At 64.4% G+C, this 115,343-nt stretch carries 90 protein-coding genes (2 of these 90 cut by a window edge); 54 read left to right on the forward strand and 36 right to left on the reverse strand.

The features are described 5' to 3' along the window. The 16 genes from QY325_07300 to QY325_07375 form a co-directional block, all read left to right on the forward strand. Positions 1 to 210, forward strand: partial view of a mechanosensitive ion channel family protein gene (locus QY325_07300; protein WKZ67728.1) — the 3' portion only. It extends 660 nt beyond the left edge of the window; only the last 210 of its 870 coding nucleotides appear in the window; the start codon falls outside the window, past its left edge; it ends in the stop codon at positions 208 to 210. Continuing rightward, entirely contained in the window at positions 207 to 1,268 is a 1,062-nt protein-coding gene (gene corA, locus QY325_07305) for a magnesium/cobalt transporter CorA (protein WKZ67729.1), read from the forward strand. Before QY325_07300 ends, corA begins: the two co-directional genes overlap by 4 nt. A 75-nt stretch (positions 1,269 to 1,343) precedes the next feature. Further along, the gene (locus QY325_07310; protein WKZ67730.1) at positions 1,344 to 1,997 is read left to right on the forward strand and encodes a response regulator transcription factor; all 654 of its coding nucleotides are present in this window, start codon (positions 1,344 to 1,346) and stop codon (positions 1,995 to 1,997) included. A gap of 12 nt (positions 1,998 to 2,009) precedes the next feature. Further along, positions 2,010 to 2,339: a hypothetical protein gene (locus QY325_07315; protein WKZ67731.1), complete on the forward strand. Its 330-nt coding sequence runs from the start codon at positions 2,010 to 2,012 to the stop codon at positions 2,337 to 2,339. An 11-nt stretch (positions 2,340 to 2,350) separates the two neighbouring features. Next, entirely contained in the window at positions 2,351 to 2,650 is a 300-nt protein-coding gene (locus QY325_07320; GenBank protein ID WKZ67732.1) for a hypothetical protein, read from the forward strand. A gap of 90 nt (positions 2,651 to 2,740) precedes the next feature. Further along, positions 2,741 to 4,762 (forward strand): ATP-binding protein, encoded by a 2,022-nt coding sequence (locus QY325_07325; protein ID WKZ67733.1) that lies wholly within the window; start codon positions 2,741 to 2,743, stop codon positions 4,760 to 4,762. Between the two features lie 27 nt (positions 4,763 to 4,789). Beyond that, the gene (locus tag QY325_07330; GenBank protein WKZ67734.1) at positions 4,790 to 6,823 is read left to right on the forward strand and encodes an ATP-binding protein; all 2,034 of its coding nucleotides are present in this window, start codon (positions 4,790 to 4,792) and stop codon (positions 6,821 to 6,823) included. 168 nt (positions 6,824 to 6,991) lie between these two features. After that, positions 6,992 to 11,347, forward strand: coding sequence for an FG-GAP-like repeat-containing protein (locus QY325_07335; GenBank protein ID WKZ67962.1), 4,356 nt, complete (start codon positions 6,992 to 6,994; stop codon positions 11,345 to 11,347). Positions 11,348 to 11,451: 104 nt separating this feature from the next. Then, complete coding sequence (locus tag QY325_07340; protein WKZ67735.1) at positions 11,452 to 25,092, forward strand: MopE-related protein; 13,641 nt, start codon at positions 11,452 to 11,454, stop codon at positions 25,090 to 25,092. Further along, on the forward strand, positions 25,089 to 25,889 hold the full coding sequence (locus QY325_07345) for a hypothetical protein (GenBank protein ID WKZ67736.1): 801 nt from the start codon (positions 25,089 to 25,091) through the stop codon (positions 25,887 to 25,889). The genes QY325_07340 and QY325_07345 overlap by 4 nt, the downstream gene beginning before the upstream one ends. Positions 25,890 to 26,213: 324 nt before the next feature. Beyond that, positions 26,214 to 27,629: an arginine decarboxylase gene (locus QY325_07350; protein ID WKZ67737.1), complete on the forward strand. Its 1,416-nt coding sequence runs from the start codon at positions 26,214 to 26,216 to the stop codon at positions 27,627 to 27,629. A gap of 93 nt (positions 27,630 to 27,722) precedes the next feature. Continuing rightward, entirely contained in the window at positions 27,723 to 28,700 is a 978-nt protein-coding gene (locus tag QY325_07355; GenBank protein ID WKZ67738.1) for a deoxyhypusine synthase family protein, read from the forward strand. A 12-nt stretch (positions 28,701 to 28,712) separates the two neighbouring features. Then, a complete protein-coding gene (locus QY325_07360) occupies positions 28,713 to 29,114 on the forward strand; it encodes a hypothetical protein (GenBank protein WKZ67739.1) in 402 nt (133 codons plus the stop codon). A gap of 82 nt (positions 29,115 to 29,196) precedes the next feature. Continuing rightward, the gene (locus QY325_07365; protein WKZ67740.1) at positions 29,197 to 29,613 is read left to right on the forward strand and encodes a VOC family protein; all 417 of its coding nucleotides are present in this window, start codon (positions 29,197 to 29,199) and stop codon (positions 29,611 to 29,613) included. Further along, on the forward strand, positions 29,610 to 29,786 hold the full coding sequence (locus QY325_07370; protein ID WKZ67741.1) for a hypothetical protein: 177 nt from the start codon (positions 29,610 to 29,612) through the stop codon (positions 29,784 to 29,786). The genes QY325_07365 and QY325_07370 overlap by 4 nt, the downstream gene beginning before the upstream one ends. Before the next feature lie 356 nt (positions 29,787 to 30,142). Beyond that, positions 30,143 to 30,268 (forward strand): hypothetical protein, encoded by a 126-nt coding sequence (locus QY325_07375; protein WKZ67742.1) that lies wholly within the window; start codon positions 30,143 to 30,145, stop codon positions 30,266 to 30,268. Here the strand turns inward: QY325_07375 and QY325_07380 are convergent. The 4 genes from QY325_07380 to QY325_07395 all read right to left on the reverse strand — a co-directional run bounded on the left by QY325_07380 (position 30,262) and on the right by QY325_07395 (position 34,797). Continuing rightward, positions 30,262 to 30,663, reverse strand: a complete 402-nt coding sequence (locus QY325_07380) for a hypothetical protein (protein ID WKZ67743.1) — start codon at positions 30,661 to 30,663, stop codon at positions 30,262 to 30,264. The genes QY325_07375 and QY325_07380 overlap by 7 nt on opposite strands. 227 nt (positions 30,664 to 30,890) lie before the next feature. Next, positions 30,891 to 31,718, reverse strand: a complete 828-nt coding sequence (locus QY325_07385; GenBank protein ID WKZ67744.1) for a LexA family transcriptional regulator — start codon at positions 31,716 to 31,718, stop codon at positions 30,891 to 30,893. 69 nt (positions 31,719 to 31,787) lie between these two features. After that, entirely contained in the window at positions 31,788 to 32,363 is a 576-nt protein-coding gene (locus QY325_07390; protein WKZ67745.1) for an ORF6N domain-containing protein, read from the reverse strand. Positions 32,364 to 32,451: 88 nt separating this feature from the next. Then, on the reverse strand, positions 32,452 to 34,797 hold the full coding sequence (locus QY325_07395; GenBank protein ID WKZ67746.1) for an AAA family ATPase: 2,346 nt from the start codon (positions 34,795 to 34,797) through the stop codon (positions 32,452 to 32,454). 161 nt (positions 34,798 to 34,958) lie between these two features. Between QY325_07395 and ytxJ the strand changes: the two genes are divergently transcribed. Then, on the forward strand, positions 34,959 to 35,315 hold the full coding sequence (ytxJ, locus tag QY325_07400; protein ID WKZ67747.1) for a bacillithiol system redox-active protein YtxJ: 357 nt from the start codon (positions 34,959 to 34,961) through the stop codon (positions 35,313 to 35,315). Positions 35,316 to 35,327: 12 nt separating this feature from the next. Here ytxJ and QY325_07405 read toward each other — a convergent pair whose 3' ends face one another. From QY325_07405 to QY325_07420, 4 genes are all read right to left on the reverse strand, one after another. Beyond that, entirely contained in the window at positions 35,328 to 36,545 is a 1,218-nt protein-coding gene (locus tag QY325_07405; protein WKZ67748.1) for a T9SS type A sorting domain-containing protein, read from the reverse strand. Beyond that, positions 36,542 to 38,806: a CotH kinase family protein gene (locus tag QY325_07410; protein ID WKZ67749.1), complete on the reverse strand. Its 2,265-nt coding sequence runs from the start codon at positions 38,804 to 38,806 to the stop codon at positions 36,542 to 36,544. The genes QY325_07405 and QY325_07410 overlap by 4 nt, the downstream gene beginning before the upstream one ends. Beyond that, positions 38,806 to 40,314, reverse strand: coding sequence for an aryl-sulfate sulfotransferase (locus QY325_07415; GenBank protein WKZ67750.1), 1,509 nt, complete (start codon positions 40,312 to 40,314; stop codon positions 38,806 to 38,808). Before QY325_07415 ends, QY325_07410 begins: the two co-directional genes overlap by 1 nt. Before the next feature lie 159 nt (positions 40,315 to 40,473). Continuing rightward, positions 40,474 to 41,022, reverse strand: a complete 549-nt coding sequence (locus tag QY325_07420) for a 2'-5' RNA ligase family protein (protein WKZ67751.1) — start codon at positions 41,020 to 41,022, stop codon at positions 40,474 to 40,476. Between the two features lie 32 nt (positions 41,023 to 41,054). Between QY325_07420 and QY325_07425 the strand changes: the two genes are divergently transcribed. From QY325_07425 to QY325_07435, 3 genes are all read left to right on the forward strand, one after another. Further along, positions 41,055 to 41,879: an SOS response-associated peptidase gene (locus QY325_07425; GenBank protein ID WKZ67752.1), complete on the forward strand. Its 825-nt coding sequence runs from the start codon at positions 41,055 to 41,057 to the stop codon at positions 41,877 to 41,879. Further along, the gene (locus QY325_07430) at positions 41,876 to 42,106 is read left to right on the forward strand and encodes a hypothetical protein (GenBank protein ID WKZ67753.1); all 231 of its coding nucleotides are present in this window, start codon (positions 41,876 to 41,878) and stop codon (positions 42,104 to 42,106) included. The genes QY325_07425 and QY325_07430 overlap by 4 nt, the downstream gene beginning before the upstream one ends. 97 nt (positions 42,107 to 42,203) lie before the next feature. Next, a complete protein-coding gene (locus QY325_07435; protein ID WKZ67754.1) occupies positions 42,204 to 43,391 on the forward strand; it encodes a hypothetical protein in 1,188 nt (395 codons plus the stop codon). 414 nt (positions 43,392 to 43,805) lie between these two features. On the opposite strand, the gene QY325_07440 is transcribed toward QY325_07435, so the two are convergent. Continuing rightward, positions 43,806 to 46,157: a M1 family metallopeptidase gene (locus tag QY325_07440; protein ID WKZ67755.1), complete on the reverse strand. Its 2,352-nt coding sequence runs from the start codon at positions 46,155 to 46,157 to the stop codon at positions 43,806 to 43,808. Positions 46,158 to 46,320: 163 nt separating this feature from the next. Between QY325_07440 and QY325_07445 the strand changes: the two genes are divergently transcribed. From QY325_07445 to QY325_07475, 7 genes are all read left to right on the forward strand, one after another. Further along, positions 46,321 to 46,674 carry a four helix bundle protein gene (locus QY325_07445; GenBank protein WKZ67756.1) on the forward strand — a complete coding sequence of 118 codons (354 nt, stop codon included), beginning with the start codon at positions 46,321 to 46,323 and terminating at the stop codon, positions 46,672 to 46,674. A 145-nt stretch (positions 46,675 to 46,819) separates the two neighbouring features. Then, positions 46,820 to 47,299 carry a hypothetical protein gene (locus tag QY325_07450; GenBank protein ID WKZ67757.1) on the forward strand — a complete coding sequence of 160 codons (480 nt, stop codon included), beginning with the start codon at positions 46,820 to 46,822 and terminating at the stop codon, positions 47,297 to 47,299. 51 nt (positions 47,300 to 47,350) lie between these two features. Then, on the forward strand, positions 47,351 to 48,415 hold the full coding sequence (locus tag QY325_07455) for an alkane 1-monooxygenase (protein ID WKZ67758.1): 1,065 nt from the start codon (positions 47,351 to 47,353) through the stop codon (positions 48,413 to 48,415). An 87-nt stretch (positions 48,416 to 48,502) separates the two neighbouring features. Then, on the forward strand, positions 48,503 to 49,150 hold the full coding sequence (gene nth, locus QY325_07460; protein ID WKZ67963.1) for an endonuclease III: 648 nt from the start codon (positions 48,503 to 48,505) through the stop codon (positions 49,148 to 49,150). Positions 49,151 to 49,209: 59 nt separating this feature from the next. Continuing rightward, positions 49,210 to 50,286, forward strand: a complete 1,077-nt coding sequence (locus QY325_07465) for a hypothetical protein (protein WKZ67759.1) — start codon at positions 49,210 to 49,212, stop codon at positions 50,284 to 50,286. Between the two features lie 44 nt (positions 50,287 to 50,330). After that, complete coding sequence (locus QY325_07470; protein WKZ67760.1) at positions 50,331 to 51,206, forward strand: lysophospholipid acyltransferase family protein; 876 nt, start codon at positions 50,331 to 50,333, stop codon at positions 51,204 to 51,206. Further along, complete coding sequence (locus QY325_07475; GenBank protein WKZ67761.1) at positions 51,179 to 52,204, forward strand: fatty acid desaturase; 1,026 nt, start codon at positions 51,179 to 51,181, stop codon at positions 52,202 to 52,204. Before QY325_07470 ends, QY325_07475 begins: the two co-directional genes overlap by 28 nt. A gap of 316 nt (positions 52,205 to 52,520) precedes the next feature. Here the strand turns inward: QY325_07475 and QY325_07480 are convergent, their stop codons facing one another. Beyond that, positions 52,521 to 53,132, reverse strand: coding sequence for a sigma-70 family RNA polymerase sigma factor (locus QY325_07480; GenBank protein ID WKZ67762.1), 612 nt, complete (start codon positions 53,130 to 53,132; stop codon positions 52,521 to 52,523). 323 nt (positions 53,133 to 53,455) lie between these two features. On the opposite strand from QY325_07480, the gene uvrA reads away from it, so the two are divergent. Next, on the forward strand, positions 53,456 to 56,239 hold the full coding sequence (gene uvrA, locus QY325_07485) for an excinuclease ABC subunit UvrA (protein WKZ67964.1): 2,784 nt from the start codon (positions 53,456 to 53,458) through the stop codon (positions 56,237 to 56,239). Here the strand turns inward: uvrA and QY325_07490 are convergent. From QY325_07490 to truA, 5 genes are all read right to left on the reverse strand, one after another. Next, entirely contained in the window at positions 56,213 to 59,647 is a 3,435-nt protein-coding gene (locus QY325_07490; protein ID WKZ67763.1) for a gliding motility-associated C-terminal domain-containing protein, read from the reverse strand. The genes uvrA and QY325_07490 overlap by 27 nt on opposite strands. A gap of 40 nt (positions 59,648 to 59,687) precedes the next feature. After that, positions 59,688 to 62,873 (reverse strand): gliding motility-associated C-terminal domain-containing protein, encoded by a 3,186-nt coding sequence (locus tag QY325_07495; GenBank protein WKZ67764.1) that lies wholly within the window; start codon positions 62,871 to 62,873, stop codon positions 59,688 to 59,690. 222 nt (positions 62,874 to 63,095) lie between these two features. Then, the gene (locus QY325_07500; protein ID WKZ67765.1) at positions 63,096 to 67,295 is read right to left on the reverse strand and encodes a PKD domain-containing protein; all 4,200 of its coding nucleotides are present in this window, start codon (positions 67,293 to 67,295) and stop codon (positions 63,096 to 63,098) included. Between the two features lie 104 nt (positions 67,296 to 67,399). Continuing rightward, entirely contained in the window at positions 67,400 to 69,163 is a 1,764-nt protein-coding gene (locus QY325_07505) for an ABC transporter ATP-binding protein (GenBank protein WKZ67766.1), read from the reverse strand. A gap of 98 nt (positions 69,164 to 69,261) precedes the next feature. Beyond that, positions 69,262 to 70,038, reverse strand: coding sequence for a tRNA pseudouridine(38-40) synthase TruA (gene truA, locus QY325_07510; GenBank protein WKZ67767.1), 777 nt, complete (start codon positions 70,036 to 70,038; stop codon positions 69,262 to 69,264). Positions 70,039 to 70,188: 150 nt separating this feature from the next. Between truA and QY325_07515 the strand changes: the two genes are divergently transcribed. The 11 genes from QY325_07515 (at position 70,189) to QY325_07565 (ending at position 82,514) form a co-directional block, all read left to right on the forward strand. Beyond that, the gene (locus QY325_07515; GenBank protein WKZ67768.1) at positions 70,189 to 70,689 is read left to right on the forward strand and encodes a metallophosphoesterase family protein; all 501 of its coding nucleotides are present in this window, start codon (positions 70,189 to 70,191) and stop codon (positions 70,687 to 70,689) included. 37 nt (positions 70,690 to 70,726) lie between these two features. Next, on the forward strand, positions 70,727 to 71,344 hold the full coding sequence (gene recR / locus QY325_07520; protein WKZ67769.1) for a recombination mediator RecR: 618 nt from the start codon (positions 70,727 to 70,729) through the stop codon (positions 71,342 to 71,344). A gap of 43 nt (positions 71,345 to 71,387) precedes the next feature. Beyond that, positions 71,388 to 73,307: a glycosyltransferase family 2 protein gene (locus tag QY325_07525; protein ID WKZ67770.1), complete on the forward strand. Its 1,920-nt coding sequence runs from the start codon at positions 71,388 to 71,390 to the stop codon at positions 73,305 to 73,307. Between the two features lie 54 nt (positions 73,308 to 73,361). Then, positions 73,362 to 74,696, forward strand: coding sequence for a dihydrolipoamide acetyltransferase family protein (locus QY325_07530; GenBank protein WKZ67771.1), 1,335 nt, complete (start codon positions 73,362 to 73,364; stop codon positions 74,694 to 74,696). Between the two features lie 71 nt (positions 74,697 to 74,767). Next, entirely contained in the window at positions 74,768 to 77,005 is a 2,238-nt protein-coding gene (locus QY325_07535) for a hypothetical protein (GenBank protein WKZ67772.1), read from the forward strand. A gap of 71 nt (positions 77,006 to 77,076) precedes the next feature. Beyond that, a complete protein-coding gene (locus QY325_07540) occupies positions 77,077 to 77,850 on the forward strand; it encodes a 3'-5' exonuclease (GenBank protein ID WKZ67773.1) in 774 nt (257 codons plus the stop codon). Then, positions 77,847 to 78,458: a fumarylacetoacetate hydrolase family protein gene (locus QY325_07545; protein WKZ67774.1), complete on the forward strand. Its 612-nt coding sequence runs from the start codon at positions 77,847 to 77,849 to the stop codon at positions 78,456 to 78,458. Before QY325_07540 ends, QY325_07545 begins: the two co-directional genes overlap by 4 nt. Before the next feature lie 15 nt (positions 78,459 to 78,473). Then, positions 78,474 to 79,319, forward strand: a complete 846-nt coding sequence (kdsA, locus tag QY325_07550; protein WKZ67775.1) for a 3-deoxy-8-phosphooctulonate synthase — start codon at positions 78,474 to 78,476, stop codon at positions 79,317 to 79,319. Positions 79,320 to 79,367: 48 nt separating this feature from the next. Then, positions 79,368 to 80,390: a transaldolase family protein gene (locus QY325_07555; GenBank protein WKZ67776.1), complete on the forward strand. Its 1,023-nt coding sequence runs from the start codon at positions 79,368 to 79,370 to the stop codon at positions 80,388 to 80,390. Between the two features lie 108 nt (positions 80,391 to 80,498). Beyond that, positions 80,499 to 81,176 carry a hypothetical protein gene (locus QY325_07560; protein ID WKZ67777.1) on the forward strand — a complete coding sequence of 226 codons (678 nt, stop codon included), beginning with the start codon at positions 80,499 to 80,501 and terminating at the stop codon, positions 81,174 to 81,176. Positions 81,177 to 81,188: 12 nt separating this feature from the next. Next, positions 81,189 to 82,514, forward strand: coding sequence for a hypothetical protein (locus QY325_07565; protein ID WKZ67778.1), 1,326 nt, complete (start codon positions 81,189 to 81,191; stop codon positions 82,512 to 82,514). Here the strand turns inward: QY325_07565 and QY325_07570 are convergent. The 6 genes from QY325_07570 to QY325_07595 are packed head-to-tail and all read right to left on the reverse strand — an operon-like array spanning position 82,498 to position 87,913. Continuing rightward, positions 82,498 to 82,917 carry a DUF2141 domain-containing protein gene (locus QY325_07570; protein ID WKZ67779.1) on the reverse strand — a complete coding sequence of 140 codons (420 nt, stop codon included), beginning with the start codon at positions 82,915 to 82,917 and terminating at the stop codon, positions 82,498 to 82,500. The two genes, QY325_07565 and QY325_07570, sit on opposite strands and share 17 nt — an antisense overlap. Further along, complete coding sequence (aat, locus tag QY325_07575; protein ID WKZ67780.1) at positions 82,914 to 83,504, reverse strand: leucyl/phenylalanyl-tRNA--protein transferase; 591 nt, start codon at positions 83,502 to 83,504, stop codon at positions 82,914 to 82,916. The genes QY325_07570 and aat overlap by 4 nt, the downstream gene beginning before the upstream one ends. Beyond that, positions 83,501 to 85,159: a S8 family peptidase gene (locus QY325_07580; protein ID WKZ67781.1), complete on the reverse strand. Its 1,659-nt coding sequence runs from the start codon at positions 85,157 to 85,159 to the stop codon at positions 83,501 to 83,503. Before QY325_07580 ends, aat begins: the two co-directional genes overlap by 4 nt. After that, on the reverse strand, positions 85,156 to 85,821 hold the full coding sequence (locus QY325_07585; protein WKZ67782.1) for a hypothetical protein: 666 nt from the start codon (positions 85,819 to 85,821) through the stop codon (positions 85,156 to 85,158). Before QY325_07585 ends, QY325_07580 begins: the two co-directional genes overlap by 4 nt. Next, positions 85,818 to 86,924, reverse strand: coding sequence for a tRNA 2-thiouridine(34) synthase MnmA (mnmA, locus tag QY325_07590; GenBank protein ID WKZ67783.1), 1,107 nt, complete (start codon positions 86,922 to 86,924; stop codon positions 85,818 to 85,820). Before mnmA ends, QY325_07585 begins: the two co-directional genes overlap by 4 nt. Next, positions 86,921 to 87,913 carry a toxin-antitoxin system YwqK family antitoxin gene (locus tag QY325_07595; GenBank protein ID WKZ67784.1) on the reverse strand — a complete coding sequence of 331 codons (993 nt, stop codon included), beginning with the start codon at positions 87,911 to 87,913 and terminating at the stop codon, positions 86,921 to 86,923. The genes mnmA and QY325_07595 overlap by 4 nt, the downstream gene beginning before the upstream one ends. 264 nt (positions 87,914 to 88,177) lie before the next feature. Here QY325_07595 and QY325_07600 point away from each other — a divergent pair, with 264 nt between their 5' ends. Together QY325_07600 and QY325_07605 are read left to right on the forward strand one after the other, a co-directional pair. Next, entirely contained in the window at positions 88,178 to 88,621 is a 444-nt protein-coding gene (locus tag QY325_07600) for an Hsp20/alpha crystallin family protein (GenBank protein WKZ67785.1), read from the forward strand. A gap of 103 nt (positions 88,622 to 88,724) precedes the next feature. Further along, positions 88,725 to 88,913, forward strand: a complete 189-nt coding sequence (locus tag QY325_07605; protein ID WKZ67786.1) for a hypothetical protein — start codon at positions 88,725 to 88,727, stop codon at positions 88,911 to 88,913. On the opposite strand, the gene QY325_07610 is transcribed toward QY325_07605, so the two are convergent. The 3 genes from QY325_07610 to QY325_07620 all read right to left on the reverse strand — a co-directional run bounded on the left by QY325_07610 (position 88,914) and on the right by QY325_07620 (position 90,910). Further along, a complete protein-coding gene (locus QY325_07610; GenBank protein ID WKZ67787.1) occupies positions 88,914 to 89,621 on the reverse strand; it encodes a hypothetical protein in 708 nt (235 codons plus the stop codon). It abuts the gene before it with no gap. Positions 89,622 to 89,685: 64 nt separating this feature from the next. Continuing rightward, positions 89,686 to 90,066 carry a DUF1883 domain-containing protein gene (locus QY325_07615; protein WKZ67788.1) on the reverse strand — a complete coding sequence of 127 codons (381 nt, stop codon included), beginning with the start codon at positions 90,064 to 90,066 and terminating at the stop codon, positions 89,686 to 89,688. Positions 90,067 to 90,109: 43 nt separating this feature from the next. Beyond that, on the reverse strand, positions 90,110 to 90,910 hold the full coding sequence (locus QY325_07620) for a universal stress protein (GenBank protein WKZ67789.1): 801 nt from the start codon (positions 90,908 to 90,910) through the stop codon (positions 90,110 to 90,112). A gap of 84 nt (positions 90,911 to 90,994) precedes the next feature. Here QY325_07620 and QY325_07625 point away from each other — a divergent pair, with 84 nt between their 5' ends. Continuing rightward, positions 90,995 to 91,387: a DUF1987 domain-containing protein gene (locus tag QY325_07625; GenBank protein ID WKZ67790.1), complete on the forward strand. Its 393-nt coding sequence runs from the start codon at positions 90,995 to 90,997 to the stop codon at positions 91,385 to 91,387. 3 nt (positions 91,388 to 91,390) lie between these two features. On the opposite strand, the gene QY325_07630 is transcribed toward QY325_07625, so the two are convergent. Beyond that, on the reverse strand, positions 91,391 to 92,161 hold the full coding sequence (locus tag QY325_07630) for a hypothetical protein (protein ID WKZ67791.1): 771 nt from the start codon (positions 92,159 to 92,161) through the stop codon (positions 91,391 to 91,393). A gap of 149 nt (positions 92,162 to 92,310) precedes the next feature. Here QY325_07630 and QY325_07635 point away from each other — a divergent pair, with 149 nt between their 5' ends. Together QY325_07635 and QY325_07640 are read left to right on the forward strand one after the other, a co-directional pair. Beyond that, complete coding sequence (locus tag QY325_07635) at positions 92,311 to 93,147, forward strand: hypothetical protein (protein ID WKZ67792.1); 837 nt, start codon at positions 92,311 to 92,313, stop codon at positions 93,145 to 93,147. A gap of 96 nt (positions 93,148 to 93,243) precedes the next feature. Beyond that, entirely contained in the window at positions 93,244 to 93,657 is a 414-nt protein-coding gene (locus tag QY325_07640; GenBank protein ID WKZ67793.1) for a hypothetical protein, read from the forward strand. Here QY325_07640 and QY325_07645 read toward each other — a convergent pair. After that, on the reverse strand, positions 93,642 to 94,262 hold the full coding sequence (locus tag QY325_07645) for a CPBP family intramembrane metalloprotease (protein ID WKZ67794.1): 621 nt from the start codon (positions 94,260 to 94,262) through the stop codon (positions 93,642 to 93,644). The genes QY325_07640 and QY325_07645 overlap by 16 nt on opposite strands. 58 nt (positions 94,263 to 94,320) lie before the next feature. Beyond that, on the reverse strand, positions 94,321 to 95,337 hold the full coding sequence (locus QY325_07650; protein WKZ67795.1) for a T9SS type A sorting domain-containing protein: 1,017 nt from the start codon (positions 95,335 to 95,337) through the stop codon (positions 94,321 to 94,323). Between the two features lie 87 nt (positions 95,338 to 95,424). Between QY325_07650 and QY325_07655 the strand changes: the two genes are divergently transcribed. The 4 genes from QY325_07655 (at position 95,425) to QY325_07670 (ending at position 99,369) form a co-directional block, all read left to right on the forward strand. Next, positions 95,425 to 96,012 (forward strand): nitroreductase, encoded by a 588-nt coding sequence (locus tag QY325_07655; GenBank protein WKZ67796.1) that lies wholly within the window; start codon positions 95,425 to 95,427, stop codon positions 96,010 to 96,012. A gap of 3 nt (positions 96,013 to 96,015) precedes the next feature. Next, entirely contained in the window at positions 96,016 to 96,345 is a 330-nt protein-coding gene (locus QY325_07660; protein ID WKZ67797.1) for a hypothetical protein, read from the forward strand. 79 nt (positions 96,346 to 96,424) lie between these two features. Next, a complete protein-coding gene (locus tag QY325_07665) occupies positions 96,425 to 97,165 on the forward strand; it encodes a hypothetical protein (protein WKZ67798.1) in 741 nt (246 codons plus the stop codon). A 53-nt stretch (positions 97,166 to 97,218) separates the two neighbouring features. After that, entirely contained in the window at positions 97,219 to 99,369 is a 2,151-nt protein-coding gene (locus tag QY325_07670) for a fibronectin type III domain-containing protein (protein ID WKZ67799.1), read from the forward strand. A 1-nt stretch (position 99,370) separates the two neighbouring features. Here QY325_07670 and QY325_07675 read toward each other — a convergent pair whose 3' ends face one another. The 3 genes from QY325_07675 to QY325_07685 are packed head-to-tail and all read right to left on the reverse strand — an operon-like array spanning position 99,371 to position 103,204. Next, positions 99,371 to 101,149 (reverse strand): agmatine deiminase family protein, encoded by a 1,779-nt coding sequence (locus QY325_07675; GenBank protein WKZ67800.1) that lies wholly within the window; start codon positions 101,147 to 101,149, stop codon positions 99,371 to 99,373. Between the two features lie 58 nt (positions 101,150 to 101,207). Then, positions 101,208 to 102,635, reverse strand: a complete 1,428-nt coding sequence (locus QY325_07680) for a transglycosylase SLT domain-containing protein (protein WKZ67801.1) — start codon at positions 102,633 to 102,635, stop codon at positions 101,208 to 101,210. Continuing rightward, entirely contained in the window at positions 102,632 to 103,204 is a 573-nt protein-coding gene (locus tag QY325_07685) for an ACP phosphodiesterase (protein ID WKZ67802.1), read from the reverse strand. The genes QY325_07680 and QY325_07685 overlap by 4 nt, the downstream gene beginning before the upstream one ends. Before the next feature lie 104 nt (positions 103,205 to 103,308). On the opposite strand from QY325_07685, the gene QY325_07690 reads away from it, so the two are divergent. Genes QY325_07690 through QY325_07700 form a run of 3 tightly spaced genes read left to right on the forward strand, consistent with a single transcriptional unit; the run spans position 103,309 to position 105,963 of the window. Beyond that, entirely contained in the window at positions 103,309 to 104,388 is a 1,080-nt protein-coding gene (locus QY325_07690) for a histidine kinase (GenBank protein WKZ67803.1), read from the forward strand. A gap of 59 nt (positions 104,389 to 104,447) precedes the next feature. Further along, positions 104,448 to 105,176 carry a LytTR family DNA-binding domain-containing protein gene (locus QY325_07695; GenBank protein ID WKZ67804.1) on the forward strand — a complete coding sequence of 243 codons (729 nt, stop codon included), beginning with the start codon at positions 104,448 to 104,450 and terminating at the stop codon, positions 105,174 to 105,176. 16 nt (positions 105,177 to 105,192) lie between these two features. After that, entirely contained in the window at positions 105,193 to 105,963 is a 771-nt protein-coding gene (locus QY325_07700) for an enoyl-CoA hydratase/isomerase family protein (protein WKZ67805.1), read from the forward strand. A 175-nt stretch (positions 105,964 to 106,138) separates the two neighbouring features. Here QY325_07700 and QY325_07705 read toward each other — a convergent pair whose 3' ends face one another. Together QY325_07705 and QY325_07710 are read right to left on the reverse strand one after the other, a co-directional pair. Continuing rightward, on the reverse strand, positions 106,139 to 108,373 hold the full coding sequence (locus tag QY325_07705; GenBank protein WKZ67806.1) for a pitrilysin family protein: 2,235 nt from the start codon (positions 108,371 to 108,373) through the stop codon (positions 106,139 to 106,141). A gap of 10 nt (positions 108,374 to 108,383) precedes the next feature. Continuing rightward, positions 108,384 to 109,703 (reverse strand): pitrilysin family protein, encoded by a 1,320-nt coding sequence (locus tag QY325_07710; protein ID WKZ67807.1) that lies wholly within the window; start codon positions 109,701 to 109,703, stop codon positions 108,384 to 108,386. A 245-nt stretch (positions 109,704 to 109,948) separates the two neighbouring features. Here QY325_07710 and QY325_07715 point away from each other — a divergent pair, with 245 nt between their 5' ends. Beyond that, a complete protein-coding gene (locus QY325_07715) occupies positions 109,949 to 111,436 on the forward strand; it encodes a hypothetical protein (protein WKZ67808.1) in 1,488 nt (495 codons plus the stop codon). 38 nt (positions 111,437 to 111,474) lie between these two features. After that, positions 111,475 to 111,747 carry a DUF551 domain-containing protein gene (locus tag QY325_07720; GenBank protein ID WKZ67809.1) on the forward strand — a complete coding sequence of 91 codons (273 nt, stop codon included), beginning with the start codon at positions 111,475 to 111,477 and terminating at the stop codon, positions 111,745 to 111,747. A 67-nt stretch (positions 111,748 to 111,814) separates the two neighbouring features. Here QY325_07720 and QY325_07725 read toward each other — a convergent pair whose 3' ends face one another. Both QY325_07725 and QY325_07730 read right to left on the reverse strand, forming a co-directional pair. Continuing rightward, positions 111,815 to 112,516: an FKBP-type peptidyl-prolyl cis-trans isomerase gene (locus QY325_07725; GenBank protein WKZ67810.1), complete on the reverse strand. Its 702-nt coding sequence runs from the start codon at positions 112,514 to 112,516 to the stop codon at positions 111,815 to 111,817. 65 nt (positions 112,517 to 112,581) lie between these two features. After that, positions 112,582 to 113,391 carry an alpha/beta hydrolase gene (locus QY325_07730; GenBank protein WKZ67811.1) on the reverse strand — a complete coding sequence of 270 codons (810 nt, stop codon included), beginning with the start codon at positions 113,389 to 113,391 and terminating at the stop codon, positions 112,582 to 112,584. Between the two features lie 46 nt (positions 113,392 to 113,437). Between QY325_07730 and QY325_07735 the strand changes: the two genes are divergently transcribed. Then, positions 113,438 to 114,049 carry a hypothetical protein gene (locus QY325_07735; GenBank protein ID WKZ67812.1) on the forward strand — a complete coding sequence of 204 codons (612 nt, stop codon included), beginning with the start codon at positions 113,438 to 113,440 and terminating at the stop codon, positions 114,047 to 114,049. On the opposite strand, the gene yaaA is transcribed toward QY325_07735, so the two are convergent. Together yaaA and QY325_07745 are read right to left on the reverse strand one after the other, a co-directional pair. Next, entirely contained in the window at positions 114,046 to 114,825 is a 780-nt protein-coding gene (yaaA, locus tag QY325_07740) for a peroxide stress protein YaaA (GenBank protein WKZ67813.1), read from the reverse strand. The two genes, QY325_07735 and yaaA, sit on opposite strands and share 4 nt — an antisense overlap. 59 nt (positions 114,826 to 114,884) lie before the next feature. After that, positions 114,885 to 115,343 carry the 3' portion of a hypothetical protein gene (locus QY325_07745; protein WKZ67814.1) on the reverse strand. Its footprint extends 96 nt past the window's final position, so only the last 459 of its 555 coding nucleotides appear in the window; its start codon lies off the right edge, out of view; the stop codon is at positions 114,885 to 114,887.

Below are 115,343 nucleotides of genomic sequence, written 5' to 3' on the forward strand. Positions count from 1 at the left end.
CCCAAGGTGCTCGTGCGCGTGATACGGCTGGACGAGAGCGCCGTCGTGCTCCGCGCCTATGCGTGGGCGAAAGAGCCCGTGGGCGCGCGCATGATGCACTACGACCTCAACCGCAGCATCAAGCTCCGCTTCGATCGGGAGGGCATCACCATCCCCTACCCGCAGCGCACGGTGCATGTGAAGGACCTCATCGCCAGGAACCAGGCATGAAGAAGGTGAAGAGCCGGGCCGGAAAGGCCGGACTGCCGCCAGGCTCCCTGGTGATGGTTTCCGGAACGGAAGCGGCACATCCCACACTGCATCTGTTCACCTTCAGCGCGGACCGCATGGAGGAGCGGCTGCTCGACAGCCTCGCGGATTACGCGGATGCCGATGCCGAGACCACCGTCACCTGGCTCGACATCGATGGGTTGAACAGCGAGGGCTTCCTGGGCACCATCGGGGAGCGGTTCGGCCTGCATCCGTTGCTGTTGGAGGACATCCTGAACACGGACCACCGCCCGAAGGTGGAGGAATACCAGGACACGCTCTTCGTCGTGGCCAAGATGCTGGGGCTCGACAAGGAGACGGGCGGCATCGAGCAGGAGCAGATCTGCTTCGTGCTGCGCAAGGGGCTGGTCATCTCCTTCCAGGAGCGGCCGGGGGATGTGCTCGACCCCATCCGCGAGCGCATCCGCAACGATCTGGGCCGCGTAAGGCGCAGCGGCAGCGACTACCTCTTGTACGCCCTGCTCGACGTCATCGTGGACCAGTACTTCGTCATCGTGGACGACCTGGGCCGCCGCATCGAGCAATTGGAGCGCAAAGTGATGGTGCGCCCGGGCAACGAGGACCTGGTGACCATCCAGGAGCTGCGGGCCGCGCTCATCACAGTGAACCGCTACGTCACCCCAAGCCGCGAGCTGGCCGGGCGCCTCAGCACCATCCAGAGCCCGCTGATCGACAAGGCGACGCGGCGCTACATCAACGACCTGCAGGACCACACGGTCTACATCGCAGAGACCATCGGCGTGTTCCGGGAGCTGCTCACCAGCCTGGAGAACACCTACCACGCCGGGCAGAATGCCCGCATGACCCAGGTGATGAAGCTGCTCACCATCATCAGCACCATCTTCATCCCGCTCACCTTCGTGGTGGGCATCTACGGCATGAACTTCGACCACATGCCCGAGCTGCGCTGGCCTTACGGCTACTTCGGCGTGCTGGCGATCATGGCGGTGATCGCATTGGTGATGCTTGCCTGGTTCAGGAGGAAGCGTTGGCTGTGAGGGCGCAGGCATGCGCCGCCATATCATGGTTTACCATGATTGCGGCACCTTTACCTGCCCGGCATTTTTGCCCCGATGGTGACGCAACGATACTCCTTGGTGCTGGTTGACGACCAGAGCATCTTCCTCGACGGAATCGAGAGCCTGCTGGAGCGCATGCCCGAGATCCAAATCATTGGAAGAGCCCACAACGGCCGCGCTGCCCTTGATCTGGTTGCCGAGCACAGGCCAGACCTCGTGCTCATGGACATCAACATGCCGGGCATGGACGGCATCGAGGCCAGCAAACACATGCGCAAGGCCAGCCCTGACACCCGTGTGATCGTCCTGAGCATGTACGGCCATCGCGAATTCGTGCTGGAACTGCTCGATAGCGGCGTGGGCGGCTATCTCCTGAAGAGCATCGGCAAGGACGAGCTGATGACCGCCATCCGCACCGTGGCCGAAGGGAAGCAATACATCGCGCAAGCCCTGCGGGAACTGGCGTCCAAAGCCGACCGGAATGCCGACAGGGATGGCGAGCTGAAGTATGGCCCGCTCACGAAGCGGGAAATGCAGATCGTGAAGCTCATCCTCCAGGAGCGCACCACGCAGGAAATCGCGGAGACGCTCTTCCTCAGCATTCCCACCGTGGAGACCCACCGCAGGAATATTTTCCATAAACTCGACTGCCGCAACATCGCCGGCCTGGTCAAGTACGCCATGGAACGGGGGTGGGGCGAGCACTAACACCTGAACGACATGCCGGTACTCTCAGCTGAAGTGATCCTGCCAGGCCGCGGAGGCAAGGTCTCCGTGAAGGTCAAACGCACGGCCGACCTGAAACCGGTCGGCTTCGAGGTTGAACCCGTGGGTGACCCGAGCAATGATCCACCGCGGTATATGGTCGCCTTCTACGAGGAAACCGGCGGGGAACTGAGAAATGAAGTGGATGACATCCACGAGACCGAGCTGGAACATGACCCGGCCTCAGAAGCAGGAACATCCTTCTCCGCGATCGTGGTGGTCGGCCATGCCGTTGTCGCCAGGGACCGTAGGCGAGTGAGGAACGGCTTGAGCAGCATGGGCTAGAGGCGCAGGCCATGAGCTTCACGGTGAAGATCGAGCCGCCAGTAGTCGGCAAATCCATCAAGGTCCAGGGAACCTGCCAGGGCAACTACCGCTTCCTACGGGCCGATACGGACACGATAGACAGCTCATTCCTGCTGGTCCATTTCACCTGCTTGTCCGGCGCCGGGATCTCAACACGGACGATCGATACGGGCATCGTCCATCAAGGAGGCGGCAGCCTGCGCAAGTTCAATGCGCTGGTCATCGCGGACAATATGATCAAGGCCAGGGATAGGAAGACCATCCGTGACGGCCGGTCGATCACCGGTTGACCCCCGATAGCCATGGAGCCCCGGGCAGGATCAAGCGCGCTCAAGGCTGGATCCATCCGGCGCTCCGCGAATCCGCTGGGTTGGGCGATCATGGCGGTTGGGCTCACCGCCTTCCCGTTGCAGGCCCTTCCGCAAACCGGCGCTGCCCGCGCGTCGCTCGAGGGCGTATACGCCAGGTCCACGCAGCTCATCGTCCAGGAGCGGATCCATGACCATGAGCAGCTCGTTGATTCCCTGAGCGCCGTGGGGCGGCGGTCCGCAACACTTGCTCAATTGCATGCGCTCATCCAGGCCAGGCACCACCGGCACACCGGCAGGCTGCTCGTGGCGCACCACCTGCTCGATTCCGTCACGAGCAGCCTGGATGCGGCAGCGCCATACCTCTCCTACCTGAAGCACTATCAGCATGCCAAGACGCTGCTCGACCTGGAGGTCTTCGGCAAGGCGAAGCAGGAAGCACTGCAGGCCATCGTCGCGGCGGAGCGATGCGGGATGAGCGACGAGGTGCTGCAGATGAAGCTGCTGGCCTGCGAGATCGACCTGCACGCCGACCGGCTGCCGGAAGCGCAACTCGGTTTCGAGCGCGCGCTGAAGGAGTCCCGAGCGGTTGGGCATGCAGAGGGTGTCTGCCGGGCCCTGGTAGGGCTTGGCAACGTGTACTATTACCAGGAGCAGGATTCCGCGGCGCTCCACTACTACAACCAGGCCTTCAATGAAGCCCGCAAAGGCAGTGATACCGGCCTCCTGGTGAGCGCGCTGCTGAACATCGGCGCGTCACTCTCCTACACGGCCAGTCCCGATTCCGCCATCGCCCTGTACCGGTCCGTGCTGGATACCGCCACGTCCAGGAGCCTTGGGCCGCGGTTCCGGGCCGACCTGCTTGGCAATATGGCCAGCATGCACAGCGACATGGAGCGGCATGCCCAGGCCGCTGCGCTCATCGATTCGGCCCTCGCCATCTATGCGTCGCTGCGCGATACGGCCAGCATGGCCCAATCGCACCTCTACAAGGCAACGGCGCTCTGGCATCTGGGCCAGCGCGAAGCGGGCTTGGCGGAAGCGAAGCTCGCCCATGCCCGCACCCGCTCCGCAGACCTGAAGGCCAAAGCCGCACGGAAGGCTGCCGACTACCTCCGCGACCTCGGACGGATGTCCGAATCGCTCGCCTACCTCGATGAATACGCCACCCTCGCCGACAGCCTCGCGCGTTCGCGATACAGCAAAGGCATCGCCGGCGCGCAGGTCCAGTTCGAGACCGCGGAGAAGGAGCGCCGCATCGCAGAGCAGGAGCAAGCCCTGGCGCTCAGCACGGCCGAGGGCCGCCGCCGCACCGTGCAACGGAACGCCCTCATCGGCGCCACCATCGCCCTGGCCCTCATCGCCCTCCTCCTCTACCGCGTGCTGCGCCATCGCCATCGCCTGGCCCGCCAGCAGAAGGAACTGCATGACCAGCACGTGGACCAGCTGCTCAGCCAGCAGGAAATCAAAAGCATCAACGCCATGCTCGAAGGACAGGAGAAGGAACGTGAGCGCATGGCTGCGGACCTCCACGATCGTCTGGGCAGCATGCTCGGCGGCATCAAGGCCAACATGAGCGCGCTGGAGGACCGCGTGGAAGCCATGCGGCAGGACCAGCAGTACCAGAAGGTGAGCCGCCTGCTGGACCAGACCGTGAGCGAGCTGCGGCAGATCAGCCACGACATGGCCGCCGCAACCCTCAGCCGCTTCGGCTTGGAAAAGGCCTTGAAGGACCTGCGCGACACCCTGCACATCAGCGGGCGGCTGCAAGTGGAGCTCAACACATTCGGGCTGGAGCAGCGCTTGGAGCGCAGCGTGGAGATCGCCGTGTACCGCATCATCCAGGAGCTGGTGAGCAACGTGCTCAAGCACGCCAACGCCACGGAGCTCAGCATCGGCGTTACGCGCGCGCCGGGCCGGTTGAGCGTGGTGGTGAGCGACAACGGCGTGGGCTTCGACGCCGCACAAGCCGGCAACGGCATGGGCCTGGGCAATGTGCGGTCGCGCGCTGCGGCCATCGGCGCCACGGTGCAGATCGACAGCACACCCGGGAAGGGCACCACCGTGAGCGTGGAATGCCCGGTGGTGGAGTGAATGCCCAGAACCGAATCGACATCCGCAATGAACTCACCAGCCAGTGCCATTCGCGAACTGCTCGCAATCCTCGCGTTCCTCATCACGGCGTCGGCCTGCGCCCAATCGGGATGGCCCGCCTACGAGCGTTTCCGTGCGGTCATGGGGCAGAACGAACCTGCCGCCCTGGGCTCCTTGGGGAAGCAGTTGACCGGCTCAGCGGATCCCCGGGAGCGCCATCTGGGATTGCTGGCATGGGCCGCCTCCCTTCACCGTTCCGATGACCTCGTTGCGGGCATCAGCGCGTTCGATAGCGTGCTTGCCACGGTCCCTGCCACGGAATACGGCATACGCGCCACCGCGCGCCAGATGCTCTCCAATGCGTTCACCATGCTCGGCGATCCGGAGAAGGGCCTCATGGTGGCCGAAGAAGGCCTGCGCGACCTGCCCGGGAACGGACATGCCCGGGAAAGGATCGGCTTGCACATCGTTCGAGCGGAGGCCAAGCTGGTGAAGGGCGACGACCTGGCGGAGGTGTTCGACGCATTCGTCGTGGCCGCCCGTTTGGCGGGATCGGCCGGCTTCCACCTGGGCCATGCGCAGGCGGAGAACGGCATGGGCCTCGTTCGGCTGAACCAGGCCGGATACGATGAAGCCTGGTCGCACTTCAGCGAAGCGCTGCGGCATGGCAGGCTAGCGGAATCCGCTCGTTCCATGCAGAACACCGTGGCCAACCTGAGCATCACGGCCACCATGAGCGGCCACTACGACAAGGCGCTGCACCTGTGCGACAGCCTGCTCCAGGCCGGATCATTGAGCCCCGAATTCGAGGCCAACCTGTACACCGAGCGCGGCGTGATCCACAAACGGCAGGGCCTGCTGGATGCGGCCATCCGCGACTTCGAGCGCGCGCGTGCCCTCCTTGACCCGCTTCCATCGACACGCACCAAAGTGAAGCTTCCGCACCACATGGCCAGCCTGTACTGGACCCTTGGCCGGCGCGATGAGGCCTTCAGCAGCCTGCACGCGGCCCTTGCCGAGGCCGAGCGGATGAACTGGAAGGACCTCCAGGCCGAGATCCACCGCGGGCTGCACAACTACCACCACGAGCTCGGCCAGCTAGCTCCGGCACTGAAGCACATCCAGGCCTATGCCATCCTCTCCGACTCCGTGAACGCGGTGCGCTACGACGAGCAGATCGCCCGTTCCGCAGCGCTCTACGACACCGAGAAGAAGGAGCACCGCATCAAGGAGCAGGAGCAGGCCATCGCCCTTGCCGCCGCCGAGGACCGCCGAAAGGCCATGCAGCGCAACGCCCTCATCGGGACCACGGGAGCCCTGCTGCTGGTGGCGCTGCTCCTCTACCGCGCCATGCGCCACAGGCAGCGGCTCGCAGCCAAGCAGAAGGAGCTGCACGACCAGCAGGTTGACCAGCTCCTCAGCCAGCAGGAGATCAAGAGCATCAACGCCATGCTCGAGGGCCAGGAGAAAGAGCGCGAGCGCATGGCCAAGGACCTCCACGACCGCTTGGGCAGCATGCTCGGCGGCATCAAGGCCAACCTGTCGGCCTTGGAGGACCGTGTGGAGTCCATGCGCCAGGACCAGCAGTACCAGAAGGTGACGCGCTTGATGGAGCACGCCGTCGGCGAATTGCGGCAGATCAGCCACGACATGGCCGCCGCCACCCTGAGCCGCTTCGGCTTGGAGAAAGCCTTGAAGGACCTGCGCGATACCCTGCACATCAACGGGCGCCTGCAGGTGGAGCTCAACACCTTCGGGCTGGACCAACGGCTCGAGCGCGGGGTGGAGATCGCCGTGTACCGCATCGTGCAGGAATCGGTGAGCAACGTGCTCAAGCACGCCAAGGCCACGGAGCTCAGCATCGGCGTCACGCGCGCACCCGGTCGGTTGAGCGTGGTGGTGAGCGACAACGGCGTCGGATTCGACACCGCGCACGCCGGCAGCGGAATGGGCCTGGGCAATGTGCGCTCGCGCGCAGCGGCCATCGGCGCCACGGTGCAGATCGACAGCACACCCGGCAAGGGCACCACGGTGAGCGTGGAGTGCCCGGTGGTGGAGTAACAAGAGTTATCTGACAAAAAGTCCGACCCGGGCCAGAATCATGGTTTACCATTATTGCGGCCAGGCCGTGCGGCAACGTGCTTTGAAAGACCCAACCCTGCCATGCACCCGTTCCGCCTTGTCGTCCATAGGGCGAACCGCTCAGTACTCGGCCTTTGCTTGCTGCTCGTGCTCATCGCCGGGCCACTCCGCGTGGGCGTGCATTCGGCCCAGGAGTCCGCCCGCCCGCTTCCCGGCCCGTGGAAAGAGGCCCCTCAGGCGGTGACCCCATTGATCCCCATCGGCGGACCGCTCGATCCGGACCAAGCCGCCCTGGGCAGGTTGAGCGCCGCATCCGAAGCTGCCATCCCTGACGACTGGTACGCGCAGATGACCCGCCAGATCGCTTCCAGCGAGTACCACATCAACTGGCAGGAAGACGCGGGCGCCTATCAAAGCCCCAACCGTAGGCAGGACCTGCGCGTCACCTACCGCACCGATGGTTTCAGCCTGACGCCGCGCGTGGCCGACAGCCTCTGGACCGTCTCGCTCAACGTGGGACGCATCGGCCGTGCAGGCCATTGGATGCTGCCAACGGATAGTGCGGTGATCACCGTCGAGGAGAACCTGCTCGTGGCGGACCACAGCCGCTTCGCCATCGACTACCGCAACAGCGCGGAGGGCATGCGCCAGAACTTCACGGTGCGCGAGAAGCCCGCAGGCGATGGCCTCTTGGAAGTGCGGCTCCGCTACACCGGCACCTTGCACGCAGCGGACAAGGGCGGCAACGCCATCGCCTTCTGCCAACCCGTGGCGGGCACCAGCAGCCACGTGCCTGTGCTCTGGTACAAGGACCTGCACGTGTGGGACGCCCAGGGCGACACGCTCGAAGCCACAGCCAGCTTGGAGGATGACGAGATCGTGCTGGCCGTGCGTGACGACGGCGCGCAATACCCCATCACCGTGGACCCGCTGAGCACTACGGCGGCGTGGACCGCCGAAAGCGACCAAGCCAGTGCATCCTTCGGCACCAGCGTGAGCAGCGCTGGTGATGTGAACGGCGATGGCTACAGTGACATCATCGTTGGCGCAACGCGATTCGACAACGGCCAGAGCAATGAAGGCAGGGCCTTTGTCTTCCACGGCTCGGCCACAGGACCTGCAGCGGCGCCCAACTGGACCTTCGAGAGCGACTTCGCGAACGCTGAACTGGGCATCGCCGTGGCCACTGCCGGCGACGTGAACGGCGATGGCTTCAGCGATGTGGCCATCGGCGCCAACGGGTACACCAATGGCCACACCAATGAAGGTCGGATCTACGTGTTCCGGGGTTCGGCCACCGGCTTACCTGCCACCCCCAACTGGACCTTCGAGAGTGATGTGGCGTTGGCCCGCCTGGGCACTTCGGTGGCCTGCGCCGGTGATGTGAACGGTGACGGATACAGCGATGTGATCGCGGGCGCCTTTGACCTCTCCAATGGCCAGACCAATGAAGGCCGCGCCTATGTGTTCCACGGCAGTGCCGCTAACCTGCCCGCAGCACCGAGTTGGACCTTCGAGAGCAACCAGGCCAGCGCCCGTCTGGGCCGCAGCGTGGCAGGGGCTGGTGATGTGAACGGCGATGGCTTCAGCGATGTCATCATCGGTGTGTACAATTGGGACAATGGCAAAGGCCGTGCCTTGGTGTTCCACGGCGCCGGCGTCGGTTTGCCCGCCGCGCCGAACTGGAGCGAGGAGATCGACCTCCCCAATGCGTGGTTCGGATACAGCGTGGCCACTGCGGGCGATGTGAACGGCGACGGCTACAGCGACGCCATCATCGGCGCGTGGCAGTACTACGGCGGGCTGGTGGGTGAGGGCGCCGCCTTCGTCTACCACGGCAGCCCCACCGGACTGGCCGCCGCACCTGCGTGGTGGCGCGAGGGCGACCAGTTCACCGCCCACTTCGGTGAGGCGGTGGCCTGCGCGGGTGACATCAATGGTGATGGGTTCGCGGATATCCTGGTGGGGGCGCCCGATTTCGACCAGACCCTCAGCGGCACCGGCCGGGCGCAGCTCTGGCTGGGCTCTTCCACCGGCGTGCAGAGCGTGCCCCACTGGACCAGCGATGGCACCCAGGCCGCTGAAGGACTCGGCAGCAGCGCGGCCAGCGCCGGCGATGTGAACGGCGATGGATACAGCGACATCATCGTTGGCGCACCCGGCTACAATGGCGGGCAGGCGGGGGAAGGGAGGGCAGCCCTCTATTTGGGGGCTGCTGAAGGATTGACCGCCAATGCCGCTTGGACGGCCGAGAGTGACCAGGCAGGCGGCCTCTTCGGATGCGTCGCCAGTGCCGGCGATGTGAACGGCGACGGCTACAGCGATGTGATCGTGGGGGCTTCCCAATTCGACAACGGCCAGGACGCTGAGGGCCGCGCTTTCATTCACCACGGCGGCCCGGCGGGCTTGAGCCCCACCCCGGCATGGACGGCGGAGAGCGACCAGGTGGTCGCCTTGTTCGGAATCAGCGTCGCCAGTGCCGGCGATGTGAACGGCGATGGCTACAGCGACGTGATCGTGGGCGCTGACCAGTACGACAATGGGCAACTCTATGAAGGCCGCGCCTTCGTGTACCACGGCAGCCCGGCCGGATTGAGCCCCACACCAGCGTGGACGGCGGAGAGCGACCAGGACGGCGCCCGTTTCGGCTGGAGCGTGGCCAGTGCCGGCGATGTGAACGGCGATGGTTACAGCGACGTGATCGTGGGGGCTGTCTATTACGACAATGGGCAACCCGATGAAGGCCGCGCCTTCGTGTACCACGGCAGCCCGGCCGGATTGAGCCCCACACCAGCGTGGACAGCCGAGAGCGACCAGGCATACGCCTGGTTCGGCAGGAGCGTGGCCAGTGCCGGCGATGTGAACGGGGATGGCTACAGCGACGTGATTGTGGGCGCTGACCAGTACAACAATGGGCAACCCGATGAAGGCCGCGCCTTCGTGTACCACGGCAGCCCGGCCGGATTGAGCCCCACACCAGCGTGGACGGCGGAGAGCGACCAAGCAAGCGCCTTTTTCGGCTGGAGCGTGGCCAGTGCCGGCGATGTGAACGGCGATGGCTACAGCGACGTGATCGTGGGGGCTGGCTATTACGACAATGGGCAACTCTATGAAGGCCGCGCCTTCGTGTACCACGGCAGCCCGGCCGGATTGAGCCCCACACCAGCGTGGACGGCGGAGAGCGACCAGGTCGACGCCCGTTTCGGCTACAGCGTAGCCAGCGCAGGCGATGTGAACGGGGATGGGTACAGCGACGTGATCGTGGGAGCTCTACTGTTCGACAATGGGCAACTCTATGAAGGCCGCGCCTTCGTGTACCACGGCAGCCCGGCCGGATTGAGCCCCACACCAGCGTGGACGGCGGAGAGCGACCAGGTCGACGCCCGTTTCGGCGCAAGCGTGGCCAGTGCCGGCGATGTGAACGGGGATGGGTACAGCGACGTGATCGTGGGAGCTCTACTGTTCGACAATGGGCAGACCAATGAAGGCCGCGCCTTCGTCTATCACGGCAACAATGGCACGGGCCGCCGCCACAACCTTCGCCTGTACAACACCAACCTCACGGCACCCATCAGCGCCAGCAACATACCGGTCACCCAGTTCGGGGCGGGGCTGTACGCCAAACCCTTCCTGGGGCGTGGCCGCGTGCGCATGGTGTGGGAAACACGCATCCAAGGGCAGGCCTTCAGCAGCGCGGGCGGGCGCATCACCAATAGCACCGCCTTCACCGCGCAACAAGCGGCCGACTCACTCACCTTCACATCAGGCGTCGAGCTCAAGGACCTGGTGGACAAGCTCACCAGCACCCACCCCATCACCGCCACCAAGGTGCGTGCGCGCCTGCGCTACAACATGGTCACCGCGCTCACCGGCCAGGTCTTCGGCCCCTGGCGCTACATGCCGGGCTACTTGGATGGCCACGGCACGCACAACAACATCCCGCTGCCCGTGGAGATGCTGTGGATGGAGGCCGCCTGCGAGGCCAGCACCCCCACCCTCTCCTGGGCCACCGCCACCGAGCGCAACAGCAGCCACTTCATCATCGAGCGCAGCACGGATGGCCTTGCCTGGAGCGAGGCCGGGCGCTTGCCCGCCGCAGGCCACAGCCAGCAGGTGATCGAATACACCTGGCGCGATGCGGCCCCGAGCTCCTTCGCCACCGTGTACTACCGCTTGCGGCAGGTGGATCTGGATGGGCAGGAGGAGGTGCTAGCGGTGCTACCGATGGAAGCTTGCGGGGGTACCGACTTGGAGCTGGTGGTGCTCCCCAACCCCACCGATGGCCCGGTGGAGCTGCGATGGCCCCCGCAGGACGAAGCGGCAGGCATCAGCGAGCTCCGCGTGCTGGATGCGCATGGGCGGGTGCTGCGCAGCGAGCGCGTGAACGCCCAAGCCTTGTGGACCACGATGGACCTATCCGGGTTGGCCGCTGGGGTGTATTCAATCATCGGCATCAGTCCTGTGGGCGCACAGGTGAGCAGCGTGCGCGTGGTGCGTCGATGAGGCAGCGCCCGGCCATGCGCGAATTCATGGTTTCCCAGTATTGCAGGCTGCGCCTCTGCGTCATCCCTTAGCCATCCCGGTTCAGTGTCCCAAACACATTCCTCATGCGTCGTTCCACCTTCTTGCGTCTCGCGTTCATCGCACTCGGGATATCACTTTCCAGCCTCGGACTCCGCGCCCAGGAATACCGAAGCAAGGCCAGCGGCAACTGGAACGCCTTGGGCACCTGGGAACAGGACAACGGCAGCGGCTGGGTTGACGCCACGGTGATCCCGACGAATGCGAGCGGGGCGATCACCATCCGCGCGCCGCATTCGGTGACGGTGACCGCCAACGTGAGCCTCGATGATGTGACGATCGAGGCGGGCGGAACGGTGACAACAACTGCCACTGGCACGACAACATGGACCATAGCCAATGGGACCTATGGCGTGAAGGTCTTCGGGACCTTCAATGCCAATTCCAGTGCAGGGAGCTTCGGTTGCTGCGGATCGGTCAGCGTGGAGAATGGCGGTGTGATCAACCAGAATGCCGGCGGCTCTTTCTATGGTCCGACTGTGGTGCAAGAGGGCGGCACCGTGGTGGGCAACACGCCCATCAACCTGGCTGGCGGGGCCGTGGTGAACCATGGCACCTGGACGATGACCGGCAGCAACGGCCTGACAACCACTGCTGGCGGGTCATTCACGAACAATGGCATTCTCACGCTGCGGGGTTACTCACTGGCAGGCACGCTCACGAACAATGGAACAATCAACTGGAGCGCAGGGGTGATCAGTGGCAGTGGAAGTGGAAATATCCAGAACACAAGCGGTGCTGTATTCAACATCTCCTTCGCTGGCGTGAACCAGCTACAGCGACCATTCACCAACCAGACCGGAGCAACGATCAACTACACCAACGCAGGGATCTTCAATACCTGGTCAGGAACCACGTTCAACAATGCGGGCACCTTGAACGTGGTCAATGGCGTATGGCAATTCATCGGAACCGTTACCAACTCCGGCACGCTGCACATACCCAGCGGCCGTTTCATCCAGTTCGATGCCACCGCCAGCCTGAATGCCGGAACGAGCATCACCGGTGGAGGAACCATCGTGAACCAGACCGGCACTGTCGCACAGAACTTCCCGTGGACAAATAGCACTCACACCTTCAACATGAATGGAGGTGCCTGGACCAACAGCACCGGTAACCCCACTGTATTTGACGTGGGCAGCGCATTCAACTGGACCGGAGGAACGCTGGCCGGTGCAGAGGGCTATTCGATCGCCGCAGGCTTGACCGCAGCATTCAGCACCACCGCCTCGAAGACACTGAACAGCGCGCTCACCAACAACGGCACAATCAACTGGAGCGGAGGTGTGATCGGCGGTTCGGGCACCATTACGAACGCCGCTGGTGCCGAGTTCAATATCTCCTTCGCTGGCGTGAACCAGCTACAGCGACCCTTCACCAACCAAGCCGGCGCAACGATCAACTATACCAACGCCGGGGTCTTCAACACCTGGAGCGGTACCACGTTCACCAACGCGGGCACCTTGAACGTGGTCAATGGTGTATGGCAATTCATAGGAACCGTCTCCAACTCCGGCACGCTGCACATACCCAGCGGCCGTTTCATCCAGTTCGATGCCACCGCCAGCCTGAATGCCGGTACGAGCATCACCGGTGGAGGGACCATCGTGAACCAGACCGGCACTGTCGCACAGAACTTCCCGTGGACAAATAGCACTCACACCTTCAACATGAATGGAGGTGCCTGGACCAACAGCACCGGTAACCCCACTGTATTTGACGTGGGCAGCGCATTCAACTGGACCGGAGGAACGCTGGCCGGTGCAGAGGGCTATTCGATCGCCGCAGGCTTGACCGCAGCATTCAGCACCACCGCCTCGAAGACACTGAACAGCGCGCTCACCAACAACGGCACAATCAACTGGAGCGGAGGTGTGATCGGCGGTTCGGGCACCATTACGAACGCCGCTGGTGCCGAGTTCAATATCTCCTTCGCTGGCGTGAACCAGCTACAGCGACCCTTCACCAACCAAGCCGGCGCAACGATCAACTATACCAACGCCGGGGTCTTCAACACCTGGAGCGGTACCACGTTCACCAACGCGGGCACCATGAACGTGGTCAATGGTGCATGGCAATTTATGGGGACCGTCTCCAACTCCGGAACACTGCACATACCGAGCGGCCGTTCCATTCAGTTCGACGCCACCGCCAGCCTGAATGCCGGTACGAGCATCACCGGTGGAGGGACCATCGTGAACCAGACCGGCACTGTCGCACAGAACTTCCCGTGGACAAATAGCACTCACACCTTCAACATGAATGGAGGTGCCTGGACCAACAGCACCGGTAACCCCACTGTATTTGACGTGGGCAGCGCATTCAACTGGACCGGAGGGACGCTTGCTGGTACCGCAGGATACACCATAGAGAACGGATCAACCGGCACCTTCTCAACTGCCGCGAACAAGACCCTCAACAGTCTGCTCACCAACAACGGAACTATCAACTGGAATGCAGGAGTGATCGCTAATGGCACTGGTGGCACTATCCTCAACGCAAGCGAAGGCATCTTCAATATCCAGTTCACCAGCACCAATCAACTGCAGGCGCCCTTCACCAACCAGCCGGGCGGCGTGGTGAACCTGAACGGATCGGGCACCTTCACTACGTTCAACAATAGCAACGGCACCTTCACCAATAACGGCACGATCGACTTGGTGAATGGCAACTGGACCTTCCAGTCCTCCAATTCGCATAGTGCGTCCAGTGTTCTGAACATCGGCGCCTCACGCACGCTGACCTTCACCACCGCCCCAAGCTCGTTTGCGGGCACGGTCAACAATTCCGGCACCCTCGCCGGTACCATCACCTCCTTCACCGGCACCACCTTCACCAACAACGGCAGCGTAACGCTCACCAACCTGCCCTTCGCCGGCACAGCAGCCCAAACGCTGGATGGCACCGGATCCATTACCAACCTCACGCTGAACAATGCCAACGGCCTCACGCTGGGCGGCACCCAGACGGTCACGAATACGCTGACCCTTACGAATGGCCGGATCACCCTTGGCAACAACGATCTTATCCTGAGCAACACGGCGCTTGCAGGTCTCGTGGGCGGCAACGCCACCAACCACTTCGTCACGAATGGCACCGGTGCCTTCCACCGCCAATTGCCCATCGGCGGCGCCAACTACCCCTTCCCCATCGGCACGGGCACGAGCTACCTGCCGGTGACCTTGAGCAACACCAGCGGGCCTGCCGAGCGCTTCGGCGCGCGCGTGGCGAACGATGTGCACATGGAGTACAGCGCACCGGGCGTGCCCGATGGCCCCGTGGTGCTGAACGACCAGGTGGAGCGCACCTGGACACTCTCCGAACTGACGGAAGGCGGCAATCAGGCCACGGTTCAGCTTCAATGGAACACCGCGGATGAAGGCGCGAACTTCGATCGCGCGAACAGCGGCCTGCACGCGTACAACGGCACCGATTGGGTGGCCTTGGCCTTGGGTGCCGCCGGTGGCAGCAACCCCTACACGCGGAGCACGACCGGACTTACGGCCTTCCGGGAGTTCACCGTGGCCGATGGGGAGAGCACCCTGGCATTCAGCTGCCCCGGAGGGGTGATCCCCGGCACGGCCTGCGACGACGAGGATGATTGCACCACGAACGATGTGGTGAATGCGGAGTGCAACTGCGTCGGCATCTTCCAGGACAGCGACAACGATGGCACCTGCAACGCCGAGGACGGCTGCCCGAATGATGCGAACAAGACCGAGCCCGGCGCCTGCGGCTGCGGCGTGGCCGATGTGCCCCAGATCTACTACGTGGACGGTGATGGCGACGGATATGGAGCCGGCGCTCCAGTGGATGGCTTCGTGTGCGTCGTACCTGCAGGCCATGTCACGAACAACACGGATTGCAACGATGCCAATGCGAGCGTGTACCCGGGCGCACCCGAGCTCTGCGATGAACTGGACAACAATTGCAACGGCCAGGTGGATGAGCTCACGAGCTTCTCCAACGGCCTGGTGGCGCAATGGCTCTTCAACGGCAACCTGACCGACCGGACCACGAACGGGAACAATGGCAGCGCACCAAGCGGCTCCAGCTACACCACTGGGGTCGACGGCGCCGCCAATGGCGCCTTCCAATTCGGCGGTGGCCGCTATGTAGTGGTGCCGCACAATGCGGCCTACAATTTCGGCACGGGTGATTTCACCTACTCGGCCTGGCTGAAATGGAACTCCACCTCGTATGCCAGCGTGATCGACAAGAACGACTATGCGGGTGGCGGCATCAACCGTTTGAACTGCTTCGTGGACTACCCGGCCGCCGGGAACTTCATGGGCCGTCCGGGGGATGTGGTGGCAGGAACAGGGCTGGGCAACAACACCTGGCGCCATGTGGTGATGACACGCACCGGAACGACCATCCGTATCTACTTGAACGGTGTGCTCAGCAGCAGCAGCACCATCTCGCCCATCGACCTCAACAACTCCAGCAGCATCTTCATCGGCAGGCATGGCAACAGCGACATACAATTCTACACCGGCGCGATGGACAACCTGCGGCTGTACAACCGCGCGCTCTCGGCGGAAGAGGTGGCTGAACTGCGCCTGCACGAGCTGGCGGGTAATGTGGACGGCGTGAGCGAAGTGACCTATTACACCGATGCCGATGGCGACGGCTATGGCGACCCCGCCACGATCGGATCAGGATGCACCCAGCCACCCGGTACCGTGCTGCTCGGAGGTGACTGCGACGATACCGACGAGAACATCAACCCGGGTGCATCCGAGATTTGCGACGGTCTGGACAACAACTGCGCGAATGGCGTGGATGATGGACTCGCCTTCGTCGACTACTGGCCCGACACCGACGCCGACGGCTTCGGCGATGCTTCGGCCAGCAGCATTTCCGCGTGCACACCTCCTGCGAACCACGTGACCAACAACACCGACGCCTGCCCGAACGACCCCCTGAAGCAGCTCCCCGGAGCATGCGGCTGCGGCAACGTGGAGGTGGACACGGACGGAGACACCACGCCCGATTGCATCGATGCCTGTCCGAACGACCCACTGAAGATCGCGCCGCTGCAATGCGGTTGCGGCAACTTGGAAACGGATAGTGACAACGACGGCACCGCCGATTGCGTGGACGCCTGCCCGAACGACCCGCTCAAGACCACGGCCGGCCAATGCGGCTGCGGCAACCCGGATACCGACAGCGATGGTGACGGCATAGCCGATTGTGTGGATGATTGTCCAAGCACTGCTGGCACGATCGGTTCACCCTGCAACGACGACGATGCTACTACCGGCAACGATGCGCTCAATGCAAGCTGTGAATGCGAAGGCCAGCTCATCGATTGCCTCGGTGTTCCTGGAGGCAGCGCGCTTGCCGGCACGGCTTGCACCACGGCAGGCCTGCCCGGGATCTGGTCGGCCAGCTGCGTATGCGAACTCGAAGGCCCGGATGTGCTGGTGCAGAACGTGAGCGCACCGAACGACACCATCGCGGGAGACGAGGTGGTGACGCTCTCGTTCGAGGTGTACAATAACGGCAACGCCGATGCCACGGTGAACTGGACCGAGCGCTTTTACATGGAAAGCGAAGCCGGTGCCTTGCGCACGCAGATCGGGCAGTCCGCGCACAGCTCCGGCAGCCCGCTCGCCGCTGGCGCTACGCTCGGCCGCAGCGTGCAGATTACCATGCCGGCCCTGATCAACGTGGGCGATCAGGCCCGCTTCGTGGTGGAGCTGGTCCCTGGTACTGGCTTGATCGAATTGCCGAACAGCGTCACCAACAACACGGGCACGCAGGCCACGCCTTGGGTGGTGCGCAAGCAGATCCGGCTCCTGGTGCCGCAGCCGGCGCTCACCGAAGGCGCAGCGGCAGGTGTCCCCATAACGGTGCAACGCACCGGTTCCATCTCCAATGCGCAAGTGGTCAGCATCGGCATTGATGAATCCGAGCGCTTCACCTTCCCCAGCACCGTGACCATCCTCGCCGGGCAAGCCGCGCGCAGCTTCACGCTGGTGGCCATGGAGAACGCGCTGCTCGAAGGCACCATCCCGGCCGTGCTCACCGCCAGCGCCACCGGGTTCAGCAGTGCCACGCGCAACCTCACCATCCTCGACAACGAGGCCCCTGCCCTCTCCTTCTCGAACGTTCCAGCGACCACGGGCGAAGGCACCAGCGTGACCTTCCAAGTGAGCACCAACTTCGCTCCTGCCTCAGCGCTGCAGGTATTCCTCACCAGCAGCGACCAGGCGCGCTTCCCCGTGCCGGCCAGCGTCACCATCGCTGCCAACACCACCTCGGCGAACGTGACCGTGAACCTGCCGCAGGACCAGCTGCCGGAGCTCGACATCACCGTGAACCTCACCGCCGGTGCCGCCAACCACACGGCTGCCAACGCTTCGCTGCAGCTCACCGACGACGACCTTCCGGGCCTTCAGCTCGTGCTGCAGACGGATACCGTGAGCGAGAGCGGAGGCGCCTTCGCCGTGCAAGCCACCTTGCAGCGCACAGCGGGCAGCCCGGCCATCGCCTTCACGGCGGTGATCACGCCCAGCCTCGCGAACACCTTGCTCCTGCCCACGAGCATCTCGCTCGCGGCTAACGCCAGCCAGCAGACCTTCACCATCGGCGTGATCGACAACGCGCTGGTGGATGGCTTCCGCACCGTGACCATCAACGCAGCGGTTCAACTGGCGGGCTGCGGATGCAACGCACCTGTATCCACCGCAGCGAATGTGAGCGCGGACCTCACCGTGGCCGACAACGATGGTCCTACGCTCACCATGTCGGTCAATCCCGCCACGCTGGCCGAAGGCCTGGCCAATGCGGGCACGATCCGTGTGCAGCGCAACACAGCAACGACCGCGGCTCTGGACGTGGCGCTGATCTCATCGGATGTCACTGAGCTCACGGTTCCCGCCACGGTGAGCATTCCCATCGGCTCGTCCTTCGTGGATGTGCCCGCTACAACCGTGAACGATGGGACCCCTGACGGCAGCCAACAGGTGTATGTGCAGGCCACGGCCGACGGCTTCTCACCCGGCATCACCTGGTGCATCGTCACCGATGTGAACCAGCCCGACCTGCTGGTGAGCGCCGTGACCCCGAGCGCAAGCCCTTGGCCGGCCTTGGTTCCCTTCACATGGCAGGCCACCATCAGCAACACGGGCTTCGCCAACTCCATCGCGGGCGTGCCCGTGCGCGGCGTGCTCTCGCAGAACAATATCGTGGATGCGAGCGACCCCGTCCTATTCGACTACACCATCAATACACCGGTGCCCGCAGGAGGCAGCGTGCAGATCAGCGGAGCGGCCGTCGCACCGAATCTCCCTGGCACCCACAAGCTGTTACTGCAAGTGAATCCGGGCGCATCGGCGACCGAGCTCACCTATACGAACAATACCTCAGCGCCGGTGAACGTGAGCATCGCGCCCAGCTACACGGCCACGGCGCAGGTGGCGGGTACCACCTTCCTGCGCGGCACGACGATCCCAGTGACAGGCACCGCCGTTCGGCCCGATGCGAGCCCTGCGGCGAACGAGTCCATTGAGGTCTACGTGCTCACCAACGGCCTGCGCCGTGAAGTGCTCACCACCACGGATGCTACGGGGGCGTTCACGGCCAGCTTCGTCCCCCTCGCGAACGAAAGCGGACACTACACCATTGGCGCCAGCTTCCCCGGCATGGGGCAGACCACGGAGCAGGATGCCTTCGACATCCACGGCGTGCGGATCAACAACGGGCAATACCCGCAATTCATCACCCTCATCGGCGATACGCTCACGGGCACGCTCGCGATCCAGAACCTGAGCGATGCGCCGCTCACCAACCTGACCTTGACACCATTGAATGTTCCTGCAGGATCAACCTTCAGCTTCACAACGATCGCCTCGCTCGCAGGCGGGGCCAGCACGACCGTCGCCTATGAAGTGAGTGGAACCGTCGTCACACCGGGCTACAACTTCCAGCCCGGCACCTTGCAAGTGACCGCCGACCAAGGCATGATCCAAAGCCAGGACCTCTACTACTACTGCATGGTGCCCGGTGGCCATATCAGCGCCGACATCACCAGCATAAACACGACCGTCTCCCAGGCCGCTGGCCAGCAACTGGTACAATTCCGCATTGTGAACACCGGCGGTGGCAATACCGGCGCACTCAGCCTCTCATTGCCGCAAGTTCCCTGGTTGCAGGCCATGACGCCGGTGAACATGGGGTCAATGGCGCCCGGCGATACGGCCCTGGTCATACTCCGCTTCCTCGCTGATGCCAGCGTGCCTTTCGACTTCCCCATCAATGGCACCATCGCCATCAACGGGGCGAACAGCAACAGTCTGGTGATCCCCTTCACCTTCACCAAGGTGAGCGTAACTACGGGCAACCTCACCGTGGACGCCGTGAACCAATTCACCTTCTTCGATGAGGACGAACCGCATGTGGAGGGTGCTAACGTTGAAGTGCGCCATGCCTATTCCAACGCACTGCTCGCCCAAGGAACCACGGATACCAATGGTCTGGTCTCGTTCGCCAACCTCCCCGAAGGACAGCACCGGTTGCTGGTGAGTAAGCCACAACACCTTCCCTCCGAACAACTGGTGACGATAAACGCCGGAGCGAGCTTGAGCCAGACAGTGTTCTTGAACTATCAGGCGATAACCTTCGGATGGAGCGTAGTTCCGACGACTGTGCAGGACCAGTACGATGTGACATTGACCATGCAATTCGAGACGAACGTGCCGATACCGGTGGTGACGATCGACATGCCAGATACGATGCCGCAACTGTTCGGCGATGAGGTGTATGCTTTCAACGTGACGCTCACGAACCATGGTTTGATCACGGCCGAAGATGTCGAGCTCATCCTACCCACCCATCCGGAATATGAGTTCCTGACGAACTACGGTACCGAGAACCTTGCAGCGTTGAGCAGCATACAGGTCCCCGTACTCATGCGCCTTCGCGATGTCCCTTTGGCCACCGCAGAAGGATCCGACATTGTCTTCATCTCCCAGTTACTTGGCATGAATGAAGAGGCATACAGAGACATTGAGATCGGAGGGTTCACTTGCAAGCTTTATACCTACACCCGGTACCACTACAACTGTAACGAAGCAACGGGGCTCTATGAAACAACTGGCAAGGAATCGTATATCAAGATGCCGGGTTGTGTACCGACAGCATCTCCAGGAAATGGGTTCCAGCCACCTCCTCCGCCCCCACCACCCGACTGTGATTGCGAATTGCTTCCTTGGTGCTGCCAGACCTATGGCCCCACACCCACTGGGGGAGCAGATTGCATCATCTGCGTTGACCCTCCAGTGGTGAACGCAAGGATAGACTGCGCCTGTGTCTCGGACCTGCTCGGTGTCATTTCTTGTCTGCCGCTTCCGGATCCGCTTACCGCGGTATTCGGAGTCCCAGGATGCGTCGATGCAATTGAAGCGGAAGATAACTTCGAGATTTTCGTAGGGTGCATAGCTCAGTTCCTTCCTGAGCCTGCAAGTAATGTGATCGGCGACCTTGACTGTCTGAGAACTGCGTACAATGCGTTCAAGCATTGCTTCCGCAATTCACCCACATCGCCAGCAATGACCTTCTCCTCTGTTGAGAGAGATGGACCGAATGGTGCATACCAACAGCCGTTCAACGATCTCGAACAGATCGTGCTCGCCTGGGAGGCTGACTCCTCACTGAATGCAATCTACTACGTCCAACTGATCGAACGTGAAGCAATCGATGAGCTGATAGCGATACTGGATCCATATATCAGCACCTTCTCCAACATTCCGGCTTCGGCTCAAACCATGACACGTACAGCCATTTCCGGCTCGGACATCGGCGAAAATGAAGCACAGTGGTTCATGGATCGTTGGAATGAGACCTTGCTAGCATGGAACCAAGGCATTACCGCACCCGATGCGCAGCACCCTGACATAATCGACCGCAACGTTGTCGAAAGCCATATCGCAACGATCATTGAGGTAATCGACTACGCATCGCAAAGAGGTTATGGATCAATCTCAGAACTCTATGGGGCATTCATGGAGTTCGTGGAAGAAATCAGCACAGCACCGGATGCCGTCTGCGCCTCCGTGACCGTGCAACTGAGCCAGACCGTGACCATGACGCGTGAGGCCTTCACCGGCACGCTCGACATCTTCAATGGCCACCCCACCGACGGCATCGACTCGCTCAGCGTGGACATCCTGATCACCGATCCGGACGGTGTGCCGAGCAACGGGCTGTTCCAGATTAACACCGAGCAGCTCACGGGCCTAAGCGATGTAACCGGCACCGGCCAGATCCCCTCGCAGGAGCATGGCATCGTGCAGTTCCTCTTCATCCCTGAGCCCGGTGCCGCGCCCACGGTGCCTGTGCCCTACTCTTTCGGCGGCTCGGTGACCTATTGGGATCCGTACAACCAGGAAATGACCACGATCCAGCTCGCAGGGATCACCCTGACGGTGAACCCGAGCCCGGACCTGATGCTTCACTACTTCATGGAGCGCAACATCCTGGGCGATGACGCGCTGACCAGTCCGGATGTGGAGCCTTCGATCCCTGCGGAACTGGCGGTGATGATCGAGAACCACGGATACGGTGCGGCGCAGAACATGAAGATCTCATCCGCACAGCCGGAGATCGTGGAGAACGAGAGCGGACTGGCCATCAACTTCGAGCTCACTGGCAGCAACCTGCAAGGGCAGCCCGCACAACTCGGCGTGCTGGACATCCCCTTCGGCACCATTCCGCCGCTGCAGACGCGCGTGGGCCAGTGGTGGTTCACCAGCAGCCTGCTCGGCAAATTCGTTAGCTACGAAGCCGAGGTGGTGCATGCCAACAGCTTCGGCAATCCGGAGCTGAGCCTGATCCAGGGCGTAGAGCTGCATGAACTCACCCGCAGCATCCGTGAGTACGGGCCACTGGCCGATGCCATGAACGACTTCCTGGTGAACGACCAATTCGACGTGAACGACGTGCCTGACATCATCTACTTCTCGCAAGGGCGCCGCACGGCGGAAGTGCTGCCTGCCGCTGCGGCGAGCTTCAACGCACCGGTCACCGCACCCACCTTCACCAACACGCTGACCGTGCAGGCGGAAGAACCCGGCTGGAACTACACGAAGCTGAACGACCCCGGCAACGGCGACTACGACATCGTGAGCGTGACGCGCAACAGCGACGCACAGGCGATACCGCTCGACAACGCCTGGCTCACCTTCGTGACGCTGCCCGTAAGCCAGCAGCCGGTGTACGAGGACAAGTTCCACTTCGTGGATACGCTGGCCACCACGACGCCGACCACCTACACGATCGTCTGGGCACCGAAGAACACCGACGTTCCTGCGGTGGACACGATCATCGGAGCGCCAGCATCGATCTCCGCGCTACAGGTCACACAACTCACCGTGGTCTTCGACAAGGCCATCGACCCTGCCACCTTCACCACGGATGACCTCACGCTCACCTTCCAGGGCGGGCCGGACATCATGGACAACAGCGCCATCATCACCCAGGTCGACCCCTTCACCTTTACCGTGGACCTCACGCCGCTCACCACCGGCGACGGGCTCTATCAGTTCATCGCACAGGCGGCCGGTATCACGGACATCTATGGCATCGCCGGGGTGGCGGGTCGCCAAGTCACATGGACACAGTTCATCTCCGTCCCGGCCATCGTCGCCTTCCAAGGACTGCCAGGAGGCACCACCGATGATGAATTCAGCACCATCGAGCTGCTCTTCAACCGGCCCATCGACGAGACGAGCCTGACTGCATCAGACATCAGCATCACCCTCGGAGGTGTGCCGCAGCCGGGAGCGCTCAGCATCACCCGCCAGAACAGCGACAGCACCTTGTTCCTGGTGAGCGGGTTGGAGAACGCGATCACCACCGATGGTGCGCATCTGTTCACCGTGAACATGCCCACCGTGCTGAGCACGGAAGGCGTCACCGGGATACAGGCGCAGAGCGTGACCTTGACACGCGACACCCAAGGTCCGACCATCGCCGAGCTCACTCCCTTGTTCACCGGCGGCCTCGATGCGCAGCACCGCACCGGCGTGAACATCCGCTTCAGCGTGCCTGCGACCGGGCTCACCATCGGCGCCATCGCGCTGAGCCGTGATGGCAACTCACTCCCACTGACGGCCGGTCAGCTCACACAGGTGGATCCCGACGAATGGCGCGTGAGCGGCTTCGGGCTGGCCAGCTACCTCGATGGCGACTACGCGTTCACCGTTGATGCAACAGGCGTCACGGATGCCATCGGGAACGCCGGCAGCGGAACCGCGAACGTGACCTGGGAAGTGGACCGCAGCACGCCGATAGCCGTCACGAACGTGGGCATCGACCCCGACCTGGGCATCAGCAACAGCGATGGCATCACCTCCTCAGGGAGCTTCAATGCCCTCTTCAACCTGAATGCGGACGCCGCACAGGTGACCATCGCCCAGACCTCCTTCGGCAGCGAGCAAGTGCTGGTGACGCTCCAGGACCTGAGCGCCGGGACACATGCTGTTCCGGTGACCTTCCCCACCGGCGGCAACACCGGATTGAAGGTGACCGCTGTGGGCAACAACGGAGGCAGTGCAGCTGGCACGCGATCGCTCTTCATCGACCAGGCACCCTTGAGCGCGAGCTGGCAGACCGCGAACAACCAGTCGCTGACCACGGACCTGAGCAGCGCCACAATCCAATTCTCGGCGGCCGTGCTGGACCCGGGTGCGATCGCGAGCGCGCTCGGCCTGCGCAAGAACGGCCTGCCCGTTCCCGCAGCGATGCTGACCGTGACGCCGGTGAACAGCACCACCTACAGCATCGGCAACCTGCCCGCCGCAGCTAACGGCACCGGCAGTTATGAGCTCACGCTCGATGCGGCCCTCCTGAACAAGTCGACCAGTGGCATCGGCGGCGCAGGCATCGCCACGCTGAACTGGACCGTGGTGCCCAGCTACTCCGCCACCCTGCGCGCCCGGGTCTTCCTCGAGGGCCCGTATGCATCCGGCTCCATGCACGATTCGCTGCGCACGCTCATCGACTTCCCGCTGATTGAGCCGTTCACCACGCTGGGTTACGGGCATGTCGGCGGAGGAGGGGGCGAGACCACCACCCCGCAAGTGCTCGCCGTACCGGGCAACGATGCCATCGTGGACTGGGTGCTCGTGGAACTGCGCGACCGGGACGATAACACTGCCGTGGTGGCGAGCCGTAGCGCCTTGCTGCAGCGCGATGGGGACGTGGTGGCCATGGATGGATTCTCTCCGGTGACGATCAGCGTGGGTGCTGGGGCGTACTATGTGGCGTTGCGGCATCGGAACCACCTGGGCGTCATGTCAGCCGATTCGGCGCGCTTCTACACGGGATCGACGCAAGTGGATTTCACCCTCCTCTCCACAGCGACCTATGGAACGGAAGGCCAGAAGCAAGTTGGCGCGCGCAGGGCGCTTTGGGCAGGTGATGTGAACTTCAACGGCATGGTGCAGTACGTTGGAGAGGGCAACGACCGCGACCCAATCCTGGTGAGCATCGGTGGAAGCACGCCCACCAGCACCGCACTCGGGTACCTCCCAACCGATGTGAACCTTGACGGCCGCGTGAAATACGTGGGTGAGGGGAACGACCGCGACCCCATCCTGGTCAATATCGGCGGTTCCATGCCCACCAACATCCGTGACGCCCAACTCCCACAGCCATGACCAATAGATCCTTCACACTCGCAACGTCATGCGCCGCATGGGCGGCATGCCTCCTGCCGGTCATGGCCATGGCCCAGCAGCGGGTGGATATCCAATTGAACCGCATCGATGATGGCTCGGACCAGGTCCTGCTGATCGCGGAACAGGACTTCGATGGCCTGATCTCCAACCTGGTGCTCACGCTGGCCTGGGATAGCACGCAATGCCTGCAAGACCCCGTACTCAGGCAGTCGGCCGAACAATCCATGGTGCTCCCCCTATCCCCATCGGGACCTGCATTCAGCAACGGCGGAATGAAATTCCGGAAATACACGGGCGTGGGCCTGGTACCGCTCCATGAATCGGCGGTTCGCTTGCAGGCGGCCAAGAGCCTGTGCATCGCGCGCATCGAAGGCGAGGCTGGCTGTGCTGCCTCGATTTCCGCTGAACCATGGCTCCGGGAACGGCGGCACAACGGCGCCTATTACGTATCGCTGAACGGCCTCGACAAGACAGGAAGGGTGATTGCGCCAGCCGCCGGTGCCGTGCCCGCTGAAGGCCCTGCAGTAGCGGTATCGCCCAACCCTTACTCCGGCGGTCCTCTGTCCTACTCCATCCATGCCGGTGCCGCCGGCAATGCAAGCATGACCCTTGAGGATTCGCAAGGCAGGCGCGTGGGCGAGTGGCCCATCACCGTAAGGCAAGGCAGCAACACCGGCACGATCTCGCCGGCATCACTTGCTGCAGGAAGGTACACCGTGCGGGTTGCCCTTCATGGGCGCGATGCCACGGTTCCGCTGGCCGTGATGGCGCGCTGAAACGGGGTTCCCCACCAGGGGCGTCCGGGTCGCAAGCCGGGGCGGAAGGATGCGCACGCGCCGATCGTTCCCGGTCTCTACCTTTACTCCCGCGATGAGCACGACCTGTGGATTGGCTCTAGCGCCGCGCCCCAACTGCGACGCCCAAGCGGTATTGCTTTGCGCTGCATTCCCCTTCCGCTGATGACCGCCCAGGCCCTCTCCGTGCTCCGGCCCCGTGCCGCGCGCGCCTCGGCCTTCCCCATCCCGCATCCCCATGGCCAATGGCGGTGGGCCATGCCATTCCTGCTCCTGCCCCAGCCTCCCGCCCCTGCTTCCTGAACAATGAAGACCCGCTACATCGACCTCATCGAGCAGACCTTCGACTTCCCGAAGGATGAGTTCAAGCTCGACGGCGACAACCTGATCTGGAACGACCTGCCGCTCATGGACCTGCTGCGGAAGCACGGCACGCCCCTGCGGATCAGCTACCTGCCCAAGATCGGCGAGAAGATCGAGATGGCCCGCGCCAGCTTCGCCAAGGCCTTCGCCGCGCACGATTATCAAGGACGCTACGAGTACTTCTACTGCACCAAGAGCAACCACTTCAGCTACGTCATCGACAAGGTGCTGGACAAGGGCGTGAACCTGGAGACCAGCAGCGCCTACGACCTGGAGATGATCGAGCTGCTCATCGAGCGCGGCCGCATCACCAAGGACAGCACCATCCTGTGCAACGGCTTCAAGGATGAGCGCTACATCAAGGGCATCGGCCGCCTGGCCAACCGCGGCTACAAGGTGGTGCCCATCATCGACAACATGGGCGAGATCTACGCGCTGGACGAGGTGATCGAGGGCACCTGCGACATCGGCATCCGCATCGCCGCCGAGGAGGCGCCCAAGTTCGAGTTCTACACCAGCCGCCTGGGAATCGGGTACAAGGACATCATCCCCTTCTACATGCGGAACATCAGCAAGCAGAAGAAGTTCCGCCTGAAGCTGATGCACTTCTTCATCAACACCGGCATCACCGACACCGCCTACTACTGGAATGAGCTCAGCAAGTGCGTGAACGTCTATTGCGATCTGTGGAAGCTCTGCCGCACGCTGGACACCCTTGACATCGGCGGCGGCCTGCCCATCAAGAACAGCCTCAACTTCAGCTTCGACACCGACTACATGATCGGCGAGATCGTGGGGCGCATCAAGGACGTGTGCGAGGAGAACAAGGTGCAGGAGCCCAACATCTTCAGCGAGTTCGGCAGCTTCACCGTGAGCGACAGCGGCGCCACCTTCTTCAGCATCGTGTACCAGAAGAAGCAGAACGAGAAGGAGCGCTGGAACATGATCGATGGGAGCTTCATGACCACGCTCCCCGACACCTGGGCCATCAGCAAGCGCTTCATCATGCTGCCCATCAACAACTGGCACGACGAGTACGAGCGCGTGTTCCTCGGCGGCATGACCTGCGACAGCGACGATTACTACAACAGCGAGCAGCACATCAACGCCATCTACCTCCCCAAGTACAGCGAGGACAAGCGGCAGTACATCGGCTACTTCAACACCGGCGCCTACCAGGACACCCTGGGCGGCTTCGGCGGCATCCAGCACTGCCTCATCCCCAAGCCCAAGCACGTGCTCATCGACCGCCGGCCCGACGGCACACTGGTCGACACCGTCTTCGCCGACACACAGAGCGCCGAGCGCATGCTGCAGCTGCTGGGCTACCTGCCCCTGGAGGAACCGGTCCGCAAGTAGGCCCCTTCGGGCTTTTGCGCCATAGGCCCGGCATCGCCGCGCCGGCATCGGGCATATATCGGCCCGCCTCTATATTTCGCCCCGAACCGCACCATGAGCCAGCCACGCCCCGTCTCCGCCTTCATCGAGAAGCACTTCCTGCACTTCAACGCCGCGGCCTTGGTGGATGCGGCCAAGGGCTACAAGGAGCACCTCGGCAAGGGCCGCAAGATGATGATCACCCTGGCCGGCGCCATGAGCACCGGCGAGCTGGGCAAGATCCTGGCAGAGATGATACGCCAGGGAAAGGTGGACATCATCAGCTGCACCGGCGCCAACCTGGAGGAGGACGTGATGAACCTGGTGGCGCACGACCATTACGAGCGCATCCCCCATTACCGCGACCTGACCCCGGAGCAGGAGCGTGCCCTGCTGGACCGCGGCATGAACCGGGTCACCGACACCTGCATCCCCGAGCATGAGGCCTTCCGGCGCCTGGAGAAGCACGTGCTCGACCTCTGGACCGCCGACGACAAGAGCGGCAACCGCCGGTTCCCCCACGAGTACTTCTATGAGATGATCCGCAGCGGCGTGCTCCAGCAGTACTACCAGATCGATCCGAAGGACAGCTGGATGGTTGCGGCCGCCGAGCGGAACCTGCCGATCATCTGCCCGGGCTGGGAGGACAGCACCCTGGGCAACATCTTCGCCGGCCATTGCATCACGGGCGACTGCAAGCCCTCCATGATGAAGAGCGGCATCGAGTACATGATGTTCCTGGCCGAGTGGTATACCGCCAACTGCGGGAAGGATGGCATCGGCTTCTTCCAGATCGGCGGCGGCATCGCGGGCGACTTCCCCATCTGCGTCGTCCCCATGCTCCATCAGGACCTCCAGCGCGACAGCATCCCTTTCTGGAGCTACTTCTGCCAGATCAGCGACAGCACCACCAGCTATGGCAGCTACAGCGGCGCCGTGCCCAACGAGAAGATCACCTGGGGCAAGCTGGACATCGACACGCCGAAGTACATCATCGAAAGTGATGCTACTATTGTGGCGCCCCTCATCTTCGCCTACGTCCTGGACATGTGAGCCCAGCAAGCCATGCAGCGACTCATCCGCTCCTTCAACACCTTGACCGACGAGCTCAAGGAGACCCTGCAGGAACAGTATCCCGACGGGATCGATGCCTCGCACATCAAGACCATCCCCACCGCCAAGGGCGACATCCTGCGCGTGATCGAGCTGCGCACGCCCGAGGCCATGTACCTCATCAAGATCAACGCGGAGAGCCGCGCCGAGATCGAGGAGTTCCTTGACCAGGAAAGCGATGCCAGCGTGCCTGCCGATGACATCGAGGAGGATGCCGGCCTGGAGGGCGCCGAGGACGCCGGGGACGAGGGCGACGAGGAGAGCGATGACATGGAGGAGGAGGACGACGAGGAAGAGGACGGCGACGAAGATGCCGGTGACGAGGGCGATGCCGGCGACGACGACGAGGATTGACCGCCACCCCTTGTGGCGCTGAGGGAAGGCCTTGGAGCGGGACGCTCCGGGGCCTTCTTACTTTTCGCCGAATCCTCAACCCATGAAAGGCACCTTCCACCTCGCCTTCGCCACCACGGACCTGAAGCGCATGAAGGCCTTCTACGGCAAGTTCCTCGGCTTGAAGGAAGGGCGCAGCGCCAAGACCTGGGTCGATTACGACTTCTTCGGCCACCAACTCACCATCCAGGAGGTACCGGTGACCTACCGCACCGCGCGCATATACAACCCCGAATCGAACGTGCCCAGCGACCACTGGGGCGTCGTGCTCTCCATGGCGGATTGGAAGAAGCTGCGCGACAAGCTCAAGAAGCTGGGCCATCCCTTCCACATCGAACCGCGAACGGTGATGAAGGGGCAAGTGGGCGAGCAGGTGAGCATGTTCATCGAGGACCCCGATGGGCATGCGATCGAGTTCAAGGCGTTCGACGACGAAGACGACCTGTTCAGGAAGGCGTGAATGCGCGCAGGGCCATCGCCCTCTTCCTGCAGGGTACCGCACGGCCAGGCTATGGCCCCGCCATCAGGCTCCGTCACCGCCCGTTCGCCAACGGGATCATCCCTGAGGGCACCACCCTGCCTGCTTCCGCCTGGGGCATCCCCGCCCTGGATCACTCCGCCAGCACGGCATGATGGAGCTCCATCGCTGCGGTCCCGGAACCGCATCATCGCGTCCTGCGAAGCGTCCGGCGCAATCCTCCGGTCAGTCAAGGAGCGACCCAGGCTCAGGCCCGGGGCGAAACCTGAAGCCGGAAATCGAAGCGCTGAGCGACCAATGATGGCCGAGGAAGCCCGGGCAATCCTGAAAAGCCTGCAGACACGGCTTCTCGCGCCACCTGGAATGTACCGCGGCATTGAGCCAGTGACTTAAGCAGCCGGCCCGGAACATCCTTGCCCTGCTGCTCGTCGGAACCGCCACCCTCACCTGCGGCGGCCTGTTCAAGACCCTGCACTGGCCCGGGGCCAATGCACAGCTCCTCCTCGGAGGTATGCTGCAGACAGCGATGGTGCTGGCGCTCAAGCTGGCCAAGGGCAACGACCCGAACTTCCAGCTCGATCGCTGGAACAAGACGCCTTGGGGAAGTCCGGCTCCGGCCGAACCGCTGATTCAATAGGAGCGCATGGCCACCAGGGCACCCTGCTCATCGTATTGCTCGCCGCGCAGGATGACGCCATCTGCGCAGGTCAAGCGACCAAGGACGTTATTGTCGTGGCCGCGGAACTCCCATACACCCTGACGCTGCCCATTGCTGAAGCCGGCCCGGGCCAGCAGCGCACCGGTATCGCTGAACTGCTTCCACACCCCATCACGGCGCCCCTTGCGGAAGCAGCCCATCTCTTTCACCCGGCCGTTCTCATGATAGGTGATGAAATGGATGCGGTCACCCTCTTGGTAGCGGGTCGCCTTCAACGTGCCATCGGGCCAGCGCTCCTGGCCGAGCAGCTCAGGCGACTGGGCAAGGCACAGGCTGGCAATCAGCAGCGCGGACAGAAGAAGAAAGTGGCGCATTTCTCCGGGTTCAGGTTCCCTTGGTACGCCCAAAGGTAGCCTAATGTTCACCCATGTTTAACATGGGCTTTACATTGAGCGAACCGGTCGGTGTTCGTCCACGGGCCCTGCCGGTCGGTCATCCGGCGCCCACCACCTCACCGCTAGAGGAAGCCCGTGCCACCGCTCCCACCCCCGAACCCAGCGGGCATGCGGGCCATGAACGGCCGCTCGCGCGGCGCCTCTCCTCAGAACGCCAATCTCCCCTGCTGCTCCATGGCCAGGCGCAGCTGCCCCACCTCCTTGCGCAGCTCCACCACGCTGCGGGCCAGTTCGTCGCGGCTCATGTTGGGCTCGGGCAGCTCGGCGCTGATGAAGTGCACGAACTTCCAGATCTCGAGCACATTGGTCACGGGCACTTCATAGGGCGCATAGAGCGGGTTGGTGCTGCAGAGCAGCAGGCTGCCCTTCTCCTTCAGCTGGTTGTACACCACCTTGAAGACGATTCCATCGTCCTTGGTGACCACGACGTAGGGCTGGCCGTCGCGGATCGTCTGCCAGTTCTGCACGTACTCGCCGGTCACCCACGAACCATCGGCCACGGGCGGCATGCTATCGCCGCTGATCTGGAAGGTGCGGTACTTGCGGTCCTTCGCGAGGAAGGGCATCTGGAAGGTGGGCAGGATGCTGATGTACTCCGGGTCAGCGTAGCCCAGCGCGTAGCCGGCCTTGGCCTTCTCGGGCACCAGCTCCACATTCTCCCGGTCCTGCTTGTCCACCGTGGTCGCCAGCACGCGCAGGCGCCGGCCGCTCAGATCGATGTCGCCGCCGCGCTCCAGGATTCCGAGCTGGCTCTCGCTGAGCTGGGTGAGGTCGTCGCGCAGCAGCTTGTCGATGCTCACCTTGTAGTACTCGCTGAGCCGCACCAGCAGGTCGAAGCTGGGCTCGGCGCTGCCGTTCTCATAGCCGCTGTAGCTCGACCGCTTCACGTCGAGGGCGATGGCCACTTCCTCCTGCGAGCGGCCGCGACGGGTGCGCAGGAGCTTGATGTTGCTTCCGAAGACTGCGTTTGCCATTGGAGTGACGGGGTTGAAGGTTGGAGGTTGGGGCGGTTGAGCGTTGTTCAGTGGCAGGTTGAAGGTTGGCTAGGATTCGCCGGGCTTGAAGCCAATGGCCCTGCGCGATTGCTCCGTGCCGGAAACCATGGCGGTCAGGTGGTTGAAGAGGGCTTGGATCTCCTCGTCGTGGCCGCTCACGCGCTCTTCCAATGCCTCCAGCCTCCGCAAGAGATCCTGCTGGGCAAGGAGGACCTCCCGCATGCGTGCGAAGACTCGGATGACATGGATACTGACTTGAATGGCCTGTTCACTGCCAAGTACGCTGGACAGCATGGCCACGCCCTGCTCGGTGAAAACCAAGGGAGCATAGCGCACCCCGCCCCAGCTTGAGGTGCCAGATCGGCTCCTCAAGATCTCGTTCTCCTCTTTGGAGAGTTCGAACATGAAATCCTCTGGGAAACGGGACAGGTTGCGCCGCACCTGCCGCTTGAGCTGCTTGGTCTCCACGCCGTAGAGCTCGGCCAAGTCCCGGTCCAGCATCACTTTGCGGCCACGGATATCATGGATGCGGCCCGTGATGGCCTCGTCGGCCGGTGGAGCAAGACCATAGCCGGCCCGCGGCTCCATTGCCAGGGTATCCGTCAGCGGCATGACCGTTTCCACGGCACAAGTATATGGCCGTTTTCCCAGAATCCAACCGACGGATATTCCGTCAACCGGTTCTTGTTGATGGAGACGGGCTGGGAATCCCTCAGCCTTCAGCAGCCTCCCGCTTCACCCACGCCTGCACCATCCTCAGCTGCCCGTAACCGAAGCGCCCCTCAAAGTAGCCCGCCGCCTCATTCAGTCCCTTGGAAGGATTCTCGCGCATCCAATCGGCGATGAGGTCGCGCTCCGAATCGGGCATCAGGCCCTCGATCCCGATTTCACCTTCAGCGATGCCGCGTGCGATATGCCCCTCGATGGTGCTCTTCGCCATCTGCCTCTTCTGCGCGATCTGCTCCAGCGTGAGGCCCTCCTTCACCAAGACGTAGGTGGTGGCGTAGGTGGCACCCTTAGCGGGTCGACCCTGTGATTCGATGCCCGTATCCTCACCAGGAGCAGCGTCATCCGTCTTGCGCTTGCGCCGCTTTCCCGTCTTGCCCTTGGGCCGGTGCTCCTCAGCCCAGGCACGCGCCTCGCCCACCATGGCGGCGCGCTTCGCGGCCAGGCCCTGCTCGATCGCCTTCTGCCGCTGAATCTCCTCGCCGCTGAGGATGCAGCGCGTGATGTAGCCCACCTTGGCGATGGTGGCGATGCGCTTCATCAGCATGCCGTCGATCTCCTTCAGCGCATTGGTGTACTCCTTCGTTCGGCTCAGCAGCTCAGCCTGCGCCATGTGCCGGAAAAGGGCCTTCATCTGCGCCTGCAGCAGGTCGCCGTAGTAGGCGCCGCCCTTCTCGATGCGCACCAGCAGCTCATCGCGCTTGTCCTCGAAGAGCAACCGCATGAGCTGGCCCTGGAACTTGCGCGTGTTCTCCTCCTCGCCCCGCAGGGTGTCGCGCAGCACCTGCAGCGCGGTCTTCATGCTTTCCTCCTCGAACTGGGCGGTCTCCGGGTGGTCCTTCTGGGTCCACTCCACCTTGCGCAGCAGCTCGCTGAGGTCGAAGGTGCTTGTGAGCAGCTGCTGCAGGTACTCGCGCTGCTTCGCCTTCAGCTGGTCCGGCAAAGGCTCCTGCTGCTCGCCCCGCTGGGTGAAGGCCACCACATCCTTGTCGCTGCTCACCACCGAGGGGTCGATGCGCGTGCGCAGTATCAGCCCGTCGAGGGATCGCAGGCGCGATAGCGCCACGTACACCTGTCCCGGCGCGAAGGCCTGCCCCACGTCGATGATGGCCCTGCTGAAGGTGAGGCCCTGGCTCTTGTGCACCGTGATGGCCCAAGCGAGCTTGATGGGGTATTGCTCGAAGGTGCCCAGCACCTCCTCTTCCTGCTCCTTCGTGGCCGCGTTCACCACGTAGCGCTTGTTCTCCCAGGTCTCCCGCTTGAGCTTGTAGGTTGTGGGGGAGAGCGCATCCCCCACCCCATCGTACATGCGCACGGTGATGCCATCGTCATCAAGCTGCTCCACGCGCGCCAGCTTGCCGTTGAAGTACATCCTGTCCGGATCGTTCTTCACGAACATGATCTGCGCGCCCGCCTTGAGCTCGATGCGCTCCAGGACCGGGTACATGCTCTGCGGGAATTCGCCTTCGATGCTGGCCTCGTAGGCGTGGGCCTTGCCCGTCAGCTGGGCCAGCGCCTGCTGGTTGATCTCGTCGGCCTTGTAGTTGTGCGTGGTGAGGGTGATGACGCCCGCGCTGTCGGCCTGGCTGATGGCGGGGCGGTAGTGCGCGTTCAGCTCAGCCACATCCTGGGGCTGCACCCGGTTGTCGCGCAGGTTGTTGAGGATGCGGATGAAGCGGTCGTCCTGCTGGCGGAAGATGCGGTCGAGCTCGATGTGCGCGTAGCCATGCTGCTTCAGCACCAGGCTCTCGAAGAAATGCATGCTCGCGTAGTACCGCTGCATCACCCGCCACTCGTCGTCCTTCACCACGGGCGGCAGCTGGTACAGGTCGCCGATGAGCAGCACCTGCGCGCCGCCGAAGCTCTCGCGGCGGTTCTGGCGCACGGCGCGCATGCGGAAGTCGATGGCGTCGAGCACATCGGCCCGGAGCATGCTCACCTCGTCGATGATGAGCAGGTCCACCTCGCGCAGCACGTTCCGCCGCAGCGCGTTGAGGGGGTGCCGGCGCGTGAGCGTATCCTGGTCGTGGTAGGCGCCTTCGGGGATGTCCAACGGCCGTTGCTTCTCGGGCAGGAAGGCCCCGAAGGGCAGCAGGAACTGGCTGTGGATGGTGACCCCTTTCGCATTGAGCGCCGCGATGCCCGTGGGCGCCAGGATTACGTAGCGCTTGTGGGTGCTGGCGGCCAGCTTGTGCAGGAAGGTGGTCTTTCCGGTGCCCGCCTTTCCGGTGAGGAAGACGTGGCGATTGGTGCTGTTGACGAAGCGCGCGGCCAAGGCGGCCATCTCGGTCTCGATGTGAGCTTCGTGGGGAACAGCGATCTGTGGCTTCACGTGGCGAAGTACGGAAGCGCTCTCTTCATGCGGTGCGTGCATGCTTCATGGCTGAACGGAACGGCTCCGGCTGTCACTGACGGAAACCCCGTCACCCGGCACGGCTGCAATGTAATCGCGCTCACCATCCGTCGCACCTCCTTGCCCGACCTTCGCGCCGCATGAATTGGACCGCCCTTACCGACGAGGCGCAGCTCGACGCCATCGACCAGCAATCCGCCGAGCGACCGGTGCTCATCTTCAAGCACAGCACGCGATGCAGCATCAGCAGCGCCGCGCTGAACCGCCTAGAGAGCGCATGGGGCGCAGCTGACGAAGACTTGGGCGCCATCTACCTGCTCGACCTCATCCGCCATCGCGGCATCTCGAATGCCATCGCCGACCGCTACGGGGTGCAGCACGAATCGCCGCAGGTGCTGGTGATCCGCCATGGTCGCTGCGTCCACCATGCCTCGCACTTCGGCATCACCTGCGCCGGAAGCAAGGAAGCCCTGCATACGGCAGGGCTTCCGGCATAGGGTCGTGCACCGCTACCGCTCCACCGCGAAGCGAACGGCCTCATCGCCGATGCGCATCACGTAGAGCCCAGCCTTCAGCACGGAGACATCGAATCGCAGCCGCTGACCGGACACCCGCTCCGTGAGCACCGCACGCCCACTGGCATCGAGCACCTCGGCTGGCGCATTCACCTCAGGCGCCTCCAGCGCCACCTCGACCATCGTGCTCGCAGGGTTCGGGAAGAGCCGGAAGCGACCCGCAGTGCGCTCATCGATGCCGATGGTGATGTTGCTGATGCGCGTGAGACCCGTGCTGGTGGCCACCCAGATGCTGTTGCTCGCATCCTTGGCCAGACGGCGCACGTTCGGCCCCGCGAGGCCATCGGGCTCCTCGTACTGGCTCCAGGCGCCGTTGGCGTACACGCTCACCCCGCCCACCGTCACCAGGTAGTCCACATACACACCGGCCCAGATGCGGCCCGCATTGTCCACCAGCATGTCGGTGATGGGATTCAGCTCATCGGGCGGCGGCAGGATGAAGACATGCTCATGGTCAGCGCTGTGCACGTTGGAGGCATCCAGCACGGAGACGCCCTCGGCGGTGCCCACCCATTTGCTCTGCTGCGCATCCACGGCAATGCTGCGGATGCGGTTGCTCAAGAGCCCGTCCGCCATTGTGATGGCCGTGAAGGCACTACCGTTGTACACGATCACGCCGCCCAGGCCGCCGCCTAGGAGCACATCGCCATTGCTGGCGAAGGCCACGTGCGTGGCGCCGCCGAAGGGGATATCCGGTGAGCCGAAGGCCGTGAAGTCGCCGGCGCCGGTGCGCCGGGTGGCGCCGTTGATGGTGGCGAACCAGATGTCGTTGTTGGGCGCCTGCTTGATGTTCTTGACCTCGTTGTCGCCAAGGCCATCGGCGGTGGTGAAGGCGGTCCACGACGATCCATCGTAGCGGCTCGCCCCGAAGTCGGTGCCGGCCCAGACATCGCCGTTGCTCATCACGGCGATGGCGTACACATCATCATTCACCAGGCCAGGACTGGTGGCCGCCGTGTAGGTGGTGAAGGTGCTTCCGTTGAAGCTCACCACGCCGGCGCCGGTCGCGAGCCAGATGGTGCCATTCGGCGCCACCGCCACATCGCGCAGGTCATCCGTGGGCAGGCCCTCGGCCATGCGCCACGTGGTGAAGGTCTGGGCTTCGGCGGAGAGCAGCCCGGCGAAGGCAAGCAGGGCGAGGAACTGTTTCATGGGATGATGATGAAGGGTTTGCTCAGGGTGGCGTCGCCGAAGGTGGCGCGCAAGGTGTAATGCCCGGCAGGAAGGCCGTAGGCATCCACTTCGACGAGCTGACGGCTGCTGCGTTTGATCGGGCCGGCCATCCTTCGGCCATCGGCGCGGAAGACCTCCACCTCGAATTCGCCATCCCGGTCGACGAAGGCGAGCACCTGCGCGGTGGCCGGATTGGGCCAGAGCTGGAAAGCCGCGTCGGTATCGAAGCCTACTACGATGTGGTTGTAGGTCTTGAAGGTCGGTGCCATCCGCTTGAACGCGCCCGTTCCGTTGGGTGACCGCGCCCAGGAGTAGATCGGGTACTGTTGGCCGAAAGCGACCTGATCGATGACGTTCTCCGCATCGTACGCCAGCAGCAGGGTCCCCCCTTCCGCATCGAGCTTGAAGCCGGCATGGTAGTCATCCACCCACTCGCGGTCGTCGGCCCAGATGATGAGGTACTCGCCGGGCGCCAGGATGAAACCGGGCATGAACCACTTCTGCGGATCATCGGGATCGTCGCTCATGTACAAGCCCGCCGTGCTGATGGTGCTGCCGCTCGCGTTGTACAGCTCGATCCAATCACCGGTGGCGCCGGAGGCATCCGCTTGGGTGCGGTTGTCGGCCATGAACTCGTTGATCACCAGCATGCCCGGCTCGATGCGCGTGAACGCGCGGTGTGTCTTGTATGCGGCGCCACGGGGGTTGAATTCGCCCGCCAGGGCATTCTCCGCGTAGATGTAATACTCGATCAGGTTCGATTCGGCGGTGATCACGGCGCCGTAGACGCCATCGTCCGTCGCGCCGTCGCCGTGCAGGCCATCGTCGAGCAGGGCGGTCTTCGCGAACCGACCATTCATACCGAACCGGTAGGCAAGGAAGGCCGTGTCGCTGCCGCTGATGGCGCTGGTGATGGTCAAGGGCTCCCCGACCACGATGTCGACCGGCGCGGTCTGCGGCCAGCCGATCGAGGGCTGCCCGGTGAAGCCCGGATAGGATTGCAGGTAGGCGGCGCGCCCGGTCATGAGCTGCGCGATGCCGGGATAGGTGATGGTGAAGCTCACCGGGTCGGCCAGGTTGTCGAGGAAGCCCTGGTAACTGTAGAACTTGTTCGGGTCGGCCTGAACATGCGCATCGATCAGCGTGCGCAGCTGCGCTGCGAGCTGGTAGATATCGCCGTTGGTGAAATGCTCATCGAGGATCGCGCGGATGTGCGCCAGGTACATGCGCCGCCGCATCGGGTCCTGGAAGAGGCTGCGCATGAGCGGCCGTTCCGACACGCTGACGCCGTTGTAGTGGCTCAGGGGATCGATGTTCATGGCCTGCGCGATGCTGAACCCGTTCCAATAAGTGCTGGCATCGGTTAGCCGGAAGGCTCCGAAGCTCATGTTCATGTCCCATGGGATCGTGTTCCACAGGCCATCGCGGTCGCGGTACAGGTAGTAGTTCTGCGCGTAGCCCACATAGCTGTCGAAGTTGATGAGGGCATAGTTGAGCGCATGCATCCAGAGGGCACGGTCCACATTGAGCACGCTGTCGATCCGGTCGGGATGTAGGTTCAGCGCGTCGATCAGGTCGAGCAGGTGGCCCCAGCCGTGCGCGCTCTGAAGCTCGTACAGGTCGAAGTAGGCCGTGCTGTCGGTGCCGGGCGCATCGCTCAGGTTGCAGTTGTCGCCGGTCAGGTCGACCGTGGGCGGATTGCCCTTCACGAAGGATCCGTCGTTGTCGCCGAAATGCGCGGCGAGGAAATCGTTGCCGACATCCTCGGTGATGACATAGAGGCCCTGGAGCGTGTCGTTCACCCACACGTTGGCATAGCCGGTCCGCGAGGCGGGCATGTACTCGCGGGCGATCGCGTAGGTGAGCGTCTCGCGCAGGAAGCTGGGGTCCTGGAACACGTTGCTGAGCTTGAGCTTATTCTGGCCCTGGTAGCTCTGGCCGCTCACCGTGTGATTGAGGTCGATGTTGAACGGGTTCTTGATCCGGCCGGCGCTGTACGAGCTGTAGCCCTTGAAGCGTACTCCGCAGCCGCTCAGCACCGTCCCGTTGATGCTCACCTGCCCGACGAGGCGGCCGTTCTGCCCCTCCGTGTAGAGGTCCTCGAGCCGCGCGCGCCAATCCGGCTCGGCGAAGCTGATGCGGATCTCATGCACCGCGCTCAGGTCGAACAAGGAGGCTTGCGGCCGCGCCTGGATCGCTGCGGCCGTGAACAGGACCGAGAGCAGGATACGCGACCGCATCAATGCGCCACCACCAGCCTGCGGGATTGTCGCTCACCGGTGCCATGCTCAAGCACCACGGTGTACACGCCATCGGGCAGGTCGCTCACGTCGATGGTCCACCCGGGAAGCTCGCGCTTCACCTCGCGGCCGCTGGCATCGTGCACCACGAAGGCGCGAAGGGTCTGCACGTCAACCCCCATAAGGTTCACTTGCTCGCGCGCCGGATTCGGGAACATGCCGAAGGCGGCCAGCTCCTCATCGGTGGGCACATCGGTGGTGATGCCGCAAGGGTCATTGAGCAGGTTGATGATGCCAGGGTGGTCGCAGGTGTACCGGAAGGCACGCTGAGGGCTGGCATTGTATTGCCAGATGACCTGATTGCCGCTGTTCACCTCGTACAGGTACTGGCCGCTGGGCGCGCAGAACACGTTGCCGTTGGGCATGATGTCGGCCGAGCTCTGCCCGCTGGCATAGGCCAGGCAGGTGTGTCTCCAGCCGTAGTTCGCCGGCCCCCACACAGTGCCGGGCGTCCACGGGTAGGTGTAGCCATTCCGGTCGGGGTTGATGGCATCGACGGTGCTGGTGCTGCTGCCGCCGCCGTTGTTGTTGAAGAAGGAGATCCAGCCGTCCATGGAGCCACCCTTCACCCATTTCACATCATGGACCGCCGCCGGGATGCGCTGCGGGCCGGCCACCGCGTAGTTGGCGGGCTTGCCCCAGCGGAAGAGGAAATCGCCGCCACGGCCCGCGTTGCCGCCGGTGTGCCCTGCGGCCTCGGCGGTGGTGGTGCTGTGGTCGATGATGAAGATCTCGCTCAGGTGGCGCGCACTGAAGGCGATCTGGTCCAGCTCCTCGTTGTAGTCGATGCCGTTCTCATGGAACCAGTCTATTCCGCCGCCCGGACCGCCGCCGCCGCTGATCGCCACATTGATGTTCATGCGCTCCGGGTGCTCCGCGATGGGCATGTAGTTGGGCTTGGCCGGGTCAGCGTACTGGATGAAGCGGTCCCACATATCCCACTGCCAGACGATCTGCGCCGTGCTGCCCGTGGGTTGGATCTCGATGATGCGCCCCGGATACTTGGCCGTGGTGCCTGTGTAACCCGCCGCCTGCAGCTCAGCGAGGGTCTTCCGGGCATACGCCAGGAGCAGCACGTTCCCGTTGGGCATGAGGCAGAAGTCGTGATGGGTGATGTAATCAGCGCTGGAGTAAACGAACTCCCACACCACCTGGCCCTGCGGATTCAGTTCCTGCACCTTGCCGCTGCCTGCGGCGGTGTTGATCTGGTTGCCTACGTTCACCGCGGATCGCACCAGATTGCCATTGGGCTTCAAGGCCATGGCGTAGCTGAAGGACGTCGGGCAGTTCCACGTGTAGGCGATCTGCTGGTTGGCGTTGATGAGCCGCGCCGTGGTCTGGTTGGTGAGGTTGTAGAGGGCGAAGCCATCGAACTGGGCGCCGGCCTCGATGGCGGCCAGGGCCCAAGCGGCTGCAATGGCCTTGCTCAGCAGGCGGTCAGGGAACATGCACATGGGGTTTGGGTGGGGGCATGCGCCCTGATGCCAGGTCGCATGCAGACAAATGTGTTAAAGGGATGGACACGCACGATTAATGATGGTTTAATGCAGTCCCCTTCGCGACCAATCAGCGCCCCGAGACGACCAACCCGGCACCGGTAAGCGCCGTCAACCCAACGGAATCGCCGCCATCAGGGCATACTCCGCCCCTGGCACCAAGGGCCGCCGCAGCAACTGCACATGCCGCACCTCCTCGGCTGCGGCGAAGCGGTGGGGCGCCAGCATGGCCCAAGCCTCCTTGAACTGATCGGGGCGGAGCCCTGCGGCAATCGTCAGGTGCGGGTGCGTGGTCTCGCGGATGGCCTGACCGATACGCGGATCAGCCAGCGCGGCAGCAGCCAGCGGTGCGCGCATTGCTCCGATGCGCTCCTTCTCCACCGGATCGATGTAGATGGTCCGCCCATCCGGGAAATGGGTGATGCCGGAGTAGGTCAGTCCGAACGGCGCCAGGGCCACAGCGGTCGCTTCAACCGCCTGCTGCAGCCGCGGCCCCAGGCCCTCTTCCAGATCAGCGAAGAACAAGGTGAGGTGCGGCACCACCCTCCTGCCACTGAAGCTTCCGATGCGCGCATGCAGCCGGTCACGAGCGGCGCAGACGAACGTGGAAACCGACTCGTCCGGCCGGATGATCAGCAGGAACCGATGGCAGGGCGCCATGGTGCAAAGCAAGGGCATCGTAACCTTGCTCCATGTGCTACGGGGTGAAGGCCCGCACCGAGATGGCCCTGCGCATCGCGAAGAGCCGCGGGAACAAGGGGGCTGCGGAGAAACTGGCACGCCTGCTCGCCCCTCCTTTGGAGGGCGATGGACCATCGGAAGGCCTCACGGACCTGCATTTTGGCAACGCCTTTTCCCACCCTCGGCTGGTGGTCTATACCGATGCCGCCCCCCACGAGCCTCAGCTGTCCATCTGGGGGCTCATCCCCTCTTGGGTTAAGGACGACGGGAAGCGCAAGCAGCTCTGGAACCAGACCCTGAACGCACGGGGAGAGACCATCTTCGAGAAACCGGCTTTCCGCGCGTCGGCCCGGGAAAAGCGCTGCCTGGTCCATGTGGAGGGCTTCTATGAGCACCACCATCTGGGCAAGCGCACCTATCCGTACTTCATCCGGCTCAAGCACCGCCCCCACTTCGCCCTCGCCGGCTTGTGGGAGCGCTGGAAGGACCCGGCAACCGGGGAGGCCCACCATACCTTCAGCATCGTCACCTGTGCAGGGAATGACCTCATGACCCGCATTCACAACAAGCCCAACGCAATGGACAGTGCCTCCAAGGAGACCGGACGCATGCCCGTGATCCTCACCGAGGCCGAAGAGGACCTCTGGCTGATGCCCATCCGGTCGGATGCGGACCAACGGGTCATTCAGGGGCTCATCAAGCCCTACCCGGCCGATGCCATGACCGCGCATCCGGTTCGGCACCTGCTGGGCAAGGATGGCATCGGCAATCATCCGGCGGCAAGCGCCCCCTTCAACTACCCGGAACTGGCCCTCGCCGACCCGCTTCATCCTTGAGAGCGGACCGCGTGAACGGCCGGCTCTTCCCCTACAACGCCACAGCGGACCAGTATGCCGCGCACATCGCCGAGCACTTCAGCGATCCGGACCTGTACGAACGGACCGCGCTTGCCGCCTTCGACCACCACGACCACCAGCTTTCGTGGGATGCCGTGGGACATCGTATCCAGGACATCCTGCTGGCCGCCATCGGGAACGGCCATGAAGTGGTCACCACCCGGTGAACCTGTCGCCTTCCGCCGTGTACTGCCGGCCATGAACTATGCGATCCTGTCCGGGTGCTTGCTGCTGACCTTGGCCGTTCGGTCACAACCCGGCCCGATGGAGCAACCCCTCCATGTGGTGGTGACCCTCGACCATGAGCTGTTCCGCAACGGCGTGGCGCAGTACATGGTGTTCTCGCCCGGGAACGACACCCTGCTGGCGGACAAGCTCCGACCTGCGCAGGGGGACAGCGTGCTTTCGTTCATAGTGCATGCCTCCAGCGCAGACCATCCGTGGCGCGTGAAGTACCTGCCCGGTGGTACCTTGATGGACCTTCACATCGACCACACCCCGTCGCTGTTCGGCTTTACCCTGCGCATGCCCTTCACGCAAGGCAACTTCGAACTGGACAGCCGTCGCCTGATGAAATGCCTTTCGGACCAGGCGGAGGACCTGCAAAGGCGCGATGCCCGGCGGCCCGGCTGGAACCTGGAGCATCCGTTCGGCGCGGCGGATACTCTGGCCTGCCATGGTGGGCTGTTGGTCTATTCACGCGGCGGTAAGATGCACTCCGAAGTGCGCATCCTTGACCTGATGCCCTTCGTGAAGCGCTACCCACGTGTGCCACCCACAGCGGCGCGTGAAACCAGCTATCCCGGCGGCCCGGCCAACTTCGATCGCTTCATCCGCGCGCACTTCAGCAAGCCATTGATCGAGCGCACCAATGCCCGGGTGAAGCTCTCGGCGCTGGTGACCATCGAGACCGATGGCAGCATCCACCGGGTGGACCTGAACGGCAGCGCCTACCCCGAACTGGACCGCGAATTCAAACGGGTGCTGCAACTCAGCAGCTGGTGGGAGCCGGCCGTGGTGGAGAACGTGCGCAGCACCATCGACCCGCGCACCTTCCGCTATGTGGAGCAGAGCCAGGTTATCGAGTTCACCGTGGACCCGGACAGCATCTGGACGGAGATCCCGGAAGCGGCGCTCACGATCATGCCGAAGGACCCCAGGAGCAGCGACGAGCTCACCGTGACCTTCCACTGGATCGGTGGCTCATGCGGGCGCTACGAGGCCTACGCCAAGGTGCAGCCGCGCACCAAGGAAAGCGAGGTGCGCGACGTCTTCCTGTATTTCGGTCAGCTGCCGGGCGAGCTCTGCACGGACATCAAGCCGCAGTCCTTCGGCTTCACCATGAAGGCATTGCCGCCGGGCCGTTACAGGTTCAGGCAGATGCCGCACCCCGAGCTGGGCAGGCCTTCGGCGCCGGACCCCTATGCGGTGCGGGTAGTGGAGGTGCGGTGATCGCGTGAGCGGGCGAAGCGGCAGCCCGGCGTAGGCAGGGCCATGTGGATGCGAGCAATGAGGAGGCTGCAAGGAACGAGCAGACCCCGCAGTGCCGCAGCCGCTGGCCATGGCAAGACGGCTACAGCGCAGCACGCGACCCCGGCTGCACTTGGGCCGGGGGCACGCCCACACCAGTCTTGAATATCTATGCGCTTAGGTAATTGATCGTCCAACACATTGGCTGATCATCGAAGTGATACTCCTCACCATCGATAAGCAGGGTCCAAAGTGGTTCATCCGGAAAATCATTCATACGGAGCCTACAGCGGTTCTCTGGGTATGCACTGGTCGAGAAATACCGATCACTTTCCTGTACTTGGGTCCAGGTGAGAACCTCCGTTAACAGTTGACTGGCTGTCGGATGCATGATGATCACCTCCCCTTCATCTCCCCGCCCGTCTGCCGGTTCCGTTCCTCCTGCATGGGGTTGGGGCGGCGCCACTCGCGTTCCTTGAAGACATCGAAACGGGTGGGCACCATGCGCGGCGGCCAGTTATTGTTGTTGAGGTCGCAATCGGCGGTCTCGAGGAAGGGATCGAGGGTGACGCTCCTGACCTCTTTGCGCTTCACGAAGACCTTGGTGACCTCGTCGCTGGTCTTCCACAGCTCGGCGGGGATGCGCTCCACCTCGGTGGTGCCGTCCGCGTAGGTCCACTCCAGGATCACCGGCATCACCAGCCCGCCGATGTTCTTCAGTGCCAGCTCGTACAGGTGCAGGTCCTGGCCCAGCAGCGCCTGTTCCTCGGCCGTGAGCGCCGCCTTCCACTTCTCATAGGCCGCCAGTTCGCGCTCGGTGGCCTTCAGCGGATCGAAGCGGTTGTAGAAGTCGCGCGTGGTGGTGTCGCGGTCCACCACGAAATCGAGTTTCGCCTCGATGTTGCGCTGGCGGCTGATGTCAACGGGTTCGGCGGCCTTGTCCTTGCGCTGCAGCTCCTTGGCGGCGATCGGATCGCGCGGGTCCATGCGCATGTACTTCAGGCCCGTGATGGCGATGTCCACATGGTCGGTGGTGTAGAACCAACCGCGCCAGAACCAGTCGAGGTCCACGCCGCTGGCATCCTCCATGCTGCGAAAGAAGTCGGCCGGTGTGGGGTGCTTGAACTTCCAGCGCTCGCAATAGGTCTTGAAGGCGTGGTCGAAGAGCTCGCGGCCCATCACCGTCTCACGCAGGATGTTGAGCGCGGTGCAGGGCTTGCCGTAGGCGTTGTTGCCGAACTGCGTGATGCTCTCGCTGTTGGTCATGATCGGCTCGATGCGCGCCTTCTCCTGGCCGGGCGCGGCGTTGGGGTCGCCCTTCATGTAGTCCACGATGTTGCGGGGCCTGCCGCGCCAGCTGGGGTAGTCCTTGTCCCACTCCTGTTCGGTGAGGTATTGCACGAAGGTGTTGAGGCCCTCATCCATCCAGGTCCACTGCCGCTCGTCGGAGTTGATGATCATGGGGAAGAAGTTGTGCCCCACCTCGTGCGTGATCACGCCGATCATGCCATACTTGGTGCGCTCGCTGTAGGTACCGTCCTTCTCGGGCCGCCCGCCGTTGAAGCAGATCATGGGGTACTCCATGCCGATGCGGTCGGTGTGCACGCTAATGGCCACCGGGTAGGTGTAGTCGATGGTGTACTTGCTGTAGGTCTTGATGGTGTGCGCCACCACCTTGGTGCTGTACTGCTCCCACAGCGGGTTGCCCTCCTTGGGGTAGAAGCTCATGCAGAGCACGTTGTTCTTCCCCACCGGCTGGTTCATGCCGTCCCAGATGAACTTGCGGCTGCTGGCGAAGGCCACATCGCGCACGTTCTGCGACTTGAAGACCCAGGTCTTCTTCCCGGTGGCCTTGCTCTTCTCGGCCTCGGCGGCCTCGGCGGGCGTCACGATCATCACGGGGCTGTCGGCCTTGCGGGCCTTGGCGAGCCGTTCGCGCTGGGTGCCGGAGAGCACGGCGCTCTCGTTCTGCAGCGTGCCGGTGGCACCCACGATGTGATCGCTGGGCACGGTGATGCTGAGGGTGTAGTCGCCGAAATCGAGGGTGAACTCGCCCTGACCGAGGAACTGCTTGTGCATCCAGCCGCTGTAGTCCATGTAGGCGCACATGCGCGGGTAGAACTGCGCGATGGTGTAGAGGTAGTTGTCCTCCTCGGGGAAGTACTCGTAGCCGCTGCGGCCGCCCACCTTGTCGCGGTCGTTGATGGGGAACCACCAGGCCACCTTGAAGTTGTAGACCGCACCGGGCGCCAGGGGCTTGGGCAGGTCGATGCGCATCATGGTCTTGTTGATGGTGTACTTCAGCTTGGCACCAGCCGCATCGGTGACACTGGTGATGCGGAAGCCACCTTCGAAGGGCTGGGTCCAGCGCTCCAGCGTCCTTAGGCTCACGCTGTCGCCGATGGTGCCGGTACGGATGAGGTTAGCGTCGCTGCCGGGCTCGAAGATGTTCTGGTCGAGCTGCAGCCAGAGATACTCGAGCTTGTCGGGACTCTGGTTGTGATAGGTGATCGTCTCGCTGCCCGTGAGCTTCTGGGTGGCATCGTCGATCTCGACCTTGATATCGTAGTCGGCCTTCATCTGCCAATAGGCGTGGCCGGGGGCTCCGCTGGCGGTGCGCTGCTCGTTGGGCGTGGGCAGTTCCTGGTCCAACTGGCGGAACTTGTCGCGGCCGTAGCGGGGGGAGTCCTGGGCGAGGCTCGCTGTAGCGAGGAGTGTGCAAAGGGCGAGGGCGTGCGAACGGAGCATGGTCGCGAAAATACGGGGCTGCGGGCCTCGGGCTGTGAGCTGCGGGCCTCTGGCTACGGGCTACGGGCTACGGGCTACGGGCTACGGGCTGCGGGCTGTGGGCTGTGGGCTGCGGGCTGCGGGCTGTTGAACGGGTTAGCGAACTTTCGGAAAACCACACCCGATGAAAGACTTCAAGAAGCTCGACATGTGGCAGCATGGCATGAACCTCATCGATTCCGTGTACGACCTGTACGATGGTCTGCCTTGGCAGGAGGTTTCGGAATACAAGGGGCAGTCCCAGCGGGCCGCCATTTCCATCCCCTCCAACATTGCCGAGGGCAACTCGCGTCGCAGCGAAAAGGACAAATACCGCTTCATGGAGATCGCATTGGGCTCAGCGTTCGAACTGGAAACACAAGTGCTCTCAGCGATGAGAAGGAAGTGGTGTCCGGTGGCCCAAGCTGAGCGGATCATCACCGACATCGACCGGCAGCAGAAGATGATGATGGGGTTCATGGAGAAGTTGAAGGTGTGAGGGGCTGCGGGCCTCGGGCTGTGGGCTGTGGGCCTCGGGCTACGGGCGAACAGCCTCGGGCAATGCGCTTACAACGCAGTGACGCACGAACCAGCCCGTGGCCCGGAGCCCAGAGCCCGCGGCCATCCTCCATCTTTGTGCTGGCATGAAAGCCTCCCTCCTCGTACTCCTGCTCTTCGGCGCGCTCGCGCCCCACGACTTCTTTGTCTCCATCCTCACCATCCGCCATACCCCGGCCACGCAGACGCTCGACCTCACCTGGCGCATCACCGCGCACGACATCGAGCATGCCCTGGAGAACGTGGCCCCGCTGAAGCTCGGGTCCGAACGCGAGCACCCCAAGGCCGACAGCATCCTGAACGCCTACTTCCACCAGCACCTCGTGCTCTTCCAGAACAAGCAGCTCACCTGGACCTGGGTGGGCAAGGAACTCGACGGCGAAACGCTCTACTGCTACCTGCAGGTGGACAGCATCACCTCACCGAAGGACCTCCTGGTGCAGAACACCCTGCTACAGGACCTCTACTACGAGCAGCAGAACCTGGTGCATGTGGAGGGTGAGAAGCTGCCCACGCGGTCGCATACCTTCATCCAGGGATCGAGGCCGTATACGTTCGTGTGGTAGGCGCTCCTGCCACCGCCTAACTTCGCCCTACCCCAACCCGGAGACCGCCCGATGCGTCCCTCCGCCCTCAAATACGTCCTCGTCTACCTGATCCCCGCCGTGGTCGCGGCATCGCTCGCGGTGCAGAACGAATGGTCGTTTGCCGCAGTGGCCTTCGTGTTCGGGGTGCTGCCGGCCATCGAGCTGTTCCTGAAGCCCGACCCGCGCAACTTGGACGCCGTGCAGGAGGCCGTGGCCAGGCAGGATCGCGGCTACGACCTGATCCTCTACAGCCTGGTGCCCATCCAATGGGGGCTGCTGCTCTTCTTCCTGGTGCAGGTGAGCGCCGCTGAGCTTTCGTGGGTGGTGAAGCTGGGGCTCACCTCGGCCTTCGGCATGGCCTGCGGGGTGCTGGGCATCAACGCGGCGCACGAGTTGGGGCACCGGCCCACCAAGCACGAGCAGTTCATGGCGAAGGCGCTGCTGCTGACCACGCTATACATGCACTTCTTCATCGAGCACAACCGCGGGCACCACAAGCATGTGAGCACCGACGTGGATCCCGCCAGCAGCCGGCGCGGCGAGTGGCTCTACGCCTTCTTCGTGCGCACCATCACGGGCAGCTGGCTCAGCGCGTGGAAGCTGGAACACCAGCGACTTCGGAAGAAGGGCCTGCCCTTGTTCAGCGTGCACAACGAGATGCTGCGCTTCCAAGTGGTCCAGCTCGCCCTGGTGGTGGTGATCGCAGCAGTGTTCGGGCTGGAGGTGATGGGCTGGTTCCTTGGGGCCGCGCTCATCGGCATCCTGCTGTTGGAGACCGTGAACTACATCGAGCACTATGGCCTGCGGCGCAAGAAGAACGGCGACACCTACGAGCGTCCGCTACCCATCCACTCCTGGAACTCGGACCACCCGCTGGGCCGCTTGGTGCTGCTGGAACTGACGCGCCACAGCGACCACCATTACCTCGCCAGCCGGAAGTACCAGGTGCTGCGCCACTTCGACGAGAGCCCGCAGCTGCCCGCCGGCTATCCCGCCATGATGGCCCTGGCCTTCTTTCCGCCCCTGTGGTTCCGCGTGATGGACCGCGAGATCGAGCGCTTGAAGGAACGGCTGGGCAGCGAGGCGCTCGCCTGAGCGGTGCACCGGTGCGTGCAATCTTTGCGGCCGATGGCCCGCACCAGCAAAGCGCCCAACCCCAAAGTGAGCCCGCCCAAGGAGAAGATGACCCGCGCTGAAAAAGCGGCCTTCGTCTCCGCCACGCTCGCCAAGCTATACCCGCGCACGTCCATCCCCCTTGACCACGAGGACCCCTACACGCTGTTGGTGGCAGTGGTGCTGAGCGCGCAATGCACGGACAAGAAGGTGAACGAGATCACCCCGCTGCTGTTCGCCAAGGCCCACACGCCGCAGCAGATGGCGAAGCTGAGCGTGGAGCAGATCCAGGACATCATCCGGCCGTGCGGATTGTCGCCCATGAAGAGCAAGGGCATCCACGGGCTCTCCAAGATCATCGTGGAGGAACACGGCGGCCAGGTGCCCAGGACCTTCAGCGCCTTAGAGGCCCTACCCGGCGTGGGCCACAAGACCGCCAGCGTGGTGATGGCCCAGGCCTTCGGGGTGCCGGCCTTCCCCGTGGACACCCACATCCACCGCCTGGCCTGGCGCTGGACCCTGAGCACGGGCAAAAGCGTGGAACACACGGAAGCGGACCTGAAGAAGCTCTTTCCAAAGGAGAGCTGGAACGACCTGCACCTGCGCATCATCTACTTCGGCCGCGAACACTGCCCGGCCAAAGGCCATGATCCACGCAAGTGCCCCATCTGCAGCGCAATCGGGCGGAAGGAGCTGTTCAAGCAGGTCGTTGGTTGACCATCGTCATGGTCGTCGGGCTGCTGTGAGGGTACTTTGCTTGCATTGACATTGTACCCATGAGCACGACCACCCTGCACCGCGATGAACTGGTCCACCGACTGATGGCCGAACGCCAAGGCCCCTGTGTGACCCTGCTGCTTCCCACCCACCGCACCATGCCCGATGCCGGACAGGACCATTTGGTGCTGAGGCGCCTGGTGGAACAGGCCGAAAAGCGCCTGCTGGAGAAGGGTGACAAGCGGACCATGGCCCCTTGGCTGGAACGGCTGGCCACCTTGGAAAAGAGCATCGATCACACCCACAACACCGAGGGGATGGCTGTTTTCATCGCCTCCGACCTCACGGAAGTGGTGAAGCTGCCCTTCCCGGTGGCCGAGCGCTGCGTGGTGGACGGGACCTTTGCCACACGCGAGGTGGTGCGCTGGAAGTTGGGTGGCGTTGACCATCATGTACTGGTGCTGGGCACCACCGGTGCGCGGCTGTACCACGCCTCCAACGACCGCCTGCTCCACGAGGTGCGCGGCGCCTTCCCCTTGGAGAACCGCCACTACAGCACCGATGCGGTGGCCGTGAGCACCTCGCGCGGACAGGTGAACCAGTTGCGGGAGTTCCATGTGGCCGTGGACAAGGCCGTGCGCGAGGCCGTGGGCGACAACGGTCGCGTGGTGGTGGCCTGCACGCACGAACAATACCCCCAACTGGTTTCCGAAACACCACGCAAGGACCTCTATATCGGCAACCTCCCCGGCAGCCATGACCACGCCTCCCCCGCGGAAGTGGTGAAGCATGCCTGGACCATCGCCTATGAGGACCAGAAGCAGCGCCACACGGCCGATCTGGAACTGCTGAAGCGGGCCGGAGCCGGCAAGCACAGCACATCCGTCAAGGACATCTGGGCCCAGGTGCGCGAAGGCCGTGGACTTACCCTGCTGGTGGAACGCGATCTCCGCATGGCCGCGAAGGTGGACGGGGATCGAATCGAACTGGTGAACGACCCAACGGCCCTTGGTGTGGTGGACGACCTCATCGACGACATCATCGAGGAACAGCTCAGAAAGGGCGGTGATGTGCGGATCCTGCCGAACGGACTGCTGGGCGAGTACGATGGGATTGCACTGCTGCTCCGGTATTGATCGTCGGGACCAGCCCCGGCCACCGGTAATTTTACCGGCCAGTCATGGGGGCATTGGGTTACTATATGGCGCTTCCGTTCATCTACGGAATCGCGTGGTTGCCTTTTCCTGTGCTTTACGGCCTGAGCAATGGCATCCGGTTCGTCCTCTACGACCTTCTCGGCTACAGGAAGCATGTGGTTCTCAACAACTTGCGCAACAGCTTCCCGGAGAAGAGCGAAGCGGAGATAGCGAGCATTGCACGCCGATTCTACGGATGGTTCTGCGACCTCACTCTGGAGACGCTCAAGACCCTGACCATCTCGCCGGCCGAGGTTCGGGAGCGCGTCCGGTTCGAAGGCATCGACATCCTGGAGGGCTACGCCAAGCGGGGCCAGAGCGTGATTCTGGTACTGGGGCATTTCGGCAACTGGGAGCTCGCCGGCGCCCGCTACAGCCAGGAGAAGTCCATCCCGCAGCTCTACGTGATCTACCACCCGCTGCATAACAGGCGGTTCGACCAGCTCCTCCACCACATGCGCACGCGGCACGGTACCCGGCTTTACACCATGCGGGAGACCAGTAAGAGCATGATCCGGGACAAGCGCCTGCTCACTGCCACGGCCTTCATCGCCGATCAGACCCCCGCCCCGGAACGCGCCTATTGGATGACCTTCCTGAACCAGGACACCCCCGTCTTCCTCGGCACGGAGGCCCTGGCGCGAAAGCTGGGGTATCCCGTGGTCTACATCAGCATCAGCCGCCCCAGCCGTGGAAATTATGTGATGCGGGCCGAGACCCTTGTGGCCGAGCCCCAGGCCACCCGCGAAGGGGAGATCACCGAGACCCACACCCGCCGGTTGGAGCGGGATATCCGTCAGCACCCCGAACTTTGGCTCTGGACTCATCGACGATGGAAGCACAAACGGCCCCGCGCGTGACCGTGCGGCAGCAAGCCGAGCGCAAGGACCTCATCCTGGCCACCCGGCCTTTCGCTCATGAGCAGCGCGGGCGGAGCTGGCTGCACCTGCTCGTGGCGCTGGGCGTCACGGTAGGCTGCTACCTCGGCATCGTCCTGCTCGAACCCTGGTGGTCGAAAGCGGCCTTCGGAGTGCTCACCGGCCTCTCCCTGGTGCGGATGTTCATCCTCTACCACGACCACCAGCACAAGAGCATCCTCAACCGCAGCAAGGCTGCCGACGCCTTCTTCTGGTTCTTCGGCGTGTGGATGCTCAGTCCGCCGAGCATCTGGAAGCGGAGCCATGACCACCACCACAAGCACAACTGCAAGCTCTACACCAGCAGCATCGGCTCGTTCCCCGTGGTGACGGTGGAGAAATACAGGACGCTGTCGCGCGGCGAGCGGTTCGCCTACCGCTTCATCCGCAGCCCCTTCGCCATTGCCTTCGGCTACGTCTTCGTCTTCATCATCGGCATGTGCCTCAACAGCTTCATCAGCAACCGTGGGCGGCACTGGGACAGCCTCATCACGCTGATCTTCCACGCCGCCCTGGGGTGGGCCACCTGGTACTTCCTGGGGTGGGAGAACCTGGTCTTCGCCTTCTTCCTCCCCTACCTGGTCACCTTCGCCTTGGGCAGCTACCTCTTCTACGCCCAGCACAATTTCCCCGGCACCGTCTTCGCGGACAAGGACGGTTGGAGCTACGTGAAAGCCGCATTGGACAGCAGCAGCTTCATGGAGATGAGCCCGGTGATGCAGTGGTTCACCGGCAACATCGGCTTCCACCACATCCATCACCTCAATGCGCACATCCCTTTCTACCGCCTGCCGGAGGTGCACGATGCCATCCCCGAGCTGCGTGAGCGCGCCAAGCGCACCTCATTGCGGCCTGCGGATGTGGTGGCGTGCTTCCGCCTGAAGGCTTGGGACCCGGCCCAGCAGCGCATGGTGACGCTGCGGGAGCTGCGGGGCGCTTGATCCGGGCCGACGGGACCGGCCGCCTGATCAGTTCAGCACCAGATCCAGCCGGCCGATCGGCGGCGCATCCACCACCTGCAAGGCCTTGGAATAGCCCAGGATGAGCTGGATCGTGGATGCCTTAGGGCCGAGGGGGGCGTTGGGCATGGCTCGGTTGCGGCGGTTCTTGCGTCGAAGGGTAGAATTCGTCATCGAGACGGATTTGAGGGGTTGATGCGGATAGAACGGCCTCCGGTGCCTGGTATTGCATCACCCCCGGAAAATGGTGCGGCGGGCCTCTTGACAGGACCCGCCGCAGCCGCTTGCACAGGAGGGTCTATGCCCGTTCCAGCGCGATGTCGTGCTTCCGGATCAGCTTGCGCATATTGATGAGGGCATAACGCATACGGCCAAGGGCCGTGTTGATGCTCACCCCCGTATGGTCGGCAATCTCCTTGAAGCTCATGCCCAGGTAGGTTCGCATGATCACCACCTCGCGCTGTTCCTCTGGCAGGTGCTCGATGAGCTTGCGCACATCGGCATCGATCTGCACGTTCACCAGTCGCTGTTCCACGTTCTTGCCGGGCTGGGCATGCGTGGCGAACACATCGTGCGCATCGTTGCTCCGCACCATGGGCATCTTCTTGCTCCGGCGGAAGTGGTCGATGACCAGGTTATGGGCGATGCGCAGGACCCAGGGCAGGTACTTGCCCTCTTCATTGTACTTGCCGCCCTTCAGGGTGTTCACCACCTTGATGAAGGTCTCTTGGAAGAGGTCTTCCGTGAGCTCGCGGTCCCGCACCAGCAGGTAGATATGGCTCCACACCTTGCGCTTATGGCGGTGTAGCAGGGTCTCAAAGGCCGATTCCTGGCCGTTGAGGTAGAGCTGCACGAGCTCTTGGTCGTCGATGGAAACCGCCGCCTTGGCGATGGAACGCTTGGATAGCATGGCCTTACCCGTTTTGGTCCGTAATGGATCGAGAACGTCAGGGTAGTGGTCTAGCTATCGGGGGGCGGTTGTTAGGTTGACCCGGACGTACCGGGATGATATAGGAAAGACGCCTTCGCCCATGAGAACGTTGCCTCCTTCCAGTTATTGTGCGCCTTCCTCGATTTTCAGCGGCGCCAGTCAAAGATAGGCCCTGCGCTCCGGAAGCCGCAATGCCGGTCCCTAATTTCGGCGCCCCTTTCCCTCACCGCCCGCTCCCCTTGCCCGCCAAGCCCCCTCCTTCCCCCGAAGCCCTGCGAAAGCTCCGCCACGGCTCCATCCGCGTGGAAGGCGCCCGCGTGCACAACCTGAAGAACGTGAGCGTGGAGATCCCACGCGGCAAGCTGGTGGTCATCACCGGCCTGAGCGGCAGCGGGAAGAGCTCGCTGGCCTTCGACACCCTCTACGCTGAGGGCCAGCGCCGCTACGTGGAGAGCCTGAGCAGCTATGCCCGCCAGTTCATGGGGCGCTTGGAGAAGCCCGATGTGGACCGCATCATCGGCATCAGCCCGGCCATCGCCATCGAGCAGAAGGTGCAGACCAGCAACCCGCGCAGCACGGTGGGCACCAGCACCGAGGTCTACGACCACCTGAAGCTCCTCTTCGCCCGGGCGGGGCGCACCATCAGCCCGGTGAGTGGCCAGCCCGTGAAGCGCCACACCGTGGAGGACGTGGTGGCCGGGGTGAACGGCTACCCGCACGGCAGCACCGTGCTCATGCTGGCGCCGCTGGCCATCCCCAAGGGGCGCAGCATCAAGGAACACCTGGACATCCTGCAGCAGCAGGGCTATGCCCGCGTCCATGACGGCAAGGAAGTGCACCGCATCGAGGACCTGCTGGCCTCCAAGAAAGCGCTGAAAGGCACCTGGTTCCTGGTGGTGGACCGCCTGGCGGCCGTGCCCGGGGATACGGAGAACGAGAGCCGCGCGGCCGACAGCGCCGAAACCGCCTTCTTCGAAGGACAGGGTGAGCTGATCCTGCTCGGGGAGGACGGGCGCCAGATGGCGTTCAGCGACCGTTTCGAAGCCGATGGCATTGCCTTCGAGGAGCCCAGCCCCAACCTCTTCAGCTTCAACGACCCGGTGGGCGCCTGTCCGCAGTGCGAAGGGTACGGCAGCGTAATCGGCATCGATGCCGACCTGGTGGTCCCGGACAAGCGCTTGAGCGTCTATGATGACTGCGTGGCGCCGTGGCGCGGGGAAAAGCTGAGCGAGTGGAAGCAGGACTTCATCCGCGACAGCGCCCGTTACGACTTTCCCATCCACCGCCCCTACCGCGAGCTGGATGCCGGGCAGCGCCGCCTGCTCTGGCAGGGTGCCAAGGGCGTGGCCGGGATCGACCGCTTCTTCCAGTACGTGGAGGAGAAGAGCTACAAGATCCAGTACCGCGTGCTGGCCAGCCGCTACCGCGGCAAGACCACCTGCCCTGCCTGCGAAGGCACCCGGCTGCGCAAGGAGGCCCGCTATGTGCGCATTGGCGGCCGCGACATCACCGAACTGGCGCGAATGCCCATCGCCGACTGCCTGCGGTTCTTCGAGGAGCTGCGGCTCGATGAGCATGAGCAGCGCATCGCTGCAAGGCTGCTGAAGGAGATCACCAACCGGCTGCGTTATCTGGCAGATGTGGGCGTGGGCTACCTCACGCTCGACCGGCGGAGCAACACCCTCAGCGGGGGCGAGACCCAGCGCATCGACCTCGCCACCTCATTGGGCAGCAGCCTGGTGGGCAGCCTGTACATCCTGGACGAGCCCAGCATCGGCCTGCACCCGCGCGATACCGAGCGCCTCATCGGCGTACTGAAGCAGTTGCGCGACCTTGGCAACACGGTGATCGTGGTGGAGCACGACGAAGAGGTGATGCGTGCCGCGGACCACATCATTGACATGGGCCCCATGGCCGGCAGCCATGGCGGCGAAGTGGTCTTCAGCGGCCCCTTCGGGGCACTCATGGACAGCGACGGCCTCACAGCCCGCTACCTCACCGGCCGGGAGTCGATTCCCATGCCCGTGCGCCGCAGGGCCGTGCGCGACAAGCTGCTGCTGCGCGGCGCCCGTGAGCATAACCTCAAGGATATCGACGTCAGCTTCCCGCTGCATATGCTCACGGTGGTCACCGGGGTGAGCGGAAGCGGCAAGACCACCCTTGTGAAGCGCATCCTCCATCCCGCGATGAAGCGCCACCTCGATGGCTTCAGTGAGCGGCCCGGCGAGCACAGCGCGCTGGAGGGCGACCTTGGGCGCATCGAGGCCGTGGAACTGGTGGACCAGAACCCCATCGGACGGAGCAGCCGCAGCAATCCGGTCACCTACGTGAAGGCCTGGGACGAGGTCCGCCAGCTCTACAGCGAGCTCGACGTGTCAAAGGTCCGCGGCTACAAGCCGAGCCATTTCAGCTTCAACGTGGATGGTGGCCGTTGCGAGGTCTGCCAGGGCGAGGGCGAGGTGCGCATCGAGATGCAGTTCATGGCCGACATCAGCCTCACCTGCGAAGCCTGCAAGGGCCGACGGTTCCGTGACGAGATGCTGGACGTGCGCTTCCAAGGGCGGGATGTGGCGGAGCTGCTGGACATGACCGTGGATGATGCCATCGCCTTCTTCTCCGCGCATCAGGGACTATCCGCCTGCGCACGCATCGTGCAGAAGCTGCTGCCCCTGCAGCAGACCGGCCTTGGCTATGTGAAGCTCGGACAGAGCAGCAGCACGCTCTCAGGGGGCGAGGCCCAGCGCATCAAGCTGGCCAGCTTCCTCACCAAGGGCCAGGATGAGAAGCCGACCCTGTTCATCTTCGATGAGCCTACCACGGGCCTGCACTTCCACGACATCGCCAAGCTGCTGAAGGCGCTGGACATGCTCATCACGAACGGCCACAGCGTGATCTGCATCGAGCACAACACCGAGGTGATCCTGCGCGCCGACCACGTGATCGACCTGGGCCCCGAGGGGGGCGATGCCGGCGGCCGCCTGCTCTTCGCGGGCACCCCGGAGGACCTGGCCACGCAGGAATCGCACACGGGCAGGGCACTGGCGCGCAGCCTGGGCCGCTCAGCGCAGCAGCGTCACATGGCCTGAAACGGTGACCGGGCCGCCTTCCTTGCAGTACTCCTTGTAGGTGGCCACCACGTAGTACGTCCCATCGGGCACGGGGTCGCCGTTGTTCTCAAGCTTGCCGTTCCAGCCGTAGGTGCTGGTATTGCTGGCGAACACGCGCTGCCCCCATCGGTTGTACACATCCATCTGGAAGTCCGCCGCCTCAATGCCCTCCATCACGAACACCTCATTGTGCCCGTCGCCGTTCGGAGTGAACACATTGGGCAGGAATGCCCGTCCGGGCCCGAGGGTGGCGATGGTGACGCGCACGGTATCCGTCACCGTGCAACCCAAGGGGTCGGTGGCGGTGTACCAGTACTCCCCGGTCCCGTCCACCGCGATGCTCGCAGCCTGGCTCCCGGTGCTCCACGCAATGGATTGCGGCACGAAGGGCGGGGTGAGCGTGGCATCCTGGCCGGGGCAGATGGTGCGGTCCAGGAGCGGCTCATAGGTCACCGGTTCAGCGACCACCACGGTATCCGCGCCCGTGCAGAATCCATCGGTGACCACCACCACGTAGCTGCCGGGCTCGTCCACCGTGATCATCATCGAGGCATCACCGGTGCTCCAGGCGTAGGAGTCGTACCCCGAGCCGGCGTTCAGCAGCACCGAGCCGCCATCGCAGAGCCCGAGGGGCGACTCCAGATCGAGGCCGATGCCGGGAAGCCCGATGGTGATGACCTGCGAGGCATATGCTGTGTCCGCGCAGGTGGCATCCACGATGCCCAGGGTCACCGTGTAGTCGCCAGGGCCGGCGTAGGGGTGCACCGGGTTGGTCTGTGCCGAGCCCGAGCCATCGCCGAAGTCCCACAGGTAGATGCTGCTGCCGGTGCTGGAGTTGAAGAACTCCGCCGAGAACGCATCGCAGTCGCCGGTGGGCACTGCGGAGAACGCCGGCTGCAGGTCCGCGGGGGGCACCACGGTGATCTCCGCATACGCCGTGTCGATGGCGACGCAGAGGCCGGTGGCCGTTCCCACGAGCATGATCGTGTAGGTGCCCGGCGCCGCATACAGGTGGGCGAGCGTGGCCTCGGTGCTGGCCGGCGATCCATCGCCCAGGTCCCAAAGCCATTCATCGGCGGTGCCCACGGCAGTGAGCACGATGGGGTCCTCCAGGCAGAGGAGGGCGCTGCTGATGCTGGCTTCGATGTTCACCTGCACATTCTGCTCGAAGTCGATCTTGAAGACGCCGAGGTTGCAGTTCATGCCATTGTCCGTGCTGCTCCATGCGCCCGGCGTGGTGGGGAAGGTGGTGGCACCGAAGCCGCATCCGGCGCAGACGGCCTGATACACGATGCCATCCTTATCGAACCGGCTGGTGCCCCCGTCCACGTGCTCGGCGGCCGTGCCGCCGAAGAAGGTGGCATAGGCGAGCGATGAGGCGTCCGCATTCAGCACCATCAGGTAGAAATCACTGCCGTCGGTGGTGGGCTGGTAGGCATCGGCGGTCACAGGGAGCCCGATCGTGGTGCTGAAGTTGGGGGTGGCCACATTGTTGGTGGTGCCGCCCCAGCCGCTGAAGTAGATCTGCCCGCAATCGCTCACGAGGAAGGCTGAGGGCGAGATGTCCTCTGTGCCGGTGCTTCCGATGCGGGTGCTCCACTGCGAGGCGGACAGGTCGGCCGAGAGCTTATGGATGAACTGCGAGCCCGACGGATTGGCATAGACGCCGGGCGACACGGGATAAGCGCCGCTCGTCTGCCCCACCACATAGACGAGCCCGGCGGCGTCGATCTGCACGAAATAGCATTGGTCGTAGGCCGATGTGCCGAGGTAGGTGCCGCTGAGCAGCACCGTGCCCTCTGCTGCGTAGCGTGCGATGAATCCATCCACGCCTCCATTGGCCGAGGGGTCGAATGCAGGGCCCGGGAAGACCAGGTTCGCGCTGGAGGTGCCGCCGGTGACGTACACCTCGCCCGCGCTGTTGAACTGCACGCCATAGGCGGCATCGTCGATGGCGCCCCCGAGGTAGGTGGCCCAATCGAGTGCCGTGAGCCCTGCATCCAGTCGGAACACGAAGCCATCGAGGGCTCCTCCACCGAAGGCCTGCTGCGGGGCGCCGGCGGTCACCGGCATGTTGGTGCTGCCCGTGCAGGTGGCCACCACCGGGCGTTCCTGCGCATCGAGCGCAATCTCCCCGCGGAAGGGATCGCCATAGTTATAGGCGAGGTTGAAGCTGGAGTTGACTCCGTCGTTTCCCGCCCCCCCCACGTAGGTGCTGCCAATGAGCGCGGTGGCGTCGGCGCTCAGGTGGGCCACCACCACATCCACGCCGTTGTCGTGGCTGAACCCATAGCTGGCATTGAGCGAGATGAAGCTGCCGCCGTTGAACGTTGCATCGTGCGCACCCGCTGTGGCGGGGAAGTTGGCCGATCCGGTGGTGCCGAGCACATACAACTCGTCCAGGCTGTTCACCACCAGGCTGTGCGGCGCCTCGTTGAGCGAGCCGCCCAGGTAGGTGCTCCAGACCAGCGCATCGCCCGACGGGGTGAACTTGCTCACCCCGATGTCGATGGTGCCCCCTTGGAAGCTGGCCTGCTGCACGCCGGTGGTGACGGGGTACCCCATGCCGAAGACGATGCCTGCGCCATAGAGGTGCCCATCATCATCATAGGTGGCCGTGAAGCCGAAGTTGTCCGCGAAGCTGCCCACGTAACTGCTGAAGGTCACCACCGGGTCGATCACCAGCGTGAGCGATGGGTCATAGCCGTCCGGGAAGGCGTACCGCACCTGGTCGCCCTCCTGGATGAACGCGCAGGACACGGGGATGCGTCGGCCATCGGATTCGCTCCAGGCCACCGGCCGTTGCTCGATGACCGTGCCGGCCGTGGTGGCGATGTAGGCCATGCCGTCGCGCACCTCCAGGCCCTCATGGCCCTCATAGCGCAGGCCGATGCGGCCGGGATCCGCGCCCGGGGCCACCACCCAGTCGTACTTCAGGCCGCGCTCGCCATGAACGTGGAGGTCGATGCCCGGATAGACCTCCTCCAGCCGCACACCGCCGTAGATGCCGACGCCGCCGGCCCACTTGGAGGGGTCGTCGCCGATGAAGTAGTTCGCGTAATGGGGCTGTCGCTCCTCGGCCCTGTGGGCTAGTGCCGCGCCACCTACGAAGTGCGCCTTGAAGGCGTGCTCCCGGTAGGGCTCGAAGGGCTCATCCTTCGGCCGCGCGTGCTGCATCCCTCCGCTCCGCAGCACGTACGTGAAGGCGGATGGCTCGATGAAGACAGCACCGCCAGGGGTCATCGCCCGGTACAGCGCCTGTTGCGGCCATTGGCCCTTGTTCTCATGGAACTCCAAGCCTCGGCCGGCAGCGCCGTGTGCATGGTCATGGGCGACGGCCGCGATGGCCTGAGCCAGCAAGGCGCCCGAAAGGATGATTCCGCGCATGCGTCGAATGTAGCACTGAAGGGATGAACGGTTGAGGGGCTCAGCGCAACAGGGTGACATGGCCGGCCTTGCTCACCTCCGGCTGATCCGCGCAGGCATCCTTGTAGCTGATGATGTAGTAGTAGGTGCCATCCGGAACGGGCGCGTCAGCCGCATTCTCCAAGTTGCCCTTCCAGCCCTTGGTGGAATCGGCCGTGCGGTACATGAGCTGTCCCCAGCGGTTGAACACCTCCATGCTGAATTGCTGCACGCCCAGGCCGGCCACCTCGAACGTGTCGTTCACGCCGTCTCCATTGGGCGTGAAGACATTGGGGATGAATGCCTGGCCCGATGAGGTCGCGAGGTAGCTCACCACCACGGTATCCTGGAAGAGGCAGCCGAAGCCATCCGTGGCGATGAAGGAGTAGGCGCCGTCTCCGCTCACGCTGATGGTCTCGTCCGTCTCGCCGGTGCTCCACGCGATGGACTGCGGCTCGAAGTTGGGCGCGAGCATCACGGGCCTCCCCGGGCAGGTCTGGACGTCTGCCATGCCCTGCGGCGGGGCCACCGGCACCACTTGCACGTCGTCAGCGGCATCGCAGAACCCGAGCTCCACGGAAAGGGCGTACTGGCCCGGCTCGGCCACGGTGATCATCTGCGCGGTCTCCCCCGTGGACCAGGCGTAGCCGTCGAAACCGGATCCGCCATCAAGCATGACCGTGCCACCTGGGCACAGGTACACGGGCGAGGGCAGGTCGATCTCCAGGGTGGCCGGCGGCACCTCCACGGTCATGCTGTAGCTGTCGGAGACCTGGCACGCCTGGTCGATCACGGTGATGGTGTAGCTGTAGCTGCCGGGGCCGCTCAGGGTCACATAGGGGTTCGGCTGGTTGCTCGGCGTGCCGCCCAGGTCCCAGAGCACGATGCTGCTGCCCGTGCTCTGGTTGGTGAGCTGAACGCCATAGGCCGTGCAGGAACTCACCGGATCCGCGGTGAACAGCGCCTCGAGCTGCGCCGGGTCGGTGATGAGCACCGAGATGAACATGGTGTCGGCGATGTTGCAGCTCGTGCTGTCGGTGCCGATGAGCATCACTTGGTAGGTGCCGGGCTCGGTGTAGGTGTGCACGAACTGGGTGCCGCCATTCACCACGGTGCCGTCACCGAGGTCCCAGACCAGCTCGGTGGCATTGCTGCTGCCATTGAACGTGATGGTGGCCGGGGCGCACCCCGTGGTGGCGCTAGCGCTCAGGTCCACATTCACGCCGCTCTGCTCGAAGTCGATCTTGAAGACGCCGAGGTCCCATCCCACATTGTTCGTGGGGGCATAGGAACCGGGCGTGGTGGGCATGCTCTGGCCGCCGCTGCACACGCCCTGGTAGATCACGCCGCGCTTATCGAAGCGGCTGGTTCCGCCATCCACATGGCTGCCGCCATAGTAGCTGCCGAACAACAGCCCTGCCATGTCCACGTCGTAGCAGGCCAGGTAGAAGCGGCTGCTCCCGGGCCCGTACAGCGCGTCGGGGGTGGTCTCCCAGGTGCCGTTGGGATTGTACCCGCTGATGTAGATGCGGTTGCACACGTCCACCAGGAATGCCACGGGGGCGAGCATCTGGCCCGAACCGCCTTGGCTGCCGAGCTTGGTGGTGAACACCGGCGTGGTCAGCCCGGGATCGAAGCTTGCGATGAAGATGGATCCATTGGGCTGGCCGTAGATGCCGGCAGGTGCGATGGGGATGGCGCCATTGCTCTGGCCGTAGATGTAGACGTCGCTTTCGTTATCGAGCTCGATGAAGTAGGCCATGTCATCACCGCTCGTACCGAAATAGGTGCCGGCCAGCAGGGCGCTCCCGTCCAAGGAGAGCTTCACGATGTAGCCGTCGCGCCCCCCGCCTTGGTAGGCTGGCTGGTATCCGCTGCCGGACATGGGGAAGTCGCTGCTCATCGTACCGCCGCAGACATAGATACCGCCGCCATCGAGCCGCAATCCGAGGCCGTTGTCGCCGGCCGCCCCGCCGAGGTAGGTGCTCATCAGGAGCGTGGAGCAGGTGGGGTCCAGGCCGGTGACCACGGCATCCTGCGCCCCGGCAAGGGCGGGCTGGATCGCACCGGATGCCACCGGGTAATCGGCGCTCTGGGTTGCGGAGGCGATGTAGATGTTGCCGGCCGGGTCCACCATCACCTCCCCGCGATAGGTATCCCCGTAGTTGACGGTCATCGTCTGCCGGCCATCCTGCCCGGCCCCTCCGAGATAGGTGCTGCCCACGAGTGCCGTGGCATCGGCGGAGAGGTGGAACACCGCGATATCGCTGCCGCCGTTCGCGGTCGCATCGAATGCCCCGGCGGTGACGGGGAAATCGGTGCTCGTGGTGCTGCCCAGCACGCACAGGCCGCCCGAGGCATTCACGATCATGCTGTGCGGCTTGTCATCGCCGGTGCCCCCGATATAGGTAGCGTAAAGCAGCTCGGTGGCATCGGGGCTGAACTTGTTCACCACGATATCGGTGCCGCTGCCACCGGCCGGCGAAGCTTGGAACGCCCCCAGGGATGAGGGGAAACCGGCCCCGAAGTTCTGCGCTCCTCCGTAGATGTTGCCTTCGGCATCGAAGGTGCTGCAATGCCCATAGTTGCTCGCTCCGACCTGACCGCTGTAGGTGGCGCCCATCAGCACCGGATCGATCACGAAGGGCCTTCCCTCCTCCACCCCTTGAGGGAAGCTGAACCCGACCACGTCGCCGGTCAGGCTGAACGCGCACGCCAAGGGGCTGCGGTCATCGGCATACCAGGCCACCGGCCGCATCTCGGTCATCTCGCCAACGCTCGTGCGCAGCACGAGGTTCCCGCCGGCATCGACGGACACCCCATCAAGGCCCTCATAGCGGAAGGCGATCCGGGCATGGTCCGCACCTGCGGCCACCAGCAGGTCGTACTTCACCGATGCGCCCTCGCTGTGCCAGAGCATGTCGATCCCCGGCCAGACCTCCGAATAGCGCACGGCACCGTACAGCGGCACGCGCGTCGACCATTTCGAGGGGTCGTTGCCCAGATAGTAGTTGTGATGGGCGCTGTGGGGCTCCCCACCGCGGATGGCGGCCGCTCGGTTCCCCTCCACGAAGCGCATGCGCCAGGCGTGCCCGCGGAGCATGAATGCCTGCTGGCGCTCCGGATCCCACTGGATGTACTCGTGCATCAGGTCCGCCGCGTCATCCTGGTAGCGCGACCACGTGACGCCATCGGCCTGCAGGAACATGGCGCTTGTGGGGAAGGATGCCTTGAATCGGACCGCGGACGGCCACTGTCCCTGGTTCGGCACGTATCGCACCTCGGCCTCTCCAGTCCCGGCATGCGCATGGTCATGCGCCCTAGCCGGTCCGCCTCCCATCAGCAGGGCCACAGGTCCCATCAGAGCCGCCAGCGCCCGCATGCGGGCCATCCCCGCTTGGATCATGGTATTCATCATTGGAACGTATTGCTATCGGACCACGGTCACATGGCCGACCGTCTCCCGCTCTTCATTGTTGCACGCGCCGGTGTACCTGAGCACGAAGACGTACACGCCATCCTGCACCGTGCCGCCGTTGTAGCGGCCGTCCCAGAAGGGCTCCATGCCCTCATTGGCCCAGAGCTGCTCGCCCCAGCGGTTGAAGATCGACATCTTCACGGTACGCTCCCCGAAGCCGGCGATGCGGAAGACGTCATTCACGTTGTCGCCATCAGGCGTGAAGGCGTTGGGCGCGAAGACCTGCGGCAGGGAATCGAGCATGATGACCTTCACGCTGTCGGTGTGGGGGCAGCCCCACAGGTCCACCATCTCATAGGTGTACATGCCAGGCGCCCAGGCACGGGTCTCCCGCGTCTCCGCCCCATTGCTCCAGCGGAAGGCCAGTCCGTCGATGGGAACCCGGAGCTCGGCAACGGCATCCGGGCAGACCTGCACCGAATCATAGAGCGCATGGCGCGGGGCCGCCGGGATCGCCACCTGCACGGCACCCTGGCATAGTCCGTCAGACACGGTCACCGAGTAGGTGCCGGCTTCCTGCACGGCGATACTGGGGGTGGTTTCGCCGGTGCTCCAGGCATAGCTGGCCGCCGCTGGGTCCGTGTCTGGGAGGATGACATTGAGCACGGCCTCGCCATCGGGGCACAGCACTGTGTCACCCACATAGTAGACCGGCAGCACATTGTTCAGGATCACCTGCATGGATGCCGCATCATCCTGTCCGCAGCCCAGGTCGGTCACATTCAGGGTGACGATGTAGACCCCGGGCAGCGTGTACTGGTGGGAGGCCTCCGGTCCGCTGATGACGGTGCCATCGCCCATATCCCAGGTGAAGGCCAGGCTGTCGCCCGTGCTCAGGTTGCCGGTGGTGAGCGTGAGGGTGGTGCAATCCCCTACCTGCTCGGCGGTGAAGGCCGCCGCCACCGGCTCGAGCGGATCGATCTGCACATCGATGGATACCGTCTCGCTCGGCGAGCAGCCCAGCGTATCCGTCATGGTCAGCGTCACGGTATAGGTGCCGGGGCCGCTGAACACGTGCGTGATGTCCACGGTGGTGTATGACGTTCCGTCGCTCAGCTGCCACAGGTACGCGGCATTGGTGCCCGTGCTCTGGTTGGTCGTAGCGAGCAGCAGTTCATCGCAATCGAACACCTGGTCCGCCACGAACGCCGCATCGATCGGCTCGCTGGGCATCACCGTCACCTGCACGATGGCGGTATCGGCCAGGTTGCAGCTGGACGTATCGTTCACGATGAGGGTGACGGCGTAGGTGCCCACGCCCTGGAAGAGGTGAACAACGTCGGCGGTTGCATAGGTCGCTCCATCGCCCATGTCCCATTGGTAGGTCATGCTTCCCCCGGTGCTCTGGTTGGTGCATGCCACGCTGAGCTCCTCGCAGCCGGGCGATTCGCTGATGGCGAAGGCTGCGGCCACCTGGAGCGGCGGGCCGATATCGATGGGCACCTGCACCGTGTCGGCTCCGCTGCAGCCGGTGGGATCCTCGGCGATGAGCTGCACCAGATAGCTGCCGGGGCCGGGGAACTGGTGAACCACATTGGTATCCGTGTACTGCGTGCCGTCCCCCATGTCCCAGTACCAGGTGAGCGGGTCGCCGGTGCTGAGGTTGGTGGTGCTGATCTCCATCTGCGTGCAATCGATGGTCTGCGTCCAGGTGAAATCCGCATCGATGGGCTGCTGGGCGCCGATGGTGATGGGCAGGTAGATGGTATCCGCCAGGTTGCACGAGAGGGAATCCATGGCGATCAGGGTCACCGTATAGGCGCCCGGCTCCGTGTAGGCATGGCTCGGCTCGAAGGCCTCCACGGGCGGGCTCCCATCGCCGAAGTCCCACACCCAGGTATCGCCGGTACTGGCGTTGCTGAAATCGATGACGATGGGCGCACAGCCCTGGTTGAGGGTGCTGGCCCCAGCGGCATTCACCCCGCTGACCGCGAAATCGATCTTGAAGACGCCGATGTCCCAACCGCTGGGCTGCACGTTGCTGTACGCGCCCGGAGTGGTGGGAAACCCGCCGCTGGTGCAGACCGCTTGGTACACTTTGCCGTTGGCATCGAACCGGCTGGTACCGCCGTCCACATGGCCGGCGCCCTGGTAGTACGTCCCGTAGATGATGTTGGCCATGTCGGGCTCGTAGGTGGCCAGGTAGAAGCCACCCGAGGTGTAGAGGGGCGTTCCTGCTGTCGGCCAACCTGAGCCCACGCTGTAGCCGCTGATGTAGATATTGCGGCACACGTCCACGAGGAAGGCCACCGGCACCATGCTGCCGCCGAAACCGCCGGCATCAGCACCCAGCTGCGTGCGGAACACCTGTCCGGAGAGCGCCGCGTCGAATTCGGCGACGAAGATTCCGCCGGTGGCCTGCCCGTAGGTGCCCGCCGGCCAGATGCCCAGGTTGGCAGCAGGCGATTGGCCGTAGATGTACGCATTGTCATCAAGGTCCAGCTGGAGGAAGAATGCCACATCCTCGCCATTGCCGCCGAAATAGGTGCATGCCAGCACGCTGCTCGCATCCGCATCGAACTTGGCGATGAAGGCCTCGCGCCCGCCATTGGAGGCAGCCTGGTAGGCCGCCGGGCCTGCCGGCAAGGTGGACCCGAGGGTGCCGCCGCACACCACCGGCTGCCCGGCCCCATCGAGCTTGATGCCGAAGCACATGTCCGCCTGGGCGGTGCCGAAGTAGGTGCCGAAGATGAGGCTGCCCAGATCGGGCGCCAGGCAGAAGGCCACGCCATCCTGCGCACCGGCATGGGCGGGCTGGAACGCACCACCGCTCACCGGGAAGCCCGGGGAATCGGAGCAGCTGGCCACATAGATCCTTCCCGCAGCATCGCAGATCACCTCGCCGCGGTAGGTATCGCCGTAGTTGCTCGTGAATGAATTGCGGCCATCGTTGCCGGGCGTGCCCATGTAGGTGCTGCCGACCAGGGCGGTCCCCGTGGGATTCAGCTTCGTGACCACGATATCCGCGGCGCCCCCGTTGTACGTGGGATCGAACGCACCTGCGCTCACCGGATAATCCGACGATGCCGAGCTCCCGAACACCGTAAGCTCTCCATTGGTGGTCACCACCAGGCTGTGTGGATAGTCGCCGCTGTTGCCGCCGAGGTAGGTGGCAAAAAGCAGCGTGGTGCCCGTGGGGTTGAGCTTGCTCACCGCAATGTCGATGCCGCCGTTGTTGGTGCCATCGAACGCACCTGGCGTGGCCGGATAGCCCTGGCCGAAGCAGATGGCCCCGGTGTAGATGTTCCCCAGGATGTCGTAGGTGGCGGTATGCCCGTAGTTCTGCGTGGTGCCGATGTTCCCGGTACCGCTAAGCGTGCTGGCCACCAGCGTGGGGTCGATCACGATAGGGCGGTCGGCAACGACGCCCTTGCCGAAGGCAAAGCCCACGGTGCTGCCCTCCAGGGTGAAGCGGCAGGGCACCTTCTCCCGGTCGCCATCAGCATACCACGCGATGGGGGCCATCTCCTTGAGCTCTCCCACGGAGGTCTGCAGCAGGAGCCGGCCATGCTCATCGATGGCCATACCGTCCAGCCCCTCATAGCGGAAGCGAACCTGCTGCGCGGCCTCCCGGTCGGCCAGCAGCACATCATACTTGAACCCGCCGGCCTCCTCATGCAGGCGGAGGTCCACCCCCGGCCACAGCTCGCGGTAGCGCACCTCACCGAAATGATGCACCTCTGATGCCCAAGCGGCCGGGTCGGCCCCGATGAAGTAGTTGAAGTAATCCACCGATCGCCCCTCGGCGGTGACCTGCGCAGCGGCATTCGCTCCCTCGAACCAGGCATACCAAGCATGGCCATTCACCCTGACCCGCTGCATGGCTCCTGGACCCTCGTGCTGGGCATCGTGAACGCGGTCGGGCACCGCTTCATCCAGCTTGGAGAACACGAGGCGGTTGCGCTCTGCGAACAGCGCTACCACACCGAAATCGGCCCGGTAGAGGATGGGGCTCTGCCATTGGCCCTTGTTCTCCACGTACTCGCCATGTAGCGTTGGGGCCGGAGCGGATGGCCCGTGGCCGGTTGCGTGCCCATGGTCGTGCTGCGCTTTGGCGGCCAACCCGAGGATCAGGCAGCCCGAAAGGCTCCAGGTGCGAATGGTTGGGAGGTCGTACGGCATGGTCAGGGCTTCAGGGTAGATGGATGACAAGGGTTCGGCCCCGAAGGTTGCCTTGTGCCTCCCTGGAGCGCGGCGCCGAGCCACCGAGCCCGTCGGAATACCCGCTGAGGCCGGAATGCGCGCCGACGAGCCGGCTACCTGAACTGCAGGTCGTAGAGCTTGCGGTAAGCGCCTCCGCGCAGCAGCAGCTCCTGGTGGGTGCCCTGCTCGATGACGCGCCCCTTCTCAAGGACCAGGATGCGATCGGCGTGCTGCACCGTGCTCAGGCGATGGGCGATGACGATGCTGGTCCGCCCACGGGTGATGCGCTCGGTGGCCTGCTGGATCAGCTGCTCGCTCAGGCTGTCGACACTGCTTGTGGCCTCATCCAGCACGAGCACCTTGGGGTGCTGGACCGCCGCGCGGATGAACGCGAGCAGCTGCCGCTGGCCCGTGCTGAGGATGCCGCCGCGCTCGCCCACCTCGGTGTCGTAGCCCTTGGGCAGCTTCATGATGAAGTCGTGCGCGCCCACCTCCCGTGCCGCGGCCTCCACCTCAGCGCGGCTCACGGAGGGGTCGTGCAGCGTGATGTTGCTGTGGATCGTGTCGCTGAAGAGGAAGACATCCTGCAGCACCACGCTGATGCTCCGCCGCAGGTCGCCCAAGCGGTAGTCCCTGATGTCAACGCCATCCAGCAGCACTGCGCCCTTCTGGAACTCATAGGCCCGGCTGAGTACCTTGATGATGCTGCTCTTGCCACTGCCCGTGGCGCCAACCAGCGCGATCATCTGCCCCGCACGGGCCTCGAAGCTCACGTCCTGCAGCACCCACCGGGGTTCCTCCTCCGGGGTATCATCGGCATAGGCGAACCAGAGCCCATCGAAGCGGATGTCGCCCCGGAGCCCGGCGGTCGAGGCGGTTCCTTCGTCGGCGATGGCCGCCTCGGTATCCAGCACCTTGAAGACGCGCTCGCTGCCCACCATGCCCATCTGCAGCACGTTGAAGCGGTCGGCCAGCTGTCGGATGGGCCGGAAGAGCATGTTGATGAAGAGGATGTAGGCGAAGACATCGCCCAGCGTGGCATGGCCGGCCAGTACGTCCTTCACCCCCCACCATACCAGGAAGCCGAGCGAGATGGCGCTGAGGACCTCCACTACAGGGAAGAAGATGCTGTAGGCGAGCACACTGCGGATGTGCGCGGCGCGGTGCTCCCGGTTGATCTCCTTGAACTTGCGGAACTCCTGCTCCTCGCGCCCGAAGAGCTGCACCACGGCCATGCCCTGGATGTGCTCCTGCACGAACGTGTTGAGCCGCGCCACCTGCGTGCGCACATCCTGGAAGCTCTTCTGGATGCTGTTCTTGAAGATGCTGGTGCTCCACAGCAGCAGCGGGATCGGCACCATGCTCAGCAGCGCCAGCTTCCAGTTCACGATGAGCATCACGGCCACCACCACCACCAGCTTCAGGATGTCGCCCATGATCATGAGCAGGCCCTGGGAAAAGATGTCGTCGATGGTCTCGATGTCGCTGATCACGCGTGTCACCAGCTGCCCGATGGGCGTACGGTCGAACCAGCGGAGCTTGAACCCCATGATGCGGGCATAGAGCCGCTGACGCAGGTCGAAGGTGACGGCCTGCCCCAGCCAGGCGGTCCAGTAGGCCTGGTAGAATTGGACGATCGTCTCCACCAGCAGCAGGGCAACCACGATGAGCGTAACCGTCCACAGGCCCCGCTCGTCGCCGGTGAGGGCGTAGTCATCGATCATGTCGCCCATGAGGAGCGGACGCACCACCCCAATGGCCGCGAGCAGGATGGTGAGCGCGAACGTCGACCAGAAGACCGCACGGTAGGGACGCGTGAATGCGAACACGCGCCCGAAGAGCTTGCGGTCGAATGCCTTGCCTTGCGCGGAGCTCATACCAGGATGGATGGCCGCCGGGACGCCGATGCGCGGATAGCCCGATGGATTTGTGCCTCTAGCCCGTGCATCCCTCTCCGTCCTTCCGCCTGTGCGGTTTATTCCGGGCAGCAAAGATCGCTCGGCAGGAATGGATACACGACATGCTCCAGGTAAAGCCCGCAGGCAGGGGCGCTCCGGCCGGCGGTGTGGCGGTCCCGTGCAGCCAGCACCTCGGCCATGTGGGCGGCGGGCTGCTGCCCTTTGCCGATGCGGATGCAGGTGCCCACCACGGCGCGCACCATGTTGCGCAGGAAGCGATCGGCCTTGATGCGGAAGAGATAGCCGTTGGACGTCTCCTCCCAGCGCGCCTCGCGCACGTCGCAGAGGCTGGTCTTCACATCGCTGCCCACCTTCTGGAAGCTGCTGAAGTCGTGCGTGCCGATGAGGGTGCGGCAGGCCTCGTTCATCACCACCACATCCAGCGCTGGCTTCAGCTGGTGCGACAGATGCGTGAGGAAGGGATCCTTCAGCCGGTGGATGCGGTAACAATAGCCGCGCTCGGTGGCGCTGAAGCGGGCATGCGCGTCGTCCGGCACGCTGATCACGCGCTTGACGGCGATGTCGTCGGGCAGCAGGCTGTTGAGGCTGTACACGAAGCGCTCATCCAAGGGCGCATCGCTGGGCCCGTCGAAATGCAAGAAGTACCGCGTGGCGTGCACGCCGGTGTCGGTGCGGCCGCAGCCCACGGCATTCACCTTGTGCCGGTGCAGGGCGAACTGCAGCGCGCGCTCCACCTCGGCCTGCACGCTGGGCGCATAGGGCTGCCGCTGCCAGCCGCGGTAGGCCGTGCCGTTGAAGGCGATCTCGAGGAAGTAGCGCGGGAGGATCTCCATGCGGGCGGCGAAAGTACTTGGGGCAGCAGGGTTGAGCAGGCTGCGGGTCGCTTCGCGGCGACAGGCCCGATCGGTCGATGGTTGTGGGCCCAGCACCCAACCTGCCTTCACCTCAACCTTCAACCCCCGACCTTCTGTCATCTTCGCCCCATGCGCATCGGCCTCCTTTCCGACACACACGGTTGGCTCGACCCCAGGCTCCAGGAGCACTTCGCGCCATGCGATGAGATCTGGCATGCGGGCGACATCGGTGACCTGAGCGTGACCGATGAGCTCGCGCGCTGGAAGCCGCTGCGCGCGGTCTGGGGCAATATCGACGACGCCAAGGCACGCGCGTCCTTCCCCGAGCACCAGCGCTTCACCTGCGGCGGCGTGCGTGTGTGGATGACGCACATCGGCGGAAGGCCTCCGCGCTACGACCGAGCAGTTGCGGAAGAGCTGCGCCGCGACCCGCCCGGCCTCTTCATCTGCGGCCATTCGCACATCCTGCTGGTGCAGTTCGACCCGACGCTGAACTGCCTGCACCTCAATCCCGGCGCCGCAGGCAGGCACGGCTGGCACAAGGTGCGCACGGCGCTGCGGTTCACCCTGGCGGAGGGCCGCCCCGGGGACCTTGAGGTCATTGAGCTGGGGCCTCGCGGGCAGGCCTGAGTCAGGCTCCTGCCCCACCAAGCCTTTCCTTTGCCGCATGTCCCTCTCCTCCGCGCTGCTCGAGAACGCCGTGGACCAGCTGGCCAGCCTCCCCGGCATCGGCCGGCGCACCGCCATGCGCCTGGCGCTCGACCTGCTCCGGCGCGAGCCGCAGGAGGTGGCGCGCTTCAGCGAGGCCATCCGCCGCATGCGCGACGAGCTCCGCTACTGCGAGGTGTGCTGCAACATCAGCGACGAGCCGCGTTGCGCCATCTGCCGCGACCCCGCGCGCGATGCCGGCCTCATCTGCGTGGTGGAGGACATCCGAGACGTGATCGCCATCGAGGGTACCCGCCAATACCGCGGGCTCTACCACGTCCTCGGCGGCGTCATCAGCCCGATGGAGGGCCTCGGCCCGGATGACCTGAATACCCAGGAGCTCATGGACCGTGTGCTCCGGGGCGGTGTGCGCGAGGTGGTGCTCGCCCTGGGAGGCACCCTGGAGGGCGATACCACGGGGTTCTACCTGAACCGCCGGCTCACCGAGGCCGGCGTGCTCGTCACCGCCATCGCACGCGGCATCAGCGTGGGCAGCGGCCTTGACCAGGCAGACGAGGTGACCCTGGGGCGCAGCATCGCCGACCGGAAACCCTATGAGCAAACGATCAGGCGATAAGGCACACCGCCAAGCGCTCGCACCAGCACGCCCCCGGGCCCGCATGAAGCTCAGCGTCATCATCGTCAACTACAACGTCAAGGCCTACCTGGAGCAGTGCCTGCGCACGGTGTTCACGGCGCTCGATGGAATCGAGGGGGATGTATTCGTGGTGGACAACCTCAGTACCGACGGGAGCGTGGAGATGGTGAAGGAGAAGTTCCCGCAGGTGCGCCTGATCGCCAATGCAGAGAACGTGGGCTTCAGCCGGGCGAACAACCAGGCCATCCGCGCGAGCCGTTCGGAGTACGTGGTGCTGCTCAATCCTGATACCGTGGTGGGCGAGGACGTGTTCCACAAAGTGATCGGCTTCCTGGACGCCCATCCGACGGCCGGAGGCCTGGGCGTGAAGATGATCGATGGCAAGGGCCGCTTCCTGCCCGAGAGCAAGCGCGGCCTGCCCACCCCTGCAGTGGCCTTCTACAAGATCATCGGCCTCACGCGCCTGTTCCCCCGCAGCCGCGTCTTCGGCCGCTACCACCTGGGCCACCTGCCCGAGAATGAGCGCGCCCGCATCGAGATCCTCTCCGGGGCCTGCATGTTCCTGCGGCGGCGCACGTTGGATGAAGTGGGCCTGCTGGACGAGAGCTTCTTCATGTACGGGGAGGACATCGACCTCAGCTACCGCATCACCTTGGGCGGCTATGAGAACTGGTACCTGCCCGAGGCGCGGATCATCCACTACAAGGGCGAGAGCACCAAGAAAAGCAGCGTGAACTACGTCTTCGTCTTCTACAACGCCATGGCCATCTTCGCCAAGAAGCACTTCACGCGAAGGAGGACCGACCTGCTCAGCCTGCTCATCACCGGCAGCATCTACCTCAGCGCCGCGGCCGCGATCGTCACGCGCTTCCTGAGCCGGGCGCTGCTCCCCATGCTGGATGTGCTCCTGCTCTGGGCCTTCGCCCTCGCCTTCGGGCATTCCGGGCTCGCAGCGCCGCAGGTGCCGGAGCGCTTAGCCGCATGGACACTGCTGATGGTGGCCTGCCTCGGCCTGGCGGGCGCCTACGACAGGCCCGTGAAGCTCCTCAACCTGCTGAAGGGGTCGCTGCTCTTCGCCGCGGTCGTGCTGCTCTGGCTGGCCTTGAACGGCGAGCCTTCCGATCCCGGCCGCTGGCGCGGGCTGCCTGCGCTGCTGCAGGTGGTCCCTGTCGTGGCGGCTGGCCTCGCTTCGCGCACAGCCCTGAGCCTGCTGCGCGTGAAAGGGTACGGGCTGCGCGACCGTGAGCGTCAGCGCGTGCTCGCCATCGGGTCGGCGCAAGAGGCGCGCAGGGCACTGGCCCTCCTCTGGCAGACCCATTACGGCCTGGGGAGGCAGCTGCAGATGACGGCCGCCGAAGCCTTGGATGAGGGCGCCCTCAAGGCCATCAAGCGCACCATCCGCCGACAGGGCGTGGACGAGGTGGTCTTCTGCGCACAGGACCTTCCCTACCGCCGCATCATCGACCTCATGGAGGGGCTCAAGCGCGCCGGCGCCATGTTCAAGGTGGCCCAACCCGATGGCGAGTTCATCATCGGCCCCAGCAGCATCGAGAGCCTGGCCGATATGGACGTCCTGGAGGAGCATGCCGTGAGCAGCGCTGCGGGGAAACGGGCCAAGCGGCTGCTCGATACCGCCCTGAGCCTGACCCTGCTCGCGGGCCTGCCCATTGCCTGGCTGCTGGTGAAGGACCGCATTGGCTTGGTGCGCAACGCCTGGAGGGTGCTTCTCGGCAGGCGGAGCTGGGTGGGGTACCGCCAAGGCGGTCATCGGGTGCTACGGCTCCCGGCCATCCGGCCCGGCGTCCTGGACACGCTCACCGGAACGTCGCTCAACAGCGAACTCGCCGTGCAGCGGGCCAACGTGGAGTATGCCAAGGATTATAGCCCCTGGCGCGATCTGCGGCTGGTGATCCGGGGCTTCTCCCACCTGGGGCGGGCCTGAGCACCCGATGCCGGTGGTTACATTTGGCCGCCGCCCAACAGGGCGCACGGTTCCATGGCATCCATCGAGATCCTGCTGCCCAAGATGGGCGAGAGCGTGGCCGAGGCCACGATCACGAAATGGCTGAAGAAGCCCGGCGACGCGGTAGCGGCCGACGAGCCCATCGTGGAGATCGCCACCGACAAGGTGGATAGCGAAGTGCCCGCTCCGGAGGCCGGCATCCTCAGCGAGCAGCTGGTGAAGGAGGGCGACGTGGTGAAGGTGGGGCAGCCCATTGCGCGCATCGGCGGCTCGGCAGCCGCGCCGCCCCCTGCCCCTGCGAACGGTTCAGCAAAGGCTCCCTCCCCGGCGGCGCCCCCTGTAGCCATGCCGGCCGTGCCCGCATCCGCCGCCGCCATACCGGTGTCCCGAACCGGTGCGAGCGGGAAGTTCTACAGCCCGCTGGTGCGGAACATCGCGCAGAGCGAAGGCATCAGCATGGCCGAGCTCGAGGCCATCACCGGCACCGGCGAGGGCGGCCGAGTCACCAAGAAGGACATCCTCGGTTACCTGCCTAACCGCGGTGCTGCCCAGGCCCCTGAGCGCGTTGCCGCGCCTTCCATCGCCCCCCCGTCCGCTCCGGCCTCTGCCGCGCCGCCATCTCCGGCGCCGCCCCCCGCTCCCGCCCTGGTGGCCGCCCCAGGCGACGAGATCATCGAGATGGACCGGATGCGCCGGCTCATCGCCGACCACATGGTGATGAGCAAGCGCACCAGCCCGCACGTCACCAGCTTCGTAGAGGCCGACGTCACCAACCTGGTGCTTTGGCGCGAGAAGGCGAAGAAGGCCTTCGAGCAGAGGGAAGGCGAGAAGCTCACCTTCACCCCCGTCTTCATCATGGCCATCGTGCAGGCCATCAAGGAGATGCCCATGGTGAACGTGCAGGTGGACGGCTACAGCATCATCCGCAAGCGCGACATCAACATCGGCATGGCCGCCGCACTTCCCAGCGGGAACCTCATCGTCCCCGTGATCAAGAACGCTGACCAGTTGAACCTGGTGGGGCTGGCGAAAAAGGTGAACGACCTCGCCAACCGCGCCCGTGCCGGTAAGCTCCAGCCCGATGAGGTGAGCGGCGGCACCTATACGGTGACTAACGTAGGCACCTTCGGCAACGTGCTTGGCACGCCGGTCATCAACCAGCCCCAAGTGGCCATCATGGCCACCGGCGCCATCCGCAAGAAACCGGCCGTGGTCGAGACGCCCACCGGCGACATGATCGGTATCCGCCACATGATGTTCCTGAGCCATAGCTATGACCACCGCGTGGTGGACGGCGCGCTAGGCGGCCGCTTCGTGAGGCGCGTTGCCGACATCCTGGAGCAGTGGTCGACGGAACAGGCCTATTGACCTCGCAGGCTGAGGGAAAATCCTACTTTAGACCCCGTTCGTTCATCCCATCGCCCCCATCCGCGGATTCCATGAAGCACGGGTACTCCTTCGCCCTTTTCGCCATCCTGGCGGTCCTCTGCCTGCCTGTCAGCGCCCAGCCGAGCACATCCACAACCTGGAAGTTCGAGGAGGGCAACAAGCTGATGGAGGAGAAGCTCTTCAACCAGGCCGCGGAGATCTGGAAGGAGCTACTGGAGCAGGATGCCGAAAATGCCAACCTCAACTACAAGCTGGGCCTGAGCTACTTCAGCTCCTACAACCAGAAGGCCAAGGCCCTCCCTTACTTGGAGAAGGCCTCCATGCTCCGCAAGAGCGGCGGCTACGGCGGATTCAACACCACCGGCTACGACCCCTTCGATTCCCGGGAGCGCAATGCGCCGGTGGAGGTCGATTACTACCTGGCCCGCGCTTATCATCTCGGTGAGCAGTTCGACAAGGCCGACCAGCTCTACCAGAAATTCGTGGACGAGGTGGATGCGAAGCATGCCCTGCGGCCCATGGCGATCCGCGGCAAGGAGCAGACCGCCAGCGCGCGCGAACTACGCAAGACCCCCTTGGGCTTCCAGGTGTCGAATGTTGGTCCCGTGGTCAATGGCGACCATCCCGACTTCAGCCCGGTGCTCAGCGTGGACGGCAACGCCCTCTTCTACACCTCGCGCAGGATCCGGCCGGACAGCAGCAACAACAATGTGCTGGACCCCATCGCCGGCCTGCCGTACGAGAACATCTACGTGAGCTACAAGGACCGCGAGGGCAACTGGCAGGCGCCTGAACTCCTCAACATCAACCCCAAGGGCGCCGGTCACTTGGGCTCGTTGAATGTGGCCGCCGATGGCCAGACCCTCTACATCTACCGCGACGACGGCGGCGACGGGAACATCTACGAGAGCAAGCTGGTGGGTGAGGTCTGGACCGACCCCGTGCTCATGGGAAGCGATATCAACACGCGCTCTTGGGAGACCCACGGCGCGCTCACGGCCGACGGGAACACCTTCTACTTCATCAGCAACCGCCCGGGCGGCCAAGGCGGCCGGGACATCTACCGCGTCGTGCGCTTGCCGAACGGGGCCTGGAGCAAGGCCCAGAACCTGGGGAACGTGGTGAATACCGTTTACGACGAGGACGGCGTCTTCATCCATCCCAATGGCCGCACCATGTATTTCAGCTCCATGGGCCACAACAGCATGGGCGGGTTCGACATCTTCCAGACCGAGATGCAGGACGATGGCACTTGGACCCCGCCGGTGAACCTGGGCTATCCCCTGAACACCGTGGATGATGATGTCTTCTTCATCACCACCGCCGATGGCCGCCGCGGGTACTTCAGCAGCGACCAGATGGGCGGCTTCGGCGAGAAGGACATCTACTTCGTTGACCTGCCCAGCGAACGGGAGGCCGAGGGGCTCACCGTGCTCAAGGGCTATATCATTCCGGCCGCCGGCGAATCGCTGCCGCCCAGCACCATCCTCTACGTGACGGACAAGAGCACCGGCGAGGTGAAGGCCTACAAGCCGCGCCAGCGCGATGGCGTCTATGTCGCTATCCTGCCGCCCTGCCGCGAGTACAACCTCGATTACCGGGTGAACGACAAGACCGTTCATACGGAAGACATCTTCGTGGAGTGCGAGAGCGCCTATCAGGAGATCAACAAGGAGATCTACCTCGCTCCGGTGTCCCTCGGCGGGCCGGCGAGCATCGTGGACCTCCCGAAGGGAGCGCCGCCGGGCAAGAAGGAGAAAGGCGAACCGGTGAAGCCGAAGGATGGCGCTGTGGCCGTCGTCGAGCCTGGGAAGGAACCCAAGGAGGGCAAGGTGACCAAAGAAGGCAAGGAGAAGCCGCTCACCGATGCGGAGGTGAAGGAGAAGGCGGGCAAGCACACGGCCCCCGTGGCCACGTATGCGGATGAGTTCGCCAAGTTCTACGCCTACAACATGAAGGACATCGATCAGGGGGATGCCCGCTGGAAGGAGTTCATCGATGTTGTGGTGAAGCTCATCAATGAGAAGGGCGAGGCGCGAGTGGTGGTGGAAGCGAGCGCATCCAAGGTGCCCACCAGGACCTTCGGCACCAACGACAACCTGAGCCGGCAGCGCATGGAGGACGCCCGAAAGCGCCTGGTGGAGGCGGTGCAGGCCCGTGGCGCCGACCCAAACAAGCTGATGCTCGAGGCGGTGAACCACCTGGTGCAGGGCCCGCGGTACCTCGGCGACTACCAGAACACCGAGAAGTACGGCAAGTACCAGTACGTGAAGCTGAAGGTGCGCTGACCTGCCGATCTGTGAAGAACTCGCGGGGCCCCGGTGATGCCGGGGCCCCGTCTTTCATGCACCTTCGTGGCATGCGCCTGGCCCTTGAACGCCCACTCGCCTTCTTCGACCTCGAGACCACCGGAACCCGCATCGGTAAGGACAGGATCGTCCAGATCGGGATCGTGCGGCTCATGCCGGACAGCGCCCGGGTGACCTATCAGACCCTGGTGAATCCCGGTATCCCCATCCCTGCAGAAGCGACCGCTGTGCACGGCATCACGGACCTGGACGTGGCCATGGCGCCCCCCCTTGATGCGGTGGCGCCTGAAGTGCTCGCCGCCCTTGAGGGGTGCGACCTTGCCGGATTCAATTGCCTGCGATTCGATGTGCCCTTCCTCGCGGAGGAACTGTTCCGCGTGGGCGTGGAGTGGGACCATGCCCGTCTGCGCATCGTCGATGTGCAGCGCATCTACCACCGGATGGAGCCGCGCGACCTCAGCGCAGCGCTGCGCTATTACTGCGGCCGCGAGCATGAGGGCGCGCACGATGCACTGGCCGACGTGGAAGCCACTGCCGATGTGCTGCTGGCCCAGCTCGAGCGCTATCCCGACCGGCTGCAGGGCACGGTTGATTTCCTTGGCGAACTCAGCGGGGATCGCCAGCGCAGCCCTGATGCAGCCGGGAAGCTCCGGTTCGATGAAGCGGGGAGCATCTGCCTCACCTTCGGCAAGTACAACGGCTGGTCGCTGGAGAACATCGGCCGCAACGACCCGGGCTACCTGCAGTGGCTGATGACCAAAGCGGAGCTGCCCGGGAGCACCTTGGCCGTGATGCGGGCCGCCTTATCCGACCTCAACGCATGAAGATCATCTGCATCGGGCGCAATTACGGCGCGCATGCCAGAGAGCTGGGCAATGACCTGCCGGAAGAGCCGGTGGTCTTCCTCAAGCCGGAGTCGGCACTCATCCCGCACGGAGGCCCCATCCAGCTGCCGGCCTTCAGCACCGATGTGCACCACGAAATCGAACTGGTCTTCGCCATCGCCAGGCGCCATGGCCAGGCCCTCGCCGATCGCGTCACCATCGGACTGGACCTCACCGCCCGCGACGTGCAGCAGGAGCTGAAGGCGAAAGGCCTGCCATGGGAGAAGGCCAAGGCCTTCGACGGTTCGGCCTACGTGGCTCAGGTGTTCACTGCGGTGGAATCCTTCCCGGCAGGGCACCACCTGGAATTCATGCTCAAACGCAATGGTCAAGTAGCGCAATCCGGGCACAGCGGACAGATGATCTTCGACGTGCCCGCCCTGATTGCGCATGTGGAGCGCTACATGCGCCTCGAGACCGGCGACCTGCTCTTCACCGGCACCCCTGCCGGAGTGGGACCGCTGAACGCCGGAGATCAGCTGGAAGGCTTCCTGCTCGGGGAGCTCCTGTTCGACCTGAGCGTGGAGGGACCGGCTACCGAGCGGTAAGGTACCTTTGCCACCATGTCCAAGATCGTCCACGTCGGCAACATCGCCTGCGGCTCCGAGCAGCTCTTCCTCATCTCCGGTCCCTGCGTGATCGAGACCGAGGATGTGATGCTGCGCACCGCCGAGAAGCTCAAGGAGGTGAGCGAGCGCCTGAAGCTGCCCGTGATCTACAAGAGCAGCTTCACCAAGGACAACCGCAGCAGCGTGGACTATTACCAGGGCCCCGGCCTGGAAGAAGGGCTGAAGGTGCTGGCCCGCATCAAGAAAGACTTCGGCTTCCCGATCCTCACGGACATCCACTACCCCAGCCAGGCCAAGCCCGCCGCCGAGGTGGTGGACGTGCTGCAGATCCCGGCCTACCTGGTGATGCAGACCACCCTGGTGACCGAGGCCGCGAAGACCGGCGCCGTCATCAACCTGAAGCACGCGCAGTTCCTGGCGCCGGACAACATGGTGAAGCCGGCCGAGAAGTGCGTGAGCGTGGGGAACGACAAGATCATCCTCACCGAGCGCGGCTACACCTTCGGCTACAACGACCTCATCGTGGACCCGCGTGCCTTCTACCACATGCGGAGAACCGGCTACCCCGTGGTGTTCGACATCACGCACAGCATCCGCAAGTACGGCATCCCCAGTGCCGATCCCCGCGGCGGCAATCGCGACGTGATGCCCACCATCGCCCGGGCCGGCGTGGCCGCTGGCGTGGACGGTGTGTTCATCGAGACCCACCCCGACCCCAGCACCGCCCTCTGCGACGCCGCCAGCCAACTCTGCGTGTACGACCTGGAGGAATTCATCAAGCCCCTGCTCGACCTTCACGCCGTGGAGGTGAAGCACCGCAACGTCACTGTAACCCCATAGATTAAAGTACGGGCGACCATATGGTCGCCCCAACACACTCCGCATTCCATGGAACTCTACCTCGACAGCGCCGACATCAAGGAGATCGACGAAGCCTTCAAGCTCGGCTTCCTCACCGGCCTCACCACCACGCCCACCTTCATGCACCGGGGCGGGGTCACGAACATCGACAAGATGATCCTCGACCTCGCCAAGAAGGTCCCCATCCTGCAGGTGGAGGCCTTGGGCGAGACCGCCGAGGAAGTGGTGAAGGAGGCCAAGCGCCAGCTGAAGATGGGCCTGAAGAAGGAGACCACCGTCTTCAAGATCCCCGTGAGCCTGGAGGGCCTGCGCGCCTGCAAGATGCTGCGCAACGAAGGCATCATGGTGAACGTGCACCTGGTGTACACCATCCAGCAGGCCTACATGGCCATGCAAGCCGGGGCCACCTACGTGTGCCCGCTCGTCGGCCGCCTGCAGGATCAAGGCCACGACGCCCTCGCCCTCGTGGAGCAGTGCGTGCGCGCCGTGAACTACTACGGCTACGACACCAAGATCATGTTCAGCAGCGTGCGCACCGTGGAGCATGTGCGCAATGCGGTGGAGCTCGGCGTGCACACCATCACCGTGCCCTGGAAGCTGATGAAGCAGCTCACCGACAACCACTTCACGGCCATCGGCACCAAGCAGTTCTACGTGGATACGCGCCTGATCACCATGAAGGTGAAGGACGTGCTCTCGCGCAGCAACCCCATCGTGAAGGACAGCGCCACCGTGAGCGAGGCCCTGGTGGAGATGACCAAGCATGGCTTCGGTGCCGTGATGGTGGTTGACGGCAAGGGCAAGAACGTGGGTGTCTTCACCGATGGTGGCCTACGTCGCGGCATCGAGAAGGAGGGCAACAAGTTCCTCGCGAAGAAGCTGAGCACGCTGAAGTTCAACGCGCCCTTCACCATCAGCCCGGAGGCCCTGCTCGACGAGGCCCAGAAGGCCTTCAAGGAGCACAAGGTGGACACGTTGAGCGTGAGCGAGAACGGCAAGCAGCTCGGCATGCTCGACATCCAGGACCTGATGAAGGCGATCGCGGGGTAGGCTGCGCTCCGGCCTGCGCGCGTGGCGTGTTGACAGCTTACGCGTTACGTGTTGCGGGTCGTCCATCCAACCCGCAACACGTAACAAGCCAACACGCAACGGATCCCTGTGAGCCTCCTCCTCCCCTTCACCACCCACGGTCTCCGCACCACTGCCCCGGAGCCTGAGCTCCTGCGCCGTTTGGCCCGCACCAAGGCCGTGCTCTTCGACTGGGACGGCGTGTTCAACGACGGCTTCAAGGATGCTGAGGGAGGAAGCCCCTTCAGCGAGGTGGGCAGCATGGGTGTGAATCTGCTGCGCTTCGCCCTTTGGCTGCGGGACGGTCACCTGCCCAAGGCCGCGGTGATCACCGGTCAGCACAACCCCTATGCGGAGCGCTTCGCCCAGCGCGAGCGGCTGCACGGCGTGTACATGGGCTTCACCAACAAGCCCGAGGCCTTCGATGCCTTTCTCGCGAAGCACGGACTGCAGGCCGATGAGGTGGCCTTCTTCTTCGACGATGTGCTCGACCTGCCCGTGGCTTCGCGCTGCTGCCTGCGGGTGATGATCGGCAGTCCCGTTACCGCCTGGCTCGTGGAGCAGGTCATCGCGCGTGGCGAGGTGGATATGGTCACCGCCAACAGCGGCGGCAGCAACGGGCTGCGCGAGGCCACCGATGCCGTGATGGCCTTGCTGGGTGTGGGCCGGGACGTGCTCGCGCACCGCGCCGGTTACACGGAGAACTATCAGCGCTACCTGGGCGAGCGCCAGGCGGTTGTGCCAGAGGTCGTGCGCAACGCGCGCTGATCCGCCACCGCGATGCCTTCAACGGCCACACTGCCCAATCTGCTCTGGGGCGCATTGGCCATCACAGGGCTCATGGGGGCTGCCATCTGGAATGGCTATCCGCTCGTCTACTCCGACACCTCCTCCTACCTCGGCAGCGGCTTCACCTTGGACACGCTTGTCGACCGGCCGATCACCTACGGCCTTTTCCTGCGCATCACCAGCCTGAATGGCCTTACACTTTGGATCTCGACGCTGGCGCAATGCGCGCTGCTCTGGTGGTGCCTTTCCCTCACGCTTGCCTGGGCGGGTATCACCAGGCTGCGGAACCGCGCCATCATCGTGCTGGCGCTCTGCACGCTGTCTGGCCTCCCATTCGTGAGCGGACAGCTCATGGCCGATGCCTTCACGCCCATGCTCATCCTGAGCCTTCTGCTGCTCATTGCGGGCGAGCCGCCACGCGGCCAGCGCTGGTTGTTGCATGGGGTCTTCGTGCTTGCCTTCGCCATGCACATGTCGCACGTGCCCCTCGCTCTCCTGCTCATCCCCGTCGCGATCCGCATCAGCAGGGCGGCAGGCACGGGCAGTCACGCCTGGCGGCGCGCGGGGTTGCTCGTGCCGCTGATGGCCGTCGCCCTCATCCCCATGGGGTCCAGCCTGGCCAAGAGCAAGCACGTCTTCTTCATGGCGCACATGGCCGAGGAAGGCATCCTGCAGCGCTACCTGGAGAAGCACTGCCCCGGTGAGGATCTCGTGATCTGCGGGGCCCCAAGCATGCCATCCAGCGCCGATGCCTTCCTGTGGGGGCCCGACAGCCCGCTGAATCGCTTCCCCAGCTGGAGCGCCGCAGAACCTGAATTCAAGGCCATCATCGCGGAGTCCCTGCGCGACCCGGAGCTTCTCTTGCTCCACGGCAAGGCTTGGCTCTCCGCAGGGTCGCGTCAGCTGTTGCGGTTCGACCCGGCGGATGGCATGGGACCCTTTGCAGACGGCACGCTCCTCCAGCAGCGGATCGAAGCGCACATCCCGGGTGATGCGGTGGCCTTCGCCCATTCCCGCCAGTCGGCCGGCCTGCTGACCCCACCGCATCTCGATTCCCTCAGCCGAGTCCAAGCCGGAATCATGGCCCTTTCGGCCGTGCTGCTGCTCGCGTACGCTTTCGTACGCCGGACGTGGCGCTCCAAGGGCTGTTCGGCGGCCCTGGTTCTGATCTCGGCTTATGTGCTGAACGCCTTCCTGAATGCAGGGCTTGTGATGGTGGCCGACCGATTCGCCGCCAAGCTTGCGTGGACCATCCCGCTCGCCGCCCTGCTCGTAGCGCAGAGCCTCTTGCGGGACCGTGTCAGCCCTTCATCCTGACCCGTGCCACCTGCTCGCCGGGACCCACCCGCACCGAAGCCTGCTGGAAGGTCGGGGGTCCCATGGTGCCCAGGGCATCATTGCCGAAGCCGTAAGGCTCCCGCGGAATGCCCATCCAGTTCGTATCCAAGGTCCCGTTCGCATTCACATCATGGAACACCTTGACGGCATGCGGGCCGTGAGGCAGGTCAGCGAATACCACGCGTTCCACCGCCCCTTTCACGGGCACGCGCATGGTGCGACAGCCCTTGTCGTTCGCGAACGAATCGGCCGAAGGGCAAACCGCCAGCATGAGGTATCCGCCGGCATCCGGTTTCGAGAGCACGACCTCCACGGTAACGCCTCCTTGAGCTGCGAGGTGCCCGGCGGAGGCCATCGCGATGACGGTTACCAAGCTCCTCATTGGAATCGTGCTGTTTCGGTCAGGGCATCGGCGAGGCGCCGCTCGAATTCGGACCGGCTTACCTCGAATGCTCCGAGGGATCGTGTGAAATCGTTGATGTACTGCGTATCAAAAAGCCTGAATCCGGCCTTCCTAAGGATTCCGGACAGGGAATGGAACGCCGCTTTGCCGGCATTGTTCACGCCGAACATGCTTTCCCCGAAGAAGGCCGCACCCAGCGCGACGCCATAGATGCCGCCCACGAGCGCTCCATCACGCCAAGCCTCCACAGAATGCGCGTATCCCCTGCGATGCAGGTCCGAGTATGCCAGGACAAGGCGCTCGTCGATCCAGGTCGACTCCCGGTGCGCGCAGCCCCGCATGACCGCCTCGAACGACGTGTTCACGGTGATGCTGAATCGGCCGTTCCGCAGCTGACGCGCGGTTACGCGATCGGGCACAATGGCGCCAAGATCGAAGATGGCGCGAGGGTCCGGTCGGTGCCAATGCAGGTCGCCATCCTCTTGCACCATGGGGAAGGCCCCGATGGCATAGGCCCTCAGAAGCGTGGCGGCATCAAGCGCTTGATGCCTGGCTGCCGTATTCATGTCTTCATGACCCGCACGGTCATCGAGCCTTGGCCCAGCATGACTTGGACCAGGTAGGCACCGGAGCGCAGCGCATCCAGACCTTCCAGTCGGAGCTCACCCCCTTCGAAGCGTGCCTGGCGCTCCAGCGCAATGCGACCGGCCACATCCCGGAACTGTACGGATACCTGTCCCTCCCCTCCGGGCATGCGGACCACGAGGCGGTCATCGAACGGCACCGGATAGGCGAGCAGTTCATCGGCCTCCCGGTGACCGTCCATCCCGACCTGCATGAGCCAGGCGTGCGCCTGCAGGAAATCCGGTATGCCGTAGCCCATGCTGTCATTGGGCGTCCCGTAGAGGTGGGCGCTTCGCCTCACGGCGTCCATGACTTCGTGCGCCGTTCGCTCCGGGTGCAGCTGCCACAGGCAGGCCACCAGGCCGGCCAGGATGGGAGCTGAGAAACTCGTTCCATTCAGCGGCGCTATGCTATCGCCCTGTGCCCGCAAGCCGATGGCGCCTGCGCCGAGCGCCATCACGTCCGGCTTCACGCGGCCATCGGCGCTGGGCCCGAAACCGCTGAACCCGGCGTGCATGCCCTGGTCGCCCACGGCACCCACGGCCAGGATATCCACGGCATCCGCAGGCGCGCTGATGCGGCGCCAAGGGCTCCATCCGTTGTTGCCCGCGCTCTGCACCGGTATCATGCCCTTCTCGGAGGCGATGCCGGCCGCGATGCTGATGCGCGTGGTGGCACCATCGAGGTCGGCGTAGGCATGGCTCTGAAGGCTGTCGTCGTAGGTGGTGTAGCCAAGCGAGGTGTTGAGCACGTCGCAGCCCAGGCTATCGAGCAACTCGGCACCCGCCACCCAGTTATCCTCCTCGATGACCAGCTCGTATGCCACCTCCTCGGTACGCACCAGGGCATAGTCGGCCAAGGGGGCCGTGCCTTGAAGGAAACCCGGAAGGATGCCGGCCATGCAGGAAAGCACGCTGCGCCCATGCCAATGATCCGCATAGACATCCCCGTCGTGAGCCACCAGGTCGCGCGCGAGCACGATGCCCTCCCGTGCTCGCAGACCATCGAACGCGGCAAGCGAATCGGTGCCTTCGAACCCGGAATCGAGCACGCCGATCAGCATGCCCTGCCCTTTCGCCTCCATGGCGTGCAGTTCATGGCCATTGAGCATGCTGATCTGCGTCCACGATGCACCGTAGTCCTCGGGTTGCCCACCGCGCTGCACCATGGCAGGCGGCGCCTCCAGCGAGAACTTGTCGACAGGAGCGGGGACCGGCGCAACGGCGCGCCGGGTGCTCCGGACCGTCTGCACGAAGGGCAGCGCCTCGATGGCCGCAAGGGCAAGCTCGTCCGTCGTGCGGATGGTAATGGCGTTGAACCACTTGCTGCGGTTGACGAGCTCCACATCGCCGGTGGCCAGCACGGCTCCGATGTAGGAGGGATCCACCGGAAGGTCAAGCTCATCGATGGCGATGCCTTGGGCCTGGCGCCGCGCGATGGAGCGGGGTGAAAGGAAGGCCTCGGGTTCAGCAATGGAGTACGGCGTGCCCTCCTTATCCGAGAATCGGACCCAATAGGAATCAGGGCCTGTCTGCGCAATCAGAGACGATGCGCTGAAGAGCATCAGGAAGCCTGCCGTATGACGCGCGCGTTTCATTCCGTTCCGAAGGCCACTGCTTCCATCTCGAGCCTCCATCCCTGCGTACCGGAGGATTGCGTGGTCGATTCGTGCCATATCTTCTGGACCAAGCCCACCCCCTTTGCATAGCGCTCCTCGAAATCGCGGCGCTCCACCACATTGGCGGGCACGGTGTTCCGCACGAGCACGGTCTGGGGGAACCCGAGCGAATCACCGGTCCACGGCAGCCCCACGTTCCGGAACGCCACCTCCAGTCCCTCCGCGGCATTGAGCGAATTGATGTCCCAGCGCCGGCCATCACGCACGGGAAAGGACAGCTTCAGGCGGCGGAGATTCTCCTCAGCCACCTCGGCCGCAACGGCGTTCATGGTGCTGGTCCACACATCGCGCACCACCCACTCGCCCGATCCATCGCGCACGACGCGGTGGATGCGCCAGGCCGGGCGGCCTGCGGGATCGGTGTAGGCCTCCACCACCTTTTCCCTCAACCGGTAGCTCACGCTGCCCGTCACACCGGCCGCCTCATCCTGCCAGGTGGAATCGACCTGGTACTCGATCCAGGAACCCACCTTGCGCGGGAAATAGTCGAAGCCCAGGTCCACCGGGGAGGCCTCTTCCTTGCCGCATCCTGTAGCCAGCAATGCCAGGAACAGCGCGATCGGGATCGGTGCTTTGCTCATGCGATGGGTTGCGGGCGATCGATGAACCCTCCGCCGAGCACATCGTCCCCCATGTAGAAGACGGCGCTCTGCCCGGGTGCGATGCCTGTGACGGGCGCATGGAAATCCGCATGGACCCGGTCGCCGTCCATGCGCAGCGTAGCCGGCGTGCCCTTGTCCTTGTACCGGATCTTCACCACGGCCTCCATCTCCCCCTCCAACGCGCTAACCTTCTGGAAGTTCGGCTGCCGCACCCACATGCTGGTCCGCTGCAGGTCGGCCTTCCGCCCCAGCACCACGGTATTCGTGTCGGGCCTGATGTCCGTGACGTAAAGCGGCTCGCCTGTGGCGATGCCCAGGCCCTTGCGCTGGCCGATGGTGAAGAAGGGGTAACCGTCGTGCTCGCCGAGCACCTCACCGCTCACGCTCACGAGCTTGCCGCCCGCCAGCTTGGCGGTCGCCTCAGGCTCCTTGCGCTTGAGGAAGCCACGGTAGTCGTTGTCCGGGATGAAGCAGATCTCGTAGCTCTCGCTTTTCTGCGCCAGTTCAGGGAATCCGCTTTCGAGGGCCATCTGCCGGATCTCGCTCTTGCGGAAGTGCCCGATGGGAAAGCGCGTGCGCGCGAGGTTCCTCTGCTCGAGCCCCCACAGCACATAGCTCTGGTCCTTGGTTTCATCGCGGCCCTTCGACACCACCCAGCGCCCGCTCTCCAGCTGCCTGGCTTGGGCGTAGTGCCCGGTGGCGATGAGTTCGCAGTCCATCATGTCGGCGCGCTTGAGCAGCGCCTCCCACTTGATGAAGGTATTGCAGAGCACGCATGGATTGGGCGTGCGCCCTGCCATGTACTCGCGCGTGAAGTTGCCGATGATCGCCCCGCCGAACTCCTCGCGGATGTCGATGATCATATGGTGGAAACCGCGGCTCACGGCCATATTGCGCGCATCGCTGATGCTGTCGAGGTCGCAGCAGCCGGTGATCCGCCTGCCACCGCTGGCATCCGCATAGTCCCAGGTCTTCATGGTGACGCCGATGACCTCGTAGCCCTGCTCATGCAGCATGAGCGCGGCCACGGAGCTGTCCACGCCACCGCTCATCGCTACCAGGATTCGCCCGTGCTTGCTCATGGCTGTGCCACGCCAGCCGCGTAGCGCGTTGTCTTGACCAGCCTACCCCGCTCATCGTATTCGCGCACCTCGCCCTCCAGCTGATCATTCACATAGGTCCCCTCGAGGCGCTTCGTCTGACCCTCGAGCACGCGCTCCACATCCGCCGGAGCGCCCATCGTCGGATCAGGCTGCACCGGTTTCATCACCCAGCGGCCATTGGCATGGTACTCGGCGAAGGGGCCCTCACGGCGGCCCTTCCGGTAGGTGACCTCGCGCTTGAGCTGCTCGTCATCGTAGTACTCCCGGAATGTCCCGTTCTCCTTGCGCTCCTTGATGAGTTGACCGCGGGCGTAGAGCATCACAACCTGGATCGAGCCATCGGAATTGTAGTAGTACCACGTGCCATCGCGATCGCCGTTGATCATCTGGCCCTCGATCTCCTTGTTCCCTGAGGGATAGTAGAACACCATGCGGCCCTCCGGCTCACCGTTGCGGTAGTGCGACTCGCTCTTCACCTTGCCGCTTGGGAACCAGCTCATGCTCGGCCCTTCAAGGATGCCGGCTTTCCGCTCCTCGCGCTCTGCCACCTGCCCTCCAGGGTAGTAGGTCACCTGCTCGCCGTCGAGCTTGCCCGAAGCATACCGTTCCACTTTCCGCAGCGAACCATCCAGCGCGAAGTAGCTCCATGTGCTGTCCTTCGACTGCCCCACGTACCGGCCCCGTGCCATCACCTGGCCGTTGGCGTGGAAATGCTCCGCCCGGCTGACGCTGCCATCGCCCGCATGATGCTGCACCGTGGTGAGCTTGCCATCCTCCCCGAAGTGCCTGAAGACGCCCACCGGCATATCGTCCACGAACTGACCCGTGTACCGCAGCGTACCGTTCGGCCAAGCCTTGGACCACGGCCCCTGCTTGCGGCCCTTCGCATCCGTCGCATTCTGGCCGAACGCGCCGGACAGGCCGCCGATGAGCATGGCGCACAGCAGAAGGATGGCACGGAAGCGCATGGAAAGGCTCAAAGGTAACGGCCTGTGACAAGGCCCATGCCCTTCTCCTGTGGAGGCCGAAGGGCCGCGCACGGCCGAGCCCCTCGCCAACGCTGCAATCAGTCCATTCGCGCAAATTCGTCAGGGGGGCACCGCGAAAACTGAAGAAATGACCGGAAGCCGGGCCCCTGCGGCGCCACATCGTCCGAATCCTTACGAAGGCATTCCATTGGCTGGACTGGACGTCCGATGAGCAACTGCAAACCAAACAATACCAAGCACGCCATGACGATTGCGAAGTACCGTCCGCAGGCTGCGTTCACCAGCCCCTTCAATGATTTCGTGAATGAGTTCTTCGGTCGCGACATCACCCAGTTCCTCGGGGCCGATGAGGTGCGCAAGAGCGCGCCTGCCGTCAATATCGTTGAGCGAGAAGGCGAGTTCGAACTGCGCGTTTCCGTGCCAGGCTATGGGAAGGATGAGCTCAAGCTCAACATGGAGGCCGACATGCTCACGATCAGCGCCGAGAAGAAGACGGAAGACCTGAAGGAGTCGGAGCGCTACACGCGACGCGAGTATGTGCACAGCGCCTTCAGCCGCAGCTTCCGCCTTCCCGAAACGGTGAACCCGGATGCGATCACGGCTGAATATACCAATGGGATCCTGCACGTGCGCCTGCCGAAGGCCGAGGCAGCGAAGCCGAAGGCCCGGGAGATCGGCATCAACTGAGGCGCCATGAACGGTTCGGGAGCCCCGCTCGGCGGGGCTCCCGCGTTCGAGGAAACCCAAGCCGTACAAGTAGCGTATCGCCGTCGTGCAATCCCACTCGGCCATGAGCACCGTACCGGTCTCCTATTACCAGGAAGTCCTGGACAAGATCAGCCATGCGGACCGCGGCGTTTTCCGCAAGGAACTCCGCAAGGCATTCAAGCGCCTCCTGCCGGAGCAGCGTGAAGAGCTCAAGAGGTGGTTCAGGACAGCCTGCGTGTGCCGGGCTGCACCCACCGGGCGGCGCCGATGATCAGTTGAAGTAGCGGCTATTCCAGGCCTGCTGGCTGAACTGGCCGAAGAAGGCGAACCAGCCGAAGGTGGTGAAGCCGCTGAAGGCCATGACGGACCAGAAGAGGAAGAGGATGCGCTGACCCGTGAAGTAAGCCCCCTCCCCCCCGCCCAACCAGGACGCGGGCACCAAGGCGGTGCAAAGGAGAGCGGCCAGGAGGATGGTGGCCGCCAAATGGACCGGACTCCGGACCGGCCAGTAGCTCACCGCCCGCCACGGAGCAAGATCGCTGCCCCATCTGGCCACCAAGTAGTACCTCTCATCACTCAAAGGCACGAAGAGCAAGGGATCCACCTCGCTGTCACAAAGCCTGAACTGCACTGAAGGGGCCATGACCATGTAGCTCGTCACAGGCGCTCCCACCCGCTGCTCCAGGTCGCGCATGGCGAGCACCGCGCTGCCGGGGATGGCTCCCTTGAAGAGCCCTCCCTCCAAGAACCGGAGCCGGTACTTGATGCAGAGCGCCCTGATCGCATCCCGCGTGTATACGCGCTCGGGGTCATTCACGGGCAGATCCACGGTGACCTGCTTCCGCGACGACCGCAGCGTGGCGCGCAGGATATCGTCGCGCTTCTGCTCCTCTTCGAGCCATGCATGCACCTGCTGGACAAGCTCGGCCTGACCAAGCAGGACCTTCTCGAGCCGCTCTCGCTCCGTCTTCGCAGCCATCAGCAACCAGGTTTAGTGATTCGGATGGAATAACGCCGTGATCCGCCGATCCGTTCGCGGTTGGTCACATGTCCGCCTCGGCCTCAGGCAGCGCCTGGGGCTCGCCGGCATCGGCAGCCTCAGCCAAGCGGACGTGCTCAGGGGCATCCACCGCCACCGAGGAACGCACGGTGCTGTTGGGCGGCAGCACCCCGCACTGCGCATTCACCTCCAGGGGATTGCGGAATGTGCCCTTCTCCACCACAACGTTCCAGACCGATTCGAAGGGAACGACGAACCGCACGGGCGACTCCTCGAACAAGCCCCCGTAGTACGTGTGGGTCTTGCCCATCTTGTAGTTCTTGAAATCTCGGCCGGTCATGAACTTGACCTTGGCAGCGACATCGATGTGGACCTCGATGATCTCCTTCTTCTTGAGTTCGAAGGTCTTGTGCAGGAACTTCATGCAGGTGGCTTGTTCGGTTCAAAGATAGGCAGGTGCGCCGGGCTCAGAGCTTGACGCTGAGCACCGGGAACGTGGTGTGGTTGACGATATCCTCGGTCAGGCTTCCGTTCACGACATGGAAGAACCCTTTGCGGCCGTGGGTGGCCATGGCGATCATATCGGCATCGATGCCCCGGGCGAAGTTGAGGATGCCCTCCTCGATGCTGAGGTCGTTGTAGATGGTGGCGGTGAACTTCCGCAGCTCATGGCGCTGGAGGAAAACATCGATGGCCCGGTGGCTGTCCTCGCTCCGCTCGAAGCTCTTGGGGGTGTTCACCTTCAGCAGATGCACCTTGGGGTCCCACACCTCGAGCAGCGGGCGAAAGGCGTCGAACTTCTCGACGTCCTGCTGTGTGAAGTTGGAAGCGTACACCAGGTCGTTCACGCGAAGATCCTCCACAGGGTGCTTGATGACCAGCACGGGCATGGGTGCCGTGCGCACGATGCGCTGCGTGTTGGACCCCACGATGCCGCGCAAGCCTGTGGCGCCGTGCGACCCCATTACGATGAGGTCGGCCGCGGCGATGCGCTCATTGCGGAACATCTCAGTGAGCGCGAGCTGCCGCAGCATGAACTTCTTCAGCTCGATCCCTTCGAGGAAGGGAAGCTGCGGGACGCGGTCGAGCCGGGACTCGATCTCCTCCCTGAGCTTCTGGTTCTCGGGGTGGAAGTCGGTCATCTGCTCGTACACGTGCACCACATCGATGCAAGCACCGGTCGCACGGGCGATGGAAGCGGCCGCGCGGAGGGCATCCGTGGCGCAATCGGAGAAGTCGTAGGGGACGATGATGGTCTTGACACTCATGGCGCTGAGGTTCAATGGCCGCTGAAAGGTATGCGCTGGTGGAATAAGCCGGCCCCTCGGGCGTAAGCCGCTACCTTCGTCGCCATGCCCCTCCCCCCCGCTCCCTATCGTGCGGAGGCCACGCCGAAGACGCCCTCCATCCTCTTGGACCCCGGGGGCACCCTGTCCATCAGCGGGTGCTCCATCCCGGAGGATGCCGACCGGGTCTTCGCACCGGTGTTCGACGCCGTGGAGGCCTATTCCGCACAGCCGGCGGACCGCACCACGGTGCGCATCGCCCTTTCCTACTTCAACTCGAGTTCCGCGAAGCAATTGCTTGACCTCCTGAAGGCCTTGGAAGACCTGCATGCGAGCGGCCGATCGAAGGTGGAGCTGGAATGGTGCCACGGCCCCGGAGACCTCGACATGAAAGAGGCAGGGCGCGATTACCGCAGCCTCTTGGAGTTCCCCGTGCGGCTCGTGGAGCTTCCGGACTGAGCCCTATCGTGGCTGAAGGGCCTCGGTCCACTCCCGCTCACTGATGGCCAAGCCATCGCGGAAGTGCACCACCTGCCCCCACGGATGGGTGACCTTGCGGTACACGGCCTCCGAGCCGTTCCGCCTCACGCGTCGCTCCAAGACGACCGCGCGCCCCTCCAGGAAGGTCCGCTCCTCCACGCCATCGGGCACGTGAAGGGGCTCCGGCTCCTTGGCCACCGGGGGCACCTTGACCCGCGCCACAGAACGGACGGGGGGGGCGCGCACCACATGGGGCACTGGCGCTGGAGAAGACTCGAGCTGAACCGGCTCCACCGCCTGTGCGACATGGGCATCCTGCAGGGGAGCTGGCCGGACAGGTGCAGGGACCGAATCGCCCATTGGGCGGGAGCTTGCGCGTGGGGCGTGGGCAGGCTCTTCGGCCACCTGCTCGGTGGCCTGCTCCAACGCCTTCTTGGCAATCAGTGCCTCCAGGTCCTGGATCTTCACCTTCGGATGCACATTGTAGGGGCGCATGGCCCGGGCTTCCCGGAACCGCTCCAGGGCCTGGTCGTAGCGTTGCAGCTGGAACAGCGATTCGGCCTCCGCCATGACGGATTGGAACCGCTCGTCCTTGACCGCAGCCGCCTGCTCCTCCTGCGCGATGCGTGCACGTTCCCGGGCGCTGAGTCGGCTGAAATCCCGCGTCAGGCTGCTATCCGCTTGAGCCGCCAGGCTGAGCGAGGCGGTGAGCACGATGGCGCAGGCGGTGAAGCGCATAGTGGAACCTGGCATCAGGCGTCGCACGCGCGCCGATGGCCATTCAAGCGCCAGTATACGGCAGCGGGAGCCGCCCTGTTGCATGGTGCGGAATACCTTCGCGGCGGCGCGGCAGGGGCACGATATGGCCGCCGAACCGCGTTGAACCACCAATGCTGCATCCGATGAAGACGCTCATCCGCCTGCTTCCGCTGACCGCCTTGTTCCTGGCTTGCCAAACGGACCCCAAGGAAACCCCTCAGTATCAGCAACTGGCCGAGGACGCCGAACGCACAGCCGGTATGGTTGCCGAGCGGGACTCCACCATCAACATGCTCTTCGGCACGATCAACCGCATCAGCGACAACCTGCGCACCATCCGGGCGAAACAGGGGCAGCTCGGTGCCCCGGACCATGGGGTGGAGAAGGCCGAGATGGAGCAGCGGATCATGGACGACCTGGCCAGCATCGATGGCCTCCTGGCCGAGAACAAAGACCTGATCGCCAAGCTGCGCAAGCAGGCCAAGGCCTCGGCAGCCAGCATCACCGAACTGGAGCGGACGGTGGCCGCCTTGGAGACCAGCATTGCAGAGAAGGACACCGAGATCGGCACCCTGAAGGAACAGCTCGCCAGCACAAACAGCTCTTTGGCCACGCTCATCGAGATGTACAGGGACAAGAGCCAGCTGAGCGACATGCAGCGCAACGAACTCAACACGGCCTTCTATGCCGTCGGCACGGTCAAAGAGCTCCGCGCCAACGGGGTGCTGACCAAGGAGGGCGGGGTCGTCGGCATCGGTGCCGTGAATAAGCTCAATGCCGAGAGCCTGCCTAAGGACTACTTCACGCGCGTCGATATCACCCGTACGCTGGAGGTGCCCTTGGCTGCGAAGAAGGCCAAACTGGCCACCACGCATCCTGCAGGGAGCTACAAACTGGAGGAAGGCGCACAGAAGCTGGTCATCACCGACCCCAATGCCTTCTGGAGCGTGAGCAAATACCTGGTAGTGATTGTGGAATGACGCCCATGGGGTGCTCAATCCCCACCAGGCCGGCGGTCCATCTCAGGGGCTCTGCCGCTTGCAGCCGTAACTTCAACCGGCAGTGATCCGCGAACGATGCGCACGGAGTACCCCGCAAAGATCCTCCTCGCCTGGGGCGAGGCGATCAGCGGTCATGCCGGCCTCCGCGATTGGCTGATCAAGAATGGGTATCCGGAGCTCGGGCTGTTCACCTATGCCCTCCGCAACAAGCAGGATGCGCGGAAATGGCTCATGGATAACGGGCATCCCCACCTCATGGCCATCATCACCGGCATCGAGGGTGACAAGGAGGCTCTGGAATGGCTTGACCGGAACGGCATGCATGTGCTGAACCAGGTGGCCTTGGCCGGTGATGGCGACGAAGCGGCCTTCCGTTGGCTCGTCGATCACGGCCATCGGGAGCTGGCCATGATCGGCCATAAGATGCACGTGGTCAAGCGGGCCATGGATGAGAAGTACACAGACCCTCACCACTACCCGCAGGACTGACCTTCGGGGTGCCGCTCCGCGCACCATGCGGCCACCAGCCGATTGAGCAGCACTGCATCGATGACCGCATGGGCCGTCACCGGCACCAGGAGTCCTGCCGTATCGGAAAGCCATCCGAGCCCGATGAAGACCAGTACCATGCCTGCTCCGTAGCGCAGCATGCCGGCATCGTTTGGATTGAGATAGCCATGCACGGCCACGAAGAGGACCGCCGTTGCCGGGATGCCCAGCCAATGCTGCAAAGCCCCTCTGAAGAACAGCTCCTCTCCGACACCCGCGCAAACGGAAACCACAAGCTGCATCCCTTGTCCGGGGAACCAGGTACCTGCCAAACGGGCATAGCGAAGCCGTGCGGTTGCCATGGCCGGCGTGGCGATCCAAGCCCACGCCAAGCGCCCCACCAGCCCCCCGAGCCCAGCGCCCAATGCCAACTGGCCAGGCCAAGCCCACGGACCGGCGATCAGGTCCATGGGTGAGCGGTCCTGCCCGATGGCGATCAGCAGCGCACCGACGCCGCCGAACCCGAGGAGCGTGATGAGCGCCAATGCCCACGCCAGTCCGGCCGTCCTCGAGCTTCCAAGGGAACGATGGCGAGGCTGACTCATGGACTGCAAACGGAGGCGCCCCTCCTGGTGGAAGGGCGCGCACCAAAGCTATCCAGGATCAATGCTTCACCACGAAGCGCTGAACCTGGCGCTGGCCATCGGCACGGACCAACCGGAGGTGGTAGATCCCGGGCGGAAGCTCATCCACGGGCAGTTGATGGGTATCGCCGAGCAACCGGTGAACAGAAAGGATGCGCCCGGTGGCGTCAACGACCTCGATGCGAGCGCCCTGCGCCCCGGCGGCCCCGATGGTGAGCCATGCATCGGCCGGGTTAGGAAAGGCCGTGAACGCGATGGCATCGGCGGCGGCGTCATCGAGGCCCACGATGAAACCGTTGCCCATCCATTCCGCGCGCCGCGTAATCGCCCAGCCACCGGCATTGATCTGGGTGGAATCCACCTGGAGCTTCAGGATCGGATACCGGACCGTCGGCACGTAGAAGTAAGTGACATTGGCGATGCGCGTGGTGGTGATGATCGCTGAGGCATCCGTGAGGTTCCGACGGACGCGCACGCGCAAGGCCTCGGGATAGACCACCGCGCCGGGAAGGGACAAGGTGCCATGGGCATCCGCATGACCGGTGACAGTGCCGGTCCTGGTCACCGGGAATCCGCTCACGGTGTAATTGGAGCCGGTGGGATCCGACCAGGTGGTGCCGAATGTGCAGGGCAGCTTGAGCTCGAGCAGCGGATCCGAGAAATTCACCGCCCCACCCTCCAGGACCGTGCGCGATCCGACCTGCTCAAGCCCCTGGGCCGTGACCGCCCAGAAGGAAGTGTCCGTTCCGCCATCGGTGCTCAGCAGCGCGGCGGTGGGTATCTGTGCGCTGGTGGGCGTCACGCTGGCGGAGAACCACCGATAGTTGCGGTTCCCGGTGTTGGGGACCAGCATGTTCCAGTAATCCATGCTCACATTCGCGCCGGCGGGCCCGATACCGGTGTAGTTGTCCACACTAACGACCGGGAACTCCTGCCCGTCCTGAGGGACATGGTCGGTGGCGGTGAGTGTGGGCTGGGCAAGGGCGGCGGCGGTGCCGAGCATGCTGGCGAGCGGCAGCGAGTAGCGAAGGGTCATGGTCCTTGTTGGTTTGGGTGGCGGAAGGTATGACGTACCTCCCCCTCCGAATGCTGCCTGGGGCCTCCGCTTGCCTTCCTTTGCGGCATGAGATTCAGCGTCAGCGAGGCCAGCGCCCTCATGCGCGACCGCCGCACCATCTACCCGAAGGACTTCTCCGACCGGGAGGTGCACCGAGAACTGATCGAGCAGATCCTCACCAATGGCACTTGGGCCCCTACGCATGGCATGACCCAGCCATGGCGCTTCTTCGTCTTCCAAGGCCCGGCGCGGCAACGATTGGCCGATTTCCTCGGCGCCACGTACCGCGCCGCCACCCCACCGGAGAAGTTCCTTCAGCGCAAGTTCGACAACCTCACGGCCCGCCCACTTCAGAGCAGTGCGGTCATCGCCATCGGTTTGGTGCGCGACCCGCACGGGAAGATCAGTGAGCGCGACGAGCTGATGGCTGTGGCCTGCGCCGTTCAGAACATGCACCTCACGTGCACCGCCTATGGTCTCGGCGCCTTCTGGGCCACCGGCGGGCCGATGACGGGCGCACCGATGCGCGATTTCCTCGGCCTCGGGCCCCAGGACCAGGCCATGGGACTCCTGCACATCGGGTACCCCGCCGTCGAATGGCCCAAAGGACATCGCAGACCACTGGAGACCGTGGCCACCTGGCACCAGGCGTGACCGATGGAACTTCCGAACCTTACGAACTACGGGGAGCACCCCGCCGATCCGGAATGGCTGGTGTTCCGGTTCGCCGACACTGCGATGGCCGAGGAATTCGCCCGGGGGCTGGCAGAGGCCGGGCTGCGGCACGAGCGTGACACGGAGCCCGGTCCGCCTTTCCTGGTGGGCGTGCGGCGCGTGCACCGCGACCAGGCCGTGCGCCTCAACTACACCGTGCTCGGGCGCCACCGAAAGCACTTCCTCCCAGACGCTCGGCTGAGGTGGGGGCTCATCGGGCTGGTGGCCCTCCTGCTGGCACTGGCCGCCGCCGGAGCCTTGCTCGGTGGCTGAGCCCTCCCCTGGCGGACGTAGCCCTGCCGTTGCCGTGATTCCCGTGCCACCGAGTGCATCGTATGGACATCTTTGGACCGTGCCCCGTTCCCTCGCCTCGCGTTTGACCCTTGCAGCCTTCTTGGCCACCGCACTGCCCGGCATGGCCCAGCGCGGGGTCACTACAGTGGGTATCCAGGTGAAACCGGTGCTCGCCCTCGACTACTTCGAGCCCATGGTGAGCGCGGAGCGCGAGCACCTGCGGTTCGAGGCTGCATTGCAGGGCGGCATCGCCTACGGGATGAGCGTACGGATCGGCCTCACGGATATGCTGAGCCTCGAAACCGGCTTGGGGCAGATCCAGCGCCGGTACCGGTTCCGGACGGTGAACGACACGAGCGGGTACGACGGCAGCGAATCGTTCCGCTACGTGGGCTATGAGTTGCCGGTTACCGCCCTTGTCTATCTGCGGCTGGGTCAGCGCACCTGGATGAATACGGCCTTGGGCGCCTCGCTCGACTTCTACCCGAGCGATGTGGAAGCAGTGACCCAGGAGAGCGGCATCTACGTGTTCAGGCGCAACTGGGCCCAGGCCGGCATCCTCGGCAACATCGGCTTCGAGTACCGCTCTGAGCGGTCCGGCTACTTCTACCTCGGCGCCACCTACCACCAGCCGTTCTCGGACATGGCCTTGGCCGACTTCACCTGGAGCTACTTCGGCCCGCCCGCCATCCGGCGCTTCAATGCGCAGGCCGGCCTGTCGGGCACCTACCTCACGATGGACCTTCGCTACTATTTCCACGAGGATCCCGACCGTCGAAGGCTGCGGCGCGAGCGGTGACCGGTGCGCCGGGCATGGGCGGATATCTTCGCCAGCTCAGCCCAGCCCTTGCCATGCACCGCCCCGCAATTCTCCTGCTCGCCCTGACCCCATTCACCGCGTTCGCACAGCCTGCGAATGACGCCTGCAGCACGGCTATCGCGCTTTCCTGCGGACAACCGGTGATCGGTACAACGGAATCGGCCACAACCGATGCGGCCCCGACATGCGGCACCGGCATCACCGCGCCTGGGGCCTGGTACCGCATCACCGGCACCGGAGACCAGATCACGCTGAGCACCTGCCCGGATGAGCAATTCGACACCAAGCTGAACGTCTACACCGGCGGATGCGGCGGGTTGACCTGCGTGGCAGGCAATGATGACGCGGGCAATGGCGTGTTCTGCTCCACGGTCTCCTTCGTCTCGCAGACCGGAACGGACTATCTGATCCTGGTCCAGGGCTATGACAACGAGACCGGGCCCTTCACGCTCACCGTGGAGTGCGCGCCACCCTCCCCGGATGTATGCCAAGGGGCGTTGCCCATCGCCTGCGGAGCACCCTACACCGGCACTACGGAGGGAGCCACCCCCGATGCCGCGCCCTTCTGCGGGACCGGGATCACCGCACCCGGCGTGTGGCACTCGTTCACCGGCACTGGGCAGCAGGTCACCATCACCACCTGCCCTGATGAGCAATTCGACACGAAGCTGAACGTGTTCAGCGGAACTTGCCAGGCGCTGGCTTGCGTGGCCGGCAATGACGATGCGAGCGATGGCGCGTATTGCAGCACCGTCACGTTCGTTGCCGAAGAGGGCGTCACGTACCACGTGCTGGTGCAGGGCTATGATGGCGAAACCGGCCCCTACACCCTATCCACCGCCTGCCTCTCCTGCGGGAGCCCGCTGGATGCGACCGTCACACCGCTCGATGCGAGCGCAGTAGTGAACTGGAGCAGCACCAATGCATCGGCCGGCTTCACCGTGGAGCATGGTCCCGTGGGATTCGCGCCGGGCGCGGGGACGGCCACCACAGGCACCTTGGGCGTGGATGGCCCACCCGTGTCCATCGGAGGGCTTCTCCCGGGCACTGCGTACGAGGCGTATGTCCGTGAATCCTGCGACGGCTCAGAGAGCCCATGGGCCGGGCCGATCGCTTTCACCACGCTCCTTGAACCACCGGCGGCCAACGCCCTCTGCAGCGGAGCACTCCCGATCGCCTGCGGCGGTTCGGTGGAGGGCAATACGGAGGAGGGCATCCTCCTGCCCGGCCCCGCCTGCGGAGCGGCGAACATCACCGCCAAAGGACTCTGGTACGCCTTCACGGGAACGGGCGATGATGCCACCCTGAGCACCTGCCTGAACAGCGCCTTCGACACCAAGCTCAGCGTTTTCACCGGCGCCTGCGGCGCACTGACCTGCGTGGCCGGCAACGATGACGGTCCGGGCTGCGCGGGCAACACCAGTGCCCTCACTTTCCAGACCAGCGCGGGTACGGCGTACCTGGTGCTCGTGCACGGGTATGGCCAGGATGCCGGCGGCTTCACGCTCACGCTCACCTGCGCGCCAGCCTGCACCGCTGTCGGCAACGACGACTGCGCCTCAGCCACGCTGCTCGCCTTGCAGCCCGTAGGCGGCTGCGAGAGCAGCATGGGCTCCACGGCCTGCGCCTTTGCCCCGGCCACGCCCAACCCGCCTTGCGACCCCTACGCCAATATCGTGGATGCCTGGTACGCGTTCAACACCGGATGGGGAACCGACCTCTCGCTGATCCTCGCAGCGGAGTCGGCCGAGCGGATCCATGCTGCGCTCTATACGGCCTGCGATGCGCCTGCTTATGTGGAGTGCTGGATGGATGTGACGGCACCGATTCCGCTAGCAGAACTGGAACCCAACACGGACATGCTGGTGCGTGTATGGAACAGCGGCGGGTCCGAGGCAGGGTCCTTCTCCATCTGCGTTGAGGGGACCTTCAGCGTGGCCATGGAAGAATTGCCGGCCGGGACGGCCGTCCGGGTATGGCCCGTCCCCAGCGCGGGTGAATTGTGCATTCACACCCGGTCCCCACAACGGCGCATCGCGCTCATCGACCTGCAGGGCCGCACCGTGCTGGTTGCTCACCCGCAAGACCTGCTGCCCGCTCGCGTGGACATCTCCGGACTGGCTCCGGGCACCTACCTGGTGCACGGGGAAGACGGCTTCCTCGGGCGGTGCGTGAAGGAGTAGATCAATGGCGCACCACCTTCCGGGTGCTGCGTCCGCGAGCGGTCTCCACCACCAGCTGGTACGCGCCTTCGGCCAGGCCGCTCAGGTCAGCGAACGCACGCCCGTCCATGTGCATGGGGCCATCCTGGATGCGCAAGGCCTCGCGGCCTAACGCGTCCAGCAAGCGGATGCGGACCGGCTCACGGCCCGTTCCATCCACTGACACCACCAGGAGCCCGTTGGTGGGATTGGGGTAGGCGCCGGTGACGACCGGACCCTCCCCTTCACCGACCGCAGTGGCATCCCCCATCACCCTGAAGCGCCACCAGCCCTGCGGCGCCGTCATGGGCCGCACCTGCTGCTTACCGCTGTTGGCTGCCGCGTGGATGTAGTAGTAGATGACCGAACCAGCGGCCTGTGCGGGGATCGGGGCTGTCCAGACATCCCCTGGACCAGGCACCATCGCAATGGCCTGGTAGCCTGCCGTCGTATCCGTGGTCCAGTGGACCGTGGCTTCCGCGATACCCGATCGGTGACGGATGTAGGCGGAGACCCCATAGGGCTCGACGGTCTCATAGGTGTCGGTGAGCCGCTGGTGCCGGATGAGGAGGGGATCGGCCACCCCGATGGCCTTGGTGATGCAGTGTATCGCACCGCTCTGGCTGATGATGTTGACCCCATTGTCATCACAGTCGATACCGATGACACGGTACCCTGGAAGGCTCTCGCGCAGGATGCGCAATCCGGTGGTGTCGTACTGCTCACGGTAGGTGGGCACCAGCACGGTCCTGTTGATGAAGATGTTGTTGGCATACGTCCGGTAACTGGCGCTTGGCGGGAAGGCGCCTCCCGTGCTGGGCGGCATGGGAATCCGGACGATGCGGTAGGGCGTTCCGAAGACGGAGTTGAAGTTGCCTAGCACGTACTGGATGTTCTGCTCGATCTGAGGGCCGTCGCTCTGCCCGGCCGGGAACTGGCCGACGAGCAGGGTCTCCTCATCGAGGAGCTTCATGTGCATATCGATGTGGTTGATGTTATCGTAGGGCAACGGCGTCATCTTCACGTAGCGCCCGGGCTGGATGCCCATGAACTGGCTCATCACCGCGTCCACTCCGGCCGCATCACGGACAGTGATGTTATAGTCGCCGCCAGGGCCGTTCTCCTCCAGCACGAGCCCACTGCTGAATGCGGTTCCGAAGCCATCCGACATGAAGTTGCCGCCGGTATGCACCAGATCATAGGGCGCTGCAGTGGTGCTGAACACGGTGATGCCCTTCGCCTCTCCCACCTCATCGCTGAGCGCATCATCCAAAGGGCGCGGTCGGTTGTATATCCAATCGAGCAGGAAGAGGGAGTCCACCTCATTCTGGTAAATGGTCTCGGGGCCGAAGTCCCTCACCCAGATGGAATTGAACGGTGCGGTGAGGAAGGTGATGTTCTCGAGGTCGGGGAGCGGCCCGCCATAGCTGGAGTTCAACAGGTAGTTGACCACGGCCGACTGATCGGCGCACACGATGAGCACCTCGCACTCCTCCTTGGCCGCTCGCACGATCTGCTTGAGGATGCCCGGGAAGGATGTCCATGTGACGACGAGCGTTTGAACCTCCTCCCACTCGGCCATGGTGCGGACTTGGAACGGCGGGGGCGAAGTAATGCCCCGTGCGGCGAGCATCCGGCTCTCACGGTACGCCGGAATCAGCGGCACCTCCGCAGGGGAAAGCGCATGCGGCAGATCCTGCGCACCGAGTGCAAGACCGGACAAGGCCATTACGGCCGCGATGGAATGCTTCATGAGTGACATGGCAAGCGAATGTACATGGAAGGGCCATCGCCCGGGGCGCCCAGGGTGCGATCGCCGCTCAACGCACGGGCTTGGCGCCGCCGGTCCGAGCCACGATCTGGGCATGCACCGCCAATACCCCGCGCACGTAGCTGAAGACCTGGCTCCCCTTGCAGTAGCCGTTCTTCATCCCGGGCCGGAGGAAGTAGCGGGGCTTGGCCAACAGCATGACGGCACGCTCCACATGCCCCTCCCAGCGCGAGGGGTCCAACCCGATCTGCCCGGCCAGTCGCTGCGCGTCGATGATGTGGCCAGGGCCGGCGTTGTAGCTGGCCAGCACGAAGCGCAGCCGTTCCTCGGAATCGGGCACCGCCCGCAGCCAGATAGTGTCGAGCCGCGCCATATACTGCGCCGCAGCGCGGACATGGTCCTCCATGGCGCTGGAGGTATCGAGGCCGAAACGGGCCGCTGTGCGGGGCATGATCTGCATGATGCCCATAGCCCCCTTGCGCGAAGTGACCGTGCTGTCGAACCGCGACTCCTTCCAGGCCATGGCCGCCAGCAGGCGCCAATCGAAGGAGAACCCTTGGGCGTGCGTCTTGAAGTACTGATCGAAGGGCGAGATGCTGTCCGCCTGCAGTCCCTTGATTCGCCGGGCGCGGAGGGGACCAGGAGGGGGCACCGGGCCTGTGGCTGCCCGCTTCAGCTGAACGAAAGCCTCCCGAGCGCCGGTCCCCGCCTGCCAGGCGCGCAGCGCTGCCTCCAGCAGGGGGGCATTGCGCCGCACCGCGAACGCCCATGGAATGGGCTTGCCCACGGGACCCTCGAACTGAAGGATCGGGAACCGATTCGCCTCATGCGCGGCCCGCAGTCCGCTCACCAGGCAGGCAGGCACATGGCCGGACACCACGTCCATGAGCAATTCCTCCTCACCGGAACCAGGCTCCGCCTCCCCCACCGCGGCGCGGAGGGTGCGCGCAAATGCATAGTCAGGGTGCGCGAAAGGCGATGAGCGGGCGACCTTCGCGCTATCGATGCGGGGCTCCAGGCCAAGCCGTGCATCGGGTTCAAGCTCCAGGCGCAAGGAGGCCAGGTAGGGCTCGATCTCGGCGAATGGGTCCAGCAGGCGGATGTGGTGACGCAGATCCCGGTCATCGTGCAACGGCGCGGCAATGACATCGCCCTGGCCCCGCCATAAGGCGGCCAGGAGGGAATCGGTCTCCGTCACCGCCACCGGCCTGATGGCCAACTCATGCTCCTTCGCGAACCGCTTGAGCCAGTCGAATGCGAGTCCCCTATCGCCGCCGGGGCCAGGCTCCCACACCAAGGGGTCGCGCAGCACGAGCACGCGAAGGGTATCCGTTGCGATGAGCGGCAGGTCGCGCACCGCAGACTCTCCTTGCCATACGTGGCCATGATCATCCAGCGCGCTCCGCGACAGCACCCACGCGAAGACGAGCATGAAGGCGGCGCTCGCTGCCATGAATACCCACCAGCGCCGTTTCATGCTGCCTGCAGATGACGGATGATGGCCGGCAGGAATTCCCCGAACTCCTGCTCGAAATCGGCGATGTGATCGGCGAGCACCGCTTCGGCCCCTGCCATGCGCGCACCCAACGGAACCCGCACGGAGAGCCCATGGAGCGCGGCGCCGATGCCTTCGAGCGAAGCGTATGAGGTCAGCCAGTCGCCCTGCACCATATAAGGCAGCATGCGCCGGGTACGCTCCGGCATATGGCCCTCATGCGCACGCAGCAGGCGATACATGCGGGCGCTGAATGCCGGCAGCGGCTCATCGTGCCACCGCCTCCAATCGCGGGCAAGCAGGTGATCCCTGAACAGGTCCATCACCACTGGCGCGTAGTGCCCGGCGTGTGCCCGCAGCCGCACATGGCCGGGATGACCCATCCGATGCCCATCCGTGAACGCATCGATGCGCCGATGAAGGCGTATCCCGCGCTGCAGGCCCTCGCTGAACCGCGACAGGTCGCGGCCCTTCACGGCATCCGCCATGAAGTTGCCCGTGATCACCAGCGGATCGTCGCCGCTGAGGAACAGATGGCCCAGGAAGTTCATCGCGCCGCAAGGTAGCCCCGTGCGGGCCGGCCGGCCCCGCTGCCAGCCGCTCATGTGATCGGCGAGGAGGAGCGCGCGAGGCAGGGTACCTTTCGCACTCATCCATGGATTGGCAGCACGTCGGCATCCTGACCCGCATGCCCCGCAAGGCTTTGTATTGGGCGGCCCAAGTCGTCGGCTGGGGATTGTATTTCAGCCTCTCCGTGCTGGCCAGCTACATCGATGGCACCTACACGGCCCGGGTGTGGGATGTGCTCATCCCGGAGATGGGCGTTGGCTTGGGCGTGAGCCATGGGCTGCGCTCTGTGATCCTGCGCCGGCGATGGCTGGAGCACGGCATCGGCCATGTCCTGCCCCGCACCATCCTGGCCGCGCTCCTGCTCAGTGTGCCCGCCTTCCTGGCGGAGAGCCTGCTCGTCCCCCTCGCGCTGAGCGATGCGGCGCCGGTGCTGGACCGAGCGCCCCTTGATCACCTCGGGCGCCTGATCAACTGGACCCTCCTGCTCACGGGGTGGAGCTTCCTCTACTTCGCCTACAGCTATTTCGTGCGGCACCGCCGCGAGGAGATCCGCAACCTGCGGCTGGAGACAGCCAATCGCGAGAACCAGCTGGGCACCCTGCGCGCGCAGCTGAATCCGCATTTCATGTTCAATGCGCTCAACGGCATCCGCGCCCTGGTCGATGAGGACCCCGAGCAGGCCAAGCGGGCCATCACGCAGCTGAGCGCCATCCTGCGCAATGCCATGAGCACGGTGAAGCGGCGGACGGTGCCGCTCGGCGAAGAGATCGACATCGTGAAGAACTACCTGGCGCTGGAAGCCATGCGCTACGAGGAACGCCTGCGCGTGCGCTTCGACCTGGAGGAAGGCTTGGGGCGCGCGCAGGTCCCTCCCATGCTGCTGCAGACGCTGGTGGAGAATGCCGTGCGCCACGGCGTGGCCCAGCTCGCCGGCGGCGGTGACCTGTTGATCGGCGCCCACCGCCAGGGCGATGGCCTGCTACTCTCCGTGCGCAACAGCGGGCACTACGAGCCCGGGAAGGTCAATGGCACGGGCATCGGCCTTCGCAATACGCGCCGCAGGCTCGAGCTCATCTACGGGAGGGACGCCACCATGCGCATCAGCAACCAGGACGGCATGGTGGTCACCGAGGTTGAACTACCCATGATGAACCCAGGAGGCTGATGGACGGACGAGTGCCCGAGCCCTGTCCTCCGCCCCCCCAACGCACAACCCGAACACGCATGAAAGCCCTGATCATCGACGACGAGCGCCTGGCGCGAAAGGAACTCGCCACCCTGCTGGAAGCCCACGATGGCATCGAGATCGTCGGCGAGGCCGCGAACGCCGATGAGGCCGAGGCCCTCATCGCGGAGAAGAGGCCCGACCTCCTGTTCCTGGACATCAACATGCCGGGGCGCAATGGCTTCCAGCTTCTGGAATCCCTGGAGCATGCGCCCCATGTGATCTTCGTCACTGCCTATGACGAGCATGCCCTCGAGGCCTTCCGGGTGAATGCGCTCGACTACCTGATGAAGCCCATAGACCCCGCGCGGCTCGAAGAGGCCGTCAACAAGCTCCCGCGCACGGCCGAGGAAGGCGCTCCCCAACGCGAGGTGTTGAAGGAGACCGACCAGATCTTCCTCAAAGACGGCGAGAAGTGCTGGTTCGTGACCTTGAAGGACGTGCGTTCCTTCGAGAGCGAGGGCAACTACGTGCGCGTGCGGTTCGGCGACCAGAAGCCGCTGGTGCTGCGCTCGCTGAACAAGCTGGAGGAGAAACTGGATCCGCTCGTGTTCTTCCGCGCCAACCGCAAGCACATCATCAACCTGCGCTGGGTGGACAGGATCGAGCCTTGGTTCAGCGGCGGGCTCATGGTGAAGCTGAAGCACCAGGGCAAGGATGGCGAGCAGGAGGCCATTGAAGTGAGCCGGAGGCAGGCTGCCCGGTTCAAGGACCTGCTGAGCCTGTGAGGCGGATATTTGCGCCATGAGCGACGGCTACGTGAACACCACCACCGAGGGCGGCATCGCCACGGTCACCTTCCATCACCCCAAGAGCAACAGCCTGCCGGGCCACATCCTGCGCGGCATGGCGGATGCCATCACCAAGGCGGGCCATGACCCCGCCACCCGCGTCATCATCCTGCGCAGCGAGGGCGACAAGGCCTTTTGCGCCGGCGCCAGCTTCGATGAGCTGGTGGCTATCGCGGATGAGGCTCGCGGCCTGGAGTTCTTCAGCGGCTTCGCGCACGTGATCAACGCCATCCGCACCGTGCCGGTCTTCGTCATCGGCCGCATACACAGCCATTGCGTGGGCGGCGGCGTGGGCCTGGCCTGCGCTGTCGACATCGCCTATGCGCACAGCAGCGCCAGCGCCCGCCTCAGCGAGCTCGCCGTGGGCATCGGCCCCTTCGTGGTGGGCCCGGCCGTGGAGCGCAAGGTGGGCACCGGCCATTTCGGACTGCTCAGCGCCACGCCCGCCACGCGCCGCAGCGCACAGTGGTGCGAGCAGCACGGCATCTACGCGGAGGTCTTCGATACTGTGGAAGCACTCGATGCCCGCATCGATGCCCACGCGAAGGAACTGGCCGCTTACAGCCCCGAAGCCATGACCGACATCAAGCGCGTGCTGTGGAAGGGTACCGAGGATTGGGACAGCCTGCTCATCGAGCGCGCGAAGGTGAGCGGGCGCCTTGTGCTGTCGGAATTCACACGCAGCGCCATCGCGACGTTCAAAGCGGAGGCGGCCAGGAAGTGAGCGCGCATGCCGGTGGCGTTTCGGCATCGGTCCAGGCGTCTGGTCCGGTGCCTGTCATGAACGGCTGACAGGGCTCAGTGCAATCGCCGCATCGCCACGCCCGCTCTTCCTCACGCTGCTCCAGCTGCACGACCCGCAGGGACCCAGGAAGCGCTTCGCCCGATCGGGAGGCAGGCTACTCCTCCCCGTCCACGGGCGGCGTATCCAAGGGCTGTTCCTCGATCGGCTCCTTGTACTCCGGGACTTCGCGCTCAGGCAGATTCGTGGCGAAGAAGGCCGGCTTCAGGCCTGTGTTCAGCGTAATCGCCTTCACCTTCATCACGAGTTCGCCCATGGGTCCGCCGCTCTGGGTGATGGTCCGGGGAAAGCTGACGCCGCCCGAGGGCTCGTAATCGGCATACTCCGTCGTGATGACATAGGTGCGCTCATTCAGGTACTTCTGCTCCATCCGCTTGACCTTGAGGCCGGATTGGACATCGTAGTAGTCGCCCACGCTGCCGCCGGAGCTGAGCATCACCTGCAGCTTGTGCGCCGGCCGCCCGTCGACGCCGATGCGCCCCGCGAGGATCACTCGCTCCGCCGTGCGCGCGTAATGCAGTTCCGGCACCGCATGGCCATTGAAGATGAGCTCCCCGAGGTCCATGTCCTCCAGTTCCTGCTCGCCCTGCGGCCCGCGTCGGGCGGCCCGCTCGCCGTCGAAGACCTCTTCCTGGATGAGCGCTCCATTGCTCTTCGTCTCCGAGCGGAACAGCCCGTCAGGCCCGTACCACTGCACGATGCTCAGCGGCATGCCCTGCATCTCCGTCTCGATCTCCATCCGCAGGTCCGTGATGCGACCGATGGCCTCACGGCCGCCGATGGCGGTGAGGTAGCGCTCGATGACCTGGTCTGCGGTGAGCCCGGGCACCTGCTCGAACTGCTCCACGAAATAGTCGCCGTTGTGATCGAGCTCGAGCACGGCGGGATTCGTGGCCCAGCTGAGGGGCTGCAGCCGTTCGCGGAGCTTCTTCGCATCGCCCACCACCAGGATCACTGCGTTATCAGGGTGGAGGAAGGCCTCCGCCGCCGCTTGAACGTCCGCAGCAGTAACCGCTTCCAGCCGCTTCAGGTAGGTGGCGTAATGGTCCTTCGGCAGCTCGTTGAGGTAGGTGTTGAGTGCGAATCGCGCGATGGTGCGCGGATCCTCCAGGCTGCGGCCGAAGCTGCCGGCCATGTACCGCTTGGCCAGATCAAGTTCCTCGGCGGTGACGGCAGTGCTCCGCATGCGCTCGATCTCCCTTATGGTCTCCGCGATGGCGCTGTCGGTGACGGCCGTGCGCACATTGGCGGTGGTGTGGAAATGGCCGTTGAACCGGTCCGACTCCAGGGTCGCGTAGGTGCCATAGGTCCAGCCCTTATCCTCCCGCAGGTTCTGCATGAGCCGGGCATTGAACACACCTCCGCCCAGGATGGTGTTCATGACCTGGGCGCTGAGCGCCCGGGTATCCTTCGGATGCAGGTTGATCGGGAAGGCGACCCGGATAACGGATTGAGCTGCGCCCGGGCGATCAACCAGCACCACGCGACGGGGGCCCTGCGGCCCCTTGGGCGCATCCAGGAAGCGCACGATGCCGATGCCTTCGATGGTCTGCGTTCCGTCCTCGTTCACCACGGTGTACTTCTGTGCGGGCTTCCACTTGGCGAATCGCTGCTTGGCGAGCTCGCGCGCCTCCTTCTCGGTGATGTCCCCTACGAATACGAGGTAGCCTTTCTCCGGCCGGAAGAACTTGGCGTGGTAGGCCACCATCTGGTCGCGGTTCACCTTGCCCAGGGTCTTCTCGGTGACCACCTCCCCGTAGGGGTGCGAGCGGCCGAAGGTGACGGCCGCACCAACCGCATCGGCGATCGCCGCTGGATCCTCCCTGCGCTGCTGCACGCCGCTCAGGCTCCGCTTGCGCGCCTTCTGCACCTCCTCTTCGGGGAAGCTCGGCTCGGTCACCACGTCGGCGAACAAAGCCATGAGCTCAGGCAGGTGCTTCTTCAGGGCACTGCCGTAGACGCCCTCGCGGCTGGTGGAGAGCGTTGCCCCGATGCGGTCCACCTGTTCGTCGATCTGCGCCTTCGATCGCGTGCGGGTGCCGGCCTCGAGCAGTTCGCCCATGAGGTCGATGAAGCCCGCCCGGTCGCCCTGCGCCATGGGGGGGATATCGAACCGCGCCTGCACGCTCACCACCGGCAGCTTGTGGTTCTCCACCACAATGACCCTCAGCCCATTGGGGAGCTCGAAGCTCTTGTGCTCACCGAGCTGAACGGTGGGTGCGGAAGCGGGAGCCGGCGGCTTGGTGCGGTCGATCTGGGCGTTCATCAGTGCAGGAAGGAGGAGCAGCGCACCGGCCAGGCGCAGTCCAAGAGCGGGGATGCGGTGTTCCATGGCGGCAGGGCTAGGGTTGTTTCTGGGAAGCGGGAAGGTAGTGGAGCACGACGCGCGCATCCTGACGGAAATAGGTCAGCGCCGCGCGCTTCAGGTCCTCGGGGCCGAGCGCCAGGTAACGGTCGATCTCGGTGTTCACGAGTCGCGTATCACCAAGGAGCATATGGCAGCGCGCCAGGTCGCTGGCGATGCCCGCGATGCGGCTCTTGTCCTGCACGCTTTCCATCTCCAACTGGGCCAGGAGCTTGTCGAATTCCTCGCGGGGCACGCCCTGCTCCTGGATCCGGCGCACCTCGGCGGTCATGGCCTGCTCCAGCGGCGCGGCCTCGATGCCGGCATTGGCGATGGCATACATGATGGCCAGCCCGCCCTGTTCGAACGGGAGGCTGAAGGCGCCCGTGGCGATGGCCTTCTGCTGCTCATCCTTCAGTGCGCGGTTGAGGCGGCTGCTGTTGCCGCTGCTGAGCAGCCGGTTCACCAGGTCGACCGCATAGTAGTCGCTGGTACCCGTGGGCGGGATGCGGTAGCCGAGCACCACGGCCGGCAGCTGTATCCGGTCGTGGATGACATCCCGCACCTCCGCGCTGGGCCCTGCATCCTCCACTGCGGGCTGTGTCACCGGCTCGCCTTTGGGAATGGTGCCGAAGTACCGCGTAACCAGGTCGCGCGTGCGCACCGGGTCGATGTCGCCGGCCACCACCAGCACGGCGTTGTTGGGCACATAGAAGCGCTTGTAGAAGGCCTGGTAATCGGCCTCGCTGGCGGCGTTCAGGTCCTCCATGTAGCCGATGGTGGGCCAACGGTAGGGATGGGTGCTGTAGGCCCGGGAGAGCACCTCCATGAGGATGGTGCCATAGGGCTGGTTCTCGTACCGCTGCCGGCGCTCTTCCTTCACCACCTCACGCTGGGTATCAACGCCCTTCTGGTCCACTTTGGCGTGGAGCATGCGCTCGCTCTCGAGCCAGAGGCCCAGCTCGAGCTGATTGCTCGGCAGCACCTCGTAGTAGTAGGTGCGGTCGGCGGTGGTGTTGGCATTGAGCACGCCTCCCGCGCGCTCCACGTGCCGGCTGAACTCGCCGCGGCCGATGTTCTGGGAGCCTTCGAAAAGCAGGTGCTCGAAGAAATGCGCGAAGCCGCGGCGCGTGGGGTCCTCGTTCTTGCTCCCCACATGGTACATCACGCTCACCGTGACGATCGGCGTCCCGTGGTCCTCATGGAGGATCACGTGCAAGTCGTTGTCGAGGTCGAACTCGGTGTATTGGATGGCGCTGCGCTGCGCCGTAGCGGATGCTGCGAGCATGAGGGTCAGGATGGCGATCGGGGTCTTCATGCGGGTGACGTTGCCGCGGGGGGAATCCTCGCCGGGGCGCCGAAGGTACAAGGGCGCCACCACCTCGGGAACGCAGCAGGTCCCTGTCAGTCAGGGCGGGCCTGGCCCAGCGACCGGTCGCTCCGGCCGACGATCGCACCGCCGCGCACAGCGCCGATAACCGAGCCGCATCATTCGACGTATGAGGCCACGCACACGACCAGCGCATGGAAGTCAGTTCAGCGGAACGCACCTTGGGGCCTCGCGTGAAGGACCTTCTCACCCTGCTCCTCCAGCGTTTCGATGGACGGCGCGCGGCACTCCTGCCCTTGCGGGACCGGCGCCGCGTGCAGCTGGCATCGGGGGATGTGGACCATCTGGTGGAAACCGCCCATGTACGGCGCACGGAATGGCGCGTGGACCCCGTGCCTGACCGGCTCCTCGAGCGCCGTGTGGAACTCATCGGCGGCTGCACGCGGAGCGATGTGATCAACGGGCTGAATGCCGGCGCCAAATCGTACATCGCCGACCTCTGGAACTTCACCTGCGGCGACCCGTGGAGCATCATGCGCGCCCACCGGGTGCTGGAGCGCGCTGCGCGGCTCGACCTTGCCTACCTCGACCCCACCGAGGGGCGGGTGCGCGCGAATCCCCGCAGCGCCACGCGACTGATGGTAACGCCGCGCCCGCTGCATGTGCTGGAGCGGAGCGTCCTGCTCGACGACGAGCCCAGCCCCGCCGCCTTCCTCGACCTGGCCCTGCTGGGGGTGCATGCGCTGCGGCCGCTGACCGATCGCCAAGGCGGGCTCTACCTGGTGCTCCGCGATGTGCAGGGGCATGCTGAAGCCCGCCTGTGGGCGCAGCTGTTCGACGAGGTGGAGCAGCAGGCCGACCTCCCCCGCGGAACGATCCGCGCCACGGTGATGATCGACTCGATCGCCGGCGCCCTCGAGGCCGACGAGATCCTCTTCGAGCTCATGCACCATGCGGGGGGCCTCGCCATCGATCCACAGGGATATGCAGCGGACCATATCGCCCTGTACCATGGGCCTGATGCCCGGGTCTTCCCCGACCGCGAGGCCATCGGGCTCAACGCCCCATTCCTGCGGGCGCTGGCCCTGCACATCATCGGCCTCTGCCACCGCCGCGGCTGCCATGCCATCGGCTCGCCCTCATTCGTGCTCCCCCCGCGGGACCCGGCCAAGCTGAAGCCCGACTACATGGAGATGCTGGCCGACAAGGAGCGCGAAGCCGCAGACGGCTTCGACGGCACCATCGTGGTGCATGCCGATACGGTGAATGCGGCCATGGCCCAGTTCAACAAAGTAATGCCGCTGGCCAACCAATTCGGCTACCTGCGCGACCATGCCGTGCAGCCTGCGGAACTCATCACCAGGCCTGAGGGCGCAATCACCGTGGAGAGCCTGGTGGGCACCATCCGCACCGTCCTGCGCGCACTGGTGATGCGCTGGCAGGGCAATGCCTGGGTGGTGCAGGGCAGCCGGCTGCACGACCGCTCTTCGCTGCGCCTGGCGCTGCGGCTCCTCTGGCAGTGGTGCCATTCGCGCCAGGGTATCATCACCGCCACCCAGCTCGACATCCACGATGACCTCCTGCGCTACCTGGTGCGCAAGGAATCCGACAAGATGTTCAGCGAGTCCGATGAGCGCACCAAGGCCCTTGCCCGGCAGGCCGTTCAGCTTACGCTGGACCTGGTGCTCGCCGAAGGCGTGCCCCTCGAGCCCCAGGCCTGAGCACGCCGCCTATCTTGCCCGCGCCCAGCCCGCCGGCCATGACCTCCTGGATCCCCGTCAGCGAACGCTTGCCCGATGACGGCCAGCGTGTCCTCTGCTTCCTTCCGAAGAACACCGTGTACCTCCCCGGAAAGACCGGCGCCAGCGAGGAGCGGCACGTGGTGGTCATGCGCTTCGCGCTCGACTTCTTCGTGAAGAACCCCAGCAAGACCGGCTACCAGGGCACGCCTCATCTCTGGCTCGGCGAGGGCACCAGCAACCGCTTCTTCCACGAGGTGTCGCACTGGATGCCATTGCCCGGCCATCCTTGAGCCTCACCGAAAGAAGAAGGCGCGAGGCACAAGCCTCGCGCCTCCGCGCAGTCGCAAGGGGAAGGGATCAGCTCACGATCTCCAGCAGCTCCACTTCGAAGATGAGCACGCTGTTGGCGGGGATCTTGCCCCCGGGGGCGCCTTGCGAGCCGTAGCCCAGCTCGCTGGGGATGTAGAGCTTCCATTTGCTGCCCACGGGCATCATCTGAAGGCCTTCCACCCAGCCGCGGATGACGCCGCCGACGGGGAACTGCGCCGGCTCGCCGCGATCGACCGAGCTGTCGAACTTGGTGCCGTCGGTGAGCGTGCCGGTGTAGTGCACCTTCACGGTGCTCTCGGCCGTGGGCTTGGGCCCCTTGCCCATGGTGATGACCTCGTACTGAAGCCCGCTGGGGGTGGTCACCACCTCCTTCCGCTGGCCGTTCTCGGCCAGGAACTTCTCGCCGGCGACGCGGTTCTCCTCGCCTTGGGCGCGCTCCTCTGCCATGCGCTCCTCCTGGAGCTTCATCATGTAGCGCTGCACCACCTTCTGCACCTCGTCGTCGCTCATCATGGCGGCGCTGTCGATGCCGTCGCGCAGGCCCATGGCCAATGCGGGGATGTTCACGTTGTCCAGCTTGCTGCGCTTGAAATTGGCCCCGATGTCGGCGCCGATGGCGTAGCTCACGGAGTCGATCTCGGTCTGAAGGGTGACACGGTCCTTCTGGCCCTGGGAGCAGGCGGTGATGAAGGCGGTGCCCACAAGGGCGAAGGCGAGGCGGATGGTCATGCGGTTGTGAATGGGGCGCGAAGGTAGTCCTTCGGCCGCCAGCGAAGGGGCCGGAATGCCGCGCATCACGCCGAAGGCTCGAGGAGCCTGCGCAGGGCCTCCCTGAACCGGATGAAGCGGTACAGGTCGTTGTGGCGACCTTTCGGAAAGATGATCGCCTCGCGGTCCACGCTCGCGGGAATGGAAGCATAGAGGTCAAGGGCACAGGCCAGCGGCACCACCTGGTCGCGCTTTCCGTGGAAGATGCGCACCGGACAGCGGACGCCCCGGATGGCACGGTCGTTACGGAAGGGATACCGCAGGAGCCACCGATAAGGAAGCAGCGGCAGTTTCGCCCAAGCCACATCCAGCAGGTTGTTGAACGGCGTCTCCAGCAGCAGCATGCGTGCCTGCCGCTGAGCGGCCAGGGGCACGGCCAGCGCGCTGCCCAGAGAGCGCCCGTAGAGCACGATGCCGGCCGGCGGGACGCGCTCGGCCAGCCAGTCGAACCAGGCCGCAGCATCATCGATCAGGGCCCGCTCGGAGAGCCTGCCGCTGCTCTTGCCGTACCCGCGCGGGTCAGGCATCAGCACATCGTGCCCGAGCGCCGTGAAGCGGGAGGCGAACTTCCCCCATCGCTTCAAGCTGCCCGAGTGGCCATGGAAATAGAGCACCGTGCCCACGGGCCGATCCGCTTTGAACCATAGCGCGTGCAACCGCGCCCCGTCGGGCCGCTCGATCCGATGCTCCGTGTGCGGCGTGGGGAAGCGGTACCGATAGCCCTGGCTCGTCCGGAACCGCAGGAAGATGAAGCGCTCCTGGAAGAGGTAGTAGAACAGCGCCAGCCCCGCGTAAGCCGCAGCAGACACAGCCAGTGCGCCCCAGAGCCAGTTCATGGGGCAAAGGTACCGGGCACGCGCCCGGCGGCCCGATCTTCGCGCCATGCGCAGACTGGTGCTCCTCATGGTGCTGGTGGGCAGCGTGCTCCCGGCGGAGGCACAGGCCATCAAGCGGCGGCACCTGGTGACGCGGCTGGGGTTCGGGGCGGGCATCGCCACGGTGAACCGCACCCCCGATTCGCTGGCGGTCGGTGCCACCGCATGCGGGTCGCTGGCCTTCGGTTTCGGCTATGCCACCGGCAATCGGTGGTCATTCGGGTTCTTATTCGATCGCATCGGTGCGGACCAGCCTGCTCCGGCGGCTGAGCGCATCCGCTTCACTACCTACCAGGTGGAGGTCGCCTACCGGCCGTGGATCGGAGACCGGTCCGCCGTTGAGCTGAGTCTCGCCCTGGGCCCCATGGTGATGGCATTGAAGCCGTACGATGCGAACCTGCCCTTGGTGTCCAACCGCGGCAGCACGCGCCTCAGCGTGCGCTACCTCCGCATGCTCACGGGCACCATCGCCGTCTTCGGCGAGCTGGCCCAGAACTGGAGCGGCCCCGGCAACGTGGTGGACTACGAAGGCCGCGCCCTGTTGAACAGTGCGGGCGAGCCGCTGCTCCTGGCCTGGAACAGCCAGCGCATCAATGCCGGCTTGGCGATGCGTTTCTAAGCCGGCTTGCGGTCACGCAGGAAGACCCACATATCGCCCGTACTCTCCTCAGGCGCGAAGCGGTAACCATCGCCATCGTAGCGCTTGAGGGCCTCAGGGTCCAGCAACCTATGGCGCACGATGTGCCGCGCCATGGCGCCGCGCTGATGCTTGGCGAAGACCATCACCATGCGGTAGCCCTGCGGCGTGCGGTCCTTGAAGACCGGGGTGATGATGCGCGCCCCGAGCCGCTCGGCACGCGCCGCCTTGAAGTACTCCGAGCTGGCCAGGTTGACGACCACGGACGTCCCTGCGGCAGCGAGGTCGGAGCGGAGCTGATCGGATATGCGGTCGCCCCAATACGCATACAGGTCCTTGGATCGGCCCACGCTCAGGGGCGTGCCCATCATCAGGCGGTAATCCTGGATGAGGTCCAGCGGCCTCAGCACGCCATAGAGCCCGCTGAGGATGCGCAGGTGGCGCTGGGCGAATCGCAGATCGGCTGCATCGAGGCTGCGTGCATCGAAGCCGCGATAGGCCTCGCCGTTGAAGGCAAAAACGGCCGGCCGCGCATTGGCCGCGGTAAAGGGCGTGGCCCAGGCCTGATAGCGCGCCCGGTTCAGCTCCGCCAGCTTGGGGCTCAGCTCCATGAGGTCGGCGAGCTTGCGGGCGCTGAGGCTGCGCAGCTTGGCGGCAAGCGGCTCTGCCCGCTCCAGCAGCGCGGGCGTGGTGAGGCCCTCCAGTCCTTGGGGAGTGGCAGCGGCGAGGTCCTTGGCAGGGGAAAGGAGCACAAGCATGGCGGCGCGAATTTGCGGCAACCGGGCAACACACCGCCTTGCACCTGGGTTCGGCCCGCTCACCGGGTCGCCTCCTCGTCCGCGAGCCGGAAGCAGTCGCACCCGAGGGCGTCATCCACGAAGTGCTTCAGGCCGAGCATGGCGCTGCGCGACCGGCGCTTGCCCTCCTGCGCCAAGAGCCAGAGCACCGCGGCCAGTGCCAGCAACGGCAGCGTGGCATAGAAGCCCCACGGCAGCTCCGTCATCATCACCTGCGCCGACCCGATGGCGATGCCGAAGACGGACAGCACCGCGATGCCGATGTAGCTGCCCAGGAACATCATCCAGATCTCCGGCGCCGGTCCGATCAGGCAGCGCACCACCGTGTAGGTCTCGTCACCCGGTTGCTGGTCCATCTCAAGGTCCATGTCGAGCTGTGGCGTCCATGGCACCTGCTGCTCCGGCGGATACTGGAGCACCAGGTGCGGGCCGGTGCCCTTAAGGCGGAAGCCGACCGGGTTCTTCTCCCGCACATGCGT

The organism is Flavobacteriales bacterium, from assembly GCA_030584065.1.
GTDB lineage: Bacteria > Bacteroidota > Bacteroidia > Flavobacteriales_F > PHOS-HE28 > PHOS-HE28.

Coding starts and splice junctions, on each gene's coding strand:
- QY325_07385 (WKZ67744.1), bottom strand. CDS start 31,718: ATGGCAAACGCAGTCTTCGGAAGCAACATCAAGCTCCTGCGCACCCGT.
- QY325_07530 (WKZ67771.1), top strand. CDS start 73,362: ATGGCATCCATCGAGATCCTGCTGCCCAAGATGGGCGAGAGCGTGGCC.
- QY325_07490 (WKZ67763.1), bottom strand. CDS start 59,647: ATGCGCGGAATCATCCTTTCGGGCGCCTTGCTGGCTCAGGCCATCGCG.
- QY325_07375 (WKZ67742.1), top strand. CDS start 30,143: ATGCTGCAGACAGCGATGGTGCTGGCGCTCAAGCTGGCCAAGGGCAAC.
- QY325_07630 (WKZ67791.1), bottom strand. CDS start 92,161: ATGCCAGGTTCCACTATGCGCTTCACCGCCTGCGCCATCGTGCTCACC.
- QY325_07610 (WKZ67787.1), bottom strand. CDS start 89,621: ATGGCTGCGAAGACGGAGCGAGAGCGGCTCGAGAAGGTCCTGCTTGGT.
- QY325_07475 (WKZ67761.1), top strand. CDS start 51,179: ATGGAAGCACAAACGGCCCCGCGCGTGACCGTGCGGCAGCAAGCCGAG.
- QY325_07625 (WKZ67790.1), top strand. CDS start 90,995: ATGCCCCTCCCCCCCGCTCCCTATCGTGCGGAGGCCACGCCGAAGACG.
- QY325_07735 (WKZ67812.1), top strand. CDS start 113,438: ATGCGCAGACTGGTGCTCCTCATGGTGCTGGTGGGCAGCGTGCTCCCG.
- QY325_07345 (WKZ67736.1), top strand. CDS start 25,089: ATGACCAATAGATCCTTCACACTCGCAACGTCATGCGCCGCATGGGCG.
- QY325_07570 (WKZ67779.1), bottom strand. CDS start 82,917: ATGAGGAGCTTGGTAACCGTCATCGCGATGGCCTCCGCCGGGCACCTC.
- QY325_07650 (WKZ67795.1), bottom strand. CDS start 95,337: ATGACCCTTCGCTACTCGCTGCCGCTCGCCAGCATGCTCGGCACCGCC.
- QY325_07425 (WKZ67752.1), top strand. CDS start 41,055: ATGTGCTACGGGGTGAAGGCCCGCACCGAGATGGCCCTGCGCATCGCG.
- QY325_07660 (WKZ67797.1), top strand. CDS start 96,016: ATGGAACTTCCGAACCTTACGAACTACGGGGAGCACCCCGCCGATCCG.
- QY325_07645 (WKZ67794.1), bottom strand. CDS start 94,262: ATGAGTCAGCCTCGCCATCGTTCCCTTGGAAGCTCGAGGACGGCCGGA.
- yaaA (WKZ67813.1), bottom strand. CDS start 114,825: ATGCTTGTGCTCCTTTCCCCTGCCAAGGACCTCGCCGCTGCCACTCCC.
- QY325_07480 (WKZ67762.1), bottom strand. CDS start 53,132: ATGCTATCCAAGCGTTCCATCGCCAAGGCGGCGGTTTCCATCGACGAC.
- QY325_07685 (WKZ67802.1), bottom strand. CDS start 103,204: ATGAACTTCCTGGGCCATCTGTTCCTCAGCGGCGACGATCCGCTGGTG.
- QY325_07470 (WKZ67760.1), top strand. CDS start 50,331: ATGGGGGCATTGGGTTACTATATGGCGCTTCCGTTCATCTACGGAATC.
- QY325_07445 (WKZ67756.1), top strand. CDS start 46,321: ATGAAAGACTTCAAGAAGCTCGACATGTGGCAGCATGGCATGAACCTC.
- QY325_07710 (WKZ67807.1), bottom strand. CDS start 109,703: ATGAAGACCCCGATCGCCATCCTGACCCTCATGCTCGCAGCATCCGCT.
- QY325_07465 (WKZ67759.1), top strand. CDS start 49,210: ATGAGCACGACCACCCTGCACCGCGATGAACTGGTCCACCGACTGATG.
- QY325_07670 (WKZ67799.1), top strand. CDS start 97,219: ATGCACCGCCCCGCAATTCTCCTGCTCGCCCTGACCCCATTCACCGCG.
- QY325_07450 (WKZ67757.1), top strand. CDS start 46,820: ATGAAAGCCTCCCTCCTCGTACTCCTGCTCTTCGGCGCGCTCGCGCCC.
- QY325_07675 (WKZ67800.1), bottom strand. CDS start 101,149: ATGTCACTCATGAAGCATTCCATCGCGGCCGTAATGGCCTTGTCCGGT.
- QY325_07350 (WKZ67737.1), top strand. CDS start 26,214: ATGAAGACCCGCTACATCGACCTCATCGAGCAGACCTTCGACTTCCCG.
- ytxJ (WKZ67747.1), top strand. CDS start 34,959: ATGAATTGGACCGCCCTTACCGACGAGGCGCAGCTCGACGCCATCGAC.
- QY325_07380 (WKZ67743.1), bottom strand. CDS start 30,663: ATGCGCCACTTTCTTCTTCTGTCCGCGCTGCTGATTGCCAGCCTGTGC.
- QY325_07525 (WKZ67770.1), top strand. CDS start 71,388: ATGAAGCTCAGCGTCATCATCGTCAACTACAACGTCAAGGCCTACCTG.
- QY325_07580 (WKZ67781.1), bottom strand. CDS start 85,159: ATGAAACGCGCGCGTCATACGGCAGGCTTCCTGATGCTCTTCAGCGCA.
- QY325_07325 (WKZ67733.1), top strand. CDS start 2,741: ATGGCGGTTGGGCTCACCGCCTTCCCGTTGCAGGCCCTTCCGCAAACC.
- QY325_07330 (WKZ67734.1), top strand. CDS start 4,790: ATGAACTCACCAGCCAGTGCCATTCGCGAACTGCTCGCAATCCTCGCG.
- QY325_07360 (WKZ67739.1), top strand. CDS start 28,713: ATGCAGCGACTCATCCGCTCCTTCAACACCTTGACCGACGAGCTCAAG.
- aat (WKZ67780.1), bottom strand. CDS start 83,504: ATGAATACGGCAGCCAGGCATCAAGCGCTTGATGCCGCCACGCTTCTG.
- kdsA (WKZ67775.1), top strand. CDS start 78,474: ATGTCCAAGATCGTCCACGTCGGCAACATCGCCTGCGGCTCCGAGCAG.
- QY325_07440 (WKZ67755.1), bottom strand. CDS start 46,157: ATGCTCCGTTCGCACGCCCTCGCCCTTTGCACACTCCTCGCTACAGCG.
- QY325_07585 (WKZ67782.1), bottom strand. CDS start 85,821: ATGAGCAAAGCACCGATCCCGATCGCGCTGTTCCTGGCATTGCTGGCT.
- QY325_07725 (WKZ67810.1), bottom strand. CDS start 112,516: ATGACCATCCGCCTCGCCTTCGCCCTTGTGGGCACCGCCTTCATCACC.
- QY325_07705 (WKZ67806.1), bottom strand. CDS start 108,373: ATGGAACACCGCATCCCCGCTCTTGGACTGCGCCTGGCCGGTGCGCTG.
- QY325_07605 (WKZ67786.1), top strand. CDS start 88,725: ATGAGCACCGTACCGGTCTCCTATTACCAGGAAGTCCTGGACAAGATC.
- corA (WKZ67729.1), top strand. CDS start 207: ATGAAGAAGGTGAAGAGCCGGGCCGGAAAGGCCGGACTGCCGCCAGGC.
- QY325_07620 (WKZ67789.1), bottom strand. CDS start 90,910: ATGAGTGTCAAGACCATCATCGTCCCCTACGACTTCTCCGATTGCGCC.
- QY325_07515 (WKZ67768.1), top strand. CDS start 70,189: ATGCGCATCGGCCTCCTTTCCGACACACACGGTTGGCTCGACCCCAGG.
- QY325_07555 (WKZ67776.1), top strand. CDS start 79,368: ATGGAACTCTACCTCGACAGCGCCGACATCAAGGAGATCGACGAAGCC.
- QY325_07415 (WKZ67750.1), bottom strand. CDS start 40,314: ATGTTCCCTGACCGCCTGCTGAGCAAGGCCATTGCAGCCGCTTGGGCC.
- QY325_07545 (WKZ67774.1), top strand. CDS start 77,847: ATGAAGATCATCTGCATCGGGCGCAATTACGGCGCGCATGCCAGAGAG.
- QY325_07720 (WKZ67809.1), top strand. CDS start 111,475: ATGACCTCCTGGATCCCCGTCAGCGAACGCTTGCCCGATGACGGCCAG.
- QY325_07505 (WKZ67766.1), bottom strand. CDS start 69,163: ATGAGCTCCGCGCAAGGCAAGGCATTCGACCGCAAGCTCTTCGGGCGC.
- QY325_07540 (WKZ67773.1), top strand. CDS start 77,077: ATGCGCCTGGCCCTTGAACGCCCACTCGCCTTCTTCGACCTCGAGACC.
- QY325_07635 (WKZ67792.1), top strand. CDS start 92,311: ATGAAGACGCTCATCCGCCTGCTTCCGCTGACCGCCTTGTTCCTGGCT.
- QY325_07690 (WKZ67803.1), top strand. CDS start 103,309: ATGGATTGGCAGCACGTCGGCATCCTGACCCGCATGCCCCGCAAGGCT.
- QY325_07410 (WKZ67749.1), bottom strand. CDS start 38,806: ATGCGGTCGCGTATCCTGCTCTCGGTCCTGTTCACGGCCGCAGCGATC.
- QY325_07655 (WKZ67796.1), top strand. CDS start 95,425: ATGAGATTCAGCGTCAGCGAGGCCAGCGCCCTCATGCGCGACCGCCGC.
- nth (WKZ67963.1), top strand. CDS start 48,503: ATGACCCGCGCTGAAAAAGCGGCCTTCGTCTCCGCCACGCTCGCCAAG.
- QY325_07600 (WKZ67785.1), top strand. CDS start 88,178: ATGACGATTGCGAAGTACCGTCCGCAGGCTGCGTTCACCAGCCCCTTC.
- QY325_07310 (WKZ67730.1), top strand. CDS start 1,344: ATGGTGACGCAACGATACTCCTTGGTGCTGGTTGACGACCAGAGCATC.
- recR (WKZ67769.1), top strand. CDS start 70,727: ATGTCCCTCTCCTCCGCGCTGCTCGAGAACGCCGTGGACCAGCTGGCC.
- QY325_07355 (WKZ67738.1), top strand. CDS start 27,723: ATGAGCCAGCCACGCCCCGTCTCCGCCTTCATCGAGAAGCACTTCCTG.
- QY325_07615 (WKZ67788.1), bottom strand. CDS start 90,066: ATGAAGTTCCTGCACAAGACCTTCGAACTCAAGAAGAAGGAGATCATC.
- QY325_07420 (WKZ67751.1), bottom strand. CDS start 41,022: ATGGCGCCCTGCCATCGGTTCCTGCTGATCATCCGGCCGGACGAGTCG.
- QY325_07700 (WKZ67805.1), top strand. CDS start 105,193: ATGAGCGACGGCTACGTGAACACCACCACCGAGGGCGGCATCGCCACG.
- QY325_07640 (WKZ67793.1), top strand. CDS start 93,244: ATGCGCACGGAGTACCCCGCAAAGATCCTCCTCGCCTGGGGCGAGGCG.
- QY325_07495 (WKZ67764.1), bottom strand. CDS start 62,873: ATGTTCCTGCAGGCCGATGGCGTCACGTGGTCGCGCTACCAGGATGAC.
- QY325_07435 (WKZ67754.1), top strand. CDS start 42,204: ATGGAGCAACCCCTCCATGTGGTGGTGACCCTCGACCATGAGCTGTTC.
- mnmA (WKZ67783.1), bottom strand. CDS start 86,924: ATGAGCAAGCACGGGCGAATCCTGGTAGCGATGAGCGGTGGCGTGGAC.
- QY325_07565 (WKZ67778.1), top strand. CDS start 81,189: ATGCCTTCAACGGCCACACTGCCCAATCTGCTCTGGGGCGCATTGGCC.
- QY325_07730 (WKZ67811.1), bottom strand. CDS start 113,391: ATGAACTGGCTCTGGGGCGCACTGGCTGTGTCTGCTGCGGCTTACGCG.
- QY325_07535 (WKZ67772.1), top strand. CDS start 74,768: ATGAAGCACGGGTACTCCTTCGCCCTTTTCGCCATCCTGGCGGTCCTC.
- QY325_07365 (WKZ67740.1), top strand. CDS start 29,197: ATGAAAGGCACCTTCCACCTCGCCTTCGCCACCACGGACCTGAAGCGC.
- QY325_07320 (WKZ67732.1), top strand. CDS start 2,351: ATGAGCTTCACGGTGAAGATCGAGCCGCCAGTAGTCGGCAAATCCATC.
- QY325_07405 (WKZ67748.1), bottom strand. CDS start 36,545: ATGAAACAGTTCCTCGCCCTGCTTGCCTTCGCCGGGCTGCTCTCCGCC.
- QY325_07455 (WKZ67758.1), top strand. CDS start 47,351: ATGCGTCCCTCCGCCCTCAAATACGTCCTCGTCTACCTGATCCCCGCC.
- QY325_07340 (WKZ67735.1), top strand. CDS start 11,452: ATGCGTCGTTCCACCTTCTTGCGTCTCGCGTTCATCGCACTCGGGATA.
- QY325_07595 (WKZ67784.1), bottom strand. CDS start 87,913: ATGCGCTTCCGTGCCATCCTTCTGCTGTGCGCCATGCTCATCGGCGGC.
- truA (WKZ67767.1), bottom strand. CDS start 70,038: ATGGAGATCCTCCCGCGCTACTTCCTCGAGATCGCCTTCAACGGCACG.
- QY325_07315 (WKZ67731.1), top strand. CDS start 2,010: ATGCCGGTACTCTCAGCTGAAGTGATCCTGCCAGGCCGCGGAGGCAAG.
- QY325_07680 (WKZ67801.1), bottom strand. CDS start 102,635: ATGAAACGGCGCTGGTGGGTATTCATGGCAGCGAGCGCCGCCTTCATG.
- QY325_07695 (WKZ67804.1), top strand. CDS start 104,448: ATGAAAGCCCTGATCATCGACGACGAGCGCCTGGCGCGAAAGGAACTC.